At 40.0% G+C, this 115343-nt stretch carries 106 protein-coding genes and 1 tRNA gene (2 of these 107 only partly in view); 45 read left to right on the top strand and 62 right to left on the bottom strand.

Features of this window, described 5'->3' with window-relative positions; translation table 11 throughout:
- Together CDW55_RS06810 and gyrA are read right to left on the bottom strand one after the other, a co-directional pair.
- Positions 1-1253 carry the 5' portion of a tetratricopeptide repeat protein gene (locus CDW55_RS06810; RefSeq protein WP_088469010.1) on the bottom strand. It extends 139 nt beyond the left edge of the window, so 1253 of the gene's 1392 nt are visible here — the first part of the coding sequence; the start codon lies at positions 1251-1253; its stop codon lies off the left edge, out of view.
- Positions 1254-1283: 30 nt separating this feature from the next.
- On the bottom strand, positions 1284-3950 hold the full coding sequence (gene gyrA / locus CDW55_RS06805; RefSeq protein WP_088469009.1) for a DNA gyrase subunit A: 2667 nt from the start codon (positions 3948-3950) through the stop codon (positions 1284-1286).
- Positions 3951-4100: 150 nt separating this feature from the next.
- Here gyrA and CDW55_RS06800 point away from each other — a divergent pair, with 150 nt between their 5' ends.
- Complete coding sequence (locus CDW55_RS06800; protein WP_088469534.1) at positions 4101-4415, top strand: DUF4286 family protein; 315 nt, start codon at positions 4101-4103, stop codon at positions 4413-4415.
- 115 nt (positions 4416-4530) lie between these two features.
- On the opposite strand, the gene CDW55_RS06795 is transcribed toward CDW55_RS06800, so the two are convergent.
- Complete coding sequence (locus CDW55_RS06795) at positions 4531-5565, bottom strand: acyl-CoA reductase (RefSeq protein WP_088469008.1); 1035 nt, start codon at positions 5563-5565, stop codon at positions 4531-4533.
- Between the two features lie 392 nt (positions 5566-5957).
- Here CDW55_RS06795 and CDW55_RS06790 point away from each other — a divergent pair, with 392 nt between their 5' ends.
- Positions 5958-6644 (top strand): MarR family winged helix-turn-helix transcriptional regulator, encoded by a 687-nt coding sequence (locus CDW55_RS06790; RefSeq protein ID WP_088469007.1) that lies wholly within the window; start codon positions 5958-5960, stop codon positions 6642-6644.
- Between the two features lie 150 nt (positions 6645-6794).
- On the opposite strand, the gene ribA is transcribed toward CDW55_RS06790, so the two are convergent.
- On the bottom strand, positions 6795-7385 hold the full coding sequence (gene ribA, locus CDW55_RS06785; protein ID WP_088469006.1) for a GTP cyclohydrolase II: 591 nt from the start codon (positions 7383-7385) through the stop codon (positions 6795-6797).
- A gap of 93 nt (positions 7386-7478) precedes the next feature.
- Here ribA and CDW55_RS06780 point away from each other — a divergent pair, with 93 nt between their 5' ends.
- The 10 genes from CDW55_RS06780 (at position 7479) to CDW55_RS06735 (ending at position 15778) form a co-directional block, all read left to right on the top strand.
- A complete protein-coding gene (locus tag CDW55_RS06780) occupies positions 7479-8135 on the top strand; it encodes a TetR family transcriptional regulator C-terminal domain-containing protein (protein WP_088469005.1) in 657 nt (218 codons plus the stop codon).
- Between the two features lies 1 nt (position 8136).
- The gene (locus tag CDW55_RS06775; protein ID WP_088469004.1) at positions 8137-9456 is read left to right on the top strand and encodes an ABC1 kinase family protein; all 1320 of its coding nucleotides are present in this window, start codon (positions 8137-8139) and stop codon (positions 9454-9456) included.
- Between the two features lie 155 nt (positions 9457-9611).
- Entirely contained in the window at positions 9612-9905 is a 294-nt protein-coding gene (locus CDW55_RS06770) for a TIGR03643 family protein (RefSeq protein ID WP_088469003.1), read from the top strand.
- A gap of 7 nt (positions 9906-9912) precedes the next feature.
- A complete protein-coding gene (locus tag CDW55_RS06765; protein WP_088469002.1) occupies positions 9913-10611 on the top strand; it encodes an SDR family NAD(P)-dependent oxidoreductase in 699 nt (232 codons plus the stop codon).
- A gap of 61 nt (positions 10612-10672) precedes the next feature.
- Positions 10673-11287, top strand: coding sequence for a flavin reductase family protein (locus CDW55_RS06760; RefSeq protein WP_088469001.1), 615 nt, complete (start codon positions 10673-10675; stop codon positions 11285-11287).
- 234 nt (positions 11288-11521) lie between these two features.
- Positions 11522-11872, top strand: a complete 351-nt coding sequence (locus CDW55_RS06755) for a 4Fe-4S binding protein (RefSeq protein ID WP_088469000.1) — start codon at positions 11522-11524, stop codon at positions 11870-11872.
- Between the two features lie 103 nt (positions 11873-11975).
- Complete coding sequence (serC, locus tag CDW55_RS06750) at positions 11976-13040, top strand: 3-phosphoserine/phosphohydroxythreonine transaminase (protein WP_088468999.1); 1065 nt, start codon at positions 11976-11978, stop codon at positions 13038-13040.
- 49 nt (positions 13041-13089) lie between these two features.
- On the top strand, positions 13090-14049 hold the full coding sequence (locus CDW55_RS06745; RefSeq protein ID WP_088468998.1) for a D-2-hydroxyacid dehydrogenase: 960 nt from the start codon (positions 13090-13092) through the stop codon (positions 14047-14049).
- 7 nt (positions 14050-14056) lie between these two features.
- Positions 14057-15301 carry a DUF1015 domain-containing protein gene (locus tag CDW55_RS06740; RefSeq protein WP_088468997.1) on the top strand — a complete coding sequence of 415 codons (1245 nt, stop codon included), beginning with the start codon at positions 14057-14059 and terminating at the stop codon, positions 15299-15301.
- A 120-nt stretch (positions 15302-15421) separates the two neighbouring features.
- Positions 15422-15778: a diacylglycerol kinase family protein gene (locus CDW55_RS06735; protein WP_088468996.1), complete on the top strand. Its 357-nt coding sequence runs from the start codon at positions 15422-15424 to the stop codon at positions 15776-15778.
- On the opposite strand, the gene CDW55_RS06730 is transcribed toward CDW55_RS06735, so the two are convergent.
- The 6 genes from CDW55_RS06730 to CDW55_RS12405 all read right to left on the bottom strand — a co-directional run bounded on the left by CDW55_RS06730 (position 15749) and on the right by CDW55_RS12405 (position 23666).
- Entirely contained in the window at positions 15749-16534 is a 786-nt protein-coding gene (locus CDW55_RS06730; protein WP_088468995.1) for a patatin-like phospholipase family protein, read from the bottom strand. The two genes, CDW55_RS06735 and CDW55_RS06730, sit on opposite strands and share 30 nt — an antisense overlap.
- A 100-nt stretch (positions 16535-16634) precedes the next feature.
- Positions 16635-18578, bottom strand: a complete 1944-nt coding sequence (locus CDW55_RS06725) for a S9 family peptidase (protein WP_088468994.1) — start codon at positions 18576-18578, stop codon at positions 16635-16637.
- Between the two features lie 86 nt (positions 18579-18664).
- Positions 18665-20056: a dihydrolipoyl dehydrogenase gene (lpdA, locus tag CDW55_RS06720; protein ID WP_088468993.1), complete on the bottom strand. Its 1392-nt coding sequence runs from the start codon at positions 20054-20056 to the stop codon at positions 18665-18667.
- A gap of 86 nt (positions 20057-20142) precedes the next feature.
- Positions 20143-20757: a DUF305 domain-containing protein gene (locus CDW55_RS06715; protein WP_088468992.1), complete on the bottom strand. Its 615-nt coding sequence runs from the start codon at positions 20755-20757 to the stop codon at positions 20143-20145.
- An 86-nt stretch (positions 20758-20843) separates the two neighbouring features.
- The gene (locus tag CDW55_RS06710) at positions 20844-23273 is read right to left on the bottom strand and encodes a thiamine pyrophosphate-dependent enzyme (protein WP_088468991.1); all 2430 of its coding nucleotides are present in this window, start codon (positions 23271-23273) and stop codon (positions 20844-20846) included.
- A gap of 162 nt (positions 23274-23435) precedes the next feature.
- Positions 23436-23666: a hypothetical protein gene (locus CDW55_RS12405; RefSeq protein ID WP_143332931.1), complete on the bottom strand. Its 231-nt coding sequence runs from the start codon at positions 23664-23666 to the stop codon at positions 23436-23438.
- A gap of 184 nt (positions 23667-23850) precedes the next feature.
- On the opposite strand from CDW55_RS12405, the gene CDW55_RS06700 reads away from it, so the two are divergent.
- Positions 23851-25575: a helix-turn-helix domain-containing protein gene (locus CDW55_RS06700; RefSeq protein ID WP_088468989.1), complete on the top strand. Its 1725-nt coding sequence runs from the start codon at positions 23851-23853 to the stop codon at positions 25573-25575.
- A 98-nt stretch (positions 25576-25673) separates the two neighbouring features.
- On the opposite strand, the gene CDW55_RS06695 is transcribed toward CDW55_RS06700, so the two are convergent.
- The 8 genes from CDW55_RS06695 to CDW55_RS06650 form a co-directional block, all read right to left on the bottom strand.
- The gene (locus CDW55_RS06695) at positions 25674-25925 is read right to left on the bottom strand and encodes a DUF2007 domain-containing protein (RefSeq protein WP_088468988.1); all 252 of its coding nucleotides are present in this window, start codon (positions 25923-25925) and stop codon (positions 25674-25676) included.
- An 88-nt stretch (positions 25926-26013) separates the two neighbouring features.
- Positions 26014-27345 (bottom strand): L-lysine 6-transaminase, encoded by a 1332-nt coding sequence (gene lat, locus CDW55_RS06690; protein ID WP_088468987.1) that lies wholly within the window; start codon positions 27343-27345, stop codon positions 26014-26016.
- 53 nt (positions 27346-27398) lie between these two features.
- Complete coding sequence (locus tag CDW55_RS06685; protein ID WP_088468986.1) at positions 27399-28949, bottom strand: aldehyde dehydrogenase family protein; 1551 nt, start codon at positions 28947-28949, stop codon at positions 27399-27401.
- Between the two features lie 398 nt (positions 28950-29347).
- Positions 29348-30427 carry a GNAT family N-acetyltransferase gene (locus CDW55_RS12630; RefSeq protein WP_317043769.1) on the bottom strand — a complete coding sequence of 360 codons (1080 nt, stop codon included), beginning with the start codon at positions 30425-30427 and terminating at the stop codon, positions 29348-29350.
- A 60-nt stretch (positions 30428-30487) separates the two neighbouring features.
- A complete protein-coding gene (locus CDW55_RS12625) occupies positions 30488-31531 on the bottom strand; it encodes a bifunctional transcriptional activator/DNA repair enzyme AdaA (RefSeq protein WP_088468984.1) in 1044 nt (347 codons plus the stop codon).
- A gap of 113 nt (positions 31532-31644) precedes the next feature.
- Positions 31645-32076, bottom strand: a complete 432-nt coding sequence (locus tag CDW55_RS06660) for a lipocalin family protein (RefSeq protein WP_143332930.1) — start codon at positions 32074-32076, stop codon at positions 31645-31647.
- Between the two features lie 13 nt (positions 32077-32089).
- A complete protein-coding gene (locus CDW55_RS06655) occupies positions 32090-32689 on the bottom strand; it encodes a DUF2911 domain-containing protein (protein ID WP_088469532.1) in 600 nt (199 codons plus the stop codon).
- Positions 32690-33248: 559 nt separating this feature from the next.
- Positions 33249-33866 carry a helix-turn-helix transcriptional regulator gene (locus tag CDW55_RS06650; RefSeq protein ID WP_088469531.1) on the bottom strand — a complete coding sequence of 206 codons (618 nt, stop codon included), beginning with the start codon at positions 33864-33866 and terminating at the stop codon, positions 33249-33251.
- A gap of 199 nt (positions 33867-34065) precedes the next feature.
- On the opposite strand from CDW55_RS06650, the gene CDW55_RS06645 reads away from it, so the two are divergent.
- Complete coding sequence (locus tag CDW55_RS06645; RefSeq protein ID WP_088468982.1) at positions 34066-34599, top strand: plastocyanin/azurin family copper-binding protein; 534 nt, start codon at positions 34066-34068, stop codon at positions 34597-34599.
- A 100-nt stretch (positions 34600-34699) separates the two neighbouring features.
- Here CDW55_RS06645 and carB read toward each other — a convergent pair whose 3' ends face one another.
- The 4 genes from carB to CDW55_RS06625 form a co-directional block, all read right to left on the bottom strand.
- Positions 34700-37879 (bottom strand): carbamoyl-phosphate synthase large subunit, encoded by a 3180-nt coding sequence (carB, locus tag CDW55_RS06640; protein ID WP_088468981.1) that lies wholly within the window; start codon positions 37877-37879, stop codon positions 34700-34702.
- A 42-nt stretch (positions 37880-37921) separates the two neighbouring features.
- On the bottom strand, positions 37922-38170 hold the full coding sequence (locus CDW55_RS06635; protein WP_317043768.1) for a four helix bundle protein: 249 nt from the start codon (positions 38168-38170) through the stop codon (positions 37922-37924).
- 144 nt (positions 38171-38314) lie between these two features.
- The gene (locus CDW55_RS06630; RefSeq protein ID WP_088468980.1) at positions 38315-39397 is read right to left on the bottom strand and encodes a carbamoyl phosphate synthase small subunit; all 1083 of its coding nucleotides are present in this window, start codon (positions 39395-39397) and stop codon (positions 38315-38317) included.
- 97 nt (positions 39398-39494) lie between these two features.
- Positions 39495-40385, bottom strand: a complete 891-nt coding sequence (locus tag CDW55_RS06625; RefSeq protein WP_088468979.1) for an aspartate carbamoyltransferase catalytic subunit — start codon at positions 40383-40385, stop codon at positions 39495-39497.
- A gap of 255 nt (positions 40386-40640) precedes the next feature.
- Here CDW55_RS06625 and CDW55_RS06620 point away from each other — a divergent pair, with 255 nt between their 5' ends.
- The 14 genes from CDW55_RS06620 to CDW55_RS06555 all read left to right on the top strand — a co-directional run bounded on the left by CDW55_RS06620 (position 40641) and on the right by CDW55_RS06555 (position 54945).
- Positions 40641-41057, top strand: a complete 417-nt coding sequence (locus CDW55_RS06620; protein WP_088468978.1) for a helix-turn-helix domain-containing protein — start codon at positions 40641-40643, stop codon at positions 41055-41057.
- A 145-nt stretch (positions 41058-41202) separates the two neighbouring features.
- Positions 41203-42522 (top strand): hypothetical protein, encoded by a 1320-nt coding sequence (locus tag CDW55_RS06615; protein WP_088468977.1) that lies wholly within the window; start codon positions 41203-41205, stop codon positions 42520-42522.
- An 86-nt stretch (positions 42523-42608) separates the two neighbouring features.
- Positions 42609-44207, top strand: coding sequence for an MFS transporter (locus CDW55_RS06610; RefSeq protein WP_088468976.1), 1599 nt, complete (start codon positions 42609-42611; stop codon positions 44205-44207).
- A gap of 90 nt (positions 44208-44297) precedes the next feature.
- Positions 44298-44525: a DUF6814 family protein gene (locus CDW55_RS06605; protein ID WP_088468975.1), complete on the top strand. Its 228-nt coding sequence runs from the start codon at positions 44298-44300 to the stop codon at positions 44523-44525.
- Between the two features lie 48 nt (positions 44526-44573).
- Positions 44574-44768 (top strand): hypothetical protein, encoded by a 195-nt coding sequence (locus tag CDW55_RS06600; RefSeq protein ID WP_088468974.1) that lies wholly within the window; start codon positions 44574-44576, stop codon positions 44766-44768.
- Positions 44761-47415, top strand: coding sequence for an ATP-binding protein (locus CDW55_RS06595; protein ID WP_088468973.1), 2655 nt, complete (start codon positions 44761-44763; stop codon positions 47413-47415). Before CDW55_RS06600 ends, CDW55_RS06595 begins: the two co-directional genes overlap by 8 nt.
- Positions 47412-47774, top strand: a complete 363-nt coding sequence (locus CDW55_RS06590; RefSeq protein WP_088468972.1) for a response regulator transcription factor — start codon at positions 47412-47414, stop codon at positions 47772-47774. Before CDW55_RS06595 ends, CDW55_RS06590 begins: the two co-directional genes overlap by 4 nt.
- 10 nt (positions 47775-47784) lie before the next feature.
- The gene (locus CDW55_RS06585; protein WP_088468971.1) at positions 47785-49686 is read left to right on the top strand and encodes an AMP-binding protein; all 1902 of its coding nucleotides are present in this window, start codon (positions 47785-47787) and stop codon (positions 49684-49686) included.
- A gap of 66 nt (positions 49687-49752) precedes the next feature.
- Positions 49753-51753 (top strand): acetate--CoA ligase, encoded by a 2001-nt coding sequence (acs, locus tag CDW55_RS06580; RefSeq protein ID WP_410492772.1) that lies wholly within the window; start codon positions 49753-49755, stop codon positions 51751-51753.
- Between the two features lie 173 nt (positions 51754-51926).
- A complete protein-coding gene (locus CDW55_RS06575; protein WP_088468969.1) occupies positions 51927-52367 on the top strand; it encodes a hypothetical protein in 441 nt (146 codons plus the stop codon).
- 243 nt (positions 52368-52610) lie between these two features.
- A complete protein-coding gene (gene fsa / locus CDW55_RS06570; protein ID WP_088468968.1) occupies positions 52611-53264 on the top strand; it encodes a fructose-6-phosphate aldolase in 654 nt (217 codons plus the stop codon).
- 155 nt (positions 53265-53419) lie between these two features.
- Positions 53420-54052, top strand: coding sequence for an NAD(P)H-dependent oxidoreductase (locus CDW55_RS06565; RefSeq protein ID WP_088468967.1), 633 nt, complete (start codon positions 53420-53422; stop codon positions 54050-54052).
- Between the two features lie 24 nt (positions 54053-54076).
- Complete coding sequence (locus tag CDW55_RS06560; RefSeq protein ID WP_088468966.1) at positions 54077-54514, top strand: MarR family winged helix-turn-helix transcriptional regulator; 438 nt, start codon at positions 54077-54079, stop codon at positions 54512-54514.
- A gap of 8 nt (positions 54515-54522) precedes the next feature.
- A complete protein-coding gene (locus CDW55_RS06555; protein WP_088468965.1) occupies positions 54523-54945 on the top strand; it encodes an organic hydroperoxide resistance protein in 423 nt (140 codons plus the stop codon).
- A gap of 60 nt (positions 54946-55005) precedes the next feature.
- Here CDW55_RS06555 and CDW55_RS06550 read toward each other — a convergent pair.
- The 4 genes from CDW55_RS06550 to CDW55_RS06535 form a co-directional block, all read right to left on the bottom strand.
- Positions 55006-55079: transfer RNA gene (locus CDW55_RS06550), tRNA-Arg, on the bottom strand.
- A gap of 41 nt (positions 55080-55120) precedes the next feature.
- Complete coding sequence (locus CDW55_RS06545) at positions 55121-56902, bottom strand: TonB-dependent receptor (RefSeq protein WP_088468964.1); 1782 nt, start codon at positions 56900-56902, stop codon at positions 55121-55123.
- Between the two features lie 32 nt (positions 56903-56934).
- On the bottom strand, positions 56935-59898 hold the full coding sequence (locus tag CDW55_RS06540) for a tetratricopeptide repeat protein (protein WP_088468963.1): 2964 nt from the start codon (positions 59896-59898) through the stop codon (positions 56935-56937).
- A 203-nt stretch (positions 59899-60101) separates the two neighbouring features.
- Positions 60102-63701, bottom strand: a complete 3600-nt coding sequence (locus CDW55_RS06535; RefSeq protein ID WP_088468962.1) for a T9SS type B sorting domain-containing protein — start codon at positions 63699-63701, stop codon at positions 60102-60104.
- Positions 63702-63827: 126 nt separating this feature from the next.
- Here CDW55_RS06535 and CDW55_RS06530 point away from each other — a divergent pair, with 126 nt between their 5' ends.
- Positions 63828-65516, top strand: a complete 1689-nt coding sequence (locus CDW55_RS06530; protein WP_088468961.1) for an APC family permease — start codon at positions 63828-63830, stop codon at positions 65514-65516.
- Positions 65517-65521: 5 nt separating this feature from the next.
- Complete coding sequence (locus tag CDW55_RS06525; RefSeq protein ID WP_088468960.1) at positions 65522-65833, top strand: DUF962 domain-containing protein; 312 nt, start codon at positions 65522-65524, stop codon at positions 65831-65833.
- A gap of 31 nt (positions 65834-65864) precedes the next feature.
- On the opposite strand, the gene CDW55_RS06520 is transcribed toward CDW55_RS06525, so the two are convergent.
- Positions 65865-66485 carry a hypothetical protein gene (locus CDW55_RS06520; RefSeq protein ID WP_088468959.1) on the bottom strand — a complete coding sequence of 207 codons (621 nt, stop codon included), beginning with the start codon at positions 66483-66485 and terminating at the stop codon, positions 65865-65867.
- Positions 66486-66550: 65 nt separating this feature from the next.
- On the opposite strand from CDW55_RS06520, the gene CDW55_RS06515 reads away from it, so the two are divergent.
- Positions 66551-67177 (top strand): hypothetical protein, encoded by a 627-nt coding sequence (locus CDW55_RS06515; protein WP_088468958.1) that lies wholly within the window; start codon positions 66551-66553, stop codon positions 67175-67177.
- A 36-nt stretch (positions 67178-67213) separates the two neighbouring features.
- On the opposite strand, the gene CDW55_RS06510 is transcribed toward CDW55_RS06515, so the two are convergent.
- Positions 67214-68143, bottom strand: a complete 930-nt coding sequence (locus CDW55_RS06510) for an SPFH domain-containing protein (RefSeq protein ID WP_088468957.1) — start codon at positions 68141-68143, stop codon at positions 67214-67216.
- Positions 68144-68201: 58 nt separating this feature from the next.
- A complete protein-coding gene (gene dgt / locus CDW55_RS06505; protein ID WP_088468956.1) occupies positions 68202-69557 on the bottom strand; it encodes a dGTP triphosphohydrolase in 1356 nt (451 codons plus the stop codon).
- A gap of 223 nt (positions 69558-69780) precedes the next feature.
- Between dgt and CDW55_RS12480 the strand changes: the two genes are divergently transcribed.
- Positions 69781-69945: a hypothetical protein gene (locus CDW55_RS12480; protein WP_179285916.1), complete on the top strand. Its 165-nt coding sequence runs from the start codon at positions 69781-69783 to the stop codon at positions 69943-69945.
- A gap of 75 nt (positions 69946-70020) precedes the next feature.
- Positions 70021-70701: a T9SS type A sorting domain-containing protein gene (locus CDW55_RS06500; protein ID WP_088468955.1), complete on the top strand. Its 681-nt coding sequence runs from the start codon at positions 70021-70023 to the stop codon at positions 70699-70701.
- 85 nt (positions 70702-70786) lie between these two features.
- Here the strand turns inward: CDW55_RS06500 and gcvP are convergent, their stop codons facing one another.
- The 12 genes from gcvP to tpx all read right to left on the bottom strand — a co-directional run bounded on the left by gcvP (position 70787) and on the right by tpx (position 80593).
- Entirely contained in the window at positions 70787-73645 is a 2859-nt protein-coding gene (gene gcvP / locus CDW55_RS06495) for an aminomethyl-transferring glycine dehydrogenase (RefSeq protein ID WP_088468954.1), read from the bottom strand.
- A gap of 331 nt (positions 73646-73976) precedes the next feature.
- Positions 73977-74627 carry a J domain-containing protein gene (locus tag CDW55_RS06490; protein ID WP_088468953.1) on the bottom strand — a complete coding sequence of 217 codons (651 nt, stop codon included), beginning with the start codon at positions 74625-74627 and terminating at the stop codon, positions 73977-73979.
- Between the two features lie 100 nt (positions 74628-74727).
- A complete protein-coding gene (locus CDW55_RS06485) occupies positions 74728-75168 on the bottom strand; it encodes an SRPBCC family protein (RefSeq protein WP_088468952.1) in 441 nt (146 codons plus the stop codon).
- Between the two features lie 11 nt (positions 75169-75179).
- Entirely contained in the window at positions 75180-75608 is a 429-nt protein-coding gene (locus tag CDW55_RS06480) for an SRPBCC domain-containing protein (RefSeq protein WP_088468951.1), read from the bottom strand.
- 8 nt (positions 75609-75616) lie between these two features.
- Complete coding sequence (locus tag CDW55_RS06475) at positions 75617-76480, bottom strand: VOC family protein (protein WP_088468950.1); 864 nt, start codon at positions 76478-76480, stop codon at positions 75617-75619.
- A 19-nt stretch (positions 76481-76499) separates the two neighbouring features.
- Positions 76500-76844: an iron chaperone gene (locus tag CDW55_RS06470; protein ID WP_088468949.1), complete on the bottom strand. Its 345-nt coding sequence runs from the start codon at positions 76842-76844 to the stop codon at positions 76500-76502.
- Positions 76845-76846: 2 nt separating this feature from the next.
- Complete coding sequence (locus CDW55_RS06465; RefSeq protein WP_088468948.1) at positions 76847-77419, bottom strand: hypothetical protein; 573 nt, start codon at positions 77417-77419, stop codon at positions 76847-76849.
- Positions 77403-77819, bottom strand: coding sequence for an SRPBCC domain-containing protein (locus tag CDW55_RS06460; RefSeq protein WP_088468947.1), 417 nt, complete (start codon positions 77817-77819; stop codon positions 77403-77405). The genes CDW55_RS06465 and CDW55_RS06460 overlap by 17 nt, the downstream gene beginning before the upstream one ends.
- Positions 77820-77937: 118 nt before the next feature.
- Positions 77938-78351, bottom strand: a complete 414-nt coding sequence (locus CDW55_RS06455; protein WP_088468946.1) for an SRPBCC family protein — start codon at positions 78349-78351, stop codon at positions 77938-77940.
- Positions 78352-78414: 63 nt separating this feature from the next.
- Positions 78415-78741: a cupin domain-containing protein gene (locus tag CDW55_RS06450; RefSeq protein ID WP_088468945.1), complete on the bottom strand. Its 327-nt coding sequence runs from the start codon at positions 78739-78741 to the stop codon at positions 78415-78417.
- A 29-nt stretch (positions 78742-78770) separates the two neighbouring features.
- Positions 78771-79988: a DUF763 domain-containing protein gene (locus CDW55_RS06445; protein WP_088468944.1), complete on the bottom strand. Its 1218-nt coding sequence runs from the start codon at positions 79986-79988 to the stop codon at positions 78771-78773.
- A 107-nt stretch (positions 79989-80095) separates the two neighbouring features.
- Complete coding sequence (gene tpx, locus CDW55_RS06440; protein WP_088469530.1) at positions 80096-80593, bottom strand: thiol peroxidase; 498 nt, start codon at positions 80591-80593, stop codon at positions 80096-80098.
- A gap of 158 nt (positions 80594-80751) precedes the next feature.
- Here tpx and CDW55_RS06435 point away from each other — a divergent pair, with 158 nt between their 5' ends.
- Positions 80752-82971 carry an NADP-dependent isocitrate dehydrogenase gene (locus CDW55_RS06435; protein WP_088468943.1) on the top strand — a complete coding sequence of 740 codons (2220 nt, stop codon included), beginning with the start codon at positions 80752-80754 and terminating at the stop codon, positions 82969-82971.
- 61 nt (positions 82972-83032) lie between these two features.
- Here the strand turns inward: CDW55_RS06435 and CDW55_RS06430 are convergent, their stop codons facing one another.
- From CDW55_RS06430 to CDW55_RS06330, 21 genes are all read right to left on the bottom strand, one after another.
- Positions 83033-83626 carry a hypothetical protein gene (locus CDW55_RS06430; protein WP_088468942.1) on the bottom strand — a complete coding sequence of 198 codons (594 nt, stop codon included), beginning with the start codon at positions 83624-83626 and terminating at the stop codon, positions 83033-83035.
- Positions 83627-83630: 4 nt separating this feature from the next.
- A complete protein-coding gene (locus tag CDW55_RS06425; protein WP_088469529.1) occupies positions 83631-84122 on the bottom strand; it encodes an RNA polymerase sigma factor in 492 nt (163 codons plus the stop codon).
- A 130-nt stretch (positions 84123-84252) separates the two neighbouring features.
- Entirely contained in the window at positions 84253-85368 is a 1116-nt protein-coding gene (locus CDW55_RS06420) for a pseudouridine synthase (protein ID WP_410492771.1), read from the bottom strand.
- 120 nt (positions 85369-85488) lie between these two features.
- The gene (locus tag CDW55_RS06415) at positions 85489-86382 is read right to left on the bottom strand and encodes a UbiA family prenyltransferase (RefSeq protein ID WP_088468941.1); all 894 of its coding nucleotides are present in this window, start codon (positions 86380-86382) and stop codon (positions 85489-85491) included.
- Between the two features lie 48 nt (positions 86383-86430).
- Complete coding sequence (locus tag CDW55_RS06410) at positions 86431-87357, bottom strand: mevalonate kinase (RefSeq protein WP_088468940.1); 927 nt, start codon at positions 87355-87357, stop codon at positions 86431-86433.
- Between the two features lie 119 nt (positions 87358-87476).
- Positions 87477-88958, bottom strand: a complete 1482-nt coding sequence (locus tag CDW55_RS06405) for an MFS transporter (RefSeq protein ID WP_088468939.1) — start codon at positions 88956-88958, stop codon at positions 87477-87479.
- A gap of 111 nt (positions 88959-89069) precedes the next feature.
- Complete coding sequence (locus CDW55_RS06400; protein WP_088468938.1) at positions 89070-90248, bottom strand: acetyl-CoA C-acyltransferase; 1179 nt, start codon at positions 90246-90248, stop codon at positions 89070-89072.
- Positions 90249-90335: 87 nt separating this feature from the next.
- Positions 90336-91658: a nucleoside permease gene (locus tag CDW55_RS06395; RefSeq protein WP_088468937.1), complete on the bottom strand. Its 1323-nt coding sequence runs from the start codon at positions 91656-91658 to the stop codon at positions 90336-90338.
- Between the two features lie 16 nt (positions 91659-91674).
- On the bottom strand, positions 91675-92271 hold the full coding sequence (locus CDW55_RS06390; RefSeq protein WP_088468936.1) for a bifunctional nuclease family protein: 597 nt from the start codon (positions 92269-92271) through the stop codon (positions 91675-91677).
- 84 nt (positions 92272-92355) lie between these two features.
- On the bottom strand, positions 92356-93726 hold the full coding sequence (locus CDW55_RS06385) for a sensor histidine kinase (RefSeq protein ID WP_088468935.1): 1371 nt from the start codon (positions 93724-93726) through the stop codon (positions 92356-92358).
- A 159-nt stretch (positions 93727-93885) separates the two neighbouring features.
- Positions 93886-94833: an electron transfer flavoprotein subunit alpha/FixB family protein gene (locus tag CDW55_RS06380; RefSeq protein WP_088468934.1), complete on the bottom strand. Its 948-nt coding sequence runs from the start codon at positions 94831-94833 to the stop codon at positions 93886-93888.
- Between the two features lie 29 nt (positions 94834-94862).
- Positions 94863-95609, bottom strand: coding sequence for an electron transfer flavoprotein subunit beta/FixA family protein (locus CDW55_RS06375; RefSeq protein WP_088468933.1), 747 nt, complete (start codon positions 95607-95609; stop codon positions 94863-94865).
- A gap of 134 nt (positions 95610-95743) precedes the next feature.
- Entirely contained in the window at positions 95744-96448 is a 705-nt protein-coding gene (locus CDW55_RS06370; protein ID WP_088468932.1) for an SDR family oxidoreductase, read from the bottom strand.
- Between the two features lie 54 nt (positions 96449-96502).
- Positions 96503-97885 carry a dipeptidase gene (locus tag CDW55_RS06365; protein WP_088468931.1) on the bottom strand — a complete coding sequence of 461 codons (1383 nt, stop codon included), beginning with the start codon at positions 97883-97885 and terminating at the stop codon, positions 96503-96505.
- 99 nt (positions 97886-97984) lie between these two features.
- The gene (locus CDW55_RS06360; RefSeq protein ID WP_088468930.1) at positions 97985-98239 is read right to left on the bottom strand and encodes a hypothetical protein; all 255 of its coding nucleotides are present in this window, start codon (positions 98237-98239) and stop codon (positions 97985-97987) included.
- A 131-nt stretch (positions 98240-98370) separates the two neighbouring features.
- A complete protein-coding gene (locus tag CDW55_RS06355; RefSeq protein ID WP_088468929.1) occupies positions 98371-99537 on the bottom strand; it encodes a class I SAM-dependent methyltransferase in 1167 nt (388 codons plus the stop codon).
- Between the two features lie 6 nt (positions 99538-99543).
- Positions 99544-100707, bottom strand: a complete 1164-nt coding sequence (locus tag CDW55_RS06350) for a methylmalonyl-CoA mutase family protein (protein WP_088468928.1) — start codon at positions 100705-100707, stop codon at positions 99544-99546.
- Positions 100708-100710: 3 nt separating this feature from the next.
- The gene (locus CDW55_RS06345) at positions 100711-101064 is read right to left on the bottom strand and encodes an FtsB family cell division protein (protein ID WP_088468927.1); all 354 of its coding nucleotides are present in this window, start codon (positions 101062-101064) and stop codon (positions 100711-100713) included.
- A 2-nt stretch (positions 101065-101066) separates the two neighbouring features.
- A complete protein-coding gene (gene udk / locus CDW55_RS06340) occupies positions 101067-101684 on the bottom strand; it encodes a uridine kinase (RefSeq protein ID WP_088468926.1) in 618 nt (205 codons plus the stop codon).
- An 84-nt stretch (positions 101685-101768) separates the two neighbouring features.
- Positions 101769-102326, bottom strand: a complete 558-nt coding sequence (locus tag CDW55_RS06335; RefSeq protein ID WP_088469527.1) for a vancomycin high temperature exclusion protein — start codon at positions 102324-102326, stop codon at positions 101769-101771.
- A gap of 70 nt (positions 102327-102396) precedes the next feature.
- Entirely contained in the window at positions 102397-103521 is a 1125-nt protein-coding gene (locus tag CDW55_RS06330) for a 2Fe-2S iron-sulfur cluster-binding protein (RefSeq protein WP_088468925.1), read from the bottom strand.
- 32 nt (positions 103522-103553) lie between these two features.
- Between CDW55_RS06330 and CDW55_RS06325 the strand changes: the two genes are divergently transcribed.
- The 11 genes from CDW55_RS06325 to CDW55_RS06275 form a co-directional block, all read left to right on the top strand.
- Positions 103554-104126: a TlpA family protein disulfide reductase gene (locus CDW55_RS06325; RefSeq protein WP_088468924.1), complete on the top strand. Its 573-nt coding sequence runs from the start codon at positions 103554-103556 to the stop codon at positions 104124-104126.
- Between the two features lie 32 nt (positions 104127-104158).
- The gene (locus CDW55_RS06320; protein ID WP_179285915.1) at positions 104159-105136 is read left to right on the top strand and encodes an iron ABC transporter permease; all 978 of its coding nucleotides are present in this window, start codon (positions 104159-104161) and stop codon (positions 105134-105136) included.
- Position 105137: 1 nt separating this feature from the next.
- On the top strand, positions 105138-106061 hold the full coding sequence (locus CDW55_RS06315; protein WP_088468922.1) for an ABC transporter ATP-binding protein: 924 nt from the start codon (positions 105138-105140) through the stop codon (positions 106059-106061).
- A 162-nt stretch (positions 106062-106223) separates the two neighbouring features.
- Positions 106224-106682 (top strand): MarR family winged helix-turn-helix transcriptional regulator, encoded by a 459-nt coding sequence (locus tag CDW55_RS06310; RefSeq protein WP_088468921.1) that lies wholly within the window; start codon positions 106224-106226, stop codon positions 106680-106682.
- A 43-nt stretch (positions 106683-106725) separates the two neighbouring features.
- Complete coding sequence (locus tag CDW55_RS06305) at positions 106726-109119, top strand: 3-hydroxyacyl-CoA dehydrogenase/enoyl-CoA hydratase family protein (protein WP_088468920.1); 2394 nt, start codon at positions 106726-106728, stop codon at positions 109117-109119.
- Between the two features lie 18 nt (positions 109120-109137).
- Complete coding sequence (locus tag CDW55_RS06300; RefSeq protein WP_088468919.1) at positions 109138-110319, top strand: acetyl-CoA C-acyltransferase; 1182 nt, start codon at positions 109138-109140, stop codon at positions 110317-110319.
- Between the two features lie 61 nt (positions 110320-110380).
- Positions 110381-110737, top strand: a complete 357-nt coding sequence (locus CDW55_RS06295; RefSeq protein ID WP_088468918.1) for a four helix bundle protein — start codon at positions 110381-110383, stop codon at positions 110735-110737.
- A gap of 37 nt (positions 110738-110774) precedes the next feature.
- Positions 110775-112553, top strand: coding sequence for an acyl-CoA dehydrogenase family protein (locus tag CDW55_RS06290; RefSeq protein WP_088468917.1), 1779 nt, complete (start codon positions 110775-110777; stop codon positions 112551-112553).
- A gap of 186 nt (positions 112554-112739) precedes the next feature.
- Positions 112740-113489, top strand: a complete 750-nt coding sequence (locus CDW55_RS06285) for a hypothetical protein (protein ID WP_088468916.1) — start codon at positions 112740-112742, stop codon at positions 113487-113489.
- 196 nt (positions 113490-113685) lie between these two features.
- Positions 113686-114015 (top strand): YegP family protein, encoded by a 330-nt coding sequence (locus CDW55_RS06280; protein WP_088468915.1) that lies wholly within the window; start codon positions 113686-113688, stop codon positions 114013-114015.
- Positions 114016-114087: 72 nt separating this feature from the next.
- Positions 114088-115343, top strand: partial view of a cation:proton antiporter gene (locus CDW55_RS06275; RefSeq protein WP_088468914.1) — the 5' portion only. Its footprint extends 1003 nt past the window's final position; only the first 1256 of its 2259 coding nucleotides appear in the window; its start codon is at positions 114088-114090; its stop codon lies off the right edge, out of view.

Raw genomic sequence — 115343 nt, 5'->3', positions numbered from 1 at the left:
TCAGCGTATGGAAGCGCTGCGGCAAGTCTTGCTCTTCTTGCTTCGATAATCTTGTTGGCAGCTTCTGTTTTTCCTGCTTTTTTAGCTGCATTGTAATCTTCAATCGCTTTGGCATCGTCACCCATAGTAACATAGGTAAGGTTTTGCCACGCCTGAGCGAAATCCGGCTTCAACTCTATCGCTTTTTTGTACGACTTCACTGCTTCTGCCTCTGTTGCAGGATCCTTGCTCTGAAGAACTCCCAGGTTGTACCAGTTATTGGCATCTGAAGGATTTTTTTCGGTCTGCACTTTCAGGTTTGCAATAAACTGATCCATCTTACCGGATTTGTAATAAGCAGTTCCCTGAAGTTCTGTAAGCTTGGAATTTGACGGGAATTTTTTCAATCCTTTCTCAATGAGTGCTAAAGCGTCATCATATTTTTCAGCATCTACCATCAGTGCTGCATTGGTTTCGTACAGCTCTTTTTCGATACTTGTAGAAGTTTCGCTGGTAAAATCGGAATATTCTGAAGTTGCTCCCATCTTTTTGTTAAGATCCCAGGTTACTTTGTCCAACGGCTCTACTTCACCTGATTTTTTATTCTTAGCAAAATATGTGGTTGAAACACCTGTATATCCGGAGTTGATGAGTTCATTATAAACCTCGATTGCTTCATTCTTTTTATCAGCAAGCGCATAATTTAGCCCCGAGTAATACAGATACTGTTTGTTATCCTGCCCGCCTGCTTTCAAGAGATCATAAACCTCTCTGAATTTTGGTGCTGCTGCAGCATAATTTTTTGATGTATAAGCATTCATCGCGGTTTTATTGGCAGCTTCAATAAGTGGGTTAATGGTGTTGCCAATCTTGCCTGTTAAGACAGGAAGGTAAGTATCTTCTTTCAGTCCCGGAATTCCTGACTGATCTGCGGCTGCTTTACCCACATAATACACTTTGTTTTTGCTGCTGTCTTTACCGGTATATATTTTTTCTTTACCAAGTTCGCTCATTTTCGCGAGGTAAGCTGCACCTTCTGCGTTTTTACCTGATTTTAAAAGCGCCAAACCTTTTGCATAATAATACTGCTCCAGAACAGCAGGCTCTACCAAATAGGTTTTACCACCCATTACTGCTTCGGCTGCAGCAATCTGCGAGTTGGTAGCCGCAACATCGCCGGCGTCAATGGCTTTCACTGCCGCAGCGATTTCCTTTTTTTGTGCAAATGCAACAGTTGCAGAAACTAATGCAATGCTGAAAAATATTTTTTTCATTATATTAATTTTAAAAAAATTGGTTTACTGTTAGTTTTCATCATCGGTAGTTCCCTCTTCTTTTTCTTTCGCTATCCTGTTATTTTCTTTTTCCTCTTCTTCTTCAATTTTCTTCAGGTAAGCTTCATCGCCCATATTGCTGATGGCGTTGTCACCGGTCTGAGGCACGTCGCTGAACTCCGGAAGTGCAGATTCTACAGCACCCGGAAGCGGTTCCTCAGTATTTTCCTCTTCTTCTTCCACATCTTTATCCATTTCCACTTTTGCTATGGCAGCAATAGAATCGTTATTTTTGAGGTTGATAACCTTCACGCCCTGGGTGTTTCTTCCCATTACGCGCATTTCATCCATACCCATTCTTATGGCTACTCCAGATTTGTTGATGATCATCAATCCGTCTTCGTCAGTTACATTCTGAATGGCGATCAGATTACCTGTTTTCTCGGTGATATTCAAGGTAATTACCCCTTTTCCGCCACGGTTGGTAACACGGTAATCTTCTACCGCGGTACGTTTACCGTAGCCTTTTTCTGAAACGACCAAAACAGTCTCATTCTGCACATCATTTACTACAATCATGCCAATAACTTCGTCGTTATCTTCAAGCGAAATACCACGTACACCAATCGATCCACGGCCTACTGCTCTGGCTTTTTCTTCAGGGAAACGGATACATTTTCCGTTTTTGGTCGCAATCATAATTTCGGAATTACCATTCGTTAATCTTGCCCCTAATAACTGGTCGTTATCACGTATTTCGATCGCGTTTACCCCATTGGTTCTCGGTCTTGAATAAGCCTCGAGGGAAGTTTTCTTGATGGTTCCGTTCTTGGTAATCATCACCACATTCATCTGGTTCACATAATCTGTATCTTTCAGATCGTTTGTTCTGATGTATGCTTTAATTTTATCGTCGGGTTCAATATTAATTAAGTTCTGAACTGCTCTTCCTTTCGCTGTTTTGGAACCTTCAGGAATTTCGAAAACCCTGAGCCAGAAACATTTTCCTTTTTCGGTGAAGAAAAGCATGTACTGGTGATTGGTAGCAGCCACAATATATTCGAGGAAATCTTCGTCTCTTGTGGTTGCTGCGCGGTTTCCTACGCCGCCACGGCTCTGGATTTTATATTCTGAAAGCGAAGTTCTTTTGATATAACCCGCGTGCGAAATCGTAAGAACAACTTTTTCGTCCGGAATTAAGTCTTCAATCGACATTTCGCCGCCTGAATAATCGATTTCTGAACGTCTCTCGTCGCCGTACTTCTCTTTCATTTCAAGAAGTTCAGCTTTAATAATTTCGAATCTTCTGGACTCGTTTGCAAGAATGTCTTCGTAATCTTTAATCAAATTCATGATTTCTTCATACTCTGCACGGATCTTGTCGAGTTCCATTCCGGTTAACCTCGCCAGTCTGAGATCCAGAATGGCCTGTGCCTGAATTTCTGAAAGATCGAATTCTTTCATCAAACCTTCTTTCGCTTCAGCAGGATTCGCGCTGTGACGAATTATTGCAATCGCTTTATCCAGATCATCCTGGGTGCCGATTACCTTCATGAAACCTTCAAGAATATGAGCACGTTCTCTTGCTTTTCTAAGCTCGTATTCGGTTCTTCTGATCACGATTTCGTGACGGTGATCTACAAAATGATAAATGATGCTTTTCAGGTTAAGCTGCTCCGGCCGTCCTTTTACCAGCGCAATATTATTGACACTGAAAGAGGTCTGAAGGGAAGTATATTTATATAGCATATTCAGAACTACGTTCGGAATTGCATCATTTTTAAGTTCGTAAACGATTCTAAGCCCCTGTCTGTCGGACTCATCACGGATTTCGTAGATTCCCGGAATCTTTTCTTCTTTTACCAGTTCAGCAGTTCTAGCAATCATTTCTGCCTTGTTGACTTGGTAAGGAACTTCGGTTACAATAATAGCATTTCGGTTTCCAATTTCTTCGAAATTTACTTTCGCACGAAGAACGATGCGGCCTTTTCCGGTATGGAAGGCATCGCGAACGCCGTCGTAACCATAAATAATTCCGCCGGTAGGGAAATCCGGAGCGATGATGTGCTTCATGAGCTCATCAATCGTAATTTCGTTATTATCGATATAGGCAACAATTGCATCAATACTCTCTGAAAGGTTATGGGGCGCCATATTGGTCGCCATACCTACAGCGATACCTGACGCACCGTTAACCAGAAGATTCGGGATTTTAGTAGGCATTACGGAAGGCTCCGTCAATGAATCATCAAAGTTATTCTGGAAATCTACGGTTTCTTTGTCGAGATCAGCCAAAACATCGTCCGCAATTTTTTTGAGTCTTGCCTCGGTATAACGCATTGCTGCCGGCGGATCCCCGTCCATCGAGCCGAAGTTACCCTGCCCATCAATCTGCGGATAACGCAGACTCCATGGCTGGGCCATACGCACCATTGCATCATAAACAGAGGAATCGCCATGCGGGTGATATTTACCAAGAACATCACCGACAATTCTTGCAGATTTCAAATGTTTTCTGTTCGAAAAAACATTCAGATTGTACATTCCGTATAAAACTCTTCTGTGAACCGGCTTTAAGCCATCTCTTACATCGGGTAAAGCTCTGGAAACAATTACCGACATCGAATAATCGATATAAGAGGATTTCATTTCATCAACAATGTTGATAGGAATTAACCTTTCTCCTTCTTTATGCATAATATTTTTTAATAAAATGAAAATCAAGCACTTATGTTAATGCGTGATCATTCTTTTCTTTCTAATTTTAAGAACGTGCTAATTTACGAAAAATTTAGCGATTTTTGCGCTATAAATTTATCAACAAAACTTAAAAAAAACTTAAAAGCAATGAGCATTCTGAGCCTTACCTTTCACACGCCCGCCGATCTTGTAGCATCATGGGATGAGTACATAAAAACCGATCTGGAAAATATGGTTGAAAACCTTATGGATGTTGAAAAATATATACTCTCTGAAGTAGAAAGTGATATGATCAGCGAAGGCAAAAACACAAACCTTCTGTTGATATTTGATGACATAGAAAAACGTCAGGAATTTATTGATATCGAATTTAAAAATATCACCGAACGTATTGAGGCAAAATTCGGGCAGGAAGTTATGATTTTTGAAACTTTTCTAAACCAGAAGAAAAACAGATTTTAACAACAGGATAACAAAAAAATATAGTTAAAGCAATTATGAGTAATTGATACTTAGAACACTCTACTATAATTATTCATAAGTCTTTATTTCAAGCAAATTCTATTTCAGCTGGTAACTAAATAACCTCCAGAAATTTCATTGTATCTACGTGATCTGCATAAGTATCCAGACCTGGATTCTGTGCTTCGCCCAAACCAATACTGTCGAATCCCAATTCCGGTTTTGCCACCACAGCCTGAATATTTTCTTCGTTGACTGCAATAAAATCACGAACATCGTCAAGAGTTGAATATCGGGAGAAATTAATAACCGAAAGCGGCGAAAATAGTGCTTCATCCTCTTTCAGCATGACGAAATTATTGTCCCAGAAGTTCTCCTGGTTCAACAGATAAACCGCCCGGTTATATTCGTAATTATTGGCGTATTTATTATGATTAATGATTTCTTTAAAATTCAGGAAATTTTCAAAAATCCTGTCAATCACGAAATCATCTGGAATAAAAAGTCTCGTAACATTCCTGCATCCCAAGCCATAATAACGGAAAATATCTTCTGCCAGAAGCTGTAATTCCTCATCAGTTTCATCACCTTTCAGCACAGCTACCGACGTTCTGTTCTTTCTGATGATACTCAGGCTGTCTTTAAAATAATACTCCAGATATCGAGCGGTATTGTTGCTTCCTGTGGCAATTACAGCATCAAAACTCTCGAGTCTTTCCACTATTTCATACGGCACATTTCCGTTTGAAAATTCATTCCATTTATCCATTAAAAAAGGCAGCATCCGCTTATCCTTAGATGAGAGTTTAATAACCGGAATGTGATTGCTTAAAACCACCGAAATCACATCATGAAAACCCACCATGGGAATGTTTCCGGCCAGGATTAAGCCAACTCTTTTTGGAACGAGTGGAGCTTTATAATGCGAAAGCCATTCGTTCAGGTTTCCCTCATTTAATAAATCTGCCCATTGGTTCAAAGCAAACTTTTGATTTTCAATTGTAAACCATGGATTTTCGATTTCGGATTTTCTTAACAAAGCAGCAAATTTTTCATCATCGCCGTTATAATCGTCTTCTTTTTTTACTCTGAAATTCTTGATATACAGGCCTAATTCACAAAGTCCTGAAATTTTACTCTCTCTGCTCATCCTATTTAAATTCTGGATTTTTTAATAAATTGGGATATGATAATTTATGGATGACTTTCAAATTTTCACCTCTACACGTTTTATCAAACCGTTAATCGCAATATTTCTCTGGCATACACTAAGCCTGTAAATATCTCGTGCAAAGATAGTATTTGTAAAACTTTATTTGATAAAATACCTTAGCTTAGTTTTTTCCTTATTTCAGGCCGAAGCAACCGTAATAAAATAACGGGCCGCATATTTCGCTTCAAATTAAATCTTAAGAACTAAAAAAGATGAACATGACTGAAATTATATTTTTTAGTATATTTTTAAACCTTTAATACTAAATTTTATTGAAGAAACTTAAATTTTAAATAAATTTAGTACATTTGTTTCCTAAATTTAAATTTATGAAATATCAGTTGATTAAGGATATTATAGATCTGGTAGAAGAATTTGAAGCTGAAAACGACAATAATGAAGATGTTTCTATGCATGCTTTTAGGGATTGGTTGGCTGCCAGCAATACCGTGGCAAAGAACGAAGAATTGCCCGGCTGGATTGGAAAGGAAAAAGGACGCAGCCCGGAAAGTGTGATTAACACGCTGCTTGTTCACCTGAACCGTTACGCCAAAAGCTATTCTAAATCAGCCATTTTCGGTTCGAGTTTCTCTACCCAGGAGGATTTCATCTATCTCATCAATCTGAAAGCGTTTGGCGAAATGTCGAAAATGGATTTAATTAAAAAAAATGTACATGAAAAACCGGTCGGGATGCAGATCATCAACAGGTTAATCGAACAGAATTGGGTAACCCAAAAAGATTCGCTAAAAGACAAAAGACAGAAAGTGATTTCCATTACCCAAAGCGGCATCAGCGCCTTAGAAATGCAGATGGATAAAATCAGGATGGCTACAGACATTGTATCGGGAAATTTAACCGCCAACGAAAAGATGGAATTAATCAGGCTTTTGAAAAAACTTAATCATTTTCATTTACCGATTTACGAAAAAAATATAGACTCCAAAAACCTGCTCAATGAAGCCTACGAACACCTTCACAGCAGCAGGGAAATGAATAAAATCAGTTCAAACTGATGGCTTAAGGGTTTCGCAATCCGATGTACTACCTCACCGATAGAGGTAAAAAAAAAATAACTGCAGGCTGAGTCTGCAGTTATTTTTTTTTATTTCTGAAACATTGCTTTTCCTAATATTGAAGTAAGCACTGAACATTCCGGGAATTAATTAAACTTTTTCCAGCAGATGACCAAAGTAATTTCGTTTTTTACTGAGATAGCTTCTGTTCACTTCATTAGGTTGTATCTCCATGGGAAGCCTGTTACTCAGTTTAATGCCGCTTTTGTTCAGAGATTTAATTTTTTCAGGATTATTGGTAAGTAAATTTATTTCTTTTACGTTCAGTAGTTTCAGTATTTCAATCGCTACATCAAAATTTCTTCCGTCAGCGGGCAATCCCAGCATCAGGTTAGCTTCAACGGTATCATAACCCTTCTCCTGCAGCGAATACGCTTTAAGTTTATTGATAATCCCGATATTCCTGCCTTCCTGACGGAGATAAATGATCATTCCGCCATGTTCTGAAACAAATTTCATGGATTCGGTTAACTGTTGTCCACATTCGCATTTCTTTGAATGAAAAACTTCTCCCGTAATACATTCTGAATGAAAACGTACGTTTACGGTACGATTAAAATCTGTATTTTCTGCTACCCATACCAAATGCGGACTCCAGTCTTCTTTATGCTCCGAAAAAGCATACACTGTAAAATTTCCAAAATCTGTAGGAATGCTAGATTGTGCCTGAATCTGTATCATAATATTCTTTTTTAAAAATTATAGTACAAATATATACTTTTATATTAATAAATAGTTTACTTTTGTACTATATTTTTTAATAAATCAATAGAAATGAATAATCATACACCATTAACACGGGATTTTATTTTCACGCAGTACAGTGACTATCTTCTAAATCATGGCGACCGGCCGAAAAATGTATACCTGTTTGCCAAAGAAAACAATTTTGAGGAAAAGGATTTCTATCACTTTTTTTCAGACTTTGATCATGTAGAAAAAGAAATACTCAACCATTTTTTCCAGAAATCTGTAGCGTTGGTTACCGGGCAGGAAGAGCAAGTATCTTTAGCAAAAGAACAGTTGCTGAATCTTTATTTTGTTTTTTTTGAAAACCTTAGCATGAACCGCTCCATTGTATTAAAGATTTTAGGCGACAACAAACTACAGAGTCTAAAAATATTAGAAACCTTGCGCGGCAGCTTTATCGATTTCACCAACAGTTTAGATGTCGAAAACTGGGAAATGGCAGAAAGAGCGAGTGAAAAAATACGCAACCTCAATACAAAATCCAGACAGGCGGCGATGTGGCTGCACCTGATTTCTGTTTTAGAATTCTGGAAGATGGATCAGTCGCCGGATTTTGAAAAAACCGACATCTTCATTGAAAAAACCATTGACACAGGCTTTGAATTCCTCGATAACGAACCCTTAAGAAAAGCCATTGATCTGGGGAAATTTTTATGGAAAGAGAAATTTAAAATAAGGTAAAATGAAGACATTAGACAAAATACCTACAAGTAAGTTAGAAAGAACCGGCAGCCTCTTAAAAGCAGGAGCAAAAGTAGGGGTAAATTACCTGAAGTATTATGGCAACAAAATAACAAAGGAAGAAGGTGAAGCCCGTAAAATCCTGCATCACGACAATGCGGAAGATATTTATGATTCCCTGAAAGAGTTAAAAGGCTCTGCCTTGAAAGTTGCCCAGATGCTGAGCATGGAAAAAAATATACTTCCGCTGGAATATGTGGAAAAATTTTCTTTGTCCCAGTTTTCTGTACCACCACTCTCGGCCGCGCTGGTAAAAAAAACTTTCAGAAAATACTTCGGTAAAAATCCTGAGGAAATTTATGATCATTTTTCTCCCGAATCCATAAATGCAGCAAGTATTGGCCAGGTGCATCATGCAAGCTTGGGCGATAAAGTCCTGGCGGTGAAAATTCAGTATCCCGGCATACGCGAAAGTATTTCCAGTGATTTGAAAATGGTGAAACCCATGGCCATTAAAATGTTCAATATCAAAAAAGAGGGATCCGAAACTTACTTTAAGGAAGTAGAAGACAAACTTTACGAAGAAACAGATTATAATCTGGAATTAAACAGCAGCCTAGCGTTTGCTGATGAGTGCAGCCATCTTCCAAACATCAGTTTCCCGAATTATTATCCGGAATTATCCTGCGAAAAAATCATTACAATGGATTGGATGCACGGCATTCATTTTTCTGATTTTACCAAAAAACATCACCAAGATCAGGAGCTTAATTTGGTAGGTCAAACACTTTGGGATTTTTACATGTACCAGATGCACGTGCTGAAAAAAGTACATGCTGACCCACATCCCGGCAATTTTCTGGTGTCAGAAGACAATAAACTTCTGGTTATCGATTTTGGCTGCATCAAAGAAGTTCCGTTAGATTTTTACATCCCATACTTTGAGTTGGCAAAAAAAGAAAATTTAGACAACCCGGAGATTTTCATGGAAAAACTACACCTATTAGAAATCTTGCGTGAAGAAGATTCAGCCCAGGAAAAAGAGTTTTTCTCTAAACTATTCTACGAATTGCTGGAACTGTTTACAAGACCTTTTAATCAGGAGTATTTTGATTTTTCAGATGAAAATTTCTTCAGGGAAATAGCTGAATTAGGGCAGCGTTATGCAAAACTGAATGACATCAAGGGAATGAACACCAACCGTGGCTCTAAGCATTTTATTTACATCAACCGGACTTTTTTCGGTCTTTACAATATGATGCATGAGCTTGGGTCTAAACATATCGAAATTAATAACTACAAAAAGTTTATTAAAGATTAGCAATTCCATCCGAATTACCTTCAAAAATATTTGAAACCCGCGGGCAGCCCTTTAACTGCGCAAAAAGTGGAAACTGAAATTGTCTGCAAGCAGATTTACAGCAAAAAGCTTCTGTCTCTAAAAATCATACCGTTTCATTATAAATATTTTGGCCAATGAAAAATTTAAGCATCGAACAGATTGACCGCATCATCGAGATGGCCTGGGAAGACCGGACTCCTTTTGAAGCCATAAAATATCAGTTTTCCCTCAGCGAATCCGAAGTGATACATTTAATGCGTTTACAGATAAAGCAGTCAAGCTTCAAACTTTGGAGAAAACGCGTAAACTCCGGGATCAGTAAAAAACATCTGCTGAAGAGATCCGCTGAAATAAGCCGTTTCAAATGCAGCAGGCAGCGCACCATAAGCCTGAACAAAATTTCAAAAAGAAGTAAAAATCTTAAATAATTAAAAGATGAAAAATATTGTAATCGTTGGTTGCGGAAAAGGAATAGGATTAGCTGCTGCAAAAATCTTATCGGAACAGCACCGGATTATTGGCATATCAAAAACAGAAAACGCTGAAATAAACCAGTTAAATATCGAATTCTATCCTTTGGATATCCTTTCTGGAAATATGGATGATATTAATTTCCCTGAAACCATCGACGGCTTAATCTACGCTCCGGGAAGCATCAACCTAAAACCTATTAACCGGCTTACAGAAGATGATTTTAGGAGTGATTTTGAGATCAATGTGATCGGAGCGGTAAAAATAATTAAGAAAATTTTGCCTAACCTTAAAAAAGCTGATCATGCTTCTGTTGTTCTGTTCAGTACGGTCGCTGCAAAACTTGGGATGCCTTTTCATGCTTCGGTGGCGGCAAGCAAAAGTGCGGTCGAGGGATTAACCAAGAGTCTTGCTGCAGAATTATCGTCACAAAAAATAAGGGTAAACGCTATAGCACCATCTTTAACCGATACTTCACTTGCGGCCCAGCTTCTGTCAACCCCCGAAAAACGGGAGGCCGCAGCCAAAAGACATCCATTACAGGAAATCGGAAACCCACACGAGATTGCCGAAATGGCAGCTTTTTTAATCTCAGACAATGCCCGCTGGATTACCGGGCAAATCATAGGAGTCGATGGCGGAATGGGTTCCGTAAAAATATAATATTCAGCTTTAAGCAGCCTGAAATTAGAAATATTTCAGCATCTATTGAAAGAAAACGTAAATGAACATCCATCTCAACAGTTTAGATATCCAACAGATTGAACATCGCAAAAGAACTGCTTTAATCAATTCCCTGAGTGGCTTCAAAAGTCTTAATTTAATAGGAACAGCAAGCCGGGAGCACGAAACCAATCTGGCCGTTTTTAACTCCGTGATACACCTAGGTGCCGATCCCGCCCTCATGGGTTTTATTTCCCGACCACATTCTGTGGAGCGGCATACTATTGAAAATATACAACAGACAAAATTTTTCACAATTAACCATATAACAGCAGATATTTTCGAAAAAGCCCATCAAACCTCGGCAAGATATCCAAGAGAACAATCAGAATTCGAAGCCGTGGGACTTACTGCGGTGTACAAAAATAGTTTTGCAGCACCTTTCGTTAAAGAATCAAAAATCCAGATTGGTTTAGAATTGAAAGAAACGTTGGCAGTGAAAAGCAATGATACCCTTTTGATTATCGGAGAAATAAAGGATCTGTACTTTCCCGAAAACATCTGGCTGGAAGAGGGCGTGCTTGATATCGAAAAGGCAGAAACACTTACCGGTTCAGCACTTGACGGATATCACACCACGAAACTGATCAAACGTATGAAATATGCAAAACCCTGAAAAAACACATTAGCACAGAAAATAAACCGAATTTCGCCTTCATCCAAACAATTTTTCCGTAATTATTTCGACGCTTATTTTATTCATTTTAAAATTGCAGCCGCAGTCTGAAAAGATGTCTTCCGTTACGCAGCAATACAGCAACTGACGCGTATTTCCCAACGTAAGCCATCGAAAATTAGTACTGTGAGGCGAATTATTTGTATATTTGCGGAAATTTAAATTAAAGTAGCAATGGCTATCAGAATAACAGACGAATGTATTAATTGTGGTGCTTGTGAGCCGGAATGCCCCAATAACGCCATTTATGAAGGAGCGGTAGACTGGAAGGCTTCAGAAGGCACCGCACTGAAAGGAATGGTTGTTTTGAAATCCGGTTTAACGGTAGATGCAGATGCACCGCAGGAACCTGTAAGCGATGATGTATATTTTATTGTAACCGATAAATGTACAGAGTGTATCGGCTTCCACGAAGAGCCGCAGTGTGCGGCAGTTTGTCCGGTAGACTGCTGTATCCCGGATGAAGACCATGTAGAATCGGAGGAAAGCTTGCTCGAGAAAAAAGCTTTCTTACACGGAGAATAATATAATCCGCTCACTTTTTGTGGGCGTTTTTTTTTCTTAAATCTCTTAACTTTACGGAATTAAAAAGAAATACGCAACTTTCGGATTTTCAAATACTAAAAACATGAGTAAAAAACACAATTTCAGCGCAGGTCCCTGCATATTGCCGCAGGAAGTTTTTCAGAAATCAGCAGAAGCCATCCTCGATTTCAACGGCATTGGACTCTCGATCCTCGAAATCTCACACCGTAGCAAAGATTTTGTTGCGGTGATGGATGAAGCCAGAGCAATCGTAAAAAGACTCATGAACCTGGGCGATGATTACGAAGTACTTTACCTTGGTGGGGGCGCAAGTTTACAGTTTTTAATGGTTCCATATAATCTCATGAAATCCGAAAACGGCAAAGCCGCGTATCTGGATACCGGAACCTGGGCTGCAGGCGCGATTAAAGAAGCCAAAAATTTCGGAACCGTAGATATCGTAGGCTCTTCAAAAGAGCAAAAATATTCGTTCATTCCGAAAGATTATACCGTAGGAAGCGAATACGATTATTTCCACTGCACCTCCAACAATACCATTTACGGAACGCAGATGAAATCGTTCCCAAAGGTTGATACGCTTATGGTTTGTGATATGAGTTCAGATATTTTTTCCCGTGTGATCGACTATTCACAGTTTGACCTTATTTATGCCGGAGCACAGAAAAATATGGGACCCGCAGGCGTAACGCTTGTGGTGGTTAAAAAAAGTATTTTGGGTCATACCGGAAGAACAATTCCGTCGATCCTGAACTACCAGAGTCATATCGACAAAGAATCCATGTACAATACACCCCCTGTTTTTCCGGTGTACGCTACCCTGCTCACCTTACAGCATCTGGAAAAAAATGGCGGTATTGCCGCTGCTGAAGCCAGAAACGAAGCCAAAGCAAAACTCCTTTACGAAGAAATCGACAGCAATCCTTTATTTGAAACCTTCTGCCAGAAAAAAGACCGTTCCCTAATGAACGTATCGTTTCAGCTGTTAGACGAATCTAAAAAAGATGAGTTCGATGCTGCCTGGAAAGCTGCAGGAATCAGCGGATTAAACGGGCACAGGAGTTTAGGCGGTTACAGAGCCAGTCTTTACAATGCACTGCCGATCGAAAGCGTTCAGGTTTTGGTTGATGTGATGAAAAGTTTAAAATAATTGCACAAACACACTTTGTATTTTACTTAGTTAATTTGATACAACATTTATGAAAGTTTTAGCCAACGACGGTATTTCAGAATCAGGTAAAAATGCTTTAGCAGAAGCCGGAATCGAATTGGTAGAAACCCGGGTTTCCCAAGAACATCTCATCAGTTTCATTAACGAAAATCACATTGATGTCCTATTGGTTCGAAGCGCTACAAAAGTGCGCGAAGATTTAATTGATGCCTGCCCCGGCCTGAAAATTGTAGGACGTGGCGGCGTGGGAATGGATAATATCGACGCTGAATATGCCATTGACAAAGGCCTTTATATCATCAATACTCCAAAAGCTTCATCCCGGTCTGTCGCAGAAATGGTTTTTGCCCACTTTTTTTCGCTGGCAAGATTCCTTCACGAATCCAACCGTCTGATGCCGCTGGAAGGCGAAACACACTTTAAAGCGCTGAAGAAATCATTCTCGTCTGCGGTGGAACTTGAAGGAAAGACATTAGGAGTGATCGGTTTTGGCGGAATTGGCCAGGAAGTGGTAAAAATTGGAATTTCGTTGGGGATGAAAGTGAAAGTCCTTACCAGAAAACCGCGTACGGAAACCCTGTTCCTGGATTTCTTCGACGGGCAGACCGTAAATTTCGAAATCACTTCTACCACCAACCAGGAAGATTTTTTTAAAGAGGTAGATTTCCTGAGCATCAACACCCCAAAATCCGACGGATATATTATTGATACACCACAGTTTGAAATGATGAAAGACGGAGTTTTCATAGTAAACACAGCACGTGGCGGAGTTTTAAATGAAGTTACCCTACTCCAGTTCATCGATTCCGGAAAAATTGCCGGTGCCGCACTGGATGTTTTTGAGAATGAGCCAACCCCGGAACTCCCACTTCTTATGAATCCCAATCTTTCGTTATCGCCGCATTTAGGCGGAAATACCATGGATGCGCAGGAAAAAATTGGAGCAGAACTTGCCGCTCAAATTATTGACATTAAAAATAAACTATAGAGATACGATGCCTATTTTTAAACCATTCCGGGGAATAAGACCGAGTGAAGATTACGTTGATATTTTCCCAACCCATCCTTTAGACAATTTTTCGCAGGAAGAAATCACTAAAAAAGCACAGCAGGATTCATCTTATATTCAGATGATTAAACCTTATGTGGTAAGTAAATCTAAGGATATCGACAGAAATCTAAGGAAAATACGCACCAATTTCGAAGAACTTCTCGATGATAAAAAACTCGTTCAGGATAGCTCATCGTATTATCTTTATGAACAGTTTCTGCCCAATAAATCTGTTTTCCGCGGACTCCTGGGATTGGTGAGTGTTGATGATTTCCGGAACGGAAGGATTAAAAAGCACGAATCTACCCTCACACACAAAAAAGAAAAACTTGCCTATTATCTGGAAAAAGTAAACATTCAGGCTGAACCTGTGTTGCTTACCTATATGGCAAATCCTAAGGTAGAGCTGCTGATGAATCATGAGGAAAAAAATGTTCCGGTGCTCAATTATCTTGATGATAATGGGGTGCGACATAAAGTTTGGCGTATCGATAACCGCCTGAAAATGCTTCAGTTTAAAGAAGTTCTGGAGAAGATTGATTCTTTTTATATAGCAGACGGACACCACAGGATTGGCTCTGCCGCGCTGAATGCGGCCAACATGAAGAAGAAAAACAAAAAACATACAGGTACCGAACATTACAATTACGTTTTCAGTTTTATCGTTTCGAACCAGTCGATTAAAATCCATGATTATAACAGGATTTTAAATGATTTAAACGGACTGTCGGAAACAGAGTTTCTTTCAAAAATTGAAGAAAACTTTCTCATTCATGAAAAAGGAGACACACCTTACTATCCTTCACAAAAATTCCATATCTCGATGTATTTGGGAGGCAAATTCTATTCGCTTCACGTAAAACACGATCTGCGGAAAAAGCAGAGCGAATTGAATGACCTGGATCATTTTCTTCTGGAAGAGTTTATCTTCAAGGATATTCTTGGTATTGAAGATCCGAAAACCACCGATAAAATCACGTATATTAAAGGAAATTCCGGGCTTGAAGGGATTAATCAGATCAAGGAAAAAGTAGATTCCGGAGAGTTTAAAGTCGGTTTCGGAATTTATCCGATAAGTTTTAATGATCTTCTGAAAGTATCGGATAAAAACATTAAGATGCCTCCAAAGTGCACCTATATCGAGCCCAAACTGGTTACAGCACTGGTAATGTACGATATGAAACAATAAACTGATTATAAAGTAAAAAGATTTAATTTGATGAAGTACAGCCGTGTATTAAACATTTTATTCAAATGGTTCTGCTGTGTTCATGAGCGGACTTTTATTTAAAACCGGCGTTCGTTAACCATGAGAAAACCCGCATTTCACATCAGTGTTTTAAATTCCATTAAAGGAATCCTCCAAATGCTAAGGTCTGAAAGGAATTTTCGGCTCGAAGTTCTGGCACTGCTGATCAACATTTTTCTAATCGTTTATCTGAAACTTTCACCGGAACACGCTGCTATTATCTTTCTGGTTTGTTTTGCAGTTTTAAGTGTAGAAATGCTGAATACAGCGATCGAAAAAATCTGCGATTTTGTACACCCCGGATTTAGTGAGCATATTGGTTTGATTAAAGATATTGCGGCGGGCGCGGTCTTACTTTTAGCTTTTGTTTCGGTAATTATCGCGCTCTTAATTTATCCCCAGTATATTTTTGTTTAGTTCGTAACTTTCAGCTGCAGTTTTGTATCCAATGGCGAAAATCTCGTTCATTCTGGTTATTTTAGTTTCGAACATATTATATTTCTGAAGGTCTGCCGGATTAATCAGCCAGTCGCAATAAGTAATCTTGCCAAGCTCGGCCTGCGTCGTCATAATATCGTAAGCCCTGGCAGTAATATTAAAAAGATTTTTCAGACTGCTTTCTTCAATGGATTTCTGCTGGGAGAAATACACGCCAATATTTTTTCTGCTTACATATTTCAGCACATCTACAGGGAAATTATTTAAAATTCCGCCGTCGCTGTAAAGATGATTCCCAATTCTGTAAGGAGTTGCCACCATGGGAACAGCACACGAAGCAATCACCGCATCCACCACTTTTACATTACCTCCGAAAACTTCAAGTTTTCCCGTGATGATATTGGTCGCAGTTACAAAAACCTTTTTATCAAGATCTTCGAGTTTGCGGTCTTCGAAGATGGGTTTCAGGTATTTCGCAAAAACATCAGACTGAATAAAGCCTCCCGGTTTACGGAACGCGAAATGATTCCATTTGAAAAAGTAAACTGATTTAAAAAAGGCTATAATCTCCTCCGGCGTTTTTCCCGCAGCATACATGGTTGCCACAATAGCTCCGGCGCTGGTCCCGGCAAGCACATCGGGCACAATATTCTTTTCGCTGAGAAACTTAATGACTCCGGCATGGGCGATCCCTTTGGAACCGCCGCCACAAAGGGCTAAACCTAAATTATACATCTAATAAATTTTGACAGTCAAAAATAGAAAACATTCACGAAATTCTCCCTACAAATTAAAATAAAAAGCCATTCGCGGGAATGGCTTTCTTACACTTGGTTTATTTTAAAAGATATTCTTCCATAAAACGGATCACCGCGAGTCTCTGGAAATCGACATTTTCTTTCTTGCGGAAACCGTGACCTTCATTTTTTGCTTCGAGATACCATACCGTGTTTCCCTGGGCCTTCAGTTTGTCGCGCATCTGCGTCGCTTCGGTTACCGGAACCCGGGGATCGTTGGTCCCCTGAATAATGAACATGGGTTTTTTAATTTTGTCGGTATTATTCAGTGGTGCAATTTTCGTGAAAAAAGCACTCATTTTAGGATCGCGTTCGTCGCCGTACTCTACTCTTCTCAGGTCGCGGCGGTATTCCTCGGTATTTTTAAGGAAAGTATTAAAGTCGGAAATTCCAACAATATCCACCGAACATCTGATTTTATCGGCATACTCATAGGCGGTAGCCAGGGTCATAAATCCGCCGTAACTGCCGCCCATGATCATGATACGGTCTTTGTCGAGTTCTGGCTGTTTTTCGATCCAGTCGAGTAAAGAACCGATATCTTTCACCGAATTCATTCTGTTGAATCCGTTGTCGCTTGCGATATAGGTTTTCCCAAAACCTGACGAGCCGCGCACATTGGGATAAATGAGTGCAACACCCATTTCATTGGTGTAGTAATTGCCGGAACCCAAAGATGAAGCCATCGACTGCCCTTCCGGACCACCGTGAATGTTGATCAGAACAGGTCTTTTACCTGTAAATTTCTTTGAAACCGGATAATAAAAACCGGTAATTTTCATCCCGTCGAAACTCTTCCATTCAATAAGTTTTGGTGCAGACATGTCGGTTTTCTGCATTTCTCCCTGTTCGCTGTCGGTCCATCTTTCGATTTTATTGGTAGCGAGATCCAGTCTGTAGATATCTGCAGAAGAATCGTAGGTAGACTGTGAAAAAAACAGGGATTTGCCATCATTCGTAAATTCAAAATTATTCACAAGACCTACAGGAAGCCCTTTTATTTCTGAATATTTCTTGGAATTGGCATCCATAAGGTACATTTTATTGAGTCCGCTTTCATTGGTTTCGAAAGCAATTTTCGATTTATCTTTAGAAAGCGTATAACCGGAAACTTCCCACGGAATATCAGTCGTAAAGTAACTGATTTTTTTGGTTTTCAGATTTAAAGAAGCTAAACGGTTGAACTCATTACCGCGGTCGGTTACATACCAAATTTCGTCGGCATTTTTACTGAATCTGGCATTTCCCTGAACGATCTGTTTTTCATTTCTGTCGGTAATGGCCTCCAGTTTTTGGGTTTCTGTATTGAAAAGATAGAGATACGATTCGTTTGCGGAAACATACTCGCCGACGAGAAGTTTATTACCGTCATCGGAAATATCGCTGATGCGCCAGCCACCGCCTTTCAGTTGCAGGACAGGTTTTGTATCTTCCGGTTTCAGCGGATTCATAAAATAGATATCGCGGTCGCCACCGTTTCTTTTGGTGGAAGTGAAATAAAATCCGCTGCCGTCTTTCTTCCAGACTATGCCGCCGTTCTGTGATCTTCCGCCATCGGTAAGCAGTGTAGATTGCATTGTTTTTAAATCTAATCTGAAAAGCTGCCCGAATTCATTTCCACCAATGTCTTTGGAATAAACCAGATACTCACCTTTTACAGGTTCATAATCAGCAGAATTCACCGGTTCGTCAAAAAAAGTAAGCTGCTTTCGGTTTCCCATAGGCTGGGAAATCTGGTGAAGCTGGTTGGTTGATGCAAATCGGGTCACCATAATCAGTTCTTTTCCGTTGGGATGAATGGCGGTGAAATTGGCGCTCCGGCTTTCTGAATATTTCTTGATTTTCTCGCTGAGACTTTTCGGAATAGCGGGAATATTTTCTGCTATTAGGTTTTCATTTGGCACGATGGTTTGGGAAGTTGCCTGCGAAAACAGCACCGTTCCCGAAAAAAGAAAAACAGGTAAGATGTACTTATAATTCATGTGATTAATTTTTTGTTAAGATATGAATTTTTGCAAACAAAAAACCACAGAAAATCTGTGGTTTTATACAAGTTGTGTTGTAATTTTTAGATATGAATCACTTCACCGTAAGCCGCCGCCGCAGCTTCCATAATCGCTTCTGAAACGGTTGGGTGCGGGTGAATCGACTTGATGATTTCGTGGCCGGTAGTTTCAAGTTTTCTTGCAACTACTGCTTCTGCAATCATATCAGTAACGCCTTCGCCAATCATATGACAGCCCAGCCATTCGCCATACTTGGCATCGAAAATTACTTTGATGAAACCATCAGTATTTCCGTTCGCTGTGGCTTTTCCACTGGCAGAAAGCGGGAATTTACCTACTTTAATTTCGTAACCTTTTTCCTTAGCCTGTTTTTCGGTAAGACCTACAGAAGCTACTTCCGGACTACAGTACGTACAACCCGGAATATTGCCGTAATCGATTTTCTCTACGTGAAGTCCCTTGATTTTCTCCACACAGGTAATTCCTTCTGCAGAAGCTACGTGTGCCAAAGCCTGGGTCGGAAGAATATCACCAATTGCGTAATAGCCCGGAACCGAAGTTTCGTACCACTCGTTTACCAATACCCGGCCTTTGTCAGTTTGGATGCCCACTTCTTCAAATCCCTGTCCTTCAATATTCGCAGAAATTCCTACAGCAGAAAGTAAAATATCAGCTTCAAGCGTAATGTTTCCTGTCGCAGTTTTTACGTTTGCTTTTACGCCAGCACCACTTGTATCAACACTTTCCACAGAAGCACTGGTCATAATCTCAATTCCTGATTTTTTCAGGGATTTTTCCAGGTGTTTTGAAATTTCTTCATCTTCTACCGGAACAATGTTCGGCATGAATTCAACAACAGTAACTTTTGTCCCCATTGAATTGTAGAAATCTGCAAACTCAACCCCGATTGCACCTGAGCCTACTACAATCATAGATTTTGGCTGTGACGGAAGATTCAGCGCCTGGCGGTATCCGATTACTTTCACCCCATCCTGCGGAAGGTTCGGAAGTTCTCTTGACCTTGCGCCGGTCGCAATGATGATATGTTCACCGGAATATTCAGTAGTTTTTCCGTCTTTATCGGTTACAGCAACTTTTTTGCCTTTCTGAACTTTAGCGGTTCCCATAATGACATCGATTTTGTTTTTCTTCATCAGAAAAGAAATTCCGCCGCTCATTTTGGTCGCTACGCCTCTGCTTCGCTGGATTACTTTAGAAAAATCGAATCCTGGATTTTCAACCTTATTTAAGCCATACTCTTCTGCATGTTTTAAATAATTGAAAACGTGTGCCGATTTCAGGAGCGCTTTGGTCGGGATACAACCCCAGTTAAGGCAGATGCCGCCTAAATTTTCCTTTTCGATAATGGCGGTTTTAAAACCTAACTGTGCAGCTCTGATGGCCGTTACATATCCACCGGGACCACTTCCGATGACAATAATATCGTAGTTCATGTGCTAAAAAATTTAGTGCGAATTTACGTAAAATTTCTGAGTGTTTCAGGTCCTTACCGCACACAATTTCGATTATTGAAGAAGCATCAGTTTTTAGCCAGCCATTCTTTTAACTCGGCGATTTCCGTGTTTTGGGTTTTTACAATATCCTTACAAAGCTGAAGGAGTTCTTTTTCTTTACCGTATTTAAGGTAAACCTTTGCCATATCTACGGCGCTCTGATGATGCGGAATCATTTGCTGGGCGTAATCTTTATCGATATTGTTATGAATCTGAATGTTTTTATCCATCATGGCTGCCATCGACCGGTTAAGTTCCTGAACAAATTCTTTGCTGTCCGGAGATGCTTCCTTGCGGTCTTCAAATTTTTTCATCAGCTGCACCTCTTTGTTTTGAGCCTCGATGACCTTGCGTGCAAAGTTTTTTAATTCATCATTCTTCCCTTTTTCCAGAAGCAGTTCCGACATTTCTACGGCGCCATCATGATGTTCAGTCATCATTTTGGAAATATCTGCGTCATTATTTCCCGTGGGTTTACCACTGTGCATCTCCTCCATCATCTCCTCCATTAGCGCTACCATTTCGTTCTTAGGTTTACTTTGCTGATGTTGCTCTAACGAGTGATCTTGCGTTTTAGTTTCTGTTTTACCGCATGAAATCGCTGTCGCGGCAGCAAAAAACATTACAAATATCTTTTTCATAAAATTTAATTTTTACGAAAGCATGCAAGAATAATGCACAAAAAAAGCAAACCGAAGTTTGCTTTCTATATTCAAAGTTTTAAAGATTAAATCTTAGGAAATTTAGCCGGATTAATCTCATTGAACATGGCATAAATCTTTTCAACCATGTCATCGGCACTTGGCTTACTGAAATAATCGCCGTCGCTCGCATAGGCCGGACGGTGATTTTCAGCACATATGGTGACCGGATCTGAATCGAGGTATCTGAAAGCCTTTTGTTTTTCGAGGATTTGCTGCATAATAAATGCTGAAGTTCCGCCTTCCACATCTTCATCAATTACAACCAAACGGTTGGTTTTCTTCACACTTTCCGCTATTTCGTGGCTTAAATCGAAAGGAATTAAAGACTGAACATCGATCACTTCGGCAGAAATACCGATTTTTCCGAGTTCTTCAGCGGCTTCCATCACGATTCTCCAGGTTGATCCGTAGGTGACTAAAGTAACATCACTACCTTCTTTAGTGACTTCAATTTTCCCGACAGGAACAGTGAATTCTCCTAAGTTATCAGGCTGTTTTTCTTTAAGTCGGTAACCGTTCAGACATTCTACAATCACAGCCGGCTCGTCGCTCTGCAGCATGGTATTATAAAATCCTGCGGCTTTGGTTAAATTTCTTGGAACGAGCACCAGAATACCTTTGGAAAGATTGATGATTCCTGCCATCGGTGATCCCGAATGCCAAACACCCTCAAGTCTGTGACCACGGGTTCTAATGATCACCGGCGCTTTCTGTCCGCCTTTCGTGCGGTACTGAACCGTAGCAAGATCATCGCTCATCCCCTGAAGACAGTACAGAATATAATCCAGATACTGTATTTCTGCAATCGGTCTTAAGCCGCGCATTGCCAATCCAATTCCCTGACCGAGAATGGTAGCTTCACGGATTCCGGTATCGGCTACGCGAAGTTCGCCATATTTTTCCTGAAGTCCTTCCAGGCCCTGGTTTACATCGCCGATATTTCCTGCATCTTCACCAAATACTAAGGTTTCAGGATATTTTGAGAAAATTTTATCGAAATTGTTTCTTACGACTACCCTGCCGTCCACTGTTTCTGAAGTTTCAGAAAAAACCGGCGGAATTTCTTTTACATTCGTTGATTTCCATTCGGACTGTGAATATAAATGCGAAGAATAATTATCTTTTTCAACCGCAAAGATTTCCTGATATTTCTGCTGAAGCGCATCTCTTTCAGCAGACTGGCTGCCTCTGGTGAGTAAAAGTGATTTTCTAACCAAATGGAAAATATCTCTCTTCGCTACCGAAATTATTTTGCCGAATTTTTCAAGTTCAGCAGAAATCTCAGTATTTTGGGATTCCAGTTGGCGAACTAATCCAAGCGCCTCTTCTTTTAACGCTAAAATTGGTCTCTGGTAATTGTCCCAGGCTTTTTTCTGACCAGCCTTTACAATCCTTTTGGCTTCTTCGTTGATAAGATCAAGTTCTTCAGCGGTTGCCAACTGTTCTTCTTTACCTTCAATTTCAATGGAATAATTAAGAATCCATTCTCTGAATTTAGTTAACCCGTCGAATTCCCCTTCCCACTTCAGACGGTCTTCATTTTTATATCGTTCGTGCGATCCTGATGTAGAGTGTCCCTGAGGCTGTGTTACTTCCACCACATGCACAACCACCGGAACACTTTCCGTTCTGGCGAAATGCTCTGCCCGTGCATAGGCATCCAGAAGCGATGGGTAATCCCACGCTTTCACCTGAATGATTTCGCAACCCTGATGCTGTCCCTCAGTTCTCTGGAAACCTGAAAGCATTTCAGCGATATCTGCTTTAGCACGCTGATTCTGTGTTGGCACCGAAATTCCGTAGCCGTCGTCCCAAATAGAAACAATCATCGGAACCTGAAGTGCACAGGCTGCATTGAGCGTTTCCCAGAAGTGACCTTCTGCAGTAGAAGCATCACCAATGGTTCCGAAAGCAACTTCATTCCCTTCGTTGGAAAATTTTTCGGATCCTTCAAATTTTACTGACTTATACACTTTGGAAGCCATTGCTAAACCTAAAAGTCTTGGCATTTGTCCTGCAGTAGGCGAAATATCTGAAGAAATGTTTTTTTGCTGCATTAAATTCTTCCAGCTGCCATCTTCATTTAAACTTCTGGTGGCGTAGTGACCGTTCATCTGGCGTCCTGCTGAAGCCGGCTCGCGTTCGATACTGGTATCTGCATAAAGCTGGGCGAAAAAACTTTCAACGCTTACCGCATCAATGGCCATAGCAAAAGTCTGGTCGCGGTAGTAACCTGAGCGGAAATCTCCGTTTTTGAAGACTTTAGCCATCGCCAGCTGCGGAAGCTCTTTACCGTCACCAAAAATACCGAATTTGGCTTTGCCGGTTAAAACCTCGCGTCTTCCTAAATAAGACATTTCGCGGGAGATTCTTCCTAGTTTATAATCTTCTAAAATCTGGTTTTTAAAATCCTGAAAAGAAATCTGTTGGGTTTCTATATAGGTCGCTTCCATAAATAAAGGGGTATTTTACAAAGGTACGAAAATAAAGAAACTTCGGAAGAAGAGCAAACGCAGGCCTTTTTATTTCTTTACCTATAGATATAAAAGATTCTTCCGCGAAATCGCGGAAGAACCAAACACAAATGATGAAAAAAAAATATTTAGTTTAGGGGGTTACTTTCTTGGTGGCGGAACAATCTCCCCATCTACTAATGTAGATTCGGGATTACTTGGCTCTACCTTAATTGGATTGTCACTATTTTTGTCAAATGAATTATTTGACGAATCCTGCACTTTCTTCAGTGTTTCAATTTCTTCCTGTGAGAAAACATCGTCTGCCTGTCTGCACGAGTGTAATGAAATGGCAGTAAATAAAACTGCGGATATAAAAGCTAATTTTTTCATTCGTTTAATTTTTACAAATGTATCCCGGAAAGAAAACATAAAACAAGTTTTTCAACCGGTAGTTTATAAAAAACAGCAGGTGTATTATAAAAATAGTGCTGTTTTTTTAAAAAAATTACAGTATTATTGTAAAATTATTATCCGAAATTAATATAGATCACTCTTAATCACTTAGTAAGGTTTCATGCAGCCGAAGTATATCTTAGCAATTATTTTTTTTCTTACCGCATTTGTTTTTAACCATTTTCCCGCTCAGAATTTATCAAACTCTACACTGAGCAATGAGGAAATAGAAAAAAGAATAGATGAAAACAGTGGTAATCCCGTAAAAATGTGGGAACTTATCAACTTCTATATTACAAAATCAAAAAAAGAACAGAACAATGAGGCTTTATTCTATGCTTACCGTTATGCAAGTGTTAATAGTACATACCCAACCAATTTAAAATATGCGGACAGCGCTTTAACTACCGCAAAAAAATCAGAGATAAAAAAAATCGTGATTGATGCCTACTTAAATCACGGGAATATCAATATGGCGGAAGAGTTTTATGAAAAAGCATTGAATGATATATTGGTGGCAAATAAATTATCCCAAGAATCTGGTAATGAATATATTTTTAATAAAACCATTTATTATATCGCACAAAACAAAATTTATCTTGGTCAGTACGAAGATGCTCATAAAGAATTGTTAGTATGTTTAAAATATTTCAAGGAAAACCTCCATATTAAATCATCTTTGGGAAAAAACTATCAGGTTTACTATATCTATTCCCTTATGAGTCTTATAGACTGTAATATAAAACTGGGAAAATTCGACGAAAATAAGTCACTGTTAAAAGAAGCTTTCGGCTATATAAATGAAAACAAACTAGATCAGTACATTCCGTATTTCATTACTTCTGAAGGAATGACATCCTATTATTCTAAAGATTATAACACGGCAATTTCGAAATTTTCGGAAGCCATCAGATTATACAACGATCAGTGGGAGCACAATACCGAAGTTTTTTATTTAGGACTTTCTTACTGGCATATTGGCAAAGAGCGGCTGGCCATTAAATATTTAGAGGAAATCGATAAGCATTACGAAAAAACAAAAAAGCTGGATCCACAATTCCGGTCAGCCTACGAGATTCTCATTAAATACTACAACTCCACCGGCGACACAAAAAAACAGCTGGAATATATCAACAAACTGATGTTCCTGGACCGGTCCTACGAAAAAAATTATAAATACCTCTACCAAAGAATTGTAAAAGAATACGACACCAAAAAATTAGTCGCCGAAAAAAACAGAATCGAAAATACACTCCAGAAACAGCGAATTATCTTCGCAGCCATATTTTTATCCCTGCTTACTGGATTTCTATTTTTCGGATTCAGGATTTACCGGGAAAAACAGAATTATAAAAAGAGGTTTGAAGAGATTATCGCCCGCCAGAACAGTAACGAGGATCATACTGAAAATGTTATAACATTCGAAAATGGTATAGCCAACACACCAAAATTCGATTACGAATTCTACAACAAAATTCCGGGTCTGAATCCCATTTTTGTTGAAAACATCTTAAAGCAGCTTGAAACCTTCGAAAAAGAAGAAAAGTTTCTTGATCCACAGATTTCGCAAAAAACGCTGAGTGAAGAATTAGGCACCAATTCAACTTACTTCTCCAAAATCATCAATACTTACAAAGGCAAAAACTTCACGCTTTACATCAATGATCTTCGGTTAGATTATATTATTGACCGTCTGAAAAATGATGTAAAATATATTAATCTCGATGTAAAAGAGCTTGCTGCGATCGCAGGATTCTCGAGTACCGACAATTTTTCCGACAATTTCCGCAGAAAATTTGATCTGAAACCTTCTGTCTTTATCAAAATGATGAAAGAAAAAATGTAAATTCCTGTAGTAAAGTTCAAAAAATTGAAAACAAAAAAAACGGCGCCAAATTAATTTGGTGCCGTTTTCTGTAAAACGTAAAATTTAAAATTATAAAATCAATTTTTAAGGTTAGCAGTAAGGTCTAAATCTGATTCTTTAATAAATGCATCAATAATTTTAAATGCTCTCTGTTCATCCTTCAGGTTTACCATTAATTTTATGGTGTTCGCCGTAGGTGTAGTCGTAAATGACATGTATTTATCGTTTAAAAACGAAACGATTTTGGCCGCATCCAAACGGGATTTTACCAGTTGAATTTCTGATGGACTCTCGCTTTCAAACACCGATACTCTTGTTTCTCTTTCCATAATCTCTTCATTTAGAGCTATAAATATAACTAAAATTTCTTAAAGAGAATGTTAAGTTTTTATTAAATTTATTATTCAGTACCTAAGATTATATTTTATTTACGCTGGCCGCAATTTTATCAAGCGCAATCTGGATTTCTTCCTTAGTCACATTAAGATGCGGACGGAACCGGATCGATTGGTCTCCACAAGCCAGTATAATTAAACCGTCATCATACAGTATTTCGCGCATTCTGTCACGTGCAGCACCATCCGGCAGATTGATGGCACACATCAAACCGCGTCCTCTTGCGGCCGAAATTTTATCCGGGAACTGCTGCTCAAGTTTTTTAAGTCCTTCCAGAAGATACTCGCCTACCACTTTTGCGTTTTCTACAAGATTTTCTTTTTCAATCACTTCCATGGTCAGCTTGAAGCGCATCATGTCCACGAAATTACCGCCAAAGGTTGAATTGATGCGGGAGCTTTCTCTGAAAACGTTGTTCGGAATTTCATTAAATTTTTCCTTGTTCGCCAAAACACCACAAACCTGGGTTTTCTTTCCGAAAGAAATAATATCAGGTTTTGCAGTGAAATGCTGGAACGCCCACATTTTTCCTGTAATGCCGATACCCGTTTGCACCTCATCGAAAATCAGCAGAATTTCATTCTCGTCGCAGAGATTTCTTAAACCCTGGAAAAATTCATCCCGGAAATGATGATCACCACCTTCAGCCTGAATCGGCTCAATAATAATACAGGCCACCTGATCAGGATTGCTGAGTATGGCTTCCTGAATATGCAGCAAAGCCAGTTGTTCATGCTTAATAGTTTCCTCTAAATTTTCTTCGGTAATGGGGAAATTCAGATGCGGATTAAGGATTCTCGGCCAGTTAAACTTGGGAAAATACTGATATTTTCTTGGGTCTGAAGTATTGGTTAAACTTAAAGTATAACCGCTTCTGCCGTGAAATGCCTGCTTGAAATGGATGCATATTCCGGCTTCAGTGTCCAGCCCTTTTTCGAAGTTTTTTCTCGTTTTCCAGTCGAAGCATGCTTTCATGGCATTTTCTACTGCCATGGTTCCGCCTTCAATAAAAAAAGTGTACTGAAGTTCTTCAGGAATAGCAACTCTTGAGAATACCTCCATGAAATCTGCAAATTCCTGAGAATAAACATCAGCCAAAGTTGGTTTGTTCACTGCCATTTTGCCGAGCCAGGCAGATTTTTCAACAAGATAAGGGTGGTTGTACCCAATCGACGCCGACCCGAACATCGAGAACATATCGAGATATTCCTTTCCTGTATTCCGGTCATGAATCCAGCTTCCGTGAGATTTTTCAATGTCCATTACAAAATCGAAACCGTCGGCGAGCATGTGTTTCGAAAGCGTTTCCTTTACTTTATTTGTTATTTGCGGTTGAGGTGCAATTGCGTTCATATTAATACTGTGATTTAGTGTTGGTTAAGGTTAAAATTTAAATTGCGTCGGTTTTAAAGATCGAACTTAATTCCCTGTGCAAGCGGCAGACTGGTGGTATAATTAATGGTGTTGGTCTGGCGGCGCATGTAATATTTCCATACATCCGAACCGGATTCGCGGCCGCCACCTGTTTCTTTTTCACCACCGAAAGCACCGCCGATTTCAGCGCCGGAGGTTCCGATGTTTACGTTTGCAATTCCACAGTCGGATCCTGCCTGGGAAAGGAAAAGTTCAGCTTCGCGGAGATTCTGCGTCATGATTGCAGAACTTAATCCCTGCGGAACATCGTTCTGTAAAGCGATGGCTTCATCGAGTGCTTTGTATTTAATAAGGTATAAAATTGGTGCGAAGGTTTCGTGCTGCACGATTTCATAAGAATTTTCAACTTCAGCGATGCACGGTTTTACATAACAGCCGGAGCTATAATCTTCGCCTTCCAACAGCCCTCCTTCTACCGCGAATGTTCCGCCTTCTTTCTTACATTTTTCAATGGAGTTGAGATATTGTGCAACAGCATCTTTATCAATCAGCGGTCCTACATGATTGTTTTCATCAAGTGGATTGCCGATTTTAAGCTGTCCGTAAGCTTTCACCAAACGGTTTTTCACTTCATCATACACCGATTCGTGAATAATCAAACGTCTTGTAGATGTGCATCGCTGTCCGGCAGTTCCCACAGCACCGAAAACAGCCCCGATTACCGACATATCCAGATCGGCATTTTCGGTAATGATGATGGCATTGTTACCTCCCAATTCAAGGATTGATTTGCCGAATCTTTCTGCCACATTCTTCCCAACGATACGTCCTACACGCGTAGAACCTGTAAAAGAAACGAGGGCGATATTTTTATCATTTACGAGCTGTTCACCAATTTTATGATCGCCTACGATCATCGATGAAATTCCTTCCGGAAGGTTATTTTCCTTTAAAACTTCAGAAATAATATTCTGGCAGGCGATGGCGCAGAGCGGTGTTTTTTCTGAAGGCTTCCACACGGTGACGTTCCCGCACATCCACGAAAGCGCTGTATTCCAGGACCAAACTGCTACCGGAAAGTTGAAGGCGGAAATTATCCCGACAATTCCCAGCGGGTGATACTGCTCGTACATTCGGTGGCCCGGTCTTTCGCTGTGCATGGTGTAACCGTGGAGCTGCCTAGATAAACCAACCGCGAAATCGCAGATATCGATCATTTCCTGAACTTCGCCTAAACCTTCCTGCAGAGATTTTCCCATTTCATAAGAAACCAACTTTCCGAGATCATCCTTATACTCACGGAGTTTAAGACCAAACTGACGTACCAGTTCGCCCCTTTTGGGTGACGGAATCATGCGGAATTCCTTATAGGCAGCCTTCGCAGTTTCGATGACTTTGGTATAATCTTCCGCACTTGCGGTTTTTATTTCTGCGATAAGTTTTCCGTCTGTAGGAGAGTAACTTTCGAGCATATCCCCAGAGGCAAAGTAGCTGCCGCCGGAAGAGACGCCGTTATTCTGCTGAGATATTCCTAAGTTTTCAAGTGATTTTTCAATACCGTAATCGGTGGTTTTACTGGACATAAATATTAATTTGAGTTGCCTTTAAAGATAGGGTTTTTAGCCAAATCTGAAAAACTTTTAACAATTTTAATCAGGAATACCAATGAATCTGATTTAACTCATTGCCATGTTTTGAACAGGTGGCAAAGAAAATTCTTATTTTTGCTCAAATTGTTAATATGGAAAATCGGCAACCTGTAAATAACGGAAGTTCTAAATTTAAATTATGGTTTAAGCGTGTCGGAATCGGCGGTTTAATATTTTTTACCCTCAAGGGAATTGTATGGCTTTTTGTCTTTTATTTCGGTGCCGAAATGTTTCAGGAATGCGCTTCAAAATAAATTTATCCAGATCTTAGATAAAAGAAATCTGTTGAACAGCTCCATTAAAATATAAAAACCGGATCTGCAATGGGAATGTCACCTTAAAATTTTCTCAAAAGCCCTGCGCGCCGAACCACGGAAATAAACTTCACCGCAATACGTGTATCCGAGCTTTTCAAGAATCCTAAGCATCGCCGCATTATCGAAATTCGTATCGACTTTTATACTGAAAACACCGTTCTGACGGGAGTATTCTTCAATCCTTCTGAAAATCTCCGTTGCAAAGCCTTTTCCGGCAGCCTCATCAGACACCGCAACACGGTGTACCACATTGAAATCAGCGTCTGAAAGCCACTTGCCTTCAATAGCTTCGTAAGCAGGTTCGTCATTATAAATTACCGCGGCATACGCCACAACCGCATTGTTCTCCGTAAGTACATATCCGATTCCGTGCGCAATATCGCGCTCCACCGTTTCGGGATTGGGATAGCCGTCCTGCCACTGCCGCGATCCGTCATTTTTTCGCCGCCGAATGGCCTGCTGAAGAATCTGCCATATTTGCCCTGCATCTTCAGGTGTCGCCTTCCGGAAATTGATTTCTGAATTCATTGTTTGCTGATGATGTACCACAGATTGGGTGGTGTTCTGCATAATCCAGGCTTTTTTGTTAATCCAGTATTCCACATTTTTCCGGTCCGGTTCGCCGTGGTAAGCGACTATAATTTCACCTTTCAGTTCTGCTCCCAGTCTTTCCATGGCCTTGCGAGAGCGCCGGTTTTCAGCCCCGACATGAAATTTTACCAAATCTACATATTGGAAAATATAATCAAGCATCAATTTCTTGGCCTGAGGATTGAGTTTGGAACCCCAAAATTTCGTTCCGTAAAAAGTATAGCCTATAAAAACTGAACGTTCCTCTTCACTATGATCATAAAACCGTGTACTACCGGCCACTTCCCCACTTTCTTTATCAAGAATAAGAAATGCGCCGCCCGACATCATCGCTCCTTCAAAGAAATTACGGAAGGGTTCCTTTTCCCAGCGGTTTTTGTTCGGATGCTGTGCCCAGATTTCCGGATCTGAAGCCACCTTATAAAGCCGTTCAAAATCACCTTCTTCAAGAGGAACCAATTTTACTTCACTATTTTCCAAAGTGGGTTGCAGAAAGTTTTCCATAGCTTTTCTTCAAAGATAAAAATTTTAAGAATTATTACCTTCCGTTAAAATAAGTGACCTTTAAAAAAGAATCGACTTTTCCAGCTCCAGCAGTTTCTGTTTGCGCCAGATTCCACCGCCGTAGCCGGTGAGCGTTCCGTTGGTGCCGATGACTCTGTGACAAGGGATGATGATGGAAATTTTGTTGAGACCATTGGCATTTGCCACGGCCCTCACCGCTTTGGGATTACCCAGAATATTCGCCTGTTCCTGGTAACTTCTCGTTGTTCCGTAGGGGATTTTACGGAGCACTTCCCAAACACTTTTCTGAAAATCAGTCCCCACGGGTGATAGAGGAACAGTAAAATCCTTGCGTGTTCCTTCGAAATATTCAGCAAGTTCTTTTTCTAAAGTTTTGAAGTGCGGATTTTCACCCTGAATGATGTTGGCATTAAAATGTTTCGAAATCTCTTTCAGTTCCGTGGGCAGTGCTTTCCTGTCAGAAAATTCAAGCATACAGATTCCGTGTTCATCAGCGCAGGCGATCATGGTTCCGAGTGGTGTTTCGATTCTTTTTAAATCCACCACTTTTTCACTTTTCGACTGCTTTGGTGAAACGCCAAAGATATTTTTAAAACTTTCATTAAAACCACTCAGGCTCTCATAACCGCTTTCGAAGGCTGTGTCGGTCACGTTCCCGCCCAAATTCAGTTTCTTAAAAGCTGAATTCAGCTTAAACATCCGCTGGAACGCATGAAACGTCATGCCATGGTGCTTCATGAACCACCGGCGGACGGTTGCAGGCTCCAGACCTCTTATCACCAAATCGTAATCCCTGAATTTCAGAGAAGGATCCGCCTCCAGTTCATTCAGCAAATGCTGAATTCCTTCAGGCGTTTCATCCGGATTCTCAAGGGGTTTGCAGACTTTGCAGGGCCTGTACCCTTTCAGGATTGCATCTTTGGTATTGGTGAAAAACTCGACATTTTCAAACTTCGGTTTGCGTGCCGTGCAGGTAGGCCGGCAGAAAATCCCGGTGGTTTTCACGCCCATCCAGAAAACGCCTTGGAATTCGGGGTTTTTGTCAACAGAAGCCTGATACATTATTTCGTTAGAAAGTTCCATTTTGTAAATTTATAGCAAATTTAGGTCGGTATATAAAACTTTACAACCGAAAAATTGACAGGTATTTTTTGGTACTTAATAAAAAAATGTCTCAAAAGATTGAGACATTCAGTTTATTTCCTGCGGGTGTCCGTAAACTCATAAGAGTCGTTGTTCATTCCGACACTGATACTTTGGGATTTGAATTTTATCTGGTTTTCATTGAGCACAGAATAGGTATACACATCTGTTTTCCCTGATTCTTCATGATATTCGTAGAATTTATTTCCTTCGATCCACCAGTTTCCGGTTTCCTGGGTTTCCTGGGTTCTGCCGTTTTGGGTAAAAACAAAGTCTAAAATAAAAGTACCGTCTCCATTCCGTGTCATATCCCATTTTTTCGACACGCCGTCAATCTGCTGATCTTTTTCAGAGCCGGACCAAACGCCAACCAAGCGGTTATCGATTTTCTTTCCGTTTTCTAATGTTGTCATCTGGGTGGAACATGAAATGGCGAACATCGTCATCAATACAGCGAACAAACCCCAGTTTAAAATTTTCTTCATATTTATTTACTAATTATTTCTTTGCCGCAGCGTCACGTTCGATCTGGCGGATTTCTTTCAGCTTTTCAACCACTTTGTTAACGGTCTCAGGATTTGCAGTTTTTACGGGAACGGTCACTTTGGTCTGGTCCCATTTCACCACCATATCCACTGCATTATCGTCCACAGGATTAAGTTCGATGCCGAACCACTCCTGCTTCTCCGACAATTTCTGTACGGGCACGGTAATGTCGGTTACATTAAGTTTTTCGTCGTAGGCGTAAGCTCCCCACTGCTGGGCATCTTTATTCAGGATGACTTTCCACTCCTTCTCTGCCGGAATTACAAACAAACCGTAAGACCCTGCGGGCACTGTTTTTCCGCCGAAATTTACTGCCTGACCAAAGGTAATTTTAGTCGCGCCATTGGCACCGGCTCTCCACACCTTATTATAGGGTACAAGATCACCGAAAATCTTCCGCCCTTTTACACCCGGTCTTCCGTAATCCACTGAAATTTTAGTGGTAGAAAACTGCTGTTCCACCGTTTGTCTCGGACTGGCAGCCGGAAGCGTGTGCTGAGCATAAGTAAACAAGGTTGAGGAAATAAAAGCTGCAATCAATAGTTTTTTCATTCTTATAATTTTTTTTAAAGATAGAAAATTATCGGTAAACGAAAACATATCTTTAAAAGCTTGTCGCAGGTTCAACAAATATTTATTCATTTTTCTTTAAACTCGGTTTCAGGAATTCGGTATATTCCTTTTTAACAGTTTCCGGTTACACTATTGTCAGGGCTTCTGCGTGGGAACATGTCGTATTCTACAGACATTTGTTCTTCTTTTTTCATCGCCCTATGTTTATTACAATATTATAAAAATTTTCACGATGGTGTAAAAGGTTTTTTGAAACATATCAAAGCATCATTTGCGGAACTTCATGCGGACTTTATCAAACTTCCTAACCAACAACGCGCCCAGTGCGGACGCGTTTTTCTATAAACAGCTCTTGATTTAAATTCTGTTCCATTTTAAAACTCATGAACCGAAACAGGTTTTTCACAGTGGTTTTTGAAAACCCTGAGCAGACCAGTCTTTTTTCATGTCCGGTTCAATTTTTCCGGATTCACTTTTATGGTCATAAAAAAAACCTGTTACAAAGAATGATTAACAGGTTTTGTAAATGTTCCGTTATTTAAGAAATTTTGTAGATGCAGCGATGTTCCCCGGACCGAATATGCTGTACCCTTTCAATTTGAAATCCGGTGCCAATCAACTTTCTGAAATTTGATAATTCGGCATCGCAAAACCCGTGACATTCTGCAGCAGCCGCACCAATCGGGCAATGGTTCTCTATAAAAAAGTATTCCCCGTTTTCGGCCTTCCATTCCGCCATATACCCTTCTTCTGAACGTATCTTGCTGAGATGCTCCAGCCGTTCTTCCATGGTTTTGCTGTGCTGTATTTGCTGTTCATACCGTTGGTAAACCTGGTTTTCACGATCATTGATCATTAAATCTACCGCATTTTCACCCAACAGTTTTTTTACAGAACGCAGCAGTTCTACCGTTACCGTGGCATGGGTATTGGGGAATTTTGAAAGTCCTTTCTGAGATAAAGAATAATAAGTAACCGGCCTGCCTACGCCTTCATTTTTCTGGATGCTTTTCACCAAATCCATTTCTGTAAGTTTCAGGAGATGTAACCGGGCACCCTCTTTGGTTATTCCCAGTTCCATAGCCAAAACTGCTACAGAAATCTCGCCGCGCCCCTTTAAAATCATTAAAATACGATCGGTCACACTTTTCTTCATTTCATTCAAAATACTTGTTAAATTATGAAGGGCAAAGATAATCAATCTTAAGCAACCATAACCTATTCAAATAAAAAATTGACAAACATGATAAAAATCCTATGTATTAAAACAAGTTTTTTCTTGTTTTATTATCTTGTTTAAGGTATCTTTGAACTGCATATTAATCAGAAATATAAACTTTTAAACTTTTATGAGTATGAAAAAATTAAAACAACTCTCAGTAACAGCAATTGCAGGGATGATGATGGTCGCCTGCGGACAGAATAAAACCGAAGAGCAGGTAAGTACAACTGCTGAAACCGAAACCGTAACCCCAGCAGAGCAACCTGCCGCCGCACAGGATCAGGATACCATCGAAGTCGCCCTGAATGCTGAAGACGCGATGAAATTCGATAAGAGCGAAATTAAAGTTCCGGCAGGGAAACTCATCCGTCTTACCTTACACCATGTGGGGAAACTGCCAAAATCTTCGATGGGGCATAATTTTGTATTGCTGAAACAAGGTACTGATGTTACCGCGTTTGCCACCAAAGCCGTACAGGAAGGAAAAGCGCCTGATTTTGAAGTTCCTGAAAGTTTGTTACCCGAAGTTATTGCACATACCAAAACCATCGGTGGCGGAGAAAGCGTGACGATTGAGTTTACGGCGCCTGAAAAAGGCACTTATGATTTTATTTGTTCATTCCCGGGACACGCCGCAATGATGAACGGCAAACTGATTGTAGAATAACAGCCGTATTCTAAAGAATTAAAAATTCTATATCAGAACCCTTCCCTACAAACAAAAAACGCGCCCAATCCGGACGCGTTTTTGTATAATTAGGTCTTGATTACATCTGTTCCATCTTGAAACTCATGCTTTCAATGACTTTTAAAATGGCTTCTACGGTATCCATCGAGGTGAGGCACGGCACACCATTCTCTACCGACATCCTTCGGATCTGGAAGCCGTCTCTTTCCTCCTGTTTCCCCTTGGTGGTGGTATTTACCACATACTGCACCTTTCCTTTCTGAATCAGGTCGATAAGGTTGACGTCTTCTTCGCCGATTTTGTAACCGATTTTCACCGGAATGCCATGGTCTTCAAAATATCTTGCGGTTCCTTCAGTAGCCCATATTCTGAAACCTACTTCATGGAAACGTCGCGCCATTTCAGCGGCTTCTTCTTTGTGCTTGTCGGCTACGGTGAAGAGAATGGATCCGTGGGTCGGCATCTTACGTCCGGCTGCTACAAAACCTTTGTACAGTGCTTTTTCTAGCGTTGTATCTTTGCCCATCACCTCGCCGGTAGATTTCATTTCCGGGCCCAGGGAAGTATCCACTTTTGTGAGTTTCGAGAAGGAGAATACGGGGACTTTTACAAATACACCGGGCTGCTCAGGTGCCAGTCCGTTTTTGTAGCCTAAATCTTTCAGTTTCTTGCCGAGAATCGCTTTAGTAGCCAGATTCGCCATTGGGATTCCGGTGATTTTGGAAAGGAAAGGTACCGTTCTCGAAGATCTCGGATTCACCTCGATCACATATACTTCGCCATCGGAAAGTACGTACTGAATGTTCATCAGTCCTATTACATTAAGACCTTTTGCGAGTCTTTCGGTATAATCCACGAGGGTATCGATCTGTTTCGCGGTGATATTCTGCGGCGGATACACTGCAATGGAATCTCCGGAGTGCACTCCGGCTCTTTCGATGTGCTCCATAATTCCCGGTATCACAACAGTTTCTCCGTCAGAAATAGCATCAACCTCGACTTCTTTTCCGGTTAAATAACGGTCGATCAAAATTGGGTGTTCAGAGTTTTCTTTCACCGCATTGGTCATATAGTGGTTCAGATCATTCTCGTCGTACACGATTTCCATGGCTCTTCCACCCAAAACATAACTCGGACGAACCAAAACCGGAAAACCTATTTCGTTAGCAATGACCAAAGCCTCTTCTTTTGTAAAACAAGTTTTTCCTAAAGGTTGAGGAATTCCAAGTTCTTGCAAAGCTGCTTCAAACTTATTTCGGTTTTCTGCACGGTCTAAATCTTCCAGCGAAGTTCCCAGGATCTGAACGCCGTGAGCAGCCAGTTTATTGGCAAGGTTGATGGCGGTTTGTCCGCCGAACTGCACCACCACGCCTTTCGGTTTTTCGAGTTCGATGATGTTCATGACATCTTCTTCCGTTAAAGGCTCGAAATAGAGTTTATCGGAAATGGAGAAGTCGGTGGAAACCGTTTCAGGGTTATTGTTGATGATAATTGCTTCGTAACCGAGTTCTTTAATCGCCCAAACCGAATGTACCGTAGCATAATCGAACTCCACACCCTGCCCGATTCTGATCGGTCCAGAACCGAGGACGATGATTTTCTCCCGGTCTGAAGGCGTACTTTCGTTTTCTTCTTCGTAACTTCCGTAGAAATAAGGTGTTTCACTTTCAAATTCTGCAGCGCAGGTATCGACCATTTTATACACTGGCATCACGCCATTTGTTCTTCTGAATTCGAATACCGTTTTCTGGTCAGATTCCCACAGATGCGCGATATGAAGGTCTGCAAACCCAAGTTTTTTAGCCTGAAATAACGTTTCTATATCAAATTTATTTTCAGCAATCACCTTTTCAAAATCAATCAGTTTCTTGATTTTCCAGATGAAGAACTTATCGATTTTGCTCCATTCAACAATCTGTTCCCAGTCGTAGCCCCGTCTTAAAGCGTCGCCGATGATGAACAGTCTTTCGTCATCACAGACGCGGATTCTTCTTTCGATTTCAGCGTCGGTTAAGGCTGCGGCATCTTTAGTCTTCAATCCGATATGTCTTAAACCGGTTTCAAGGGAACGAATGGCTTTTTGCAAAGATTCCTCGAAGTTTCTACCGATTGCCATCACTTCACCTGTCGCTTTCATTTGGGTCGAAAGTCTTCGGTCCGCTGTTTCAAATTTATCGAAAGGAAACCTCGGGAATTTTGTTACGACATAGTCTAAAGCCGGCTCGAAACACGCGTAGGTCTTTCCGGTCACCGGATTCATGATTTCATCCAGGGTTAAACCTACCGCAATTTTCGCCGCAATCTTGGCAATCGGATACCCGGTTGCTTTACTCGCCAGCGCCGATGAACGCGATACCCGCGGATTCACTTCGATGATATAATAATCAAATGAATGCGGATCCAAAGCCAACTGAACGTTGCAACCGCCTTCAATTCCCAGTGCACGGATGATTTTTAAAGATGAATTTCTCAGCATCTGATATTCCCGGTCCGAAAGCGTTTGCGAAGGTGCCACCACAATGGAATCTCCTGTATGTACGCCCACCGGATCGATGTTTTCCATATTACACACCACAATGGCGTTGTCGTTTTTGTCTCGCATCACCTCGTATTCAATTTCTTTGAAGCCAGCGATGGATTTTTCAATAAGACACTGGGTTACCGGCGAATATTTCAGACCGAAACTCGCGATTTCCTTCAGTTCGTCATCGTTATGCGCGATTCCGCCGCCTGTGCCACCCATGGTAAAGGCAGGACGTACAATGACTGGATATCCGATGTTATGGGCAAATTCCAAAGCGCCCTGAACGGTGTTCACGATGTCGGATTCGGGTACCGGTTCGTTGAGTTCGCGCATCAGTTCGCGGAAAAGATCGCGGTCTTCCGCTTGGTTGATGGCTGAAAGTTTAGTTCCCAGAACTTCCACTTTGCATTCTTCAAGAATTCCTGATTTCTCAAGTTCTACCGCCATGTTGAGTCCGGTTTGTCCGCCTAAAGTAGGCAAAAGCGCGTCGGGACGTTCTTTCCGGATGATATGACTCACAAACTGAAGCGAGATGGGTTCAATATAAACCTTGTCGGCAATTTCGACGTCGGTCATAATGGTGGCAGGATTTGAATTGATCAAAATCACTTTGTAACCTTCTTCTCTCAGCGCCAGGCAAGCCTGGGTTCCGGCGTAATCGAATTCCGCAGCTTGCCCGATGATAATTGGTCCGGAACCGATTACTAAAATTGTTTTTATGTCGTTTCTTTTCATTTTTAAAATTTAACAGTGTATCAATTTAACAGTGTAACAATTTTACAAACTGTCGCGGTTCGATAAACTAGTACTTAATATTTTATATAAAATTTTTGCGATTTCATTGATTTGACTTTCCAGTTTCTCATCAAAAGGATAATTGTCGGAATTTTTGCAGAGATATAGCCAATATTTCGTTTCTTCTAATTCTTTGGCAGCTATTTTTATCTTATTAATAAAATCTTTTTTGCTGGCTGGATTTTGAGCTTCGAATGAGTTTGCTCCAATACTGGTTGCTGAACGCAACAATTGACGAGCGATAACTTATTTTCTTTTTTCTTCCAGTAGTTCACAATATCCAATAATGTCTAATGAAAATTGAACTGTCTTCCGAATCAGAGGATTATTTTCAAAATTTATCATCGATCAGTAGATTGTTACATTGCTACATTACTATATTGCTACACTTTTAAACTGCTCCATCAACTCAATAAACTCATCAAAAAGATAATTTGCATCTTCCGGACCCGGGCTGGCTTCCGGGTGATACTGTACCGAGAAGCACGGATGTATTTTATGTCTCAGGCCTTCATTGGTTCTATCGTTAAGCGCAATATGTGTTTCTTCCAAATCGGTATTTTTCAAACTTTCTTGATCTACTGCATACCCGTGATTTTGGGAAGTAATCGCCACTTTATTTTTGGCGAGATCTAAAACCGGATGATTTCCGCCGCGGTGACCGAATTTCAGTTTGAAGGTTTTTGCGCCACAGGCCAAACCAATCAGTTGGTGCCCCAGACATATTCCGAAAATAGGAACTTTTCCGAGAAGACCGTTGATGAGTTCTGAAGCTCCTTTCACATCTTCCGGATCGCCGGGACCATTGGAAAGCATGATTCCATCAGGATTCATCAACAAAATCTCTTCGGCAGTGACATCCTGAGAAACTACCTTCACATCGCAATCTCTTTGGGTAAGTTCGCGCAGAATACCGAGTTTGGACCCGAAATCAACCAAAACAACATTCAATCCTCTGCCGGGGTTGGCATACGCGGTTTTTGTGGATACCATTTCTACCTGATTGGTCGGGAAATCGGTAGTTTTTAAGGTTTCAATCACTGCAATTTCATCAGCATTCTCGTCTACAATTTTGCCTTTTACCACTCCTTTGCTCCGCAGCACTCTTGTAAGTTTTCGGGTATCAACTCCTGATATTCCGGATAATTTCTTTTTCTGAAAAAACTCATCCAGGGTGAGCTGGTTCCGGAAATTGGACGGGAAGTCGCACAATTCTTTTACAATCAAACCCTTAATGGCGGGTTCGATACTTTCATAATCATCACGGTTGATGCCGTAATTTCCGATGAGCGGATAGGTCATGCAGACAATCTGTCCGCAGTAGGACGGATCAGAAATAAGTTCCTGATAGCCGGTCATTCCGGTATTGAAAACCACTTCCCCGTCGGTATCCAGGTTGGCTCCGAAACCTTCTCCGTGAAAAACTTCACCGGATTCTAATATTAATTTCTTTTTCATTCTTTTTTACTAGATCTAAGATTTAAGACTGTGGATTCGAGACAAATCATGTGTAAGTGAATAATCTGATGTCTACTCTCCTGAACCTTATTTCATTTTATTTAAATTTAAATCCTTTAGATTCCAGCGCATCTTTCAGAATTGCCATTCTGGCAAACACTCCGTTTTTCATCTGCTGGAAGATTCGGGAACGCTCGCATTCTACCAGTTCACCGGCGATTTCCACACCGCGGTTGATGGGTGCGGGATGCATAATGATTGCTCCTTTTTTCATCATTTTCTCACGCTCTTTGGTAAGCCCGAATTTTCTGTGATAGCTTTCGAGTGAAATTTTCATTTTCTCGCCGTGTCTTTCGTGCTGTATACGGAGCAGCATCACTACATCCACTTCGGTCACCAAATCATCGATCGACAGATAAGTTCCGTTGATGATGGTGCCTTCATCAAACCATTTTTCGGGACCCGAGAAATAGACTTTAGCTCCGAGTTTACGCAGCGCTTCGGCGTTTGAGTTGGCTACCCTACTGTGTTTCACGTCGCCTACAATTCCTATTTTAAGTCCTTTAAACTTGCCGAATTCCTGTTGAATGGTCATTAAATCCAAAAGCGTCTGTGACGGGTGATTTCCGCTTCCGTCGCCGCCATTGATCACCGGAATACTGATATTTTTAAGCTCTTCATAATATTTATCCTGCTTATGACGGATGACGGTGAGATTTACTCCCAAACTTTCAAAAGTTTTTACCGTATCATATAAAGATTCGCCTTTATTTACAGAACTTGCCGTAACATCAAAAGGAACCACATGAAGTCCCAGTTTGCGCTGTGCAAGATCGAAACTGGTTTTTGTGCGGGTACTGTCCTCAAAAAACAGGTTCGAAACATAAATTTCATCCACCGCTTTCACGGTTTTTCCTTCTGCGAATTCCTGAGCACTTTTCAGTAAAGCATTAATCTTTTCTACAGTTAAATCTTTGGTTGTAAGCATAGTTCTTTAGTTTAAAATCAAAAAAAAACGAAGCCAAAATGACTTCGTTAAATAAAATAAATATTGTTGTTCCCGGCATCGCTGCCAATATATACATGGTCTAATGGAAATGTTCTTTTCATTAGCTGCAAAGATATAAATTTAATCTGAAAACCAAAAACGTAATTTACCAAAGACCCATTAAATGATATTAACCCTATATTTAAATTTTGTTATAATGCTAATTTAATATACATTTGCTAAAAAAGTATAGTTATGCCAGATACCTGTCCCAAATGCCAGCAGCACAACGTAGTAAAAAGCGGAATTGTAAAGGAAAGACAACGGTTCCGGTGCCGCGACTGCAATTACTATTTCACCGTAAAAAAACTGGGAAAACAGATTGACGACTACTATGTTACAAAAGCCCTGCAGCTGTATCTGGAAGGACTTTCGTTCCGGGAGATCGAAAGAATTCTCGGAATCTCCCATGTAACGGTAAGTTCCTGGATAAAAAAATACAACATCAGCAGACCCCCACATTCGGAGTTTCATACCACGTATAAGGTTTTTAAGCAGAATGAACTTTTAGAATTCATGCAGAAAGAAGAAAATATAAAAGGCTCCGGCCTTATCATTACTGAGTTTGGCGATAAGTACATGATGATCAAGTGGGAACGTTTCAGGAAATAAATCAGTCCCAAATAACACCCATCATTTTTAAACATATTTTAAAATATAACTATACCCTTAGCATAAATATATATTAAATTTCTTCAAACAAATTTTTAGTTTCACTTTCGTTATGTCAAAGAAAAGAACTAAAAATTAACATCCTATGAAGAAATCATCTATTTTGTTAGGAATACTTCCAACAATACTCTTCACACAGCAGCTACACGCTCAGGATACGGTATCCACCGCCGATCTTTTAAAAAGAATCGAAGCCCTGGAAGCCGAAGCCAGAAAACCCAAAGAATGGGACGCCTCCATTTACGGCTGGGTAAGAACCGAATACAGTTTCGACAGTCGCCAGTCGGCCTACTCCAGAGAATATAATTTGAATCTTTTTCCACTAGATGAAAAGCTGGATGCCAACGGAAACGATATCAACGATGCAGGTGCGAGTAATTTTCTGGCCATCACTTCTAGAGTTGGAATTAAATTCCGCGGACCCGACGTTTGGGGAGCTAAAGCCACAGGAAACATCGAAGCTGATTTCTTCGGCAATACTGAACTCAACAAAAGCGCGGCTGGTACAGGAAGCACAGGCCTGCTCCGTTTAAGACACGCAACTGCGACACTGACCTGGCCCAAAACTGCAGTAACTTTTGGCCAGACCTGGTATCCCACTTTTGTTCCTGACGTCTTTCCAGGCGTTGTGAATTTCAATACCGGCATCCTGTTCAACCCTTTCGGCTGGGCTGGTCAGGTAAAAGTGACCCAGAAATTAACTCCGGAACTTTCTTTCAGCGTGATTGCTTATAAAGACCGCGAATTTCAGACGGCAAACGCTGCTGGAGCTTCCGCCAATTCCGCGACCTTCAATTCTTCAATGCCCACTGTTCACGGGCAGGTTCAATACAAATCAAAAAGTATCACCGCAGGTGCCGGTGCCGAATACCAATCGCTGCAGCCGGTGATTGAATCCGGAGGCCTTGCTTCTGATGAGAAAGTAAATTCTGAAATGTTTTTCGGTTACTTCAAATACGCCAACGAAAAAATCATTGCAAAACTTTATGGGATTAGCGGCGGAAACCTTCACCACCTTGTGATGATCGGAGGTTTTGCAGGCTACGAAAACACCAACGGTATTGAATCATATAAACCCACCAAAACTTCAGCCTTCTGGGTTGACCTTGCGAGCGCCCATCCGAAAATTGCTCCGGGACTTTTCTTTGGTTACACAAAAAATTCAGGCACCGATGCCGGCTTTAAAAATCTTTATATGCGGGGCATTTCCGGGAACCGGATTCTTGATGAGGTTTGGCGGGCTTCTGCACGCATAGATTTCAAGCAGAATAAATTCAGTATTTCCCCGGAAGTAGAATATACTGCTGCAAAATGGGGTGATATGAATACAGAAGCGCTCGCTAAAAACAATCTCAAAAACGCCGGAAATTTAAGAGGAACCGTAAGGGTCATGTATTCATTTTAAACTTGATATAAAAAAATTAAATGATTAAATATTAAATGATTATAAAATCTATATAAATAGTACTTAAATCAAAAACAAATATAATTATGAGCAAGAAATTTAAAACCCAACATGAGCATGACGCGTATGTTGCGGAGAAAAAAAAGAATAAAACAATCTGGGGCGTAATCATGGCGTCGTCTTTGGGGACGCTCATCGAATGGTACGATTTCTACATTTTCGGGAGTCTGGCGGTAGTTCTCGCCACCAAATTTTTTCCGGCAGATAATCCTACCGCAGCATTTCTTTCTACCCTGGCAACTTTTGCCGCAGGGTTTGTGGTAAGACCTTTTGGCGCGCTGTTTTTCGGCAGACTGGGAGACATTATCGGAAGAAAATACACTTTCCTGGTAACGCTGCTGATCATGGGTTTCTCCACCTTTCTTATCGGATGTGTACCGAGTTTCGAAACCATTGGTTATGCCGCGCCTGTTTTGGTGTTAATTCTGAGACTTTTACAGGGACTTGCTCTTGGTGGAGAATACGGTGGCGCCGCAACCTACGTCGCTGAATATTCGCAGCCTCATCGCCGTGGGTACTGGACTTCCTGGATCCAGACCACCGCAACGGCAGGTCTGTTTATTTCACTTATCGTTATTTTGGTCACCAAAACTTCGCTTACACCTGAAGAATTCGACAGTTGGGGCTGGAGAATACCGTTCTGGATTTCAATTCTTATGGTCGGGGTTTCTTACGTCATCCGAAGAAATATGAAGGAATCACCTTTGTTTGCGCAGGCAAAAAAAGAAGGAAAAACCTCAACCAATCCTCTGAAAGAAAGCTTCGGTAATAAGCTGAATTTCAAGTTCGTGCTTCTTGCGCTTTTCGGAGCGGTAATGGGACAGGGTGTCATTTGGTACACCGGGCAGTTTTACGCCATGAGTTTCATGCAAAAAGTGATGAATATAGATTCTGCACAGGTGGATTCCATGATGGCTCTGGCGCTGTTCCTGGGAACTCCTCTATTTATTCTGTTCGGTTGGCTCTCCGACAAAGTCGGCAGAAAACCCATCATGATGATTGGGATGTTGATCGCCATTATTGCTTACAGACCCATTTATAAAACCATGTACACCGCTGTAAATATTGAAGACAAAGTACTGGCAGAAAAAGGTCTTGTAGAAAAAAGAACCGCCAAAGCCCATGAAAAAATTGCAGGAGACAGCCTTATCACTTTCCACAAAGAAAAAACATTTACAGACGGAACTTTGCTGAAACGCGACAGTATTGTGCACTGGGCTGCAGCAGGACCGGTGATGACCAACGGAAAAGCTGAAGCACCACTGATTAAAGAAAGCATTACGGTAAATCCGGATACGCGGTGGCTCCTGATATTTCTGGTATTTGTGCAGGTGGTTTTCGTAACGATGGTTTACGGCCCAATTGCCGCTTTCCTGGTAGAAATGTTCCCAATCCGCATTCGCTACACCTCCATGTCACTGCCCTATCACATCGGTAACGGAATATTTGGCGGTCTGCTGCCGGCAGTAGCTACTTATCTGGTGACTTCGGGCAAAGATGCAGGGCACGCCGAATGGTATCTTGAGGGACTTTGGTACCCGATCATTGTAGCGGCAGTATGTCTGGTAATCGGTACGCTTTACCTTAAAACCAAAAATAAAAGTCTTGAAGAAGACCACCAGTAAACCAACAAAAACAAATCCCGGAAACCTGAAAATTACCACACCGTTGTCCCCGGTTTCCGGATTTTTCTCTAACTTTAAAAAACAAAAAAAATGGATTCAGTAAAAAAAATATTAGGAATTGTATGGCTTATTTTGGCGGCGGTAGTCGCGTACTATGGCTTAAGCGTGTTCGGAATCCCGAAAATCATGTCGGATAAGCAGGAAGATAATGTATTCGGATGGATTATCCTGGTGATTCTTGTCCCCATCATCGTTGGCGGATTGGCAGTGTTCGGGTGGTACTCCTTCAAAGGCGAATATTCGGACGACAAAATTTAAAGTTCTGGTTTAAAAAACCTTTCTTAAAGTTTTAAAAGAAACTTTCAAATGAAAAAAAGACACAAGCAGAAACTGGTTATTTTGAGCATCACCTTATTTGTGATGCTCAATGCGCCGGTTTTGCTTCTGTTTAATCACACACAGGCAATCTTGGGGCTGCCGATGATTTATCTGTACCTGTTTATGATTTGGCTGGCATCCAGTATCGCGTCATTTTTAATATTCTGGAAATTCGATGAGTAGTCCGCTGTTGTTTTTACTGGTGATCCTGTATCTGGGGCTGCTGTTCTTCATCGCCTTCTGGGCAGAAAAAAAGAAGAGCAACTTCTGGATCAATAATCCGTATATTTATTCCCTGTCTCTGGCGGTGTACTGTTCGGCTTGGACGTATTACGGAAGCATCGGCGTGGCCTCCAACCAGGGTCTGGAATACCTGGCGATCTACATCGGTCCGGTAATCATTATTCCGGCGTGGATTTATATCAATTCGAAAATCATCAGAATCTCCCGCGTTCATAAAATAAGCAGCATTGCCGATTTCATCTCTTTACGGTACGGAAACAGCAGGTCTCTGGGCGCAATCGTTGCCATTGTGTGTATGCTGGCGGTGATTCCGTACATTGGTTTACAGATCAAAGCGATCTCCGATACCTTTCACCTGATGACCCACACGGCCAATTCAGACAATATTTTTCTGGATACTGCCACATATGTCGTGCTGATCATTGCGGTGTTTTCTGCCTATTACGGCACCAAATATGTCGATGCTTCGGAGAAAAGACTCGGCATTATTTCAGCTGTTGCCGTGGAGAGTTTCCTGAAACTGATTTTCTTTATCATTCTCGGAGTTTTTGTTGTTTATGGCGTATTCAACGGTTTTGATGACATTTATGAAAAGGCTTCAAAATTACCCGATTTTACACAGAAAAATACGTTCAACGGACTGGAGGGCGCCTTCAACTGGTTTCTGATGTGCATGCTTTCGATGACGGCGATTTTTCTTCTTCCAAGGCAGTTTCACACCACAATTATAGAAAACAGAACCGAAAAACACCTGAAAACTGCCATCTGGCTTTTTCCGCTTTATCTTCTGCTGATGAATTTCTTTGTCTTCCCTATTGCCTGGGGCGGCAAAATCCTGTTCTTCGGAGAAAATGTAAATCCCGAATTCTATTCAATCCTCATTCCGCAGAAATTCGGGAACATGATGATTGCAGGAATGGTTTTTCTGGGCGGTCTCAGCGCCTGTATCTCGATGATCATTATTTCGAGTATTTCCCTATCGGTTATGCTTTCAAACAACATTATTATCCCTTACGGCTGGCTCAACAGTCTGAAAACCGAAACCGAATATGCCAACAACCGAACCATTGTAAACATCAGGAAATTCAGTATTTTCTCACTCATCATCCTGGGTTTTGTCTTTTACAAATACCTCATCAGGAGTGCCACCTTATTTTCGGTGGGACTTACCGCTTTTGTTCTTATTGCTCAGCTGGCGCCGGCTTTTTTCGGTGCCATATTTTGGCGCAGAGGCAGTTATTCCGGCGCAGTAACCGGAATAATTGCAGGCGTACTTATCTGTTATTTCAATCTTATCCTGCCGAATTATTTTGAAACAACCTATCAGAATTCAGCGGTATTTAACTTTTTTAAATTAGCGTACCTCTCGCCTGTGGCCAGTGCGTTTTTCTGGAGTCTGCTCGTAAACGGCGGCCTGTTTATGATAATATCATCTTTTGTAGCGGGGAATTACAGAGAACGGAATTTTGCCGAACTTTATGTGGACATCAACGATTATATACAGCATCACGAAAATGCCTATATTTGGAAAGGAACCGCCAATATTTCAGACATCACAAACATCCTGACGAGATTTCTAGGCGAAAAGAAAACTAGGCAGGCGCTGAAAATATTTAATCTCAAATACAATCTTTCTGATGAAAACGACAGCGCCGATTCCCGGTTCATCAAATTTTCAGAGAACCTTCTCAGTGGAAGAATCGGTACCGCATCGGCAAAGATTTTAATTGAAGGCGTTACAAAAGAAGACAAAATTACCCTGCCCGAAGTGTTGAAAATTCTGGAAGAATCCAAAGAGAACATTTCAATGAACAAACAGCTCACCGAGCATTCGCAGCAACTGAGAAAACTTTCGGAAGAACTTCAGAACGCGAATGAAACTTTGGTGATAAAAGACAAACAGAAAGACGATTTCCTTGATTCTGTCGCCCACGAATTACGAACGCCCATCACAGCCATCCGTGCGACGAGCGAGCTGCTGCTGGATGATGACGAAATGCCAGCGGAGATTAAAAAAGATTTCCTCGGCAACATTATTTCCGAAAGCGACCGCCTGGCAGAAATCATCAACGATATTCTTTTTCTGGATAAACTCGAGGCCGGAACCACGCCCCTTAACCTTGCAGAAAAAAACATTACCGAGACTTACCATAAAGCTTTAAAGCCTTTGCTGCAGCTATTTGAGCAGAAACATCTCCATCACTCGGAAGTCAATTTATTGCAGCATGAGATTTTTGAGTTTGATGAAATGAAAATGATTCAGGTTTTTCAGAATATCCTTGGGAACGCGCTGAAATTCGCCAACGAACAGGGAATGATTCAGACCAAATTTCAGGAAAAAGATGGCATGCTGAAAATCTCAATCTTTAATACCGGCAAAACAATTCCGACGGAAGATTTGCAGTATGTATTCGAGAAATTTTACCAGAGCAAGAACCAAAATCTGAGAAAACCTTTAGGAAGTGGACTTGGACTTGCCATATGTAAGAGAATCATCAGTGCCCATGGCGGTAAAATCGAAGCCAAAAACAAAGAAATCGGTGTTACGTTTGAGATTTTTTTGCCCACTAAAAATGAAACCACATGAAAAAGATATTAATTGCAGACGACGAACATAAAATCATCATGACCTTGGAATATGCCTTCCGGAAAGCCGGCTACGAAGTCTTCATCGCCAGAGACGGTTCCGAAGTCCTGGAAATCCTAAAAACCCAGATTCCCGATATTATTCTTCTTGATATTATGATGCCGAATGTCGACGGATATACCACGCTGGCAGAAATCCGTAAAAATGAGGCGTACCGCAGTATAAAAGTGATTTTTCTTTCCGCCAAAACCGGAGAAGCTGATATTGCCAAAGGTTTGGAAATGGGCGCTGATGCCTATGTAACAAAACCCTACTCTATTAAAAAACTTACCGAACAGGTAGAAAATTTAATCAAATAAAACTTAAGATATGAAAGCGCACAAAATGTTCCGCGAAAGCGTGGAAAATAAAGAGAAATTTTGGGCAGAACAGGCAGAAAATATTGAATGGTTTAAAAAACCAACCCAAATCCTCACCGACGATGGCCAAAGTTACCCAACCTGGTTTACAGATGGTGAACTCAACACCTGTTATCTTGCTTTAGATAAACATATTAACGACGGTTTCGGTGATCAGGTGGCCCTTATTTATGATTCTCCGGTAACTTCCCGAATCATAAAATACACCTACAGCGAAGTTCGCGACCAGGTGGCAAAATTTGCGGGAGGACTGCAGAATTTAGGCTTACAGAAAGGCGACACCGCGATTATTTACATGCCCATGATTCCACAGTCGGTTTTCGCTATGCTGGCTTGCGCAAGACTGGGCGTTACGCATTCCGTGGTTTTTGGCGGCTTTGCCCCTACCGAACTGGCGATAAGAATCGATGACTGTCACCCGAAAGCCATTATTACCGCAAGTTCGGGGATGGAAGTTTCGCGCCGGATTCCTTATCTGCCTTTTGTGCGCGAAGCTGTTTCGATTTCAGAATACAAACCGGAACACATCGTGGTGTACGACCGCAAACTTCTGGGCAACAGAATCCATTTTGGAGCCGAGACTAATTTAATTGATTTCGAACAACTTATCGCCACGTCCGAACCTGTGGACTGTGTTCCAGTAGAATCCACCCATCCGCTCTACATCCTGTACACCTCCGGAACTACCGGAAAGCCCAAAGGTGTGGTACGCGATAACGGCGGACATGCCGTAGCGATGAAATTTGCGATTAAAAATATATACGGCGCCAACGAAGGCGAAACTTTTTGGGCAGCTTCCGATATCGGTTGGGCGGTTGGTCACAGTTTTTCGGTTTACGCCCCGTTGATTAACAGAAACACCACTGTTATTTTTGAAGGAAAACCCATTGGAACGCCCGATGCAGGAACCTTCTGGCGTGTAATCGAGGAGCATAAAGTTTCGGTGATGTTTACAGCGCCTACGGCCATCAGAGCCATTAAAAAAGAAGATCCTGAAGGCGAATTTATAAAGAAATATGATTTATCGTCGCTGAGAACCCAGTTTCTGGCAGGCGAACGATGCGATGTTGCCACCCTCGACTGGTATGAAGAATTCGTCGGTGTACCGGCTATTGACCATTGGTGGCAAACCGAATCGGGATGGCCGATGCTGGGACTGATGACGGGTGTTGAAGACGTAAAAATCAAGAGAGCCTCTGCCGGAAAGCCGATTCCCGGCTATGATATTAAAATCTTCAGTGAAGAAGGTTATGAACTTGAAGCACATCACGAAGGTTATCTCGTCATCAAACTTCCGCTGGCTCCCGGTGCTTTAACCGGAATCTGGGGCGATCCGGAGCGGTTTAAATTTGGATATCTGTCGAGATTTCCGGGCTATTATTTCTCGGGCGACGGTGCAATTATGGATGAAGACGGCTACGTTTTCGTTACCGGAAGAGTTGATGATGTGATTAATGTTGCCGGACACCGTCTTTCTACCGCTGAAATGGAAGAAGTGGTCGCCGCACATAAAGATGTCGCCGAATGTTGCGTAGTTGGAATTGATGATGATTTGAAAGGTCAGGTTCCTTTTGCCATCGCAGTTTTAAAATCTGGTTCCAAGGCAGATCAGGACCAACTAGAAAAAGATATTGTTGCCCTGGTGCGTGAAAAAATAGGCGCAGTAGCCTGTCTGAAAAACGCAATGGTAGTCAACCGTCTGCCGAAAACCCGCTCCGGTAAGATTTTAAGGAAACTCATCCGCACAATGCTGGACGGGAAAGAATACCAAATCCCTTCAACCATCGATGATGAAAGTATTGTAAGAGAATTACAGGAAATGATGAATGTGTATAAAAGAGAAAAAATTTAGATCAAAAACCGAAATCAGGTAAAAATAACAGCGCCCTAGCCCTGATGGAAGCGGTTACCCCGCAGCATGCATTGGTCAAACCCGGCCGCGAGGAGTATGAGCGGACAGCAGGTTCCCGGCTTCAAAAAAAACAGTAAAACAAAAAAAATTAAGAATATTATGAAAAATTATTTAATTGATGATCTTCCCGATTATTTCAAGCAGTATAAGAAATCGATAAAAAACCCGAAGAAATTCTGGGATAAAATTGCCGATGAAAACTTTGTGTGGTACCAGCGCTGGAGCAAAGTGGTGGAATATGACATGCAGGAAGCAAAAATCAAATGGTTTAAAAACGCCAAACTCAACATCACCAAAAATTGTATTGACCGGCATCTGAGTATCCGCGGCGAGAAAACCGCGATTATCTGGGAACCCAACGATCCGAAAGAAGAAGCCCAGCATATTTCTTATAACGAACTGCGGGACAGGGTCTGCAAAATGGCTAACGTGCTGCGTGATCTGGGAATCCAGAAAGGCGACCGCGTATGTATTTACCTTCCGATGATTCCGGAATTGGCGGTAACAATGTTGGCCTGTGCAAGACTGGGTGCGGTGCATTCCGTTATTTTTGCCGGATTTTCGGCTTCTGCGGTGAGTTCACGTGTTAACGATTGTGAAGCGAAACTTATCATCTGTTCGGATGGAAGTTACCGAGGCAGCAAAGCCATTGATCTGAAAGGAATCATCGATGAAGCTGTAGAAAACTGCCCAACGGTAGAAAAAGTGCTCGTGGTAAAAAGAACCGGCGGCGAAGTGAAGATGAAGGAAGGACGCGACTTTTGGCTTGAACCGCTTTACGAAAAAGCACCGGCAGATTTTATTTCTGTTATTATGGATGCTGAAGATCCGCTGTTTATTCTTTATACTTCCGGTTCCACAGGAAAACCAAAAGGAATGCTACACACCACTGCCGGATACATGGTTTACACGGCTTATACTTTCAAAAATGTATTCAATTACAGAGAAAATGATATTTATTGGTGTACGGCGGATATTGGCTGGATCACGGGACATTCCTACATTCTCTACGGTCCGCTGGCAAACGGCGCAACGACGGTTATTTTTGAAGGTGTTCCCACTTACCCCGAACCCGACCGTTTCTGGGAAGTTATAGATAAGCATAAAGTGACACAGTTTTACACGGCTCCTACCGCGATCCGTTCGCTTGCTAAGGAATCTTATGAATGGGTTGAAAAGCATGACCTTTCGAGTTTAAGGGTTATCGGTTCCGTAGGAGAGCCGATCAATGATGAAGCCTGGCATTGGTACAATGATCATGTCGGGAAGAAAAAATGCCCGATTGTAGATACCTGGTGGCAAACCGAAACCGGTGGGATCATGATTTCGCCCATTCCTTTTGTAACCCCCACAAAACCGACCTATGCAACACTTCCGCTACCGGGAATTCAGCCTGTTCTGATGGATGACAAACGCAATGAAATCACCGGCAACCAGGTAGACGGCAATCTTTGCATCCGTTTTCCGTGGCCGGGAATTGCCAGAACGATCTGGGGCGACCACCAGCGATATAAAGAAACCTATTTTACCGCGTTTCCGGGGAAATATTTCACCGGCGACGGTGCTTTGCGTGATGAAGTAGGCTATTACAGAATAACAGGACGCGTAGATGACGTGATTATCGTTTCCGGGCATAATCTGGGAACGGCTCCAATTGAAGACAGTATTAACCAGCATCCGGCTGTTGCAGAGTCTGCGATTGTGGGTTATCCGCACGATATCAAAGGCAGCGCACTCTATGGCTATGTGATTCTTAAAGATACCGGCGAAAGCCGCGACCGGGATAATCTTCGTAAGGAAATTAACCAGGTCATCAGCGATACAATCGGGCCGATTGCGAAACTCGATAAAATTCAGTTTGTATCTGCCTTGCCTAAAACCCGTTCCGGTAAAATTATGAGAAGGATTTTAAGAAAAATTGCAGAAGGCGATTTCGCGAATTTTGGCGATACCTCTACTCTGCTTAATCCGGAAATTGTTGAGGAAATTAAAAATGAGCGAATTTAAATAAACCCTAATTCCATCATAAAGAAAATCCCGCAGCAACGCGGGATTTTTGTTTAAAAACATGAACACATCCTAAAAATACTGATATAAAAAAGGGTTACATCACGGTTTTTTAAAAACTATGTTACGCATATATTTGTAATAGCAAATATCAATTAACAAATACAAGTACAATGAAAACAACAGTTGTAGGACTATTTTCAAGTTGTGATGAGGCAGTAAACGCAGCAAAAATCCTCAAAAAAACAGGATTGAAAAATCTTAAACTAGCCTGCAAAGAATTGTCAGATGACAAGAAAAACTGGTCAAACGCGTATTTAGGTTCTTTTTTCGGCATATATGCGAATAAACCGGTAAAATTGCTGAGAAAAAAATCGGAAAATTTAGTTGCCGGAATATTTTCTAAAAATGCTGAAAAGCTTGAAAAAGCAAGAACAATTTTGAAAAACGCCGGCGCCGTACATGTTTTTTCATTCGAAAACATGTCCAGAGTAGAATCAAAATCAAAAGAATTTATTATGAAAATGATTGCCCTGGCAGCAAAATCTGAAATCCGGCTGCCACTCCCATTAAAACACCATGAGTCGCACGAAGGAATTTTAATGATAACATAAAGAAATTCTTTCGGAAACTTAAAATTTAACCTGTATAATAATAAACCTTACGCGAAACCGTAAGGTTTTTTTACGTCTGAGCCTTTGTTTGTTTAATGCTTTTATAAAACCAATTATCATTTCCATATTGCTGGTTAATATGTTATCTTTGTGAAAATTTAGAAAAGATGATGCTGAACTGTTTATTACTCCATCTTCAAGACAAAATCAGCTCATAATAAAGTACCTAATAAAAATAAATACATGAAATTTTTTATCGACACTGCCAATCTTGAGCAGATTAAAGAAGCCCAGGATTTAGGAATTTTAGATGGTGTAACCACCAATCCATCGCTTATGGCAAAAGAAGGCATCAGCGGAAAAGAGGCGATTCTGAACCATTACAAAACCATTTGCGAAATTGCTGATGGAGATATTTCTGCGGAAGTTTTAAGCACAACTTACGAAGAAATGATCAAAGAAGGTGAAGAATTGGCAGCGCTCCATCCTAATATTGTGGTGAAAATCCCAATGATTAAAGACGGCGTGAAAGCACTTAAATATTTCTCAAACAAAGGCATTAAGACCAATTGTACCCTGATTTTCTCTGCCGGACAAGCGTTGCTGGCTGCAAAAGCAGGCGCTACATATGTTTCTCCGTTCTTGGGTAGATTAGATGATATTTCAGTTGATGGAATGAATTTAATCGAAGAAATCAGAATTATTTTTGATAATTATATGTTTGATACTGAAATTCTTGCAGCATCGATCCGTTCGCCGATGCATATTATCAACTGTGCGAAAATAGGTGCAGATGTCGTGACTTCTCCTCTCGCTTCGATTTTAAATTTACTTAAACACCCATTAACCGACAGTGGTTTAGCACAATTTGTTGCTGATGCCAAGAAAATGGATTAAGAAAATAAACTATTAATAGAAACCGCCTGACTACTTAGGCGGTTTTTTTTGTCCCTGATTATTGATTCAAAATATCTATCACGTAATTAGATTGTGCGCAATATAATTGTTAACTATCTTTGCAACCGAAATAGTAAAATTTAAAAAAAAATACAATGTCATTAATTGAAGATTTAAAATGGAGACACGCAGTAAAAGCGTATGATTCCACCAAAAAAGTTTCAGAAGAAGATTTGAATAAAATTCTGGAAGCAGCCAGACTTGCGCCTACCTCTTCCGGATTACAGCCTTTCCGTGTGATTGTAGTGGAAAATCAGGAATTGAAAGAACAAATGGTAAAAGGAGCCCTTAACCCGGAGATAATGAGAGATTGTTCCCATGTTTTGGTTTTCGCAGCCTGGGACAATTATTCGGCGGAAAAAATCGACAAAGTTTACGATTACCATACCGATGTTCGGGAATTGCCACGCGGTCGTTTCAGCAGTTATACAGATCAACTGAAAGTGATCTACGGCGCGCAGACCTCAGAAGAAAATTTCGCTCACACTGCAAGACAGACTTACATCGCACTAGGTTTAGCTATGGCACAGGCGGCGGAACTGAAAATTGACAGTACACCTGCCGAAGGTTTCAGCAATGAGGTGGTCGATGAAATTCTGGGTTTAAAAGAATTGGGACTGAAAAGTGTAACTTTACTGTACTTAGGATACAGAGATTCGGAGAACGACTGGCTTTCGAAGATGAAAAAAGTTCGTATCCCAATGGATGAATTCATCATTAAAAAATAATTTAGAAAATCACTAAATCCTCCCATGGATCAACACAAAACTCCACAACTTGGTAATCAGCTATGTTTCCCTTTGTATGTTATCGCAAAGGAAATCACAGGTCTTTACCGTCCGTTACTTGAAGAACTTGATATTACCTATCCGCAATATCTGGTAATGATGGTACTTTGGGAGCATCAGCGGCTTACGGTAAATCAGATTGGTGAAAAACTTTTTCTAGACAGCGGTACGATAACTCCAATGTTGAAAAGGCTGGAAGCAAAATCTTATATTGTACGGCAAAGAAAAATTGAGGATGAGCGTGTTGTGGAAATCTCCTTGACTGATGAAGGTGAAAGGCTTCAGGACAAAGCTTGCCTGATTCCTGCAAAAATGAATGATAGGCTGGATCTTTCGGAAACTGATGTACAGGAACTGAAACAGGCGATTTCTAAACTTTTAGATAAAATAAATAAAAAATAAAAAAATCAATGAAAACATTATACACAACTAGCGTTACCGCAACAGGCGGACGCGACGGACACGTAAAAAGTGACAACGGAATTCTGGAACTCGATGTACGCACTCCCAAATCCCTTGGTGGACAAAGTGATGATTATGCCAACCCCGAAATGCTTTTCGCCGCAGGATATGCGGCATGTTTCGACAGCGCCTTAAATCTGATGATTAAAAAATCGAAATCTGCGGCGGGCGAAACAAAAGTAAATGCCAAAGTCGGAATCGGACAAACCGAAAACGGTGGTTTTGGTCTGGAAGTGGAACTGGATGTGAATGTGCCCGGAGTATCACTGGAAGAAGCGCAGTCATTAGTGGAAAAGGCACATCAGGTGTGTCCCTACTCTAACGCAACAAGAAATAATATTGATGTAACTCTTAAGGTTACCAATAACTAATCTTACGCTGTAAAACGTAAAATAAAAATCGGCAGACTTCAAAGAAGTTTGCCGATTTTGTGACCCGGAAGGGACTCGAACCCCCAACCCTCAGAGCCGAAATCTGATATTCTATCCAATTGAACTACCGAGCCATTTTTGATGATGAATTTTGAATTAAATCCTCATTAATTTTTTAAAAAGAAATCTTCACACCTCCCAAAAACTGCGCTCCCAAAACTTTATATCCTTTGAAAGTCTGATAGTTTGTATTCAGTAAATTATTTCCGAGTGCAAAAATACTGAAATTTTTGTGAATTTTGTACTCCGCAGACAGATTTAAATCTGCAAAGCCCCCAACTTTATCATCGGTATTCTCTTCTGACAGAAATAAATTAGGCGAAGTTCCTGATTCTGTGAAAGAAAAAGAATTTGTGGTCTTATCAGATCCGAAAATCGCTTTCGCGCCCAGATGAAGTTTTTTTCCTAACAAAGAATATTTACCTCCCAAACTTGCATGTAGCAAAGGCTTATTGTAGATATGTTCGTAGTTATCAAGGTCATATTTTGCAAAATACATTTCGGCATCCAAAACAAGATTGGCCAGCGGGAAAAACTGCAGGCTTCCTTTCACCTCGCTTACCGTTCCGTTATCGTACACGGCAGAGAAGGTATTCGCAAAATCATACGGCGCACGGTCTAAGGTAAACGCATCATCAAAAAGACCATTGGCACGGAAGAACATGATGTCATTCATTTTTCCGTAACCTGCGCTCACATCATATTTAATCATCTGATCTACATCGCCGCGCAACCCAATATACCCTTTGTATTTGGTTTCTGTTGCACGAAGTTCCTGGTCCGAAACGAGATACGGATTTTCTTCGAGCATATTGGCATAAGTGTTCAGTTTCAAACCACCTTCTACGCCGGCATAAAATTTAAATTCGTCTGTAGCCGCAAACTGCAGTTCAGCTTTTGGGAACCAGTAGGTTTTATTGTTTTTAACTTCTTCTTCAAGAATATTATTTGAATTTTTAGCATTCAGGAAAGAGAAATCCGATCCGATCATCAGATAAGATTTTCCTTTGAAGAACGTCATTTTCGGCGATAGAGTCGCATTTAAAAAATTTGAAGAATTTTCATTCAGAAGTGAAAATTCAGATTTCACGGTTTCGAGATTAATCCCGAGGTCTGCGTTAAACATCATATCATTTACGGGCAGCTCTACTCCATGTTTCGAAAGATTCAGCAAAATTTCTGCCTGGGTTTCCTTAGCATCGAAATGATCGCCAAGAAAAGATGATTTGATACGGATGTCGTTCAGGATTTCATTGGAATAAAAATCGTAATATCCGTTGACTTTGAAACGGTTGGTTTTCTGGTTAATATCGATATCTGAAGCAGGTTTTAGGGCATAAATTCCGTAATAATTATAATCATTCAGCCCGTAATCAGCATTCACGTTGATTTTTCCTTTGTCGCCATAAGAATTTAAATAAAGGCCAAAGTTTCCGGTGTTTTGTTTTGAAGTCCAGTCGTATTCTTTCGTAAGTCCTTTGGTTGAAAGAAAATGGAGATCAGCACCAACCTGAATATCGTTCTCAAGCGTTGTAGAAATATTACCATCAGCCAGAATTTTCCCGAAATTCCCCATTCCGATCTGAAAATAATTGTCCTGATAACTCGCATCGAATTTCGGTGAAATATCTTCGCCCTGAATGGTTGAAGTTTTAAAATCCGAAGCAGCCGGAACGTCGATAATATTGTATTTCAGGTTCAGCGAATCCTGGGTTTTCTTTTCTTTTGGCGGATAGTTTTTCTCGGCTTCCACTGAAGTTTTTTTCTTTTCGATTTTCTTCACTTCAGGTTCGCGTTTGCGGTCCAGAATGAGTTTTTCTTCTTTAATCTGCGAAAAAACAGCGGTAGAAGAAACCAACATTCCCAATAAAAATATATTTTGAATTCTTAAATTCATATTTTCTGTTTTAAAACCTTTTGAGTTTAGTGTTATTTTTTAATCTGACTTTTCACTTCTTTGGCCTCGGCAACAATTTCAGGGAAATCCTGATAGTTTGCGATAATCTGATCGACCGTATAACTCGCCTGGTAATTATCTTTCAGACCGATGTAGTTTTTGGCCATCAGCACCAGCGATTTTGCACCCCAATATTCTTCGGAAGCATAGTTGTTGGCCAGTTTAAAGATGGTTTCGTTGGATGATTTAAAGGCTTTGGCTTTGTTCAGGTAAAATGCTTTTGCATATAAAGCTTCCGCGGCAACTTCGGTATTCGATGATTTTTCCAGGGCTGTGTAAGCCGATTTAGCTTCACTGTCTTTCCCTCTGTTCATCAGACTTCTTGCTTTAATCACTTTGGCTTGTTCGGTCACAGATGCTGGATTTTTGGAATTGGCAAGCACCAAATCCGCAAAAGCTTCTGCTTTGGTGAAGTTTTTCTCTGCCGCAAAAATTTTCATCAGTTCCAGATTCGCGAAGTTTTTCAGATTCACGTTGGTGGAATTCGAAAGTGGCTCCAGATACTTTTTGGCTTCGTTGGTATTATTCTGTTCCAGATAAATCTGTGCAAGTCTTGTTTGCGCATCTTCCTGATAATCGTTCTGTACATTCGCCACTTCCTGGAGAACCAAAAGTGCTTTTGCCGGATTCGCGGTCTGATAATAACTTTCGCCCAGCTCGTACTGTGCCTGGTAAAGGCCATCTCCCGTAGGATTCTGGGTTAAATATTTTTCGTAAAGCGGAATTGCCTTTTTGTAATCTTTGGCTGCGTAATAGTTTTTGGCACTATTCAGGTTGATTTCATCAAGCTCGGAAGCATCAATCTTCACTCCTAAACTTCGCGCAAAGTTTTCATAACCTGCAGTATCACCGTTTTTCACGTAAATTGGACGCGAAGCCTGAACAATTTTACTGGCATAAGCCGTGTTTCTGTACTGGTTTCCGAGTGATTTTAATTCAGAAAGCGCTTTGTCGTTCTGGTTGAGATCGATATAATTCTGTGCGCGGTAAATTTGTGCGTTGGCAACCAAATCTTTATCAGAACTGTTACGGATCACCTGTGAAAAATAATCGTTGGAGCTGTTGTAATCGTCGTTTGCAGCATACGCTGTAGCAATTTCATACTGCGCGTCATCAATATATTCAGAGTTTTTATACTGCGAAATCAGCTTTTTAAGTGAAGAAATTTTTGCTTCAGTATCGCCTTTAAAACCAAGCGCCATGGCTTTTTGGAATAAGGTATAATCGTCTGCATTTTCCGCCTTGTCATAAATTGCGATTGCTTCATTCAGCTGATTGTCTGCATAATACGTATCCGCCAAACGCAATTCTGCATCATTTTTAAAATCTGATTTCGGGTTTTTCAGGTATTCTGTAAAATACTGGTTCGCTTTATCGAATTTTTTTGACTTGAAATAAGCATAACCCAAATCATAGGTCAGTTGCTGTTTTTCAGGGAAATCCTGATTCAGAAGTTTTTCGTAGCGTACAATTGCTGAAGGATAATTCCCTTTCTGGTAATACGTCTGGGCTAACCAATACGTCGCGCGGGTATTGAACTCTTTATTGATATTAAATTCCAGACTGCGCATTAAATAGGTCTCGGCTGCATCGAAATTGCCTTTGTTGAATTCTTCTGTTCCCAATAAGAATGATACTTCCTGATCAATTTTATTGAGTTCCGGAGTGGAATTCGGCATTTTGTCGATCGCGCTCAAAGTTCCTCTGTAATCGCCCGAGTAAAGGTAAGATTTCACTAAAAGTGATTTCATTTCCTCGGTTTCTGAACTTCTTGGGTATTTATTGATGTAATTCTGGATTACTACGGGCGCAGATTCGAACGGATTTCCAATATCATAACTAAGTTTTGCATACTGCACATGAGCGAGCTGCTGAACTTTCGGATCGTAACTCATCTGATACGCCGAACGGAACGCAGAAAGGGCTTCCTGCTTTTTACCGACTTCAAGGTAAGCATTACCCAATTGATAATATGCATTCTGAGAAGTGGCAGAATTGCTGTTGATGAGTTGGTTATAGTAAGAAACTGCTTCGTCGTATTTTTTGAGCTGCGCAGAAACAAATCCCATTTCGTACAAATCGCTTTCTGAAGGGTTTGGTTTGCTTTCCAGATAATTTTTAAGATGCGGATAAGCCGATGCGTAATCGCCTTTCATGAAATAACTCTCGCCGATAATTTTGTGAACTTCACTCTTATAATCTTCTGAAATTGGTTCTCTCAGCAGATAATTTCCCTCTTCAATAGCTTTATCGTAATTTTTTTCGTTGAAGTACATCTGCACGTAATACGGTTTTACCAAACGTGCATATTTTTCGTCGTCTTTAATCTGATCAAAGAAAGTGAAAGCTTCATCATTCTGCCCGTCAGCATAATAAAGATGGCCGAGCATATACGCAATATCAGATTTGTCGGTATCTTCGGCATTTTTATAAGCTTCTTCCAAGGCTTCAATGGCACCTGCAGAATCACCGGTCATGAATTTTGCATAACCGAGTTTCATGATATACTGCGTGTTTTCGTCTTTCGAAAGCTGGTACTGGTTAACGTTATTTAATGTTTCCAGTGCTTTATCAAAATCTTTTTGCGCCAGATAATAATATGCCAGCGGTAGGTTTGCCTGCGCAAAATAAGCGGAGTTCGGATATTCTTTAATAAAAGCTTCCAGGCCCTGTTCTGCATGATTTTTTCTTAAAATCACCCCAATCACATTGTCAAAAAACTGCGAGGCTTCTTTTCTTGATTTAGAAAGTGCGCCGTTGTAGAAATACTGGCGGGCATATTCAAACTGAGAAGCGCTGTAGATTTTGTTTTGGTAAAGATTTTCGGCGAGACTGAAACGGTAATTTTCGCGGTCGCTGAAATATTGGGATTGCTGGGCATCAGATAATCCGTAATAGAAAATGGCTGCCGCAATAATAATTTTTTTTGAATTCATTTAATCCTGGTTTTCAGAAAGGTGTTGAATTGAATCGGGAACGTTGTTTGAAGGATAAGAGAATCCTTACCGCTTTCCACATTTAGTCAACGAAAATAAGGAAAACTTATTGCCTGCACAACATAAATTACATATTGTGGAAATGTGGATAACTGTATTTTTTTAACCGGAGTCTTTTGAAAATGAGTTAAAAAACAATCGTCTTAATTACGGTTTTTCATCAGAATCCAGCCTTGCCGCTGCTCAGATTTTTGCGTCACCGGATCGAACCAGGTCGCGGTATACCAATACGTTGAAGTTGGCAGCGAACGACCCGAAAACTTACCATCCCACTCTACAGTTCTATTATCCGTTGATTCGAAAACTTTATTTCCGTAACGGTCTACAATGATTACGGAAACACTTTCCATTTTGTCAAGATTATCAATTTTCCAGACATCGTTAATTCCATCAGCATTTGGACTGAATGCATTGTTGATTTTAATAAAATAGATGGTTTTGGGTTCTCCAAGACAGCCGGTCGCGGATTCCACCTGTATTTCGTAAGAGGCAGCGGTTGGATTCATCAAAATATTTGAAGACTGCGCAACACTGTTGAAATAATATTTATAGGGCTTCACACCCCCATTTGCGATGACTTCAATGGAACTGTTGGTTTGGTTTACCACCTCTATTTTAGGCTGATTTTCGTCCGAAACCGTAAAATTATGGGTATAAGTACAGCCATCTGCATTGGTTAATTCCACTGAATAATTTCCGGTTTTTGTAATCAGCACAGTTGTTGAAGTTTCGCCGGTACTCCAGGTTCTTGTAGGATTTTCAGGTCCGGCATCAACCGTTAAAGTTTCTCCGTAACAAATATAATATTTGCTTTCGAGGGTTGATGATTTCGTTGGAGTATTTACTTTGAGATTGATTATTCCTAAGGACGCACAAAAACCCGGAACGCTGATTCTCACATACACCTTTTGTGCAAAAGCAGTTTCGTTGGTATAATTTGCCGCGATCGGCTGGGTGAAATTCACATCTTTGAAAAATTCGAAAACAGCGTTTGGATTGGTACTGAAAACCGTCTTTTTTGAATTGAGATCAAATGCAGTTTTTCCGTCGAAATCTGTATCACAAACTACAAAATTAGTTTCAGAAACAAGTAAAGGAGTATTTGCACCTTTAACAAAAGTCACAGTCTGAACATCCGAAAAGCAGCCTGTAGCCTTATCTTTTATTAAAAACTTGACTGTTTTAGGCAATACCGACACATCGAAGTTTGGAGGAAGCGCATTACCCAGATCATCGGTAAATGTATATTGATCAGCGTTATTGATCACCGCGTTCTGGAATTTCTGAAGCGTATAATTAAGTTCGGAACAAACGATAATCTGCGAAACCAGCGCCGCAGGTTTGGGATTGAACTGTAAATCGAAGTTTACCACATCACCACAGTTCGAATTATAGGTGATTTTGATATATGGTTTTGTGCCAAAAACAGAAGCATCATAATTCGCAACCTCTGCCGGCGTGAGCAATGTTCCGTTTTGAGCATAATACTCCAGTGAAACGCTTACTTCAGGCCCCGCATTTACCAGATCAGTCACGTTTTTGGTAAGATTGAAAACATTATTACCCTGACAGTTTTTCATTACAACCGGATTCTGCGCAACAATCTGAGGTTTTCGGTACACCCTGAGAATAATATCATTTGAATTTGCAAAACAGGAAGAATTCGTTTTGCTTATCAACCTGGCATAAATGGTATAATCGCCAATAATGCTGGTCCAGAAATAGCCTGCAGCATTTAAGTTAGCTCCGGGACCATTCGACACCACAATCTCTGAGTTATCTGATTTGTTATAAAATTTAACATCGTACTGGTTCGCCGGATCCAGAACAGATTTAATATAGTTGAAATCGAATCTGTTTGAATTGTTGTCTGTACCGGCACAACGTTCCTGAATCGGCACCTGCGGAACTGCGATCGCAGGACCTGAAGTAAAAGTCACCAAAGTATTGGCAGAACAGGAAGCTCCTAAAAATGTGGTTTTAACGTTCACCGATTTGGTAACATCCACCGCCGTTCCGTTGCCCGCCGAAGTTCCGTCAACATAAGTGTAGGTAAAGGTGTAATAACCCGGGAAATTCTGTTCAAACGCAGCTTTCAAGTCAAAAAACGGCTGCGATGAACAGGTAGAAATATTCATGGCATTGGTAACCGAAATAAAATAAACCGGAGATCCTCCTGTGATGCAGGACATATTATCGTTTCCGTCTTTTACCGCAAAACTCAAATTGGCGATCTGGTTGGCATTGACCACATAATTCTCCGGATTGGTGACCAAAGTACTGGCAGATCCTTCGTAGAAGTACACATTATATTTTTCTAAACCGGAAGCGGGATCGTATTTTGGATAAATCAACTGATAAAGGTTTACTACCTTGGTCGCCGCCGGAACCGCTGAATTGTCGCAAACTACCGCCGGATTAGAGTTAAGTGGAGCAGGAAGTTTTTCGCTGAGATATTCCAGCTGGTTACTGTCGGAACCCGAGGCGCATACTGTACCATCCGGTTTTTTAACTTTCACATAAAATTTACCGGGTGAATCAGTAACCCTGCTCAGATAAATTTCCTGATTAGTACTGATGATTGTTGGGTTCCCTACCCGATACCATTCGTATTTCAGCGCAGCATCAAAATTGGTGATTTTCATGATGACCTGGCAGTTATCAAGCTGTTTGGTGATGACCGGAGTCTGGGCTTTTCTGAAAGTAATATCATCCGAAACCATCGGACCGACCTGGGCTCCGGAAGGATCGTGATAAGTGACTTCAACTTTCAGCACTTCATTATCATTGGGAACAAATCCAGAAAGTGAGTTTCCGGTTTCCGCAAGTTGGGTAGTGTTACGAAACCATTTAAATTTTGGCGTAAGATTCTGATTTGGAGTAAAAAGCCAGGCTTTCCCTTCACTTTTCCACGGACCGTTGTTGTAATTATAAGCGGTATTGCTATGCGTGGGAACTTTAAAATTAGTGGCATCCTCATTCTGAATACCCAATATTGCATTATAAGTATCCTCTGTTTTGTTATTGACGTAAATAACAATTCTTCCGTCTTCGAGCAACAAAACATTACTGAAATAACTGCTACTTGAAATTCCGCCTGTGCCATCGGTCCGGATTTGATTCTGGAAAGAAACAATAAGACCGTTCACACCACCTAGATTTATATTTTTGTACAGATAAGTTACACTTGAATTCTGCGAACGTGTGACCACATCTGTATATCCGAAAAAAATCTGCGCAAGATTAAGTTCCTGAGAAGCATTGTTTTTAAAAATTTTGTTATAATCCTTAGAAGGCAGTGCTGAATAGGTATTATATCCCGTAACTCCGCTGTAGGTACGGTCGGTATAGGTATTGATGTCTTTAAGATTCTCCAGTTCAGGATTGTTGGTAAACACGAGTCTTCCGTTGCTGCCCATCACCGCTTTAGTATAATCTTTTCCGTAAAAGCTAAAGGTAAAACCTATGGGAAAAGCTTCACTGAATTTATTAGAACCCGTTGCCGGAAAGTTGATAGGGATTGAACCTGCAGACAGGGGAAAAGCAGAGGGGTTAACACTTTCTATTTCATAATCTCCCGTAGAAGTAGCCACGGCATCGACTTTCAGATTAAAACTTTCGCCGCTGCAGAAATACTGCTGAGAAGGATATACTGCGTTATTCGCAGGATTAATAAGATTTACAGATTGGGTAAAGCCTGAGACAAATGATAAAATAAAGAGTAAAAAATAAATCTTCCGCATCAAAAAAATGTTTGGTCAAAATTACGACATTATTAAGAACCAAAAATTTACCATTTTTATTATCCTGAAACAAAAAAAATATGATTTTTAGAATTTTCTTTTACATTTGTGTAAATTATCTTTTTTATGAATCAGCTTTTCAGAAGAAAACAGTACAGTGAAAGCGAGCACTCATCGGGGTTGCTGCGTGTTTTGGGAGTTTGGGATATTGTATTCTTCGGAATTGCGGCCATCATTGGCGCAGGAAGTTTCAGCAGTTTGGGCGAAGCGGTTTTCCGTGGCGGGCCCGGCGTGATTATCCTGTATGTCATCTGCGGTTTTGCCTGCGGTTTTACTGCGCTTTGCTATGCCGAATTTGCCAGCCGGATTCCCCAGGCCGGCTCTGCGTACACGTATGCCTACGCGAGTTTCGGTGAATTGATTGCCTGGATTATCGGATGGGCTTTAATTATGGAATATTCTTTCGGAAACATTTATGTTGCCTTTTCCTGGAGCGATTATTTCACGAGCTTTATGGAAAGAATCGGGATACATATTCCCGACTATTTGACCTGCAGCTATACCGAAGCCAAAAAAGCATTTCTTGGCGGTTCTGAAAACAGGGAACTGCTGAATGCCTGGAGCAGCGCACCTCTTATAGGCAATTTAAAATTTATTGTTGATGTGCCTGCACTGGTAATCAACGGTTTGATTACGTGGCTGTGCTATGTTGGGATAAAAGAGTCTAAAAACTTCAACAATATTTTTGTGCTTTTAAAACTCTTCATCATCCTTTTGGTAATTGCTGTGGGAATTGCATACATCAATACCGATAACTGGTTTCCTGCAAGTCCGGAAACTGGTGTTCAGTCTTTTATGCCGAATGGTTTTACAGGCGTGATGAGTGCTGTATCCGGTGTTTTCTTTGCTTATATCGGTTTTGATGCTTTAAGTGTTTTATCAGAAGAGACTAAAAATCCACAGAAGAATCTACCGCGCGGAATGATTATTTCGCTTGTATTGTGTACGGTGATTTATATTGTATTAACACTCGTACTGTCGGGAATGGTAGATTACCGCAAGTTTGACGGCATTGGTGATCCGCTGGCTTACATTTTTGCAGGCTCAAATGCGAACGTTCCCTGGATGGAGTTTGTGGTTTCTTTGGGAGCAATCATTGCCATTACTACCGTGTTACTCGTATTCCAGATGGGGCAGCCGCGAATCTGGTACGCCATGAGCCGCGACGGACTGATGCCAAAGAAATTCATGACTATTCACACGAAACATAAAACACCGTCTTACGCTACCATCGTTACAGGGCTCGTGGTTGGAGTTCCGATTCTTTTTACCGATAAATCGTTTATCCTGGATTTCACGAGTATCGGGACAATTTTCGCTTTCGTTCTGGTCTGCGGCGGCGTATTGCTGCTTCCGGCGAAAGAAAAACTGAAAGGAAGATTCCATATGCCTTATATTAATGCGAGATTCATATTTCCGGTAACGTTCCTTGGAGGCCTGTTTTTCTTCTACTGGTGGCAGCCGGAATTCTTCCATAACCTAACCGATTGGCATGATCCAGCAGAAGGTGAATTCCGTATTTCGATTATCGTTTATATTCTGATTAACCTGGTTTTATGCGTTCTGGCGTTTGTAAGGAATTTATCGCTTATTCCACTTATCGGTCTCAGTTCATGCCTTTATCTGCTTACGGGAATGACGCATAACAACTGGTTTTGGTTTCTGCTGTGGTTTGCCATTGGCATGATTATTTATTTCTCTTACGGGTTCAAAAACAGTAAACTGAATAACGACCTGAACGGAGATTTAAATTAAAAAAAATGCGCGAGCGAATAAAAACCTTCAAAGAATTTTATCCTTATTATCTAAGTCAACACAATAAAAAAGTAACCCGCATATTTCATTTTGCGGCTACGCTCTTGGTTTTTGCTGTAATTATTTATGTACTGCAATCGGGAAAGGAACGGTTTCTTTGGTATATCCCGATTTTCGGGTGGGGTATTTCAGCCTTCAGTCATTACGTTTTTGAAAAGAATAAACCTACCAGTTTTACTAATCCCTTGTTTACATTGATCGCCGACTTTAAGATGTTCTTTGAACTGCTTACCGGAAAGTTGAAATTTTACGAATAAAAAAACTCCCGATCGGGAGTTTAATGTGGTTTTAAGCGCTTTTAATAAGTTCAAGGTTTTTAGCTTCAATTTCACCTTCATCAAGTTTAGCATCTCCTTTTCCTTTTTCAAGATCGAGGACTACGTTAGGGTGATTAACTTGCATGAAAGTCTTAAACTCCTCAATATTTTTGAATAGATTGAAGGATTCTTTCTCTTCGTCATAAATTACGCCTTTAGTTCTTCTTGCCGCGGCAGCAGCAATTATTCCACCCCACATGGCTGCGCTGTTACTTGTAAAATAATCTCTTACAAATAAATAACCGCCTTTGTTTTCAGCTTTGAGGTAGTAAATTCCACCATCGTAACCCTGTCCTTTATCTTCAGAATTAAACTTTTTAATAAGGTTTACTACGTGGATATAAACATTCTGCCCATCGGATACTGCAAAAGCTTTTTTCAGTTTCTTTCCTTTATCATCTAAATTATTGAAGCGGAAAGCAATCTGATCATCAGTAATTGCTGCAGAAAGATTTGGGCTGGCACTAGGTGTTTTCGTTCTGAAATCTTCATAGGTCTCGTAAACTCCTTTCGGATATTGTGCTGGATTAAAATTTTGGGAAAATCCTAAAGCAAAAGCCGTGAGGGATAAGAAAGTAAGCAATTTTGTCATATAATTATTTTTGCTAAATATATAAATTTATGAGAAATAAAAATTACTTTTGATAAAAATAATTTATGAAGAAAATATTACCATTTTTACTTGCAGGTACCCTTGCCCTAACAAGCTGTGAACCTGTGTATAAGGCTACAAACTTTCAACAGACAGCAAACACACACCGCCTTATTGCAGTGCTTCCGCCGAAGGTAATTATTGAAATTAAATCAGCAAAAGAAGCGGCCGCTATTAAAAAACAGGAGGTAATTGAAAGTGAGAGGTTTCAGAGTGCATTGGTAAACTATCTTAATGCTAACCAAATTAACAATAAAATCTTCATTAAGACACAGAATCCCGAGGAAACCAATAAGATTCTCACAGATAATAATGTTACCAGTTTAGCAGGCAGAAGCTATCAGGATCTGGCCGTTTTATTGGGAGTTGATGCGGTGGTAAGTTCCAGAGTTTCCCTGGCTAAGCCACTTACCAATGGAGAAGCCTTTTTCACCAGTCTGCTTACGGGCTACGCTGCTCCATCAAAAATTACAACTGTAGATTTATCACTAACCGACAAAGCAAGCGGAAAAATGTTCTGGAATTATAACTGGCAAACGGGTGGAACATTTGTATCAGCAGAAAAACTCACCAACTCACTGATGAAAGCGGCAGCAGTTCGATTTCCGTATAAAACGAAAGATTTAAAATAAAAAAATTCCCGAAATTTGATTTCGGGAATTTGATTTTTAATGCAAATGCTTACCAGTTGGCGGATAATCGCCTTTGCCCGTTTCTTCCATTTTCTGGGTGGCGGCCATTGAAACCACCAAATCATTCAGCATAGAGCTTGCTGCACTTGGTGAGTTAGGAAGGAGCACCAAATTACTTCGGTTGTTGGCTCCAATTGAATGTAACGTATCGTAATGCTGGGTTACAACAATCAGTGCGGAGGCTTCCTGAGAGCTTATTCCAGCTTCGTTCAGCATTTTTACCGATTCTTCCAGACCTTTGGCAATTTCTCTTCTTTGGTCGGCGATACCCATCCCCTGAAGTTTTTTCGATTCTGCTTCTGCTTTTGCTACCGCAACAATTCTGATTTTCTGAGCTTCAGATTCGTACTCGGCGGCGGTTTTTTCGCGTTCGGCGGCATTAATTCTGTTCATGGCGTGTTTCACCTGTTCATCAGGATCAATATCAGTTACAAGGGCTTTAATGATATCGTAACCGTAACTCTGCATCGCTTCCTGAAGTTCACCTTTCACGGCAATTGCAATATCATCTTTACGCACAAAGACATCATCAAGTTTCAGTTTTGGAACCTCAGCTCTTACCACGTCGAAAACGTAGGATGTAATTTGGTTTTCGGGATTTTCAAGCTTATAAAAAGAATCCGCTACCTGTTCTTTGATTACCTGATACTGCACAGAAACTTTCATTCTGATAAACACGTTATCGAGCGTTTTGGTATCAATAATTACATCGAGCTGTTGGATCCTGAGGTTCATTCTTTTAGCCACCTGATCGATAAAGGGGATTTTTAGGTGGAGTCCTGCGTGGCGGACAGAATGAAATTTCCCCAAGCGTTCTACAATGGCCGCTGTGGCCTGCTTGACGGTAAAAAATGATGCGAAAAGGACCACGAGGCCCAGAAAAATAAGTACGCCAAAAAATGTCATTGTTTAATTTTTTTATGGTTAATAAAGAACTTCTGAAAGATAGTAAATTTTACCGAAACTACACGGTCATGCCAATATCTATGCCTTTAATTTTACGGTAAAGATCGGTCGCAAAATTATCGGTCATCCCCGATACAAAATCTATAACGCCCAACACTTTCTGGTAATCTGTTCCTTCATCATAAACAAACTGTTGCGGCAAAAGCTTCAGAGCCATTTTATCATAAGATTTCCGCTGATTTTTTGGTTTTAAAACCGGCGGTATAAAATGATTCAGTAATTCATACATTACATTGTAACCTGCGTTTTCAATCTCGATGACATTTTTGTGGTTGTAAATCTTCGCAATCGAAAAATCTTCGATTTCCTGTAAAGCAGGATTATCTGATTTATAAATATCGAGCAAAGCCCTGTCGAGACTGCCGTCTAAAATTTTAGAAAAGTTCTGCTTGTAAAGCTCAATAGATTTATTGATGAGTGCATTGATGACTTTTGCTCTTAAATAGGAAATTCTTTCGTTCGAATTGGTCAGAATCGTGAGCTTCTCTTCTACCCTTTTGATGTTTTGATTTTCAGATTTAATGAGTTCCATAAAAAGATCTTCACAGTCTGAAGTCGATACAATCCCCAGCCGGTGCGCGTCTTCCATATCGATAATGTTGTAGCAGATATCATCGGCAGCTTCAACCAACCAAACGAATGGATGTCTTTTAAAGATGGAAGGTTCTTCATTTTCCGGGATTAAATTTACGCCTTTGGCAATCTCCAGAAACGTATTTTTTTCATTCTGAAAAAACCCGAACTTTTTTCTGTGGATGATTCCTTTTTTCTTGGCGACGGCTTCGCACGGATATTTGGCGATGCTTGCCAGCGTGGTAAAAGTAAGCTGGGTTCCGCCTTCATCTTTGCCGTTCTGCTGATGGGTTAAAACCCTTATTGCATTGGCATTTCCTTCAAAATTCACCAAATCTGCCCATTCTTTTTCTGTAAATTTCGGTTTTAAATCGTTTTCGTTTTTTTCGAAATAACTGGCAATGGCATCTTCACCGGAATGCCCGAAAGCAGGGTTCCCAACATCATGGCAGAGGCATGCCGCGGCAATTACGTTCTGCAGATTGTGCTGGTAAAAAACTTTCGCCTGATCATCCAGATCATTAGCGAACTGCGTAAAAATAAATTCACCTGCGGCACTTCCTAAACTGCGTCCTACAGAAGAAACCTCGAGTGAATGCGTTAAACGGTTATGAACAAAAACACTTCCGGGGAGCGGAAAAACCTGAGTTTTATTCTGCAGCCTGCGAAATGCTGCCGAGAAAATAATACGGTCGAAATCTCTTTGAAAATCGGTTCTGGAAGCTGAAGTTGCAGCAAGGTTCCCGGTGCGTTGGTGGGTAAAAATACGGTTTAAATCCATCCTTCAAAAATACATTTTTTATTGTGTAGATAAAATGATTTATATTTCGGTAAAAGCATAGTTTTTTTGCGAAAAAGACCAGAAACTTTATTCGTAAAATGATTAATTGTGGTTTAATAAATGCCATGTTTATGGCATCAATCACCACTTACATACGGAAGTTTTCTTTGATTTCCCATTTGCATCTGCAACATTGTTGTGCTATTATTGCAAAAATTTATTTATGAAGAACTTATATTTTCTTGCTGCTGCGTTTTTTTGCAGCAGTATTTCTGCACAAAACCAAATTTCATTCGAAACTTCCGAAGGTTACCAGTTGGGAAGTTTGAACGGACAGAATTCCTGGCAAATTACTGATGATGGCGAAGGTAATTTCGTTGAAAACTAGGTAGTTTCTGCTGAAAAATTCAGTGCAGGAATCTACTCATTTAAAAATGGATATACCGATGCATATGGTGGACAGATGTTCCCGATTATTGGTGCACAGAAAAGTTTTGATCAGCCATTAGATTATAATGACACTACCATCTCTTTTGATGTTTTGGTTACAGAAACTGACGGTTCAATTTTTGAAATGGCAGCCTACGGAATCAGTGCTGATGAAGAATACTATCCGGTATTTGATTTAGCTTTTGATTATTCCGGTACTCTACATGTTATCACCAGCATAGATTACGACATGGAAGACACGGGGATTTCGTGGCAGCCTAACCAATGGTATAAGGTAACGGTAAAAGTATCTGCAAATGAAATCAAGTATTTCATTGACGGGACATTAATTTATACGACTCCAAACTTCACACAGATCAATCTGGAAGGGATGAATTTCCTACATGATAATTACGGTGGTGATGCCTATATTGACAACATTAAAATCAATGAAGCAAATATGGCGGTAAGCAGCGCGACAAAAGGAAATATTGCAGTATATCCAAATCCTGTAAAAACCAATCTGCACTTCAATCTCCCGCACGGTGAAGTTGTTTCTGCAATCAGAATCCATAATATTGCCGGCCAAACTGTTATAAACAGAAAACTTAGCACGCCCGCCATTAATCTGGAGCACCTGAAAGCTGGAGCGTATATTATTACGGTTACTACAAATAAAGGAACTATATATTCGTCAAAATTCATTAAAGAATAAGCATCAGACAAACAATATCTATTCATAAAAAATTCCCGGACTCTCGTTCGGGAATTTTATTTCAAAGACTGCTAAACGCAAATTTTTACATATATGATTCAATTGGTGCGCAGGTACAGATTAAGTTTCTGTCACCGTAAGCTTCATCAACACGGGAAACCGTTGCGAAGAATTTGTGATCTCTCACCCATTCCAGAGGATACGCAGCTTTTTCACGGCTGTAAGGCTTGTCCCACGCGTCTGAAATCACTACCTGTTCCGTATGAGGAGCATTTTTCAACACATTGTTTGCTGCATCAGCAGTTCCTTCGGCGATTTCTTCGATTTCTTTTTTAATAGAGATTAAGGCTTCTGCAAAACGGTCGATTTCTGTTTTGCTTTCAGATTCTGTTGGCTCAATCATCAGGGTTCCGGCAACAGGGAAACTCACTGTAGGCGCATGGAAACCATAATCCATCAAACGTTTTGCGACGTCAGCCACTTCAATTCCAAGCGGTTTAAACTGACGGAAATCTACGATACATTCGTGAGCAACTCTTCCCGCTGCATTGGCGTACAAAATTGGGAAATGTTCTGCCAAAACTTCTTTCAGGTAATTTGCGTTAAGAATGGCATGTTCTGTAGATTTTTTCAAACCGGCAGTTCCGAGCATTTTGATGTAAGCATAAGAAATGTTTAAAACCAATGATGACCCGTAAGGTGCAGCAGAAATAGCGTCGATGGCTTCTTTATCACCGATTTTAATGTTAGGGTTCGATGGTAAAAACTTCACCAAATGTTCCGCAACGCAGATCGGGCCAACACCGGGACCGCCGCCTCCGTGAGGAATAGCGAAGGTTTTGTGTAGATTGAGGTGACAAACATCTGCCCCAATATTTCCCGGAGAGGTGAAACCTACCTGCGCATTCATGTTCGCGCCGTCCATATAAACCTGTCCGCCGTTGTCGTGAATCAGTTTTGTGATTTCTTTAATGTTATCATCAAAGAATCCATAAGTTGACGGATAAGTAATCATTGCCGCAGAAAGATTTTCCGCGTGCTGCTCTGCTTTAGCTCTCAAATCTTCGAAATCGATTTCTCCGCTTTCAAGATTTTTTACCACCACCACTTTCATCCCTGCAATTACCGCAGAAGCTGGATTGGTTCCGTGTGCAGACTGCGGAATAAGAACGATGTTTCTGTGGCTTTCTCCACGTGATTTGTGATATTCGCGGATGACCATTAATCCTGCATACTCACCCTGAGCACCTGAATTCGGCTGAAGCGAAGTACCGGCAAAACCAGTAATTTCCGCAAGATCTTTCTCCAATTCTTTAATTAACTGCTGATATCCCCCAGCCTGCTCGGTAGGAACAAACGGGTGTACATTGCCCCACTCGGGCCAGGAAATCGGCAGCATTTGGGTCGCAGCGTTAAGTTTCATGGTACACGAACCTAAAGAAATCATCGAATGCGTTAAAGAAAGATCTTTTCTTTCCAGACGCTTGATGTAACGCATCAGCTCGGTTTCTGTATGATATTTATTGAAAACATCTTCTTTCAGAATTTCATCATTTCTTAAAGACTGCTCAGGAATCAGAATTTCTTCTTTAAGCGTAAGTTTGAAGCTCTGCTTGTCTTTAAACTGCGCAAAAGCATCAAACAGCGACTGCAGTTTCTCTAAAGTTGTGGTTTCATTTAAGGCGATGCTCACAAATCCAGCGGTGAAATAATTAAGATTGATTTTACGATCAAGCATCAAAAACATCAAAGATTTTTTCTCTTCTTCGCTCATGCGGAACTTTACGGTGTCGAAAACCGGCTCTTCTACAATATCATAACCCAAAGCTTTCAAGCCTGCATTAAGTGCATTGGCTTTGAAATGGATTTGGTCTGCGATGAAATTAAGACCTTTCGGACCGTGATATACGGCGTACATTCCGGCCATTACGGCTAAAAGCACCTGTGCTGTACAGATATTCGAGGTGGCTTTTTCTCTTTTGATATGCTGTTCACGGGTTTGAAGTGCCATTCTCAGCGCACGTTTGCCGTACGCATCCTGGGAAACACCAATGATTCGTCCCGGAATATCTCTCTTATAATCTTCTTTACAGGCAAAAAATGCAGCGTGAGGCCCACCGTAACCCATCGGAATACCGAAACGTTGGGTAGTTCCCACCGCACAGTCAGCGCCCATCTCAGCAGGAGACTTCAGTTTTACCAACGCCATTGGATCGCTGGCAACTACAACCTGCAGGTTGATTTCTTTATATTTCTTAATATTTTCGGTATAATCGAGTACAATTCCGTTTTTACCCGGATACTGCAGCAAAACTCCGAAATAAGATTCATCAAAATTATGATTCTCATGATCACCTTCAACGATCTCGATTCCCAGCCCTTCTGCTTTAGTTTTCAAAACAGCAACTGTTTGAGGAAGTACCAATTCTGAAACGAAGAATTTTTTGGCTTCAGATTTTCTCTGGTCTTTGGTTCTGCTTTCGAAGAACATGTGCATTGCTTCCGCGGCTGCAGTAGATTCATCCAAAAGAGAAGCATTTGCCAGTTTGAAACCTGTTAAATCGCAAACAACCGTTTGGAAGTTGAGCAGCGCTTCCAGTCTTCCCTGCGCGATTTCTGCCTGATAAGGAGTGTAAGCGGTGTACCAGGATGGATTTTCGAGAATATTACGCTGAATTGCGCTCGGCAAAATGGTATTGTGATAACCGAATCCGATGTAGTTATCGAAAAGGGAGTTTTTGGCTGCCAATTCTTTAGAATGCGCCAACATTTCGTACTCCGAAAGTGCAGGTGAAATGTTTAATTCTTCTTTTAAACGGATGGAATCCGGAATGGTTTGGGCAATTAGTTCATCAATACCCGAAACACCAATTTCCTGTAACATTGCCTGTTTATCGGCTTCGTTTAAAGAAATGTGGCGGTTTACAAACTGTGTAGTGTTCATTATTTTTACTGGATTTATTTAGAAATAAAGGTTCGTAAAAATACAATATTTTGATGAACAGTACAATTGATAAATTTCATGCGCAAACCATAAAAAACACCTCACGTTATTTTGATTTATTCTAAATTAGAATTACATTTGCACCATGAATTCACAAATCATCCCTTTCAAAATTGCGCCTTTAACTCCGTTTTACCATCAAACAGAAGAAATGTTCTGTGATAAGAAAAAGTGCTGTAAGAAATTTAAGAAAGGAAAACGCTGTAAAAAATGTCCTGGAAGGCTTAAAATGGCTTAATATTTTAATGAAAAGTTTTACGTTTCTGAAAAATTATCCACCAAAAGTTTTCAATAAAAGCAGGATCGCAATTACAAGAAAGATAACCGCCGAAACAATCTTTAATGCTTTGGGCTGCCCACCGGGATTTGTAGGCGACGGTCGCTGAGGCTTGAAAAGTTCTTCTACCTCATTTCTGAATTTTTCTTTATCCGTTTCGAAAACCTGATTCACGGTGATGCCGCGCACTACAGTTTTATTCAGCAGCGTATTGGTTGCGTGCAGCAGCAGCTGAAATTTGCCCTCCTTGAATTCGGTAATCTTTATTTTTTTCTCACCATAACTTTTTTCGAGCCCGAATGGCAACACTTTTACCACATCTGCATGATTGGTCTGCCAGGTTATTATGATTTCTTCGCCCTTCTGCACATTCACCTTATTTACCGCAAATGATTTAATTACAGGCGGGAGGTTGGGACGAAATGTTCTTTGCTGATGGCTTAAATTATCATCGTAAATCCGTCTCTTCTCTTTATCACCAAGCGTATCGTAAGCTTCCTGAATCTCCATGAACCGGTGCGCAAAGAACTCGTCATTGGGATTTTTGTCGGGATGGTATTTCAGGGATAATTTCCTGTAGGCTTTTTTAATGTCTTCTTCAGATGCATTTTCCTTAACGCTCAGAAAATAATAGTAATTCTTCATTATAAGATACCGGATTCGGTTTTGGGCTGTAAAAGTAAGGATTTAAAAAAAACAGTTCTGCATGAAAAAACGGAAATTTTCTGTTTCCGTTTTTTGCTGACTACTGTTCTGCTAATTTCCTGAGCACTTCGAAACCTTTGGTAAAACCATTGCTCATATGGTCCTCATATTTCTGTTCTGCGTGTACAATCGCCTGAATCTCCGTCGTATTTTCATCCACAGCCCGCAGGAAATACTGTTCTTCGGCACCGCTCCATTCCTTTACTTCGCGGCTTTGGGTATCTTCTATCCCATTATTAACTGTTCCTAAATGACTGAAAACCACTTCAAAAGGAGGGTTTATACTTTTTATGGTAGACACCATTCCGTTTCCGGCACCATCAAGAAAATAGGTTTTCCCATTGATTTCCCAGTCTGTTTTCAACTGGCAGCCTGGTGAAAAAAACTGCGTCCATGCCTCATATGTTTCCGGTGCCCAAAGCATATCCCAAACCTTCTGAATGGGTGCTTTTACGGTGGTTTTATAACTAAGTATTTCCATGATTTAGGAGTTTAAGTTGATGATTCTGATAGTTTTTTTACTTTTTCGAAATTTGAAGGATATTTAGAATTAAAGAAATCCACAAATTCATCCAAAGCATTTATTTTTCCAGTAAGAAGTGTGCCGTTTTCGTTGGATTCAAGAACATAAGTTACCGTAGAATCTCCCCAATCCTGCGGACTAAGCTCGCCATCGTAAATCCAGCCCAAGTGTTTCATTGTAAGTTCTTTGTTGGGAATGTTTTTTTCAACACTGTTGTACATTCCATTGTTCTCATCATCCAGAAACCTCATCACACTGCCTTCTTCCCAGGTTCCTTCAAAATAAGTTCCCTCATTAACCGCTGACGGCCAGTTCCTGTTATCATGCTGGGTGAAAAGCACCTTCCATACTTTTATAGCGGGTGCATTAATCTGAGTTTTAAATTCGAGTATTTTCATAACTTTTATTAAGATTGATATGCCTTTTCCAGATCTGAAATTACAATTTTCTGCATCGTCATCATCGCCTGCATTACTTTTTGTGATTTAAAGGGATCCGAATCGTTCATAAGTTCAATAAGTTTTTTAGGAACAATCTGCCAGCTCATACCGAATTTATCCTTCAGCCAGCCACACATACTTGCTCTTCCGCCATCGGCAATCAGGGAATTCCACAAATGATCTGTTTCTTCCTGGTCATTGGTCATCACGACGATAGAAATCGCCTCGTTGAAGTCAAATTTATGGTCATAAGAATTATCCATACAGAAAAAACTGTAACCGTCGATTTCGAAATGCGCATGCTGAATATTTTCCGGAATTTCATGGCTTTCGTTTCCTACGCCTTCGCCATATTTCAGGACGCTGCCAATCTTTGAATCCGGGAAAATTTTTGTGTACAATTCCATCGCTTCCATTGCCTTACCATTATTCTGGTGAATGTACATCAGCGTCGGAATTATTTTCTGTGAGCCCTGTTTTTCGCCCAGGTAAACCTGCCACGTAACACCGTATTTGTCGCGTACCCAACCGTATTTTTTGCTCCAGGGATACTCGCCGAGTTCCATTAGTACGATTCCGCCATCAGAAAGCGGTTTCCAGTATTTTTCAACCTCACTTTCTGTTTCACAAAGAACCATGAATGATACCGAAGCGTTTTTTTCAAACTGCGGACCGGCATTGAGGATCATGAATTTCTGCCCAAAAAGTTCGAAATTGATGACTACCGGTGTATCTGCTGTAACTTTTCCTCCGAAAACATCGGTATAAAATTGTGCAGCTTCGTTGCCGGTTGCATCAAACCAAAGACATGGAAATATGTTGTTTTTCATTTTTAATATGTTGTTTTTTTTATGATTTTTGAGATTTATTGTTCCTGAATTTCACTATTTTACGAATCAGCTGATAAGGTATTTCATCTTTTAAAGGAAACTGTACTGAACCTTTTCCCTGTTGATAGACTGAAAGTTCTTTTTTAAATTCTTCATGGCCCGTAGGAGTTGCATAAAATCCGATATGGTTTTTGTAGGCTGCAAAATACACCAAAGGTTTTTTATTTAAATAAAAACCCGGCATTCCGTAAGCAATTTTTTCTGTGGATTCGGGAGCTTCTTCCAGAATAATCAGTCGGATTCTATTTAAAATATCCTGCACATTTTCCGGAAACTGGGCGATATATTTTTCTGTTTCGTTCATATTTAGTCCGCATACTGCTGCAATGAATTTTTGAAATGCAGATAAGCCTGCCTGTATCGATCAAGTTCTTTCTGCGAAGAATATTTAATCCCGAAAATCTTGTTGATATTGCTTGCAGTTTCTGAAGTTGATTCATACGAACGGAAATAGCTGCCGTCTTTCGCCTGAATTGTCCATCTTTTAACAGTTAATCCGTTTATAATTTCACTTGACGAATCGGTTTTTATTTCGTTGGACTTCAGAGCGATATCTTTTGCGTCACCGCTCCATTGAGGCGAGAATATGTAAAACTGAACGCTGCCATCGGCTGAAGTGAAAACAGCGCTGTCGAAACCGGTAATACTGGTTGAAGATTTTTGAGAATTTTCTGCTTTGAATGAAAAGGGATACGCTATGTCAAACCATGCTCCTTTATATTTTTTATAAGAAAGTGGCGGCTCTTGGGGTGCTGGTTTTGCTGGCACAGCATCCTTTTGGGGTACAGATTTAGCTTCCTGATTTTCAGATTTCTTACTGCATGCAAACAAGAGTAAAATCAGGAAGACCGGAAAAACGCGTTTAGTTTTTCTCCACATACTTGTGAAAACGGTCGAGAATGGCGTACCAACCCACGCGCTGCATTTCGATGGAATTGTGCAGTTCCGGCTCGAAGATCTCGATAATTTCAGTAGTATTTTCATCAATTTTATTAAATAGAACTTCAATTTTTCTGCCGTCATCAAGGTGGCTTTTTACATATTGCAAAAGTTTTATTTCGTCGATATAGCCTGAAAAATTATAACCGAAACTTTTGTCTTTATAATCGAGGCGGTAATCGAAACGGCCACCTTCCCGGAAATCACTCAGCGCTTTGGTGCATTGCCAATTTGTTGTCGGGAAATTCCATTTTACGATATGTTTAGGATTATAAAAGTAATCCCAGACTTTATGTACAGGCTGCAAAATGGTAATTTTAATGGTAATCGGATCAGTCATGATTTTTTTAAATTCCTAAAATTAAGGAATAATTTCCATATGATGACCGAGCCCCTACCTGCTAAAAATCATTAATGCATCAATAGCAGAAAAATCTTTGTATTAAAAGATTAAAAAATCAATTATTCTCAACATACTTATGGAAGTTATCGAGGATCGCATACCAACCTTCGCGCTGCATTTCTGCAGAGTTGGCCGCTTCAGGATCGAAAACCTCTGTAACTTTCGTGGTATTGAGATCAATTTCCTGAAAATAGACTTCAACTTTTCTGCCGTCTTCCAAATAATACCGGATGAGTTTCAGCGGGATAATTTCATCGTAAATTCCCACGAAATCGAATCCGAAACTCCCGTCCTTGGCTTCCATTCTGGTTTCAAGCTTACCGCCAACGCGTAAATCATTTGAGGCTGTAGGACAGTGCCAGTCTTCACTTGCAAAATTCCAGTTCACAATATGCTCAGGCTTATTGAAATAATCCCAGACTTTCTGTACAGGTGCTAAAATTGCGATATCTATTTTTATAGGTTCCATAATTTATTTTTAAAAAGTTTCTTTTAAATTAATTAAAATTTAAAGGTAAAAATTCCAGAATAATTATCCTTTAATCATCGTCAGCAGCATTTTGAATCTCTCCACGCCGTGTAGCGAATGAGGAACTGTTGCGGGCATAATGACAGAATCACCTTCGGAAAGCGTGAATTTTTCACCACCAATGGTAATTTCCACCACTCCTTCAATTACTTCTACCAACGCATCATAGGGAGTGCTATGCTCACTGAGCCCTTCGTGCTTATCAAACGAAAATAGTGTGATATTCCCGGCTGAGTTTTTCAGCACCTGTTTGCTGACTACTCCACCCTGCGCGTAATCAATCATTTCTTTGAAATTAAGAACTGTTGCTTTTTCGAAAGTTTTTGCCATGATTTCTTATTGATTTATTGAACTTTTATTTAAAACAACGAAAGTTGAATTCCACCATCAGGTTTTCTGTTGCCTGACGGTTTCGCATCGCCAAAAACAGTTTTGCCGCCAAAACGCCAGGAATTGTTCAGTTCTTCTTCAATTACTTCTTGAATATCAAAATCCGGCGTAAAGTTTTCCTCCAGTTTGACATTAATTTCGTGAAGTTTTTTGATGGCCTGCATTTTATCTGAATTTCCCAGTTTTGATTTTTCGATTCCGGTTCTTAAGATATCCAGCGTTTCATCATAAATCTTGGTAGGAACCGGAAAAGGATGTCCGTCTTTCCCACCATGAGCAAAGGAAAACCTCGCAGGATCCTGAAATCTGGACGGTGCACCATGAATTACTTCGGAAACCAAGGCCAGACTTTGCATCGTTCGCGGACCAACACCTTTAAGCAAAAGTAAATCTTCGAAATTTTCGGGCTGCATTTCGCGGGTCATGGACAGGATTGTCCCGAGACGTTTTAAATTTACATCCGAGGCCTGCACATCATGATGGGCAGGAAGAATCAGCGAAACTTCCTTCATGATTTTTTCTGGAGGCTCGTGAGAGATTTCGATGATGTCTTTTCGGTTTTCAACTGCAGATTTGGCAGTCAAATCGAGGATGATTCCCTGGTTTTTGCCACAAATCCCCGAGTGTGGCTCATCTACAAAAGATTTTAAATTTTCAGAATGCCAGTGATACCGGCGTGCGGTTTTATCTTTTCCGCTCATTCCCTGCTGCACGACCGTCCAACTGCCTTCATCATTAAGAATAAAATTGTGTGTATAAAGTTGGTAACCGTCTTGTATTGCAGTATTATCGACTTTAGCCGACAGTTTGCTTGCTTTTACCAGCTCATTTCCATTAAGGCCGGTGAGATCTGCAATTTTCAGCAGTTCGTTTGGGGTTTCTTTAGAAAACTTTCCTTTTCCTCCGGCGATGTAGATGCCTAGTTCTTTGGAATTTGGATTAATTGCTCTTTTTAGCGCGCCCATCACCGAAGTCGTAACCCCCGATGAATGCCAGTCCATGCCCATCACCGCTCCCAGACTCTGAAACCAAAACGGATCACTCATCCGGCGAATGATTTCATTTTTCCCATAGTCGGCAAGAATTACCTCGAAAACAGCTAGCCCAAGTTTAGACATGCGTTCGTACAGCCATTGCGGAACATAGCCATAATGAAGCGGCAAATCTGCTGAACCGGAGCGTTTCATTTTATTTGTTTAGTGGTTAATTCTCATCTCGCTTTTTGCGTAGACAAAAAATCAAAGATTCTCAGGGAGAAAATCTTTGATTTCTAAGCATAAATTTAGTCGAAAGTTTACTTTACCGCGTTTAACGCAGCATCGTAATCAGGTTCGGTTGTGATTTCAGGAACCTGTTCGGAGTAAATAACATGATTATTTTCATCGGTTACAATCACTGCACGGCTTAGCAGGCCTTCCATTGGTCCGTCGGTAATTGTTACGCCGAAATCATCACCAAAACTTCCGCGAAAATCTGATAGCGTTTCTACATGATCCAAACCTTCAGCTGCACAGAATCTTCCAAGTGCGAAAGGTAAATCTTTGGAGACATTGATTACCACGGTATTTTCCAAATCGCCGGCGCTCTCGTTGAATTTTCTTGCAGACGCTGCGCAAATCCCTGTATCAATACTTGGGAAAATATTAAAGATTTTCTTTTTTCCGTCGTAATCAGATAATACTTTTACCTCGAGTTTATCATTTACCAAAGCAAAATCTTTCACTGTCAATCCATTTTCAGGCAAATCGCCGATGGTGTGTACCGTATTTCCTTTTAATGTAATCTGTGCCATAATATTATTTTTTTGTTTCTCAAAAATAGCGATATTAAGCTTAAAAATATTTGAAACAAAGGTTAAATTAATCTTAAAGTTCAGTCGTGCGCACTTTCGTACTCCTTTAAAATTCCTTAAATTTGTGTTTCTTAAATTAAAAAACAAATACTAGCATAATGTCAGAAAAATCCAAAATCGTCTACACCTGGACCGATGAAGCGCCGATGTTGGCCACCCATTCTTTTTTACCGATTGTTGAAGCTTTTACTAAAACTGCAGATATTGAAATTTCGCCCAAAGACATTTCACTTTCAGGAAGAATTTTAGCCAATTTCCCGGAATTTCTGAATGACGGCCAAAAGGTTGAAGACGCTTTGGCAGAACTTGGTAAATTAGCAACAACGCCGGAAGCAAATATCATTAAACTTCCGAATATTTCAGCATCGGCACCACAACTTGATGAAGCGATTGCAGAATTGCAGAAGCAGGGTTTTGCGGTTCCGAATTATCCGGCCGAGCCTAAAAATGCTGAAGAAGAAGCCATTAAAGCAAAATATGCAAAGGTTTTGGGAAGTGCGGTAAATCCGGTACTGAGAGAAGGAAATTCTGACAGAAGAGCACCAAAAGCAGTGAAAAATTACGCAAAAGCCAATCCACACCGAATGGGAATCTGGGCTGCAGATTCAAAGACGAAAGTTGCCCATATGAACAGCGGAGATTTTTACGGAACAGAAAAATCGCTAACTGTAGAAAACGATTCTCAGTTTAAAATCGAATTTTTCGGAAATGATGGTTCTGTAAAGGAATTGAAAGGACTTTCGCCTTTGAAAGCGGGAGAAATCATCGACACTTCCGTAATGAATCTTTCAGCGCTGAAAAGTTTCGTCGCAGATACAATTGCTGAAGCCAAAGCAGCTAACGTCTTACTTTCAGGACATTTGAAGGCGACCATGATGAAGATTTCTGATCCAATTATCTTCGGAGCGATGGTTCAGGTTTTCTTTAACGACGTTTTCACAAAATATGCAGATCTGTTCAATGAACTTGATATCAATCCGAATAACGGACTTCAGGATTTATTTGATAAAATCGCAGGCAATTCTCAGGAAGCTGAAATTAAGGCCGACATCGAAAAAGCTTTGGCTAACGGACCGGCTGTAGCGATGGTAAATTCGGATAAAGGAATTACCAACTTCCACGTACCATCCGATATTATTGTAGATGCTTCTATGGCTGCACTCATCAGAGGTGGCGGTAAAATGTGGAATAAAGAGGGCAAGGAAGAAGATACCATCGCCATGATTCCGGACAGAAATTATGCGGGATTCTATCAGGCTGCAATTGACGATATGAAGAAAAACGGAGCACTCGACCCACGCACCATGGGTTCGGTTCCGAATGTTGGTTTAATGGCCCAGAAAGCTGAAGAATACGGTTCTCACGATAAAACCTTCCAGATGACCGCGGACGGAAAAGTAAAAGTTTCTGACGCGGACGGAAATATTTTCATGGAACAGGATGTTCAGAAAGGCGATATTTTCAGAATGTGCCAGGTGAAAGATGCACCAATTCAGGATTGGGTGAAACTTGCCGTAAACAGAGCAAGACTTTCCGACACTCCGGCAATTTTCTGGCTTGATGATCAGAGAGCGCACGACCGCGAAATGATTAAAAAAGTTGAGAAATACTTAAAAGATTACGATACCACAGGCCTCGATATTCAGATTTTGAGCGTTGTTGACGCCATGACTTTAACTTTAGAAAGAATCAGAAAAGGTTTGGATACTATTTCTGTTTCAGGAAATGTATTAAGAGATTATTTGACCGATCTTTTCCCGATTCTTGAGCTTGGAACATCCGCAAAAATGCTTTCTATCGTTCCGTTGATGAATGGCGGCGGACTTTTCGAAACCGGAGCCGGAGGTTCTGCACCGAAACACGTCGAGCAATTTATAGAAGAGGGTTATTTACGTTGGGATTCTCTGGGTGAATTTATGGCTTTACAAGCAAGTTTAGAGCATTTAGCACAGACTCAGAACAATGAAAAAGCACAGATTTTAGCAGATGCGTTGGATGTAGCGAACGAAAAATTCCTTGCGGAAGACAAATCTCCGGCAAGAAAAGTGGGATCTATCGACAACAGAGGTTCACACTTCTATCTGGCGATGTACTGGGCAGAGGCTTTAGCCAACCAGACTAAAAATGCTGAGATGGCTGCAATTTTCCAACCAATTGCAAAAGCGATGTTTGAAAACGAAGCTAAAATCAATGAAGAACTAATCGGAGCTCAGGGCAAACCACAGGACATCGGTGGATACTACAAGCCAGATTTCGGCAAAACCGATGCAGCGATGAGACCAAGCGCAACATTGAATGAGATCATCAAAACAATATAAGTTTGACTATTTAACCTCAGACTGAAAATAAAAACTTCCCGAATTTCCGGGAAGTTTTTTTTTATTTCAGCTCATCAATGATTTTATAAATCTGGTTGAAATATTTTCCATAATACCGTTGAAACCAAAACTTACCGAAAAAATACAGCGCACCTAATGTCCCGATGCAGGTGGCCAGAAACGTAAGGATAAATCTCAGACCTGTAATCTCCTTCAGAGGCGGCGAATATTCAAAAACCAGCAGCATCTCGCACACCACAAACGGTGCAAACGCAATATAAAAAGCCATATAATATTGCTCATTAAGCTTAAACTGGTATTTTAAATCCTTGAGTGCATCCCATGTGTTCAGGTTAATGGTACTGATATTTTTATAAAGCTGAAAGAATTTAAAGAAATAGAAACTCGTAATCAGCATCATGGTGGCCACCAAAGTGATAATATAGACTTTGAATTTGAAAAAATGCATATCGACCAGCAGAAAGAACAGAATTATGAGTACAAAAATTACTGCGGTCCAGTAAAACTCTTGTCGCATATTCTTCCGTATTTTTTCAAGCGGAAGATGTATTTCGTTTTGTTTTTCGGTTGAAATTTCGGGAGTTTCAGCGATATTTTCGTTGCTCCACAGTTGTTTTAAGTGATTTAATTCCATAACCTTAGTGATTAATGAGTTCTTTTAGTTTTTCTTTGGCGCGGTTCAGTTTTACTCTTGCATTTACTTCGGAAATCCCGAGCTGTTCGGCCATTTCTTTTCCGGAATAGTTTTCCAGGTAATAAAAAATCAGGGCTTTATCGATGGCATTAAGCTGGTTAATCGCACGGTACATTTTCTGGAGTTTCAGTTCCTCTTCATCGTTATAATCTTCATGTTTTATTTTAAAATCTGCGACTTCATCGTTTTTAATGAAACTTCTTTTCTTTTCAGACTTTAAAAATACAATTGCGGTATTCAGCGCGATCCTGTAAAGCCAGGTAGAAAAAGCGCTTCTGCCTTCGAAAGACGGATAAGCCTTCCAAACCTGGAATGTAATTTCCTGGAAAAGATCTTTCTGGTCGTCGAAATTATCCATGTACATTTTAGAAATCTTGAAAATCACCCCTTTGTGTTTTTCTATTCTTTCTAAAAATTCTTTTTCCACTGTTGGCATCATCATACAGTAATCTGTGAAGTAAGTAGCAATTTAAAATATTTGTTACAGAAATATTCTGCGTGAACGAAAAAAAACCTTTCTGCACACAACAGAAAGGCTTTGTATTTAGTAATCAATCATTAGAATATTACATCATTTTAAGATTGTTCACTTCGAGATCGGTAAGAATTCTCCAGTGTCCGCGCTTAATATTTTTCTTGGTTAATCCTGCGAACATTACCCTGTCGAGTGCTTCAACTTCGTAACCTAACCTTTGGAAAATTCTTCGCACTACCCTGTTCCAGCCGATGTGGATTTCAATTCCCACTTCGTTTTTTGGTTTTCCTTCGATATATGAAATACTGTCGACTTCAGCGACACCTTCTTCCAAACGGATTCCTTCTGCAATGGCGTTAAGATCGGCTCTGTCGAGTTTTCTGTCTAAAGTAACATGATAAATTTTCTTCATGTTGAAGGAAGGATGCGTTAATTTTTTGGTCATGTGTCCGTCGTTGGTCAACAGAATAACTCCGGTGGTAGAACGGTCGAGCCTACCCACAGGAAAAAGTCTGTACGGTGATGCATTTGCCACCAAATCCATTACTGTTTTTCTGGCTTTTTCATCTTTTGTAGTTGAAATGTAACCTTTTGGCTTATTTAAAAGTACATACACTGGTTTCTCCGGTGTAATTCCCTGTCCGTCGAAAATTACTTTATCGGTTTTTTGAACCTGATAGCCCATTTCTGTGACTACTTTTCCGTTCACCTGAACCAATCCCTGGGTGATCAGTTCATCGGCTTCTCTTCTGGAGCATATTCCGGAATTGGCGATATATTTATTTAAACGGATGCTTTCTTTTGGCGTTTCTTTGGCGAGTTTATCGAATCTTCTTTTCTGAACAAAAGATCTGGTTTTCTCGTTTTCACCCTGTGGTCTCTCGTAATTTTTGAAAAGTTTAGTTCCAGATTTCCGGTCTCCTTTTTCGTATTTATCGCGGGTATCGAATGATTTTCCGGACCTTTTTCCTGCCGGTTTGCGGGAGGCGGATTTATCAAATGTTTTTTCGAAAGATTTCGCCTCAGATTGCGACATCAGTCTTGGTTCTCTAGGTTTCTTAGGTTCTTTTGCAGGTTTTCTATCCTCAGTATTTTCATGCTTTGAGACGCGGGCACGTGAAGGAGCTGGTCTTGAACTTCCAGAGTTGGAAATTTTAGAAATTCTTACTTTTTTGGGTTTGTTGTTGCTGTTTCGATCTCGGCTCATTGTCTGAAAAATTTTTGCAAAGATAAAACTAATTCGCTGATATATCGACAATTCTTTTTAAACGGCTCAGATTCAACCATTAAGTATTGAAATAAATACATTTAAAGAGAAGTAATTTTTTTAAAATCTTTCAATGATACCATCCAGCAGCATGGCAATAATTCCGACAAAAACCCAGATCCTAAAAATATTGAGTACAATAAAATTCGACTTTTTCACTGAACTTAAGAGAAGATAAACCGACAAAATGATTACAAATAACCCGGCGGCAAAATAAAGTGGTAAAATGCTGTGAATTCCGGTATTGTTGATAATCAGCATTGAAACAGTAAATAACAGGACGGAAAGAGCCACAACAACATTCACTGCATTGTGCGTTCCAAAAGTATTGGGAATCGTCGTATAACCAAAAATTTTATCCGCATTTTTGGTTAAAATATCTTTCACGATATCGATCATCAAAAGCATCACAAACAGAAAAACTGCCATAAGAAATACTTTTCCCGAAAATGTATGGTAATAAACCATCATCCCAAAGAAAGGATAAAGTGTCAAACTCACAAAAGTGATGTTATTCAGTATAAGAATTTTACTGAGTTTATGGCTGTAAAACCACATAAAAAACTGATAAATCAGGAAAAAGTAGAAAACCCGCTGCGAAATAAGAAACGCCGTGGTAAGCGAAATTGCGACTAAAATTAAATAGGCATAAAGAAAATATTTCTGCTTTAAGAAATTCTGAATCTTAGTCCGGAAAGGCTTTGTAAGTTGATCTTTTTCACGGTCGTAGAACTGGTTGATAATTCCGCCCGCCAAAATGCTTAAAACGGTGCAGAAAATAATCCCGTGAACTTTGAAATCGAAAACAAAATCCCTCAGACTCTCTTCCTGATTAAAAAGAAAAAAGGTGGAAACGTATAATGCAAACGTAAGTAATACCGCGACGAAAATACGTGCTCCGAGGAGAAAGCCAACAAGCTGCGATGTTCTGTAAAAAATAGGTTTTTTCTTCATTTAAGCCCGCTTCAGATAAAAACAATTATTTTTTACGATATGAAAATTCTAGAATCTGTAGATGACTTCTTTCTGAAATCCTTCAAGCATTTTTTCTGCCTTTGCGTAATCTTTGGTGAAACCCAAAATATAACCACCGCCACCGCTGCCACAAAGTTTAAGATAATAAGCGTTGGTATCGAGGCCGTTTTTCCAAGCTTTATAAATGCTTTCCGGAATCATTGGTTTGAAATGTTCGTAAGCCCAAACCGACAGATTTTTAAGATTTCTGAAAAACGGATTCATTTCTTTTTTCAGGAAAGCATCGATACAGGCATTATTGTAGCGGATAAATTCTTCTTTCATGGTCTTACGAAAGCCCTCGGTTTTCATTTTTTCAAAGAAAATCTGAACCATAGGACCAGTTTCGCCGGTCATTCCTGAATCGATTAAAAAAATCGCGCCTTTGCCCTCTTCACTTTTCGGAATAGAAACCCGGTCAACATTTTCTTTATTTTCGATAAGAATCGGAAGATTCATGTAGCAAATTAAAGGATCGATGCCTGAACTTTTACCATGAAAATAACTTTCCAAGATGCCAAAAACTTTTTTAAGTTCCTTTAGTTCACTTTTGGAAATACTTTCGGGTGTATATTTTATGAAAGAATATTTTTCGAAAATTGCAGCAACTAAAGCACCGGAACTTCCTACGCCATATCCCTGTGGAATATTCGAATCGAAGAAAAGTCCACCAGCAATGTCTTTTTGAAAATCAGCGATGTTGAGTTTAAATTTTTCATCCAACTCAATATTCATTAGATAATCTGAATATTTTTTAAGGGATAAATTCGACTTTCTTTCGAATTCGCTGCTTAGATCAGAAAACTTCAACGTTCCTTTATAGAAACTATAAGGTACCGTGAGACCCTGAGAATCTTCGATAATACCGTACTCACCGAACAAAAGGATTTTAGCGTAAAAAAGTGGATTCGTCATTCTTTAATTTAATCCGTTGATTTTCAGTTGCAAATTTACAAAAAATATCTTTAGAAATATATTGTGTGATATTCAAAAATAGCGCCAGAATACTGCAATATTTTTAAACAGTCAAATACTTATTTTTCTTTTACCATTTTTACCTTTAAAAAGCGAATCAATACCAATCCTGCAAAGAAAAATATCGACATTGAAAGGGCTGCAAACCTCATATTATGGTACTTCTCGATCATTGTCGCAAAAATGAAAGTTCCTAAAATGATCGCCAGTTTTTCCAAAACATCGTAAAAGCTGAAAAAGGTAGTGTTATCCATGGAATCTTCCGGCAGTAATTTTGAATAGGTAGATCGGGACATTGCTTGTAAACCACCCATTACAAGTCCGATAATTCCTGCAATTCCGTAAAACTGATATTCAACATTTGGATTTTCTTTGTTAAGATAATAAGCTGATAAACAAGCTACAATCCACAAAATAATTGCAATTGAAATAACATTTTTATTGCCGATTTTTCTTGATAACCAAGAGAAGAACAGCGCACCAAAAATAGCTTCAATCTGTATGAGCAACAAAGTAAGGATCAATTTATCCTGCTCGAGATTGATTTCGCTTTTGCCGAAGAGCGTAGCCATTAAAAAAATCGTCTGCATACCGACACTGTAAAAGAAAAAACTGGAAAGGAAAAATTTCAGATTGCGGTCTGCAAACAAAGATCTTCCGACTTTGAAGAGTTCGCGGAAACTCTGTCGCGCAATATCAATATAGAAATCGATATTGTCTTTTAAAACTTCCCAGAAACCGCCCTGTTCTTCGTGTTTTTTAAATATATTTTTATAATTGAGCAACACCAGATCTTTCGGCAACTGGTCTTTTACATTCCCGAACTGTGGCAGATGCTTGAAGGTGTACTGTGCAAACCCAAACCACCAGGCTCCTGTAATAAGGAAAGAAATGCGGGTGTACATTTTAGCTTCCTCCGGAGTTTTTGCGAAAACCTGAATCAAAACAAGACATATTACGACCAATACTACAGATCCTAAATATCCGTAAACATATCCTTTGGCAGAAAGCGCATCCTGTTTGTCCGGTGTTGCAATATCGGGGAGAAATGAGTTATAAAATACCAAACTGCCCCAAAAACCTACGCTCGCCGTAACACTGAAGAGCAGTCCGAGAAAAACATTCTGCATGCCTGTAAACATGGCCAATCCCATACAGGAAGTTGCACCTAAATAACAGAAAAACTGCAGAAAAGATTTTTTGTTCCCGATGGTATCGGCAAGAGAAGAGAGAATTGGTGAAAGCAAAACTACAATCAGAAACGAAATCGTAAGCGAATAGCCGTAAATCGCATCCGGCTGGTATTGCTTACCAAATAACGTAATCATATGTCTTACCGGAACTTTTATCCATTGCCCAGTTTCTGCAACATATTCGCTTTTTTCTGTCGCAGTGGTAAGAATCGAATAATAAATCGGAAAAATGGTTGAAGTTATTACCAAAGAATATACTGAATTGGCCCAGTCATAATAAGCCCAGGCTTTCATGATTTTGGGATTATTCTTAATGTTTTGGTTCGTAAGATTATCGTTATCGGGCATTGGAATAGTTTATTAATGAACAAAAATAGAAAAACCATTAAGAATCTGATGAAAAAATTCATTAATAATTCTTAATGGCTTCATTATTAAAGCGAATGTGCAGAGTACAGTTTATAGATTCTCGATCACCATCGCACTTGCACCTCCGCCACCGTTGCATATTGCCGCGGCACCATATCTTCCGTTGTTTTGTTTAAGAACGTTGATTAGAGTAACAATAATTCTCGATCCTGAACTTCCGAGCGGATGACCCAGGGAAACCGCACCTCCGTTTACATTTACTTTCTCAGCATCCAGTCCCAAAATTTTATTGTTTGCCAAGCCTACAACCGAAAAAGCCTCATTAAATTCAAAGAAATCAATATCTGAAATTTCAAGACCTGCTTTTTTAAGCGCAATTGGTAAAGCTTTAGACGGAGCGGTGGTAAACCATTCCGGTTCATGAGCTGCGTCAGCATAAGAAACGATTTTCGCCAAAGGTTTTAAACCTAATTCCTCCATTTTTTGTTTGGACATTAAAACCAAAGCCGAAGCACCGTCGTTTAATGTTGAAGCGTTTGCCGCAGTTACGGTTCCATTTTCTTTTTGGAACACTGTTGGTAAAGTATCGATTCTGTCGAAGTTTACTGATTTGTACTCCTCATCTTCTGAAAAAATAATCGGCTCCCCTTTTCTCTGCGGAATTTCAACCGGAACTACTTCATCATTAAATTTACCTTCGCTCCACGCTTTTGCCGAACGCTTGTATGATTCAACCGCGAAGTTATCCTGGTCTTCTCTTGTTATTTCGTATTCTGCTGCACATTTTTCTGCACAAACACCCATGTGAACCTTGTTGTAAACATCTGTCAAACCATCGAAAACCAAACCGTCCTGCATTTTAACATCTCCTAATTTGGTTGAATTACGTGCGTTAAAATAATGTGGGACTGAAGACATATTTTCCATTCCACCAGCCACGATGATATCCTGGTCGCCCGCTTTAATAGACTGTGCACCCATCATTACCGCTTTCATCCCGGAAGCACAAACTTTATTGATTGTTGTAGAAGGCGTTTCATTAGACAAACCTGCTCCCAAAGCTGCCTGGCGTGCCGGCGCCTGTCCTTCGCCTGCCTGAAGAACATTCCCCATATATACTTCCTGAACCATTTTCGGATCAAGATTAATTTTTTCTAACGCTCCTTTAATTGCTGCTGACCCTAATTTTGTTGCAGGAACTGTGGATAAACTGCCCAGAAAACTGCCCATTGGCGTACGAACTGCCGATACAATGAATACTTCTTGCATGTGTGATTTTTAAAATTTTAATACGGCAAATTACAAAAAAAAACACACTTTAAAAAAAGTGTGTTTTGCTTTATTCAAGGCGAAATTTTAATGTTTTACGTCGGCTAAAACTTCCGGATTATGTTTGTGTTTGAACAATATTGCAAATAATATCGCAACGACAAAAGCGTAGATGGCAAAAACAAGCCAGATTTCGTGCCACGCTTTTCCACCATCTTGAGTAGTAAAGAAGCTTGAAATAGCCCAACCACTCACAGCACTTCCAAGGATTGCTCCGAAACCATTGGTCATCATCATAAACAGACCTTGAGCAGAGGAACGTATCTTACTGTCGGTAGTACTCTCAACAAATAAAGAGCCTGAAATATTAAAGAAATCAAATGCCATCCCATAGATAATATTGGACAGAATAATCAACAACAAACCGAACCCTTCCGGAGCTCCCGCTGAGAAAAATCCAAAACGAAGAACCCATGCAAACATCGAGATCAGCATTACTTTCTTAATTCCAAATTTATAAAGGAAGAATGGAATTGCAAGGATAAATAAGGTTTCTGAAATCTGCGAAATCGAAATTATCATAGTAGAATACTGCACCACTGCAGAATCTTTAAATGCTTCCACACTACCGAAATCTTTCAGGTAGGTGTCTCCGTACATATTCGTCAGCTGAAGCGCTGCACCCAAGAACATTGAAAAAATAAAGAAGAGCGCCATTTTTCTCTGCTTAAAAAGACTGAACGCGTCCAGACCAAGCTTCTGGGTAATTGTAGCATTTTGACTTATCAATCTTGGCGGCGGACATTTAGGTAAAAAGAAAGCAAAGATTCCTAATATGATGGCAAAAATTCCCGCAAGATAAAATTGGTTTGCATTCAGCGAGTTTCCAAAAATATTGGCAAGTGAATTACCTACGCTGATTCCAAAATCAGAAAATGATTGTTCATCACTAAAAATATTGGTAGTCCACATGGCGGCGATAAAGCCTATTGTACCCCAAACCCGAATAGGCGGAAACACTTTTACCACGTCATAATGACTGTCTTTTAAAAGCTTATAAGAAATCGAGTTCGAGAGTGAAAGTGTTGGCATATAAAAACACATTCCTATTAATAAAATCCAAAAAAATGTTGTAGGATCATCTGTTTTAGCCAAAAGAAAAAGTGTGACACCATACAAAATGTGGAGAGCTCCGTAAAGTTTTTCAGCATTAATCCATTTGTCTGCAACAATTCCCATTAATGCAGGCATAAAAATGGAAGCTATTCCTAAAGTTGAAAAAACGGCACCAAACTCAGCCCCACTCCATTGTTTATATGCAAAACCATAAGTTCCTAAGGTTGTAAGCCACGCTCCCCACACAAAAAACTGCAGAAAGCTAACAATGGTAAGTCGTAATTTTAAATTCATAGTTTAATTATCAATATTATTCAATCTTCTTATTTCTCTTTTTTATTTCCTGCTGAAGCTCCATCGCAGCATCAAAGTCTTCATCTTTCACCGCTTCTTCCAGAAGTTTCTGAAGATCCTGTAAAGTGAGGGAAGCCAAATCTCCTTCTGCAGATATTTGTTCTGAATCGCTGTCCTGAGGTGCAGGCTCTTCAAGTTCCAGAAGGATTCCCGCCTCGCTCAGTACCTGAGGAGTCGTATAAATCGGTGCATCGAAACGTACAGCCATCGCGACTGCATCCGAAGTTCGTGCATCCATTATCAGCTCTTCGTTATTAGTTTTGTTCTTAAAATTCAGATTTGAAAAAAATACCCCATCGATAATTTGGTAAATAACAACAGAAACCAGCTCATAATTGGTAATCGACACAAATTTGGCAAACAAATCGTGAGTTAACGGGCGCGGCGGATGAATATCTTTCTCTAATCCCAAAGAAATAGACTGGGCCTCAAAATTTCCTATCACTACAGGCAGTTTCACTTTGGTTTCCTCATGCTCCAAAAGGAGTGCATAAGCACCGGACTGTGTTTGGCTGTAAGAAATCCCGCGTATGATTAATCTTTTGTAATCCATAGCTACAAATATAATTGAATTTTTAGATTTGAAATTAGTTTAAAAATATTTATTGAAATACTTGATTAAAAACAGCATTTTTCATCAGGTTTGGGGCAGATTATCAATATTGATTTCGATGAGGAACGAACTGCCGGTTTTGCTCTCTGTTTTACTGAATTTAGCATTCATAAAACGAATACGCGAATCGATATTTCCAAATCCTATTCCTTTGTTATTTTTCTTCATTTCAAAGCCTTTGCCGTTATCTTTCACTGATACTGTAATATGAGGATGCCGGTGCGTAATCATTACTTCAGCAGTTTTGGCTTCTGCATGTTTGATGATATTGTTTACCAATTCCTGCACAATTCTGTAAATGTGAGTTTCGATGACTTTATCAAGTTCAATACGTTCCCCCGTAGAAGTAAATCTGATTGGAATTCCGTAAATATTTTCAATTTTCATACAGAAATTCTGCAGGGCGGTAATCAAGCCAAAATTGGTAATAGAAGATGGCGAAAGGTTATGCGAAATTTCCCTGATCTGGATACAGGATTTATCGATGATCTGTGTTACATCCCGAAGGACCTCTTCATTTTCGGGGTTTTTGTTCTTGAGTTTCAGATAGGCCAGGTTATATTTTATGGCAGATAAATCTCCTGCAATGCCATCGTGCAGCTCTTCTGCAATTCTTTTACGTTCTTTCTCCTCACCTTCCAACAGTCCCTGGAGTTTGCTGATTTGCTGCTGATGCCGGTGTTTTGTTACGCTAACATTAATGCGGTTTCTTTCTTCATTTATCAGTTTTACTTTGTGGGCCAAACCAAGGCTGAAAAAAATAGTTTCAATAATATTTCCGATGAAGAAAAATGTGATTGGATTTTCCATACCGAGCGACGGAATAAAACTTCCAGCCAAAGCAACTAATGCACAGAAAACAAATACCACAACACCAATTAGAAAAAAGAATTTGTGTTCACCGGAGCGCTGTATCGCCTGCATAAGTGTGAGGACAAAAATTACAAGCATTACCGGTACATAAATATAAAGGTAAAGCGTAACAAACAAATCGGCATTCCGCATCGCCATACACAATGCAGCGAATCCGACGAACAGATAAGCCATAAAGTTAACAACCCACTTTGTACGTTTAAAATATTTCTTGGCATTCTTATCAAAATCCAGGAAATAAAATGCAAAGATTGAATAAAAGGTGTAAAAAATGATTGGAACAAGGAAGTTAAGAATGGTCGTAATCATCTCAGCGTCCTCGCTGCCGAAAATTGGTTTTAAGAGGTCTTCAAATCCGTAGTAGACTGTATCGGAACGGCTCAGCACATAAATAATCAGAAAAATATTATAAAGTCCGTAATACTTGAAACTCTTGTCGCGCAGGTACAAAAAGATCACTCCACTGACAATAATGAAAAGCAGCTGGAAAGATATGGCCATGTTCCAAACAAACACTTCCATCCTGATAATTGTTAACCTGAAATCTCTTTTGAAAGTAAATTTACTTATTTTTTGATGAGGAATATGTTAAAAAATAATCTTTAAGAAAATACTTACATGAACACAAAAAAAACGCTGAAAAAATTTCAGCGTTTTCAGTAACAACTATTGAGGCTTAAATTAACCTTTCAATGCTTTGATTTTCTGAGTAAGTTCCGGAATAATCTGGAACGCATCGCCAACAATTCCGTAATCTGCTGACTTGAAGAACGGCGCTTCGGGATCGCTGTTGATTACAACAATGGTTTTAGAAGAGTTAACTCCCGCCAAATGCTGAATTGCACCCGAAATACCTACTGCGATGTAAAGATTCGGAGCAATTGCTTTTCCGGTTTGCCCAACGTGTTCAGAATGCGGTCTCCAACCGATATCTGAAACAGGTTTCGAACATGCAGTTGCTGCACCTAAAGTCGCTGCAAGGTCTTCAATCATTCCCCAGTTTTCCGGTCCTTTCATTCCACGTCCGGCAGAAACTACTACTTCAGCTTCTTTAAGATCAAGTTTTCCTGAACTTTGTTCGTGAGAAAGTACTTTGGTATCTTCATTTTCGATGGTCAGATTTTTTACTTCCTCAGTTCCTGAAGCAGGATTTTCTTTCACACCAAAAGCATTCTGTGAAACGGTTACAATAACGCCCGACGCATCAGCTTTAGCATGCATAAATCCTTTTCCTGAAAATGCTCTTCTCTTTACCTGGAAAGGCGTAACGCTTTCCGGAGCTTCTAAAACATTGGTAATTAAAGAATAATTCTTCATAATCGCCAACATGGGTGCAACAGAAGAAGCGTCGGTCGTGTGAGGAAACACAATGATATTTCCGTCAGCAACTTCACTTACTGCTTTTGCGTAAGCTTTTGCACTGAAGTTTTTCAACCCTTCATCCTTGATATTGATGACTTTATCTGCACCATATTTATACAAAAGGTCTGATGAATCTGTAGGGTTCACGGAAATTGCAGTCACTGTTTCACCAAGCTGACCAGCTACTGTTTTTGCATACGAAACCGCCTCGAAAGCAGCTTTCTTGTAAATTCCGTTTATATTTTCTGCGTATACGAATACTGCCATTTTTTTGAATTTTAAATGTTGAACTTAGATTAAATCACTTTTGCCTCTTCGTGAAGAAGTCTTACCAACTCACCGATATTATCGGCAGCAACCATCTTCACCGCTGCTCTTGCAGGTACCGCATCGTAAGAGACACCTTCCACTTTAACTTCCGAACCTACCGGCTCCTGAATATGCAATGGTTTTGTTCTTGCCGACATAATTCCTCTCATGTTCGGGATGATTAAATCTTTTTCGTCTACCATTCCTTTCTGTCCTGCGATTACTGCGGGTAATTTCACCGAAATGGTTTCTTTTCCACCTTCAATTTCTCTTACTGCATTTACTTCAGAACCGTTTACTTCAAGACCTACACATGCATTTACGAAAGGCTGATCGAGTAACTGAGCTACCATTCCCGGTACCGCACCACCGTTATAATCAATGGATTCTTTACCGCAAAGGATTAAATCGTAGCCGCCATTTTTAGCAATATTCGCAATCTCTGTCGCTACAGAAAAACTGTCTTTAGCTTCTGTATTTACTCGGATGGCATCATTTGCTCCAATAGCCAGTGCTTTTCTGATAACAGCCTCTGTTAAAGCGTCTCCTACATTCACAACTGTCACCGTAGCTCCCTGAGATTCCTGTAGCTTAACTGCTTTTGTTAAAGAGAATTCGTCCAGAGGATTAATTACCCACTGGATTCCGTTTTTGTCGAACGCAGATTTATCTGCTGTAAAATTAATTTTTGAAGTAGTATCGGGAACACTACTGATACAAACTAATATTTTCATGTGTTTATTATTTTTGATTTTTGGTTTTTAAGCCTAAGTTTTTTAATAAATATACGGTTGTAATTTTCGCTAAGATAAAAATAATATATTATGCATGCATAGCATTTAGCAAAAATTTGATATTTTATACATAATTAACTGTTTGGTTTGGAAGGTCTGATCTCGATCTTACTTGGCAAAGCACGTGGATTCATTTTGAAAATATCAACAACCAGTTCGCCCAGATCTTCAGGTTGAATTTTCCATGCATCTTTATCAGAAGGGTCATTACCATTAAAATAAGTGGAAACCGAACCAGGCATAATGGTTGAAACCTTGATGTTGTATTTACGCAAATCGATCATTGCAGCCTGCGTGAAGCCTACAACTCCGAATTTAGAAGCGTTGTATCCGCTACCATTTTCAAAGAAATTGGCTCCGGCCAAGCTTGAAATACTGATGAAATAACCCTCAGATTTTTTGAGTTCATCCACCGAGGCTTTCAGCGTATGAAAAACACCACTAAGGTTAGTATCGATCATATCATTCCATTCCTCTAACGAAAGTTCGTCAACAGGTTTGAAAATTCCGAGACCTGCATTTGCGATCACATAATCTAATCTGCCGAATTTTTTAGCAATTTCTGAAACTGCAGCTTTTTCGTCCTCAAAATTTTTAACGTCAGAGGCAATTCCGAAAACTCTTGTATCATCTTCCGATAAAATTCTGGCTGCTTCTTCCGCGTCTTCCTGTTTTCTGCCGGAAACCGCGACTTTAATTCCGTGTTTCAGTAAAACCTGGGCAATTCCGAAACCAATTCCTTTGGTTCCGCCGGTGATATAAGCTACTTTATCTTTCATCTTTTTCTGATTTTTAATTGTTAAAAAAATGCCTCAGAATGAGGCATTATAATGTTATGCTTTCGCGTAATTTTCAAAGAAAAGCGGAATACTTTCGATTCCTTTATAGAAATTAAATAATCCATAATGCTCATTCGGCGAGTGAATAGCATCGGAATCTAAACCGAATCCCATCAAAACAGATTTAGCTCCCAAAACCTGCTCAAACATCGCTGTAATGGGGATACTTCCGCCACTTCTGTACGGTAAAACTTCTTTACCGAAAGCCGTTTCCATCGCTTTTTTCGCTGCCACAAATTCTTTGGTATCGCTTGGTAAAACGTATGGCATTCCGCCGTGATGTGGATTAACTTTTACTTTTACGTTGGCAGGAGCAATTTTTTCAAAATATTTGGTGAATTTTTCCGTGATTTCATCCGGAGTCTGGTAAGGAACCAAACGCATGGAAATTTTCGCAAAAGCTTTGCTCGGAATTACTGTTTTCGCACCTTCGCCGGTGTAGCCACCCCAAATTCCGTTACAGTCTAAAGTTGGGCGGATCGAAGTTCTTTCTAAAGTCGTATAACCTGTTTCCCCTTCTACTCCGTTCAATCCGATTGATTTTTTGAAACCTTCGGGATCATCTTTCAGCTTGTTCATTTCTGCTCTTTCTTCCTGGGAAACCACATCCACGTTATCGTAAAATCCGTCGATGGTAATGTGTCCGTTTTCGTCAATTAAATTGGCGATCATTCGGGAAAGCACATGAATTGGATTTGGAACCGCACCGCCATAAAGTCCGGAATGGAGATCTCTGTTTGGTCCTTCCACTTCCACTTCAACATAACTCAAACCGCGCAAACCGGTAGTTACTGTAGGCTGTTCGTTCGAATAAATATGCGTATCGGAAATCAAAATCGTGTCGCAGGCAAGTTTCTCGGTGTTTTGTTTCACGAAACCTTCCAGACTTTTAGAGCCTACTTCTTCTTCACCTTCTAATATAAATTTCACGTTACATGGCAAAGTATTGGTTTTCATCATGGCTTCAAACGCCTTTACATGCATGAAAAACTGGCCTTTATCATCCGCTGCCCCTCTGGCAAAAATAGCGCCTTCCGGATGGAGTGCCGTTTTTTCGATATAAGGTTCAAATGGAGGTTTTGTCCATAATTCCAGCGGATCTGGCGGCTGCACATCGTAGTGACCGTACACAAGAACAGTTGGTAAATTTTTATCTAAGATTTTTTCTCCATAAACAATAGGATAACCTTCGGTTGGACAAACTTCCACATGATCTGCACCTGCATTTTTCAGGTGTTTGGCAACTTCATCAGCGCATTTCAGCACTTCGTCTTTGTATGCAGGATCTGCAGAAATCGATGCAATCTTCAGCAGTTCAAAGAGTTCATCAACATACCTCTGTTTATTTTCGTTGATGTAATTTAGGGTTTCTTGCATTTTATTTTTACTTAAATTATTAAAAATCGAATCTTGTAAAAATAAAAAAAATGTCCTGCATAAGCAAGACATCTTCTTCTTTTTATATAATACGGTGTACTATTTTACAGCTGTTTTTGTACTGTCTGCAGTAATTTGTACTTCTTTTACGTCAGCAGTTCTCACTGAATCCTGAGCCACTGCAGATTCGGCAACATTAGCGGCAGGAGCTTCAACATAAGTGCCTTTTACATCATCAGAATATCTTTCTGCACCTTCTTCCATTTTCAGGACTCCTTTATTGGAACCTGCCTGAATTTTTTTGCAGCTCACCACAAAACTTGCACATGCAAAAACTAAAATAATTTTTTTCATAAGTAATTTCTATTTTTTATAAAGTCTTATGCAACCGCTGAATATGCATTATGAACCATGGCGATCCCAGATCAACTTTTTGATTGGCCAAAAGTAAGAAATATTACGATTTGCCCCAAATATTTCAAAGATTATTCAACAGATCTTAAAATAATTCTCCCTTTCTGGCTTTGGGTAAAAATTAAATAGGTTTTTCCGCCATCTGAAATCTTATATTTTTTCTTAATTTCATCGGGTGAAAGCGGATAATTTTTCGAAATAATATTGAATTTCTCGCCTTTTAGAATCTGTTTTGGCGCAGTAACACCAACCTTCAGCACTCTTCCCGGAAAATCTTCAACCACCTCATCCGATGTATAAAAATGGGTGTTCACATGAAGCTTTAAAAGTTTAAACTTTTTTGCAACAGCATTGAAAGCCCCCGATTTTAAAACCGCATTGTTCGGTAAATAAAGGAAATTATGCGGATCAGAATATTCTGCAACCGCATTTTTTTCATCATTAAAAACAAAAACAAAATCCGGATCTGTACTTTCAAGATTTACACATTTAATTTCTGTATCGGTGTGGGAATTTTTCCTGCTTATAAAAACCAGAAGTTCCTTCACCTCATTTTTCACTGCAATAATTTCAATTTTCGATACATTTTTTACGACAGAAAGCAGATATGAAATATCGATGAGCGGGGAAAGTTTAATGATGATTTCATCTGAAATCTCGCCCAATTTTTCCTGAATTTCGAGTAAATTCGGCGAAAGGTCTTCCAGAAGGAATTTTTTGTTTTTCTGAGCATCGCGCCGCGCCGGATCAAGATATATTAAATCAAATTTATTGGTGTTTTTAGTAAGGAAATCCTCCAAATTTTGATTGAGAAAATTTGCGGTTCTGCCGAGAATTTTCCAGTTGTGTTTTACTGTTTCCAGGAGTTCGGTATTCTGTTCAACAAGCGTAACTTCATCAAAATTCTGAGATAAAAAATACGCATCGATTCCAAATCCTGAAGTGAGATCAAGAAAATTTTTCCCTTTTAAAATTTTGGCTTTAAATTCTGCTGTTGATTGCGACGAAGCCTGTTCCAGATTAAGATTTGGCGGAAAAATAATGCCATCCCGAAGCAGAAACGGAAACTTTTTCTGTGCAACTTTTTTTCCTTTAATCTGCTGCACAATTTCGTGCATCGAAACGTCCGGAAACGGCGACTTTTTCAGTAACAAAGAATGCAAATCAGCCGTGAGATTTGCATTGATATAATTTTGAATTTCTTCGGTAAGAATTGAAGGATTTATGCCTGTTTTCATCTCATATTATTCAAACATTTCAGCCCAGCGCACCGGTTTAATCACTGATGAATCATAAAGTTCTTCCACCGATTTTGTTTTTTCGTGTTTCGGATAAAGATTTATGCCGATGAGTTTTATTTTACCTGCCTCAACCCAACTCTGTTCTTTAACAGCCTGCTCATAAATCATTTGCTGAATTCTACCAGCTTTTAGATTTTCGCAGTAACCACCGTTATTTTCTAATTCCAAAAATAATTTCCATGCATTTTCTGCGAACTGCTGCGTAATATTTTCAATGTAATAACTGCCGTTTCCGCCGTCTTCAAAAACATTGATAATACTTTCGTAAGCCAGAACGATCTGCTGTTTGAACGAAATTTCTTCGGAAAGTGCAGTAGCATTTTCAAGTCTGAAATCATTGCTGAAAACTGCATCTGCACCGCCAATCATTGCCGCGGAAAGCTCTAATGTAGAACGAATCAGGTTGTTTTCAGGTTCATTTTTTGATTTGTTTCTCAGAGAAGTTTCAGTAAAAATATAGGGAACTTCATTTTTACCGAATTCTTTCGAAAGCTGAATAAAAAGAAGTTTAAATGCACGGATTTTAGCAAGCTCAAAAAAATAATTCGCGCCTACCGCAAATCTAAAAACGAACTTGTTTAAGATTTCTGCACCGAAAATTTCGGTTAGGTCTTTCGTTTTGGCCAGTGCAAAAGCAAGCTGCTGTACAATTGATGCACCGGAATTTTGATGAAAGGCTACGTCAATGCAGATATTTCTTTCGAAATCTTTGGCCAGAAGTTCTTTTCCCAGCTGTTCATTAACTTCACCGTTTTCTTCAGAAAAAATGTCGATGAGCGAAAGACAGCGGTTATTTTCATCGGGAGAAATATGTTCAGCAAGGTCTTTGTTATTGATGAACAGTACTTTTTCTTCAAGATTTTCTACGTTTTCGTTCAGGAGAAAAGCAAAAACATTTTCTTCAAGATCTTCGCGGTATTTTGCAACCAATTGGGTTGATTCCTCAATTTTGGGTAAATTCTCCAGCGGTTTTTCTACTGAGTCGTAAAAAGGCTTCACAATGATTCCTTCGAGATTTTCTTTTGAAAGAATTTCGTAAATATTTTCGGTTTTCAGTTGTTTCTGAACAAGATTTTCCCAATCGGAAAGCGAGGTCTTTGTGAACATTTTTTACTGTGTTTTCGTAATATTCGTACTATCTACCACTAAAATAAAAATTTCTTCATTGGGCTTCTTCATGAAATAATTTTCGCGGGCAAATTTCTCCTTTTCAGATTTGTTGTTCATGAGCTTTTTGTAGAAAGCATCGTTCTTTTGGTACTCTTCTTTGTAATAAGCCAGTTGCTTTTCGTACTTGTTTATTTCGCCGTTCATTTCGTTGATTACGAGAAATGAAGTGCTGTCGAAAAAGACCATCCAAACCAAAAAAAGGAAAATGGTAATGAAATATTTATTCAGAACGTATTTTTGAATGAATTTTAAAGCAGGCGTTTTCGGCTTGATGTCTTTAATTAATTCTTTCATAATCAATGTGTTTTTTTCAGCGTATTGTTGATTACCGTTGAAAGGAAATCAATCGCCACTGTATTTTGTTTCATGTTGGGAACGATAAGATCAGCTTCGTTTTTCGATGGTTCTATAAATTCCATGTGCATGGGTTTCAGCGTGGTTTGGTAACGGTGCAGCACTTCCTGCAGATCGCGGCCCCGTTCCTGAGTGTCGCGTCGAATTCTTCTGATCAACCTTTCGTCGGAATCTGCATGAACAAAAACTTTAAGATCATATTCCTTTAAAAGTTCAGGGTTTGTCAGTACAAGAATTCCCTCAACGATCAATACATTTTTCGGCTCAATCTGTACATGATCACCGGTTCTGGAATGGGTTACAAACGAATAAATTGGCTGCTCGATCGCTTCCCCATTTTTCAAAGATTTAACATGTGAAATCAAAAGTTCGAAATCGATGGACTTTGGGTGATCGTAATTCAAAACTTCGCGTTCTGCCAATGTAAGCTGCTGGTTATCATGATAATAATTATCCTGAGACAGAACATTTACACCTTCAGCATTCAGTTGCTGAAGAATTTTGTTTACAACGGTAGTTTTCCCGGAGCCTGTACCTCCTGCAATTCCGATAACGAGCATAAATTATAATTTCTGCAAATATAAGATTATGTATGGGTTTTAATAAAAATTAAAGTTATGAATTTACACAATTTTCCGGGAAAATCATCCTTTTCTTTCAATTCCAAACACATAATAAACCACCGCCAGCACACGGGCCAAAAATTCCCGCGACTGATTGCGGTAATAACTCTGGTTGCTTAAAACATCTTGCGCATCGAATCCCAGCGCATTCATATCATTATTCCGCGCATAAAAAAGCGCACGAAGGTTATGAAAACCCTGCGAAACGATTATCACATCGTTCTGCTGGTATATATTTTTGCAATTGCTGATGCTGGCTTGGGTTTTAAAACCTTTGGGGTCTTCAATAATGATACGTTCCGGCACTCCTTCCTGATAAACCAGATAATTTTTCATCGCAAAAGGCTCATCGTAACCCGGACTTTTTTCGCCACTCACAATAATTTTTTTAATTTTTCCGTGGTGGTAAAGCAAAGCGGTAGCATCCATCCGAGAAGTAAAATAGGGGTTTGAGAGTCCGGATTTCATCTTCGGGGAAGTTCCCAGGACCAAAGCTGTTTCCCGCGGTGGAATCTTAGAAATTCTGGTGTAGGTACGTCCATTCGTTAATGCATACACCCACACATTTGCCAAAATCATCAGCAAAACACCAATTTCTACCAGCGTAAAAAAAGATTTTAGTATGTTTAAAATTCTTTTCAAACCTTACTTAAACAAGATCAAAATTAACTTTTATTTTCTTACTCAGCATTACCGACATGCAGGCAAGGATTTTCCCTGAGGCTTCTTCTTTTTCTGTTAAATATTCGTTTTCAAGAAGTTCAACTTCTCCTTCTTCCAGAACACATTCGCAGCTGCCACAAATGCCTGATTTACAGGAATAAGGAACAGGAAACCCCTGGATTAAGAGTTGCTGCAGGAGTTTTACTTCATTGTTCTTTAAAGTTGTTGAATAATTTTTGTTGAACAGTTTAAAATCAACTTCAATATTCTCCACACGCGGAAAATCCTTTTCTAAAGGATAAATATCTTCATTGTATTCTTCGAAAAGCTCGAAATGAATATTTTTTTTGGGAATTCCGTTATTGTAGCAGGCATTTGCCAGTGATTTTATCATCTCACCTTTTCCACAAATCAACACTTCATCCACCGCATCCCAAATGGTACTTTCTTCATCGGTATCATCCAAATGAAGAATCTGGTTGATGATTAATTTTAGTTTTCTCTCATCTAAACGCCCGTAAAACAAGTTATCTGAAGTTGGTTCCTGTGAAAAAAAATAGAAAATCTGAAGCCGGTCGGCATATTTTTTCGCTAAACTGTCCAATTCATTTTTAAAAGCAATTTCTTCAGATTTGCGATTGCCGTAAAACATAAAAAGTCTGGTTCTGGGCTCTTTATGAAGAATATTTTTAAAATGACTGAGCAGCGGAGTAATCCCAATTCCACCTGCAAAACCAATGATTGTGCGAAATTCGTGAGGTTTTGAAACCAGCGTAAATCTTCCTTTGGGTTCAGAAATTTCTACTTCATCACCAACTTCGAAGTCATTATAAAGATCGTTGGTAGAGCTTTCCTGCCCGTTAATCTTTATACCCAGCGCAATCTTCTCCTCATACGGCGCGGAAGTCATTGAAAAATCGTTCTGAAAAACCCCTCCTTTTGACGGGTATTTTATCGTCACATATTGACCGGCTTCAAACTTATAATTTAATTTTAAAGCTTCCGGAATTTCAAACTCCAGTGCAAACGTGTTTTTGGTAAGTTGCTGCTTTTTCGCTAATTTTAGCCAGTGAAATTCTCCTTGCTTCGCTTTGGGTAATCGTTTTTCCATATCAAATATCTTTCAAAAATAATAAAAATAAAATGAAAAAATTCCTTCTGAGCGCGATGATTCTGGTTGCATTCACTGCATGTAAAAAAGAAACTCAAATCTCCGAAAACACCGAAATATCGCCTGCTGATTCTGTTACAGTTCCGGAATCCAACGAAATTTCTGAAGCGGTTGTTCCTTTCAAACAGATTGAATTAAGCCCCGAAGAAACTTCGGAAATCCTTGCTAAAAAAGATAACGACACTTTATATGTTACCAACTTTTTTGCAACTTGGTGCGGACCGTGCATGCGCGAAATGCCTCATTTTAAAGAAAAAATAAAAGAAATGGAATCGCAGCCGGTGAAATTTACTTTTGTAGGGCTGGATCCGAAAGAAGACTGGGAAACCAAAGTGAAGGCTTTTGCTGAAGAAAACAACCTCTCAAAACATATTGTTCTGGTTGACGGACAAAAACTTACACCAGAATTTTTTCCTAAAAACTTCAAACAGTGGGACGGTGGCTCAATTCCTTTTACGTTCATGAGAAAAGGCGATAAAACCGACGAAACAATAGGAATGATGAGCAAAGAAATGTTGGACGAAAAGATTAATTCATTTAAATAATTCGAAGGTTAAAAGCTTCAGGGCTTAATATAATGTCCAAAAAATTCAAGATCATTGCCTTTTTCATCACTGTCGGAATTATGATTTCGGTTGTCGTCAACCTGAATATTGGTTTTATGAAACTGAATTTTGCCGATTTTTTTGTTTCGGATACGGATAATTCTCAAATCGCGCAGCTAAGGATCAACAGGGCTTTGGCGATGGCTTTGGCAGGAATTTCAATTCCCACTTCTGGTTTTCTTTTACAGGAATATTTTCAGAATCCATTGGCCGGGCCTTCGGTTTTGGGAATTACTTCGGTGGCGAGTTTAAGTGTTGCTTTTTACATTTTTTTTGCACAGAATCTCGTACTTCCCGAAGTTTTACAGAACAGCTTCCTGAGCATTTCGGCAATTGGCGGAAGCTTGATCCTGATGCTTATTTTATTGGCATTTTCAAACAGATTTCAGGATAAATCTTTCCTGATTATTTTTGGATTTCTGGTATCGGCTTTGGCGGGCGCAATTGTTTCGATTCTGCAGTTTTATGCAGAAAACCAGAGTCTGAAAAATTATATTCTCTGGAGTTTCGGTGCGAACAATCAGGTTTCTACAAATCAGGTTTGGGTGTTGACAATAATTGTTTTGATTGGAATATTTTTGAGCTTTAAATCAATAAAGCCTCTCATCGGAAACTCTCTGGGAGCAGCTTACGCACAAAGCCTGGGTGTAAATCTTAATCAACTGAAACTTTTCGTTATTGTAGCCTCTTCTATACTATCGGCTTCTGTAACGGCATTTTTAGGACCTATTCTCTTTATCGGTATTGTGGTTCCGCATTTCTGCAGAATGATTTATAATCCTGCAAAACTTTGGCAACAGTGGATTCTGAACATGATTTTAGGAATTTTCATCATGGAATTTTTCTCTGTTATTTCCGAAACTACACAGTTTCCACTAAATGTAATTACTTCACTTTTCGGAATTCCGGTAATTCTGGCAATGATGATGAAGAATAAAAAAATTGCTTAAAATGTTTCTGGAGCTTAAAAATACAACAGTCGGATACAAAACACCTTTAATAAGAGGAATTGAAACCGATTTGGCTTTAGGGGAAATCTGTCTACTCATCGGAAACAACGGTGTTGGGAAAACCACTTTAATTAAAAGCATTTTAAATCAAACATCTCTAAGTTCGGGGGATATTTTACTTGACGGAAAAAACATAAAAACCCTCAGCAATAAAGAAATCGCCGAACGCGTCGCAGTGGTTTTTTCCAAATCGCAGATTCCTGCAAACTATACGCTTACAGACCTTGTCTCCTTGGGAAAATATATACATTATCCTTATTATTTTGAACTGAATGCCCAGGATCAGAATGAAGTTAACGAAATCATCGAAAGTTTAAATCTAAACCAGTACCGACATTTTCCTCTGCAGAAACTCTCGGACGGAAATCTTCAAAAAGCTTTTATTGGAAGGGCTTTGGCGCAAAATTCACCGATGATTATTCTCGACGAACCAACCACACATTTGGATGAGGAAAATAAAATCGTCATTCTGAAATTACTCCGGAAACTAGCCAAAACACGGAATAAACTTATCCTGTTTTCGTCCCACGACTGGCGCTTAGCAAAGGAATTTGCTGACCGGATCTGGCTTGTAAACGATGAAACACTGGATGCTGGAATTACGGAAGATATTTTATTAAAACATGACGAATTACTGAATCCCAAAATATTTCATTTTACCGACAGTTTTGTGGCGCCTCAAATTATTGCACCCGTTTTACAGAAAGAAATGCTCTATTCTTTTCTCCAAAAAAACACGTCCAAAAACCTTTCATCTATAAAATTTGAATTTAAAGATGGATTTTGGTTGATTTCCGGTGACAATTTTCAACAAAAATGCTTTTCCTTTAACGAAGTATCAGATTTAATTGCAAACATCGGATAATTCGATATTTACAGCATCTGTTTAAATTACTATGCATGCATAGTATTATGCTTTTCATATTAATTATTAAACTGATTTACAATCAATTACAGAAACAGGCGAAAATACTATGCATGCATAGTATTTTTTGTTATATTTGTCTAAATCACAACTTATAACACAATGGAACAAAAAAATATTGAAAGAGTTGAAAATATTGACCTGATTTTAAAGTCTACCTGGCTCGCAGTTTCAAAAATGTATTCTGAATTTGCACAGGATCACGATGCTACTGCTGTTCAAGCACTTACACTTTTAAAAATCGATCCAAAAGAAGGAACCCGAAGCACAAATCTGGGACCTAAAATGGCTATCGAGCCTACTTCTTTAACCAGAATCATTAAACTTTTAGAAGATAACGGCTATATCTACAAAGAAAAAACTCCAACCGATAAAAGAGAGGTCATCATCAAACTAACCGATAAAGGGCTGAACAGCAGAAACCTTTCAAAAGAAGTGGTGGTGAATTTCAATAAAAAAGTAGTTGAAAAAATTTCTGCGGAGAAAATGGAAATTTTCAAGGAAGTAATGCAGGATATTCTGAAAATCGCAAACGAATTAAACAATAAAAATAAAGGATAAAACCAAAAGGTTGCATCAATAAAAAATAATTAAAATTTTAGAGATGAAAAGAAGAATCAAACATGTTACGGTTCTTGGTTCAGGAATAATGGGTTCGGGTATCGCAGCACACTTTGCCAATATTGGTGTTGAAGTGCTTCTGCTCGATATTGTTCCCTTTGAACTTACGGAAGCTGAACAGAAAAAAGGCTTAACCAAAGAAGACAAAGCCGTAAGAAACAGGATTGCCGCTGAAAATTTCGAGAAATTGAAGAAAGCAAGCCCGGCACTACTCTACTCCCCGAAATTTGCCGACCGGATCACCGTAGGAAACTTCGATGATGATCTTAAAAAAATCAAAAACACCGATTGGATTATTGAAGTGGTGGTTGAAAGACTCGACATCAAAAAATCAGTTTACGAAAAAATCGAACAGTTCAGAAAACCCGGAACTCTGGTATCTTCCAACACTTCCGGAATTCCCATCCACTTCTTAATTGAAGGAAGAAGCGAGGATTTCAAGAAACATTTCGCGGGAACGCACTTTTTCAATCCAGTGCGATATTTACCGCTGCTGGAAGTGATTCCAACTCCGGAAACAGATCCGGAAATCGCTAAATTCTATATGGATTTTGGGGCTAAATTTCTTGGGAAGACTACAGTTTTAGCAAAAGACACACCTGCATTTATCGCCAACAGAATCGGTGTTTTCTCCATGATGAACCTTTTGCATGAAGTAAAAGAGTTAGGTTTAAATGTTACCGATATCGATAAACTGACAGGTCCGGTAATCGGCCGTCCGAAATCTGCAACCTTCAGAACTGCAGATGTGGTTGGTTTGGATACTTTGGTTCACGTGGCAAACGGTGTCCGCGAAAGCGGTGTTGAAGCCAATGATTTCAACAACGTATTTTCACTTCCGGAATACATCCAGAAAATGGTGGATAATAACTGGTTGGGTTCCAAATCTCAGCAGGGTTTCTACAAGAAAGTTAAAAATGCAGAAGGAAAATCCGAAATCCACGGCCTGAACCTCAATACCATGGAGTACGAACTTCAGGGTAAATCAAGCTTCCCTACCCTTGAACTGACCAAAAACATCGACAAACCGATCGACCGTTTCAAAGTGCTGATTGGCGGAAAAGACAAAGCCGGCGAATTGTACAGAAAATCTTTAGGAGCACTTTTCGCTTACGTGTCACACAAAGTTCCGGAAATTTCTGACGAAGTTTATAAAATTGATGACGCAATGCGCGCAGGTTTCGGCTGGGAAAACGGACCGTTCGAAATTTGGGATGCAGTAGGCGTTCAAAAAGGAACCGAACTGGCTAAAGAAGCCGGTTACGAAGTTTCGGACTGGGTTAAAAATGTTGAAACGTTCTATAAAGTTAATGACGAAGGGCAGAGTATTTTCTTTGACAAAAACTCAGGAAACTACAGCACTATTCCGGGTCAGGAAGCCTTCATTATTCTCGACAATATCAGAAAAAACAAAACACTTTGGAGTAATTCAGGTTCTGCTATTCAGGATTTAGGCGACGGAATCATCAATTTCGAGATCCGTTCCAAAATGAATTCCTTAGGCGGTGAAGTTTTAGATGGTCTGAACAGAGCAATCGACTTGGCTGAAAAAGAATACGACGGTTTGGTAATCGGTAATCAGGGAGCTAATTTCTCTGTTGGAGCAAATTTAGCCATGATTCTGATGATGGCGATCGAACAGGATTGGGACGATTTGAATATGGCGATTGCTTACTTCCAGAAATCCATGATGAGAGTTCGTTACTCTTCAATTCCTGTTGTAGTTGCTCCGCACGGAATGACTTTGGGCGGTGGTTGCGAAATGACAATGCACGCTGATAAAGTGGTTGCAGCAGCTGAAACTTACATCGGTCTTGTTGAAACCGGCGTTGGAGTAATTCCTGGTGGTGGTGGTACTAAAGAGTTTGCATTAAGAACTTCAAGAGAATTCCACAGTGACGATGTTAAGAATAACCGTCTTCGTGACGCCTTCATGAACATTGCAATGGGTAAAGTAGCAACTTCAGCGTACGAAGCTTACGATATGGGAATTTTAGAAAACCATAAAGACATTGTAGTAGTAAACAAAAACACGCAGATTCTTGAAGCTAAAAAAGTAGCAAAACTAATGGCTGACCAAGGTTACACGCAACCGATTGAACAGAGAGTGAAAGTTTTAGGTAAAGACGCATTGGGTATGTTCTACGTTGGAACAGACCAGATGCTGACCGGAAAATTCATCTCCGCACACGACAAACTGATTGCCGACAAATTGGCCAACGTTTTGGTCGGAGGAAATCTTTCTGAACCAACTGTTGTCACAGAACAATATCTATTGAATCTTGAAAGAGAAACATTCTTACAGCTTTGCGGCGAAAGAAAGACTTTGGAAAGAATTCAGTACATGCTACAAAACGGAAAACCGTTAAGAAACTAATTTTAAAATTTAAGAAAAATGTCAAAACAAGCATATATCATTAAAGGTTTCAGAACCGCCGTAGGCAAAGCACCAAAAGGCAGTCTGAGATTTACAAGACCAGATGTTCTGGCTGCAACAGTTATTGAGAAATTAATGGCTGCTGTTCCACAACTCGATAAAGACAGGATTGATGACCTTATTGTAGGAAATGCAATGCCGGAAGCCGAACAGGGACTGAATGTTGCCCGTTTAATTTCATTAATGGGATTAAATACCGACAAAGTTCCGGGAGTTACCATTAACCGTTACTGCGCCTCGGGTTCTGAAGCCATCGCCATTGCATCAGCAAAAATACAGGCAGGAATGGCCGACTGTATCATTGCAGGTGGAACAGAATCCATGAGTTATATCCCAATGGGTGGCTACAAACCGGTTCCTGAAACGGAAATCGCAAAAACTAACCCTGATTACTATTGGGGAATGGGTTACACTGCTGAAGAAGTGGCCAATCAGTACAAAATTTCCCGTGAGGAGCAGGATCAGTTCGCTTACGAATCTCACATGAAAGCTTTAAAAGCCAATGAAGAAGGTAAATTCGCAAACCAGATTGTTTCCATCCCTGTAGAGTATAATTTCTTGGACGAAAACCAGAAAATGCAGACCAAAAAATTCGATTTCAATGTTGATGAAGGTCCAAGAAAAGATACTTCGATTGAAGGTTTGGCAAAACTTCGTCCGGTTTTCGCAAACGGAGGTTCGGTAACAGCAGGAAACTCATCCCAGATGAGTGACGGCGCGGCATTCGTGATTGTAATGTCCGAAGAAATGGTAAAGGAACTAGGTCTGGAACCGGAAGCAAGATTAGTAGCTTATGCAGCTGCAGGTTTAGAACCGAGAATCATGGGAATGGGACCAATCTATGCCATCCCAAAAGCTTTGAAACAGGCAGGTCTGGAACTTAAAGACATCGATTTGATAGAACTTAACGAAGCGTTCGCTTCACAATCCGTTGCGATAAAAAAAGAAGTAAATCTAAATCCAGATATTCTTAATGTTAACGGTGGTGCAATCGCATTAGGTCACCCACTCGGCTGTACAGGAACCAAATTAACAGTTCAGCTTCTAGACGAGATGAGAAAACGCGGCAACAAATACGGAATGGTTTCCATGTGCGTAGGAACAGGTCAGGGAGCTGCGAGTATTTTCGAACTGCTTTAAAAATTTTAAATTTTGAATTTTAAATTTTAAATGATTTGTTAATAATAAATTCAATTTCAAAATGCAAAAGGAAAATTTAATATTAGACAAAAGCTTCTCTTTCGCATTGGCAGTTCTCGACCTGTATGTTCAGTGTCAGAATAGGAAAGAATATGTCTTGTCTAAACAGTTTTTACGGTCCGGAACCTCAATCGGTGCGAACGTAGAAGAATCGGTAGCAGCACATTCAAAAAAAGACTTTGTCAACAAACTTAAAATTGCAAATAAAGAAGCGCGTGAGACCCGATATTGGTTCAGACTTCTACAGCATTCTAAGCTTGTAGATGTTGATTTTCAAAATGCATTAATAGAAATTGAAAGTATTATTAATATTTTAACCAAAATAATTAAAACGACTGAGCAAAACACACCTGAATAATCTAAAATTTATAATCTAAAATCTAAAATTAACTATCATGAGCGATACAACACAAAAAACACTTATCGGGGGAGATTTCCTGATTACAGAAACTCCTGCAAAAGACATCTTCACGCTTGAAGAGCTTTCTGAAGAACAAAAGATGATGCGCGATTCTGCGAAAGAATTCATCGACAGAGAAGTGGTTCCGCACCACGAAAGATTCGAAAGCAAAGATTACGCATTAACCGAAGAGACCATGCGCAAGCTAGGCGAAATGGGCTTCCTCGGCGTAACAGTGCCTGAACAGTACGGCGGCCTTGGGATGGGTTTCGTAACCACCATGTTGGCGTGCGATTATCTTTCCGGCGGTAACGGTTCATTGGCGACTGCATACGGTGCCCACACCGGAATCGGAACTCTTCCGATCCTGCTTTACGGAACTGAAGAACAAAAAAATAAATACCTTCCGGATTTAGCTACAGGAACCAAATTCGGCGCTTACTGTTTAACAGAGCCGGATGCAGGTTCAGACGCAAACTCGGGGAAAACCAAAGCCAAACTTTCCGAAGACGGCAAACACTACATCATCAACGGACAGAAAATGTGGATTTCCAATGCAGGTTTTGCAGAGATTTTCATCGTCTTCGCGAAAATTGATGACGACAAAAACATCACCGGATTTATCGTAGAAAGAGATACCGAAGGTTTAACTTTCGGTGAAGAAGAGCATAAACTCGGCATCCGCTCCTCTTCTACCCGCCAGGTTTTCTTCAACGACATGAAGGTTCCTGTGGAAAATCTTTTAGGAGAAAGAAACAACGGTTTCAAAATCGCTTTAAATTCCCTGAATGTTGGCCGTATTAAACTGGCTGCAGCAAACCTTGACGGACAGAGAAGAATCTTAGCTCACGCAACAAAATACGCCAACGAAAGAAAACAGTTCGGTGTAGCAATCTCTACTTTCGGAGCGATCAGAAAGAAAATTGCTGAAATGGCTACCGGAATTTTCGTTTCAGAAGCAGGATCTTACCGTGCCGCGAAAGATGTTCAGGATAAAATTGACGAGCTTGTTGCAGGCGGAATGAACCATCAGGAAGCTGAACTAAAAGGCGTTGAAGAATTTGCGGTAGAAGCATCAATCCTTAAAGTTTTTGTTTCAGATTTAACGCAGAATACTGCCGATGAAGGAATTCAGATTTACGGTGGTATGGGATTCTCTGCAGACGCACCTATGGAAGCAGCGTGGAGAGACTCCAGAATCGGCAGAATCTACGAAGGTACCAACGAAATCAACCGTCTTCTTGCGGTAGGAATGCTCATCAAGAAAACCATGAAAGGCCAGCTTGATCTTCTGAAACCAGCAATGGCAGTAGGAAAAGAACTGATGGGAATTCCGTCTTTCGATGTGCCCGATTATTCTGAACTGCTGAGCGAAGAAAAAGCCATAATTGCGAACCTGAAAAAAGTATTCTTAATGGTTTCCGGAGCTGCGCTTCAGAAATACATGATGGAAATGGAGAAACAGCAGCATTTATTATTAAACGCTTCAGAAATCCTGAACCAAATCTATATGGCTGAATCTGCAATTTTAAGAGCAGAGAAACACTTCAGCGCAGATTCTGTGGAAGTTGCCATGGCTCAGCTGAACCTGTACAAAGCCGTTGAAAAAATCATCGCAGCGGCCAAAGAAGGAATTATTTCTTTCGCGGAAGGCGACGAGCAGCGCATGATGCTTTCAGGCCTCCGAAGATTTACGAAATACACCAACCAACCAAACATCATTGCACTTACCGAGAAAATCGCAGCGCATTATGTAGAGAAAGGTCATTACTAGAAAGTAACTTCATAACATTATCTTAAACGCCTCGGGAAACTGGGGCGTATTTTTGTTTAATCTTCAATTAAAATCTTCTTACTGCATTAAATATAATCAACTAGAAATAAAGTTTGGAGAGAGAAAATTTTAATCGGATATTTGAGAGATTTTACTTGCAAAGCATAATCAACAAATTAGGTATAAATGAGTCCATCAGATGAACAATACATTTTTAAAAAATTTAAAGAATTATGTACTTCCTTACCAGAAGGTGAGCCTACATTTCCAGACATGCCTGATGTAATTTACACTACTAATCTGGGCAAAACAATAGGAATTGAAATAACTGAGTGTTACTACAATGAGTTTCTTAAAGCATCCTCGGAATTTACTTTTAAATTCAATAAAGAGGTGATAAACAATATCGAAGAAGATTTTGAATACCCATTTATTTTAGATATTGAACTAAATCATGAAAATCCAATTAAATTAAAATTCCGAAATTCTATTATAAAAGATTTGCGAAAAATATGTGTTAAAGAATTTTCAAAACTAAATCCTAGAGAAAGCAAAAAACTTGAAAACATTGGTGAAATTGAATCATTTGGTCAAGTAAAAGAATTGCTTTTAAGCAGCGGATACAGACATCTACCAGAAAGTATATTAAGCATTACTATGACAAGAGTAGATGGAATAGAAAAATCATTTCATCTAGAAACGACTGCCGGAGTTGTACCATCATTTAATGACGAAATTTTAAATAAAATAATAAAAAGTAAAGAAAAAAGATTATTAAAATATAAAAAATGCGATGAAAATTGGCTTCTTATTTGTGAAGGAATTGATTTTTACAACTACTTTAGCGATATAGATTTAAAGGATAAAATAGTTTCAGACTTCAATAAAATATCTTTATATAGGCAACTTCACTCTCAAGTAGTTCAACTAAAATAACTCGACGCCTCCTCAACAACCCCCTCAAAATCTCCACTTTTTTTTCCAGTTCGGCAAGTTTCGGGTTACGTTTTACCGGGAAGTTTTCCGGGTAACGGGCAATAAAGATCCGACAGCAGATCATTTAAAATTAAAGTTAAACGTTACCTGCATATCAATAATTTTCTTAATTTTAAGGAACTTAAAAATACTTACTATGGGCAAATTTGTAATTTCAAAAAGGAAAAACGGCGAATTTCAATTTAATCTGAAAGCCGGAAACGGACAGACCATTTTGGCAAGTGAAGGATATTCCACCAAAGCGGCCTGCGAAAACGGTGTGGAATCGGTAAAGAAAAACGCATCCGACGACTCGAAGTACGAAAGAAAAGAATCAGCAGGCGGCAAGTTCCACTTCAACCTGAAAGCCGGCAACAACCAGGTCATTGGCTCGAGTGAAATGTACGAATCTGCCGCCGGAATGGAAAACGGAATAGAATCCGTGAAAAAAAACGCGCCCGACGCCACGGTGGAAGAAAAAGAATAGAAATTACATTAGAAATGCTTTGAATAATTAAAGCATTTCTTTATTTTTGGGAAAAACCACGAAACACGCATTATGGGACATTTACCAAAGTTAATTGAGGATCTGGCATTAATATTAATCGTAGCAGCTTTTGTTGTTTTGATTTTTAGAAAAATCAAGCAACCGCTGGTTCTGGGATATATTATTGCTGGTTTTCTGGTAAGCCCCAATTTCAAAATCTTTCCTTCGGTGGTTGATATGACCAATATTAAAACACTGGCAGAAATCGGGGTCATCTTCCTGCTCTTCAGTCTGGGTCTCGAATTCAGTTTCAAGAAACTCATGAATGTGGGCGGATCGGCATCGATTACCGCTTTTGTGGAGATTATTTTCATCACCATTGCCGGTTATTACACCGGCCGCATGCTCGGCTGGAGTACCATGGACAGTATGTTCCTGGGCGGAATGCTGGCAAGCTCCTCTACCACCATTATCATCCGCGCGTTCGACGAATTGGGTGTAAAGACGAAAAACTTCGCAAAAATTGTATTTGGTGTTCTGGTGGTGGAAGATATTGTGGTGATTCTCCTCATGGTATTACTCTCGACTATTGCTGTCACCAAAGAATTTGAAGGTACACAAATCCTGTTTACGGTGGCTAAGCTGCTGTTTTTCCTTATCCTGTGGTTCCTGCTGGGAATCTTCCTGTTGCCGACTTTGCTTAAGAAATTAAAACCCTTAATCGACGAAGAAATCCTACTCGTTTTATCGATCGGGCTGTGTCTTGGTATGGTTCTGATTGCTGTAAATGCGGGCTTCTCTGCAGAACTCGGTGCATTTGTGATGGGATCCATCATCGCGGAAACTACTATGGCTGAAAAAGTAGAACATACACTCAAATCGGTGAAGGATCTTTTTGCTGCCGTGTTTTTCGTATCGGTGGGGATGATGATCGATTACGATGCAATGATCACTTATGCATGGCCTATTCTCGCTGTTACGCTGCTCACCTTATTCGGCAAGCTTTTCAGTTCAACTTTAGGAGCGCTGATTTCGGGGCAGCCGCTGAAACAGTCGGTTCAGGTGGGAATGAGTATGGCCCAGATCGGGGAATTTGCGTTTATTGTGGCTACGCTTGGGCTATCTTTGGGGGTAATTTCAGATTTCCTGTTCCCTGTCGCGGTAGGTGTTTCGGCAATAACTACGTTTACTACGCCTTATCTCATCAAACTGTCTGAGCCTTTCTATAACTGGCTTGTGAAGGTGGTTCCGCCAAAATATATTGCCAAAATCAATAAATATTCTACCAATACCCAGAACATTCAGGCTGAAACCAGCTGGCAGACTAT

The organism is Chryseobacterium sp. VAUSW3, assembly GCF_002205795.1.
GTDB classification, from domain to species: Bacteria; Bacteroidota; Bacteroidia; order Flavobacteriales; family Weeksellaceae; genus Kaistella; species Kaistella yananensis.
The sequence above is the reverse complement of the archived record's forward strand: the minus strand, read 5'-3'. Positions and strand labels throughout refer to the sequence as shown.

Excerpts from the sequence above, each read along its gene's own strand:
- gyrA (WP_088469009.1), bottom strand. The coding sequence starts at position 3,950 with ATGCATAAAGAAGGAGAAAGGTTAATTCCTATCAACATTGTTGATGAA.
- CDW55_RS06800 (WP_088469534.1), top strand. The coding sequence starts at position 4,101 with ATGAGCATTCTGAGCCTTACCTTTCACACGCCCGCCGATCTTGTAGCA.
- CDW55_RS06795 (WP_088469008.1), bottom strand. The coding sequence starts at position 5,565 with ATGAGCAGAGAGAGTAAAATTTCAGGACTTTGTGAATTAGGCCTGTAT.
- CDW55_RS06790 (WP_088469007.1), top strand. The coding sequence starts at position 5,958 with ATGAAATATCAGTTGATTAAGGATATTATAGATCTGGTAGAAGAATTT.
- ribA (WP_088469006.1), bottom strand. The coding sequence starts at position 7,385 with ATGATACAGATTCAGGCACAATCTAGCATTCCTACAGATTTTGGAAAT.
- CDW55_RS06780 (WP_088469005.1), top strand. The coding sequence starts at position 7,479 with ATGAATAATCATACACCATTAACACGGGATTTTATTTTCACGCAGTAC.
- CDW55_RS06775 (WP_088469004.1), top strand. The coding sequence starts at position 8,137 with ATGAAGACATTAGACAAAATACCTACAAGTAAGTTAGAAAGAACCGGC.
- CDW55_RS06770 (WP_088469003.1), top strand. The coding sequence starts at position 9,612 with ATGAAAAATTTAAGCATCGAACAGATTGACCGCATCATCGAGATGGCC.
- CDW55_RS06765 (WP_088469002.1), top strand. The coding sequence starts at position 9,913 with ATGAAAAATATTGTAATCGTTGGTTGCGGAAAAGGAATAGGATTAGCT.
- CDW55_RS06760 (WP_088469001.1), top strand. The coding sequence starts at position 10,673 with ATGAACATCCATCTCAACAGTTTAGATATCCAACAGATTGAACATCGC.
- CDW55_RS06755 (WP_088469000.1), top strand. The coding sequence starts at position 11,522 with ATGGCTATCAGAATAACAGACGAATGTATTAATTGTGGTGCTTGTGAG.
- serC (WP_088468999.1), top strand. The coding sequence starts at position 11,976 with ATGAGTAAAAAACACAATTTCAGCGCAGGTCCCTGCATATTGCCGCAG.
- CDW55_RS06745 (WP_088468998.1), top strand. The coding sequence starts at position 13,090 with ATGAAAGTTTTAGCCAACGACGGTATTTCAGAATCAGGTAAAAATGCT.
- CDW55_RS06740 (WP_088468997.1), top strand. The coding sequence starts at position 14,057 with ATGCCTATTTTTAAACCATTCCGGGGAATAAGACCGAGTGAAGATTAC.
- CDW55_RS06735 (WP_088468996.1), top strand. The coding sequence starts at position 15,422 with ATGAGAAAACCCGCATTTCACATCAGTGTTTTAAATTCCATTAAAGGA.
- CDW55_RS06730 (WP_088468995.1), bottom strand. The coding sequence starts at position 16,534 with ATGTATAATTTAGGTTTAGCCCTTTGTGGCGGCGGTTCCAAAGGGATC.
- CDW55_RS06725 (WP_088468994.1), bottom strand. The coding sequence starts at position 18,578 with ATGAATTATAAGTACATCTTACCTGTTTTTCTTTTTTCGGGAACGGTG.
- lpdA (WP_088468993.1), bottom strand. The coding sequence starts at position 20,056 with ATGAACTACGATATTATTGTCATCGGAAGTGGTCCCGGTGGATATGTA.
- CDW55_RS06715 (WP_088468992.1), bottom strand. The coding sequence starts at position 20,757 with ATGAAAAAGATATTTGTAATGTTTTTTGCTGCCGCGACAGCGATTTCA.
- CDW55_RS06710 (WP_088468991.1), bottom strand. The coding sequence starts at position 23,273 with ATGGAAGCGACCTATATAGAAACCCAACAGATTTCTTTTCAGGATTTT.
- CDW55_RS12405 (WP_143332931.1), bottom strand. The coding sequence starts at position 23,666 with ATGAAAAAATTAGCTTTTATATCCGCAGTTTTATTTACTGCCATTTCA.
- CDW55_RS06700 (WP_088468989.1), top strand. The coding sequence starts at position 23,851 with ATGCAGCCGAAGTATATCTTAGCAATTATTTTTTTTCTTACCGCATTT.
- CDW55_RS06695 (WP_088468988.1), bottom strand. The coding sequence starts at position 25,925 with ATGGAAAGAGAAACAAGAGTATCGGTGTTTGAAAGCGAGAGTCCATCA.
- lat (WP_088468987.1), bottom strand. The coding sequence starts at position 27,345 with ATGAACGCAATTGCACCTCAACCGCAAATAACAAATAAAGTAAAGGAA.
- CDW55_RS06685 (WP_088468986.1), bottom strand. The coding sequence starts at position 28,949 with ATGTCCAGTAAAACCACCGATTACGGTATTGAAAAATCACTTGAAAAC.
- CDW55_RS12630 (WP_317043769.1), bottom strand. The coding sequence starts at position 30,427 with ATGGAAAACTTTCTGCAACCCACTTTGGAAAATAGTGAAGTAAAATTG.
- CDW55_RS12625 (WP_088468984.1), bottom strand. The coding sequence starts at position 31,531 with ATGGAACTTTCTAACGAAATAATGTATCAGGCTTCTGTTGACAAAAAC.
- CDW55_RS06660 (WP_143332930.1), bottom strand. The coding sequence starts at position 32,076 with ATGAAGAAAATTTTAAACTGGGGTTTGTTCGCTGTATTGATGACGATG.
- CDW55_RS06655 (WP_088469532.1), bottom strand. The coding sequence starts at position 32,689 with ATGAAAAAACTATTGATTGCAGCTTTTATTTCCTCAACCTTGTTTACT.
- CDW55_RS06650 (WP_088469531.1), bottom strand. The coding sequence starts at position 33,866 with ATGAAGAAAAGTGTGACCGATCGTATTTTAATGATTTTAAAGGGGCGC.
- CDW55_RS06645 (WP_088468982.1), top strand. The coding sequence starts at position 34,066 with ATGAAAAAATTAAAACAACTCTCAGTAACAGCAATTGCAGGGATGATG.
- carB (WP_088468981.1), bottom strand. The coding sequence starts at position 37,879 with ATGAAAAGAAACGACATAAAAACAATTTTAGTAATCGGTTCCGGACCA.
- CDW55_RS06630 (WP_088468980.1), bottom strand. The coding sequence starts at position 39,397 with ATGAAAAAGAAATTAATATTAGAATCCGGTGAAGTTTTTCACGGAGAA.
- CDW55_RS06625 (WP_088468979.1), bottom strand. The coding sequence starts at position 40,385 with ATGCTTACAACCAAAGATTTAACTGTAGAAAAGATTAATGCTTTACTG.
- CDW55_RS06620 (WP_088468978.1), top strand. The coding sequence starts at position 40,641 with ATGCCAGATACCTGTCCCAAATGCCAGCAGCACAACGTAGTAAAAAGC.
- CDW55_RS06615 (WP_088468977.1), top strand. The coding sequence starts at position 41,203 with ATGAAGAAATCATCTATTTTGTTAGGAATACTTCCAACAATACTCTTC.
- CDW55_RS06610 (WP_088468976.1), top strand. The coding sequence starts at position 42,609 with ATGAGCAAGAAATTTAAAACCCAACATGAGCATGACGCGTATGTTGCG.
- CDW55_RS06605 (WP_088468975.1), top strand. The coding sequence starts at position 44,298 with ATGGATTCAGTAAAAAAAATATTAGGAATTGTATGGCTTATTTTGGCG.
- CDW55_RS06600 (WP_088468974.1), top strand. The coding sequence starts at position 44,574 with ATGAAAAAAAGACACAAGCAGAAACTGGTTATTTTGAGCATCACCTTA.
- CDW55_RS06595 (WP_088468973.1), top strand. The coding sequence starts at position 44,761 with ATGAGTAGTCCGCTGTTGTTTTTACTGGTGATCCTGTATCTGGGGCTG.
- CDW55_RS06590 (WP_088468972.1), top strand. The coding sequence starts at position 47,412 with ATGAAAAAGATATTAATTGCAGACGACGAACATAAAATCATCATGACC.
- CDW55_RS06585 (WP_088468971.1), top strand. The coding sequence starts at position 47,785 with ATGAAAGCGCACAAAATGTTCCGCGAAAGCGTGGAAAATAAAGAGAAA.
- acs (WP_410492772.1), top strand. The coding sequence starts at position 49,753 with ATGCATTGGTCAAACCCGGCCGCGAGGAGTATGAGCGGACAGCAGGTT.
- CDW55_RS06575 (WP_088468969.1), top strand. The coding sequence starts at position 51,927 with ATGAAAACAACAGTTGTAGGACTATTTTCAAGTTGTGATGAGGCAGTA.
- fsa (WP_088468968.1), top strand. The coding sequence starts at position 52,611 with ATGAAATTTTTTATCGACACTGCCAATCTTGAGCAGATTAAAGAAGCC.
- CDW55_RS06565 (WP_088468967.1), top strand. The coding sequence starts at position 53,420 with ATGTCATTAATTGAAGATTTAAAATGGAGACACGCAGTAAAAGCGTAT.
- CDW55_RS06560 (WP_088468966.1), top strand. The coding sequence starts at position 54,077 with ATGGATCAACACAAAACTCCACAACTTGGTAATCAGCTATGTTTCCCT.
- CDW55_RS06555 (WP_088468965.1), top strand. The coding sequence starts at position 54,523 with ATGAAAACATTATACACAACTAGCGTTACCGCAACAGGCGGACGCGAC.
- CDW55_RS06545 (WP_088468964.1), bottom strand. The coding sequence starts at position 56,902 with ATGAATTTAAGAATTCAAAATATATTTTTATTGGGAATGTTGGTTTCT.
- CDW55_RS06540 (WP_088468963.1), bottom strand. The coding sequence starts at position 59,898 with ATGAATTCAAAAAAAATTATTATTGCGGCAGCCATTTTCTATTACGGA.
- CDW55_RS06535 (WP_088468962.1), bottom strand. The coding sequence starts at position 63,701 with ATGCGGAAGATTTATTTTTTACTCTTTATTTTATCATTTGTCTCAGGC.
- CDW55_RS06530 (WP_088468961.1), top strand. The coding sequence starts at position 63,828 with ATGAATCAGCTTTTCAGAAGAAAACAGTACAGTGAAAGCGAGCACTCA.
- CDW55_RS06525 (WP_088468960.1), top strand. The coding sequence starts at position 65,522 with ATGCGCGAGCGAATAAAAACCTTCAAAGAATTTTATCCTTATTATCTA.
- CDW55_RS06520 (WP_088468959.1), bottom strand. The coding sequence starts at position 66,485 with ATGACAAAATTGCTTACTTTCTTATCCCTCACGGCTTTTGCTTTAGGA.
- CDW55_RS06515 (WP_088468958.1), top strand. The coding sequence starts at position 66,551 with ATGAAGAAAATATTACCATTTTTACTTGCAGGTACCCTTGCCCTAACA.
- CDW55_RS06510 (WP_088468957.1), bottom strand. The coding sequence starts at position 68,143 with ATGACATTTTTTGGCGTACTTATTTTTCTGGGCCTCGTGGTCCTTTTC.
- dgt (WP_088468956.1), bottom strand. The coding sequence starts at position 69,557 with ATGGATTTAAACCGTATTTTTACCCACCAACGCACCGGGAACCTTGCT.
- CDW55_RS12480 (WP_179285916.1), top strand. The coding sequence starts at position 69,781 with ATGAAGAACTTATATTTTCTTGCTGCTGCGTTTTTTTGCAGCAGTATT.
- CDW55_RS06500 (WP_088468955.1), top strand. The coding sequence starts at position 70,021 with ATGTTCCCGATTATTGGTGCACAGAAAAGTTTTGATCAGCCATTAGAT.
- gcvP (WP_088468954.1), bottom strand. The coding sequence starts at position 73,645 with ATGAACACTACACAGTTTGTAAACCGCCACATTTCTTTAAACGAAGCC.
- CDW55_RS06490 (WP_088468953.1), bottom strand. The coding sequence starts at position 74,627 with ATGAAGAATTACTATTATTTTCTGAGCGTTAAGGAAAATGCATCTGAA.
- CDW55_RS06485 (WP_088468952.1), bottom strand. The coding sequence starts at position 75,168 with ATGGAAATACTTAGTTATAAAACCACCGTAAAAGCACCCATTCAGAAG.
- CDW55_RS06480 (WP_088468951.1), bottom strand. The coding sequence starts at position 75,608 with ATGAAAATACTCGAATTTAAAACTCAGATTAATGCACCCGCTATAAAA.
- CDW55_RS06475 (WP_088468950.1), bottom strand. The coding sequence starts at position 76,480 with ATGAAAAACAACATATTTCCATGTCTTTGGTTTGATGCAACCGGCAAC.
- CDW55_RS06470 (WP_088468949.1), bottom strand. The coding sequence starts at position 76,844 with ATGAACGAAACAGAAAAATATATCGCCCAGTTTCCGGAAAATGTGCAG.
- CDW55_RS06465 (WP_088468948.1), bottom strand. The coding sequence starts at position 77,419 with ATGTGGAGAAAAACTAAACGCGTTTTTCCGGTCTTCCTGATTTTACTC.
- CDW55_RS06460 (WP_088468947.1), bottom strand. The coding sequence starts at position 77,819 with ATGACTGATCCGATTACCATTAAAATTACCATTTTGCAGCCTGTACAT.
- CDW55_RS06455 (WP_088468946.1), bottom strand. The coding sequence starts at position 78,351 with ATGGAACCTATAAAAATAGATATCGCAATTTTAGCACCTGTACAGAAA.
- CDW55_RS06450 (WP_088468945.1), bottom strand. The coding sequence starts at position 78,741 with ATGGCAAAAACTTTCGAAAAAGCAACAGTTCTTAATTTCAAAGAAATG.
- CDW55_RS06445 (WP_088468944.1), bottom strand. The coding sequence starts at position 79,988 with ATGAAACGCTCCGGTTCAGCAGATTTGCCGCTTCATTATGGCTATGTT.
- tpx (WP_088469530.1), bottom strand. The coding sequence starts at position 80,593 with ATGGCACAGATTACATTAAAAGGAAATACGGTACACACCATCGGCGAT.
- CDW55_RS06435 (WP_088468943.1), top strand. The coding sequence starts at position 80,752 with ATGTCAGAAAAATCCAAAATCGTCTACACCTGGACCGATGAAGCGCCG.
- CDW55_RS06430 (WP_088468942.1), bottom strand. The coding sequence starts at position 83,626 with ATGGAATTAAATCACTTAAAACAACTGTGGAGCAACGAAAATATCGCT.
- CDW55_RS06425 (WP_088469529.1), bottom strand. The coding sequence starts at position 84,122 with ATGCCAACAGTGGAAAAAGAATTTTTAGAAAGAATAGAAAAACACAAA.
- CDW55_RS06420 (WP_410492771.1), bottom strand. The coding sequence starts at position 85,368 with ATGAGCCGAGATCGAAACAGCAACAACAAACCCAAAAAAGTAAGAATT.
- CDW55_RS06415 (WP_088468941.1), bottom strand. The coding sequence starts at position 86,382 with ATGAAGAAAAAACCTATTTTTTACAGAACATCGCAGCTTGTTGGCTTT.
- CDW55_RS06410 (WP_088468940.1), bottom strand. The coding sequence starts at position 87,357 with ATGACGAATCCACTTTTTTACGCTAAAATCCTTTTGTTCGGTGAGTAC.
- CDW55_RS06405 (WP_088468939.1), bottom strand. The coding sequence starts at position 88,958 with ATGCCCGATAACGATAATCTTACGAACCAAAACATTAAGAATAATCCC.
- CDW55_RS06400 (WP_088468938.1), bottom strand. The coding sequence starts at position 90,248 with ATGCAAGAAGTATTCATTGTATCGGCAGTTCGTACGCCAATGGGCAGT.
- CDW55_RS06395 (WP_088468937.1), bottom strand. The coding sequence starts at position 91,658 with ATGAATTTAAAATTACGACTTACCATTGTTAGCTTTCTGCAGTTTTTT.
- CDW55_RS06390 (WP_088468936.1), bottom strand. The coding sequence starts at position 92,271 with ATGGATTACAAAAGATTAATCATACGCGGGATTTCTTACAGCCAAACA.
- CDW55_RS06385 (WP_088468935.1), bottom strand. The coding sequence starts at position 93,726 with ATGGAAGTGTTTGTTTGGAACATGGCCATATCTTTCCAGCTGCTTTTC.
- CDW55_RS06380 (WP_088468934.1), bottom strand. The coding sequence starts at position 94,833 with ATGGCAGTATTCGTATACGCAGAAAATATAAACGGAATTTACAAGAAA.
- CDW55_RS06375 (WP_088468933.1), bottom strand. The coding sequence starts at position 95,609 with ATGAAAATATTAGTTTGTATCAGTAGTGTTCCCGATACTACTTCAAAA.
- CDW55_RS06370 (WP_088468932.1), bottom strand. The coding sequence starts at position 96,448 with ATGAAAGATAAAGTAGCTTATATCACCGGCGGAACCAAAGGAATTGGT.
- CDW55_RS06365 (WP_088468931.1), bottom strand. The coding sequence starts at position 97,885 with ATGCAAGAAACCCTAAATTACATCAACGAAAATAAACAGAGGTATGTT.
- CDW55_RS06360 (WP_088468930.1), bottom strand. The coding sequence starts at position 98,239 with ATGAAAAAAATTATTTTAGTTTTTGCATGTGCAAGTTTTGTGGTGAGC.
- CDW55_RS06355 (WP_088468929.1), bottom strand. The coding sequence starts at position 99,537 with ATGAAAACAGGCATAAATCCTTCAATTCTTACCGAAGAAATTCAAAAT.
- CDW55_RS06350 (WP_088468928.1), bottom strand. The coding sequence starts at position 100,707 with ATGTTCACAAAGACCTCGCTTTCCGATTGGGAAAATCTTGTTCAGAAA.
- CDW55_RS06345 (WP_088468927.1), bottom strand. The coding sequence starts at position 101,064 with ATGAAAGAATTAATTAAAGACATCAAGCCGAAAACGCCTGCTTTAAAA.
- udk (WP_088468926.1), bottom strand. The coding sequence starts at position 101,684 with ATGCTCGTTATCGGAATTGCAGGAGGTACAGGCTCCGGGAAAACTACC.
- CDW55_RS06335 (WP_088469527.1), bottom strand. The coding sequence starts at position 102,326 with ATGATTTTGGCAAATGTGTGGGTGTATGCATTAACGAATGGACGTACC.
- CDW55_RS06330 (WP_088468925.1), bottom strand. The coding sequence starts at position 103,521 with ATGGAAAAACGATTACCCAAAGCGAAGCAAGGAGAATTTCACTGGCTA.
- CDW55_RS06325 (WP_088468924.1), top strand. The coding sequence starts at position 103,554 with ATGAAAAAATTCCTTCTGAGCGCGATGATTCTGGTTGCATTCACTGCA.
- CDW55_RS06320 (WP_179285915.1), top strand. The coding sequence starts at position 104,159 with ATGTCCAAAAAATTCAAGATCATTGCCTTTTTCATCACTGTCGGAATT.
- CDW55_RS06315 (WP_088468922.1), top strand. The coding sequence starts at position 105,138 with ATGTTTCTGGAGCTTAAAAATACAACAGTCGGATACAAAACACCTTTA.
- CDW55_RS06310 (WP_088468921.1), top strand. The coding sequence starts at position 106,224 with ATGGAACAAAAAAATATTGAAAGAGTTGAAAATATTGACCTGATTTTA.
- CDW55_RS06305 (WP_088468920.1), top strand. The coding sequence starts at position 106,726 with ATGAAAAGAAGAATCAAACATGTTACGGTTCTTGGTTCAGGAATAATG.
- CDW55_RS06300 (WP_088468919.1), top strand. The coding sequence starts at position 109,138 with ATGTCAAAACAAGCATATATCATTAAAGGTTTCAGAACCGCCGTAGGC.
- CDW55_RS06295 (WP_088468918.1), top strand. The coding sequence starts at position 110,381 with ATGCAAAAGGAAAATTTAATATTAGACAAAAGCTTCTCTTTCGCATTG.
- CDW55_RS06290 (WP_088468917.1), top strand. The coding sequence starts at position 110,775 with ATGAGCGATACAACACAAAAAACACTTATCGGGGGAGATTTCCTGATT.
- CDW55_RS06285 (WP_088468916.1), top strand. The coding sequence starts at position 112,740 with ATGAGTCCATCAGATGAACAATACATTTTTAAAAAATTTAAAGAATTA.
- CDW55_RS06280 (WP_088468915.1), top strand. The coding sequence starts at position 113,686 with ATGGGCAAATTTGTAATTTCAAAAAGGAAAAACGGCGAATTTCAATTT.